This is a genomic window from Rhizobium sp. KDH_Rht_773_N (genome assembly GCF_052946295.1).
The window spans coordinates 1,110,989-1,219,242 of sequence record NZ_CM129525.1; the positions used below are offsets into that span (position 1 = coordinate 1,110,989).

The 108,254-nt window shown below is 60.1% G+C and carries 123 protein-coding genes and 2 tRNA genes (2 of these 125 running past the window's edge); 53 read left to right on the forward strand and 72 right to left on the reverse strand.

The window, feature by feature from the left end; all coding sequences use genetic code 11:
* From ACU8HS_RS05665 to ACU8HS_RS05725, 13 genes are all read right to left on the reverse strand, one after another.
* A protein-coding gene (locus ACU8HS_RS05665; protein WP_112570804.1) for a flagellar hook-associated family protein crosses the window boundary here: on the reverse strand, positions 1-884 show its 5' portion. The gene continues 163 nt to the left of window position 1, outside the view; the window shows 884 of its 1,047 coding nt (coding positions 1-884); its start codon is at positions 882-884; its stop codon lies beyond the left edge, outside the window.
* A 3-nt stretch (positions 885-887) separates the two neighbouring features.
* Positions 888-2,342, reverse strand: coding sequence for a flagellar hook-associated protein FlgK (gene flgK, locus ACU8HS_RS05670; RefSeq protein ID WP_447015542.1), 1,455 nt, complete (start codon positions 2,340-2,342; stop codon positions 888-890).
* Positions 2,343-2,361: 19 nt separating this feature from the next.
* Positions 2,362-3,657, reverse strand: a complete 1,296-nt coding sequence (locus ACU8HS_RS05675; protein WP_112705589.1) for a flagellar hook protein FlgE — start codon at positions 3,655-3,657, stop codon at positions 2,362-2,364.
* Between the two features lie 127 nt (positions 3,658-3,784).
* Positions 3,785-4,456, reverse strand: coding sequence for a transcriptional activator Rem (gene rem / locus ACU8HS_RS05680; protein ID WP_112570798.1), 672 nt, complete (start codon positions 4,454-4,456; stop codon positions 3,785-3,787).
* Positions 4,457-4,736: 280 nt separating this feature from the next.
* Entirely contained in the window at positions 4,737-5,300 is a 564-nt protein-coding gene (locus ACU8HS_RS05685) for a lytic transglycosylase domain-containing protein (protein ID WP_447015543.1), read from the reverse strand.
* Positions 5,242-6,696: a flagellar hook-length control protein FliK gene (gene fliK / locus ACU8HS_RS05690; protein WP_447015883.1), complete on the reverse strand. Its 1,455-nt coding sequence runs from the start codon at positions 6,694-6,696 to the stop codon at positions 5,242-5,244. The genes ACU8HS_RS05685 and fliK overlap by 59 nt, the downstream gene beginning before the upstream one ends.
* A 4-nt stretch (positions 6,697-6,700) precedes the next feature.
* Positions 6,701-7,999 carry a chemotaxis protein MotC gene (gene motC, locus ACU8HS_RS05695; RefSeq protein ID WP_447015544.1) on the reverse strand — a complete coding sequence of 433 codons (1,299 nt, stop codon included), beginning with the start codon at positions 7,997-7,999 and terminating at the stop codon, positions 6,701-6,703.
* Between the two features lie 4 nt (positions 8,000-8,003).
* Complete coding sequence (locus ACU8HS_RS05700) at positions 8,004-9,272, reverse strand: MotB family protein (protein WP_112755011.1); 1,269 nt, start codon at positions 9,270-9,272, stop codon at positions 8,004-8,006.
* Positions 9,269-9,907, reverse strand: coding sequence for a hypothetical protein (locus ACU8HS_RS05705; RefSeq protein ID WP_112705586.1), 639 nt, complete (start codon positions 9,905-9,907; stop codon positions 9,269-9,271). The genes ACU8HS_RS05700 and ACU8HS_RS05705 overlap by 4 nt, the downstream gene beginning before the upstream one ends.
* Before the next feature lie 197 nt (positions 9,908-10,104).
* Positions 10,105-11,058, reverse strand: coding sequence for a flagellin N-terminal helical domain-containing protein (locus ACU8HS_RS05710; RefSeq protein ID WP_112571045.1), 954 nt, complete (start codon positions 11,056-11,058; stop codon positions 10,105-10,107).
* 291 nt (positions 11,059-11,349) lie between these two features.
* Positions 11,350-12,258 carry a flagellin N-terminal helical domain-containing protein gene (locus tag ACU8HS_RS05715; protein WP_112570788.1) on the reverse strand — a complete coding sequence of 303 codons (909 nt, stop codon included), beginning with the start codon at positions 12,256-12,258 and terminating at the stop codon, positions 11,350-11,352.
* A gap of 255 nt (positions 12,259-12,513) precedes the next feature.
* Positions 12,514-13,428 (reverse strand): flagellin N-terminal helical domain-containing protein, encoded by a 915-nt coding sequence (locus ACU8HS_RS05720; RefSeq protein WP_112570786.1) that lies wholly within the window; start codon positions 13,426-13,428, stop codon positions 12,514-12,516.
* A gap of 280 nt (positions 13,429-13,708) precedes the next feature.
* Positions 13,709-14,620 (reverse strand): flagellin N-terminal helical domain-containing protein, encoded by a 912-nt coding sequence (locus tag ACU8HS_RS05725; protein WP_447015545.1) that lies wholly within the window; start codon positions 14,618-14,620, stop codon positions 13,709-13,711.
* A 403-nt stretch (positions 14,621-15,023) separates the two neighbouring features.
* Here ACU8HS_RS05725 and ACU8HS_RS05730 point away from each other — a divergent pair, with 403 nt between their 5' ends.
* Positions 15,024-16,943, forward strand: a complete 1,920-nt coding sequence (locus ACU8HS_RS05730) for an O-linked N-acetylglucosamine transferase family protein (RefSeq protein WP_112754769.1) — start codon at positions 15,024-15,026, stop codon at positions 16,941-16,943.
* Positions 16,944-17,032: 89 nt separating this feature from the next.
* Here ACU8HS_RS05730 and fliP read toward each other — a convergent pair whose 3' ends face one another.
* The 13 genes from fliP to flgF form a co-directional block, all read right to left on the reverse strand.
* Complete coding sequence (gene fliP, locus ACU8HS_RS05735; RefSeq protein ID WP_112754767.1) at positions 17,033-17,770, reverse strand: flagellar type III secretion system pore protein FliP; 738 nt, start codon at positions 17,768-17,770, stop codon at positions 17,033-17,035.
* Positions 17,767-18,273 carry a flagellar basal body-associated FliL family protein gene (locus ACU8HS_RS05740; RefSeq protein ID WP_112566741.1) on the reverse strand — a complete coding sequence of 169 codons (507 nt, stop codon included), beginning with the start codon at positions 18,271-18,273 and terminating at the stop codon, positions 17,767-17,769. The genes fliP and ACU8HS_RS05740 overlap by 4 nt, the downstream gene beginning before the upstream one ends.
* 12 nt (positions 18,274-18,285) lie before the next feature.
* On the reverse strand, positions 18,286-18,999 hold the full coding sequence (gene flgH, locus ACU8HS_RS05745) for a flagellar basal body L-ring protein FlgH (RefSeq protein ID WP_112566744.1): 714 nt from the start codon (positions 18,997-18,999) through the stop codon (positions 18,286-18,288).
* Positions 18,996-19,535 (reverse strand): MotE family protein, encoded by a 540-nt coding sequence (locus tag ACU8HS_RS05750; RefSeq protein ID WP_447015546.1) that lies wholly within the window; start codon positions 19,533-19,535, stop codon positions 18,996-18,998. Before ACU8HS_RS05750 ends, flgH begins: the two co-directional genes overlap by 4 nt.
* Positions 19,532-20,653, reverse strand: a complete 1,122-nt coding sequence (locus ACU8HS_RS05755) for a flagellar basal body P-ring protein FlgI (protein WP_112704972.1) — start codon at positions 20,651-20,653, stop codon at positions 19,532-19,534. The genes ACU8HS_RS05750 and ACU8HS_RS05755 overlap by 4 nt, the downstream gene beginning before the upstream one ends.
* The gene (flgA, locus tag ACU8HS_RS05760; RefSeq protein ID WP_447015547.1) at positions 20,650-21,132 is read right to left on the reverse strand and encodes a flagellar basal body P-ring formation chaperone FlgA; all 483 of its coding nucleotides are present in this window, start codon (positions 21,130-21,132) and stop codon (positions 20,650-20,652) included. Before flgA ends, ACU8HS_RS05755 begins: the two co-directional genes overlap by 4 nt.
* 16 nt (positions 21,133-21,148) lie before the next feature.
* Positions 21,149-21,937 (reverse strand): flagellar basal-body rod protein FlgG, encoded by a 789-nt coding sequence (gene flgG, locus ACU8HS_RS05765; protein ID WP_112566756.1) that lies wholly within the window; start codon positions 21,935-21,937, stop codon positions 21,149-21,151.
* Between the two features lie 19 nt (positions 21,938-21,956).
* Positions 21,957-22,298 carry a flagellar hook-basal body complex protein FliE gene (locus ACU8HS_RS05770; RefSeq protein WP_112566759.1) on the reverse strand — a complete coding sequence of 114 codons (342 nt, stop codon included), beginning with the start codon at positions 22,296-22,298 and terminating at the stop codon, positions 21,957-21,959.
* Entirely contained in the window at positions 22,298-22,717 is a 420-nt protein-coding gene (gene flgC / locus ACU8HS_RS05775) for a flagellar basal body rod protein FlgC (protein ID WP_112566762.1), read from the reverse strand. Before flgC ends, ACU8HS_RS05770 begins: the two co-directional genes overlap by 1 nt.
* 4 nt (positions 22,718-22,721) lie before the next feature.
* Complete coding sequence (flgB, locus tag ACU8HS_RS05780) at positions 22,722-23,114, reverse strand: flagellar basal body rod protein FlgB (protein ID WP_112566765.1); 393 nt, start codon at positions 23,112-23,114, stop codon at positions 22,722-22,724.
* A 170-nt stretch (positions 23,115-23,284) separates the two neighbouring features.
* Positions 23,285-23,827, reverse strand: coding sequence for a flagellar protein (locus ACU8HS_RS05785; protein ID WP_112566768.1), 543 nt, complete (start codon positions 23,825-23,827; stop codon positions 23,285-23,287).
* Positions 23,828-23,829: 2 nt separating this feature from the next.
* Positions 23,830-25,230 (reverse strand): flagellar protein export ATPase FliI, encoded by a 1,401-nt coding sequence (gene fliI, locus ACU8HS_RS05790; protein ID WP_112704975.1) that lies wholly within the window; start codon positions 25,228-25,230, stop codon positions 23,830-23,832.
* 15 nt (positions 25,231-25,245) lie between these two features.
* Positions 25,246-25,980: a flagellar basal-body rod protein FlgF gene (gene flgF / locus ACU8HS_RS05795; RefSeq protein WP_112566774.1), complete on the reverse strand. Its 735-nt coding sequence runs from the start codon at positions 25,978-25,980 to the stop codon at positions 25,246-25,248.
* Positions 25,981-26,229: 249 nt separating this feature from the next.
* On the opposite strand from flgF, the gene motA reads away from it, so the two are divergent.
* The 6 genes from motA to ACU8HS_RS05825 all read left to right on the forward strand — a co-directional run bounded on the left by motA (position 26,230) and on the right by ACU8HS_RS05825 (position 31,466).
* A complete protein-coding gene (motA, locus tag ACU8HS_RS05800; protein ID WP_112566777.1) occupies positions 26,230-27,102 on the forward strand; it encodes a flagellar motor stator protein MotA in 873 nt (290 codons plus the stop codon).
* The gene (locus tag ACU8HS_RS05805; RefSeq protein ID WP_112566780.1) at positions 27,103-28,050 is read left to right on the forward strand and encodes a FliM/FliN family flagellar motor switch protein; all 948 of its coding nucleotides are present in this window, start codon (positions 27,103-27,105) and stop codon (positions 28,048-28,050) included.
* Positions 28,051-28,116: 66 nt separating this feature from the next.
* Positions 28,117-28,743, forward strand: a complete 627-nt coding sequence (fliN, locus tag ACU8HS_RS05810) for a flagellar motor switch protein FliN (protein WP_112566782.1) — start codon at positions 28,117-28,119, stop codon at positions 28,741-28,743.
* 28 nt (positions 28,744-28,771) lie between these two features.
* Entirely contained in the window at positions 28,772-29,809 is a 1,038-nt protein-coding gene (fliG, locus tag ACU8HS_RS05815) for a flagellar motor switch protein FliG (RefSeq protein ID WP_112566785.1), read from the forward strand.
* 131 nt (positions 29,810-29,940) lie between these two features.
* On the forward strand, positions 29,941-31,020 hold the full coding sequence (flhB, locus tag ACU8HS_RS05820; protein ID WP_112566788.1) for a flagellar biosynthesis protein FlhB: 1,080 nt from the start codon (positions 29,941-29,943) through the stop codon (positions 31,018-31,020).
* Between the two features lie 5 nt (positions 31,021-31,025).
* Positions 31,026-31,466, forward strand: coding sequence for a hypothetical protein (locus ACU8HS_RS05825; RefSeq protein WP_112566791.1), 441 nt, complete (start codon positions 31,026-31,028; stop codon positions 31,464-31,466).
* A 150-nt stretch (positions 31,467-31,616) separates the two neighbouring features.
* Here the strand turns inward: ACU8HS_RS05825 and visR are convergent, their stop codons facing one another.
* The 13 genes from visR to ACU8HS_RS05890 all read right to left on the reverse strand — a co-directional run bounded on the left by visR (position 31,617) and on the right by ACU8HS_RS05890 (position 43,990).
* Entirely contained in the window at positions 31,617-32,363 is a 747-nt protein-coding gene (visR, locus tag ACU8HS_RS05830; protein ID WP_112566794.1) for a transcriptional regulator VisR, read from the reverse strand.
* Positions 32,364-32,371: 8 nt separating this feature from the next.
* A complete protein-coding gene (visN, locus tag ACU8HS_RS05835) occupies positions 32,372-33,118 on the reverse strand; it encodes a transcriptional regulator VisN (RefSeq protein WP_112566797.1) in 747 nt (248 codons plus the stop codon).
* A gap of 602 nt (positions 33,119-33,720) precedes the next feature.
* Positions 33,721-35,418, reverse strand: coding sequence for a flagellar basal-body MS-ring/collar protein FliF (fliF, locus tag ACU8HS_RS05840; protein WP_113413086.1), 1,698 nt, complete (start codon positions 35,416-35,418; stop codon positions 33,721-33,723).
* Between the two features lie 114 nt (positions 35,419-35,532).
* Positions 35,533-35,922, reverse strand: coding sequence for a chemotaxis protein CheT (gene cheT, locus ACU8HS_RS05845; RefSeq protein WP_112566803.1), 390 nt, complete (start codon positions 35,920-35,922; stop codon positions 35,533-35,535).
* A gap of 16 nt (positions 35,923-35,938) precedes the next feature.
* Positions 35,939-36,493: a chemoreceptor glutamine deamidase CheD gene (cheD, locus tag ACU8HS_RS05850; RefSeq protein ID WP_112566807.1), complete on the reverse strand. Its 555-nt coding sequence runs from the start codon at positions 36,491-36,493 to the stop codon at positions 35,939-35,941.
* Positions 36,490-36,879, reverse strand: a complete 390-nt coding sequence (locus tag ACU8HS_RS05855) for a response regulator (RefSeq protein WP_007816129.1) — start codon at positions 36,877-36,879, stop codon at positions 36,490-36,492. Before ACU8HS_RS05855 ends, cheD begins: the two co-directional genes overlap by 4 nt.
* Entirely contained in the window at positions 36,879-37,928 is a 1,050-nt protein-coding gene (cheB, locus tag ACU8HS_RS05860; RefSeq protein WP_112566810.1) for a protein-glutamate O-methylesterase CheB, read from the reverse strand. The genes ACU8HS_RS05855 and cheB overlap by 1 nt, the downstream gene beginning before the upstream one ends.
* Complete coding sequence (gene cheR / locus ACU8HS_RS05865; protein ID WP_112566813.1) at positions 37,925-38,836, reverse strand: protein-glutamate O-methyltransferase CheR; 912 nt, start codon at positions 38,834-38,836, stop codon at positions 37,925-37,927. Before cheR ends, cheB begins: the two co-directional genes overlap by 4 nt.
* Positions 38,833-39,300 (reverse strand): chemotaxis protein CheW, encoded by a 468-nt coding sequence (locus ACU8HS_RS05870; RefSeq protein ID WP_112566816.1) that lies wholly within the window; start codon positions 39,298-39,300, stop codon positions 38,833-38,835. The genes cheR and ACU8HS_RS05870 overlap by 4 nt, the downstream gene beginning before the upstream one ends.
* 6 nt (positions 39,301-39,306) lie before the next feature.
* A complete protein-coding gene (locus ACU8HS_RS05875; protein WP_112566819.1) occupies positions 39,307-41,607 on the reverse strand; it encodes a chemotaxis protein CheA in 2,301 nt (766 codons plus the stop codon).
* Between the two features lie 20 nt (positions 41,608-41,627).
* Positions 41,628-41,993, reverse strand: coding sequence for a chemotaxis response regulator CheY1 (cheY1, locus tag ACU8HS_RS05880; protein WP_003570362.1), 366 nt, complete (start codon positions 41,991-41,993; stop codon positions 41,628-41,630).
* Positions 41,990-42,286, reverse strand: coding sequence for an STAS domain-containing protein (locus tag ACU8HS_RS05885; RefSeq protein ID WP_112566822.1), 297 nt, complete (start codon positions 42,284-42,286; stop codon positions 41,990-41,992). The genes cheY1 and ACU8HS_RS05885 overlap by 4 nt, the downstream gene beginning before the upstream one ends.
* Before the next feature lie 63 nt (positions 42,287-42,349).
* Positions 42,350-43,990: a globin-coupled sensor protein gene (locus tag ACU8HS_RS05890; RefSeq protein WP_377313404.1), complete on the reverse strand. Its 1,641-nt coding sequence runs from the start codon at positions 43,988-43,990 to the stop codon at positions 42,350-42,352.
* A 639-nt stretch (positions 43,991-44,629) separates the two neighbouring features.
* Here ACU8HS_RS05890 and ACU8HS_RS05895 point away from each other — a divergent pair.
* A complete protein-coding gene (locus ACU8HS_RS05895) occupies positions 44,630-46,054 on the forward strand; it encodes an ArnT family glycosyltransferase (protein ID WP_377313406.1) in 1,425 nt (474 codons plus the stop codon).
* Positions 46,055-46,156: 102 nt separating this feature from the next.
* Here the strand turns inward: ACU8HS_RS05895 and ACU8HS_RS05900 are convergent, their stop codons facing one another.
* Positions 46,157-46,462 (reverse strand): helix-turn-helix domain-containing protein, encoded by a 306-nt coding sequence (locus ACU8HS_RS05900; protein ID WP_112753749.1) that lies wholly within the window; start codon positions 46,460-46,462, stop codon positions 46,157-46,159.
* Positions 46,463-46,496: 34 nt separating this feature from the next.
* On the opposite strand from ACU8HS_RS05900, the gene ybaL reads away from it, so the two are divergent.
* The 4 genes from ybaL (at position 46,497) to ACU8HS_RS05920 (ending at position 52,206) form a co-directional block, all read left to right on the forward strand.
* Positions 46,497-48,320: a YbaL family putative K(+) efflux transporter gene (ybaL, locus tag ACU8HS_RS05905; RefSeq protein ID WP_447015548.1), complete on the forward strand. Its 1,824-nt coding sequence runs from the start codon at positions 46,497-46,499 to the stop codon at positions 48,318-48,320.
* A 54-nt stretch (positions 48,321-48,374) separates the two neighbouring features.
* Entirely contained in the window at positions 48,375-48,755 is a 381-nt protein-coding gene (locus tag ACU8HS_RS05910; RefSeq protein ID WP_447015549.1) for a hypothetical protein, read from the forward strand.
* Between the two features lie 85 nt (positions 48,756-48,840).
* Entirely contained in the window at positions 48,841-51,393 is a 2,553-nt protein-coding gene (gene secD, locus ACU8HS_RS05915; protein WP_112754758.1) for a protein translocase subunit SecD, read from the forward strand.
* A gap of 96 nt (positions 51,394-51,489) precedes the next feature.
* Positions 51,490-52,206 (forward strand): sensor histidine kinase, encoded by a 717-nt coding sequence (locus ACU8HS_RS05920; protein WP_447015550.1) that lies wholly within the window; start codon positions 51,490-51,492, stop codon positions 52,204-52,206.
* A gap of 19 nt (positions 52,207-52,225) precedes the next feature.
* On the opposite strand, the gene ACU8HS_RS05925 is transcribed toward ACU8HS_RS05920, so the two are convergent.
* The 3 genes from ACU8HS_RS05925 to ACU8HS_RS05935 all read right to left on the reverse strand — a co-directional run bounded on the left by ACU8HS_RS05925 (position 52,226) and on the right by ACU8HS_RS05935 (position 54,233).
* A complete protein-coding gene (locus ACU8HS_RS05925; RefSeq protein ID WP_112566845.1) occupies positions 52,226-52,663 on the reverse strand; it encodes a response regulator in 438 nt (145 codons plus the stop codon).
* 30 nt (positions 52,664-52,693) lie between these two features.
* The gene (locus ACU8HS_RS05930) at positions 52,694-53,398 is read right to left on the reverse strand and encodes a helix-turn-helix domain-containing protein (protein ID WP_112754755.1); all 705 of its coding nucleotides are present in this window, start codon (positions 53,396-53,398) and stop codon (positions 52,694-52,696) included.
* Positions 53,399-53,861: 463 nt separating this feature from the next.
* Positions 53,862-54,233, reverse strand: a complete 372-nt coding sequence (locus ACU8HS_RS05935) for a response regulator (RefSeq protein ID WP_112704576.1) — start codon at positions 54,231-54,233, stop codon at positions 53,862-53,864.
* A gap of 198 nt (positions 54,234-54,431) precedes the next feature.
* Between ACU8HS_RS05935 and ACU8HS_RS05940 the strand changes: the two genes are divergently transcribed.
* The 4 genes from ACU8HS_RS05940 to ACU8HS_RS05955 are packed head-to-tail and all read left to right on the forward strand — an operon-like array spanning position 54,432 to position 60,253.
* On the forward strand, positions 54,432-56,579 hold the full coding sequence (locus ACU8HS_RS05940; RefSeq protein WP_447015551.1) for a sensor histidine kinase: 2,148 nt from the start codon (positions 54,432-54,434) through the stop codon (positions 56,577-56,579).
* Complete coding sequence (locus tag ACU8HS_RS05945) at positions 56,566-56,991, forward strand: response regulator (protein WP_112566857.1); 426 nt, start codon at positions 56,566-56,568, stop codon at positions 56,989-56,991. Before ACU8HS_RS05940 ends, ACU8HS_RS05945 begins: the two co-directional genes overlap by 14 nt.
* Before the next feature lie 3 nt (positions 56,992-56,994).
* A complete protein-coding gene (locus ACU8HS_RS05950) occupies positions 56,995-58,590 on the forward strand; it encodes a response regulator (protein ID WP_112753761.1) in 1,596 nt (531 codons plus the stop codon).
* A 22-nt stretch (positions 58,591-58,612) separates the two neighbouring features.
* On the forward strand, positions 58,613-60,253 hold the full coding sequence (locus tag ACU8HS_RS05955) for a VOC family protein (protein ID WP_447015552.1): 1,641 nt from the start codon (positions 58,613-58,615) through the stop codon (positions 60,251-60,253).
* A gap of 1 nt (position 60,254) precedes the next feature.
* Here the strand turns inward: ACU8HS_RS05955 and ACU8HS_RS05960 are convergent, their stop codons facing one another.
* The 4 genes from ACU8HS_RS05960 to ACU8HS_RS05975 form a co-directional block, all read right to left on the reverse strand.
* Positions 60,255-61,949 carry a hypothetical protein gene (locus tag ACU8HS_RS05960; protein ID WP_447015553.1) on the reverse strand — a complete coding sequence of 565 codons (1,695 nt, stop codon included), beginning with the start codon at positions 61,947-61,949 and terminating at the stop codon, positions 60,255-60,257.
* A 65-nt stretch (positions 61,950-62,014) separates the two neighbouring features.
* A complete protein-coding gene (locus tag ACU8HS_RS05965) occupies positions 62,015-62,908 on the reverse strand; it encodes a DMT family transporter (RefSeq protein WP_112754745.1) in 894 nt (297 codons plus the stop codon).
* A 117-nt stretch (positions 62,909-63,025) separates the two neighbouring features.
* On the reverse strand, positions 63,026-64,477 hold the full coding sequence (locus ACU8HS_RS05970; protein WP_447015554.1) for an FAD/NAD(P)-binding protein: 1,452 nt from the start codon (positions 64,475-64,477) through the stop codon (positions 63,026-63,028).
* 94 nt (positions 64,478-64,571) lie between these two features.
* Positions 64,572-65,000 carry an OsmC family protein gene (locus ACU8HS_RS05975; protein ID WP_112566874.1) on the reverse strand — a complete coding sequence of 143 codons (429 nt, stop codon included), beginning with the start codon at positions 64,998-65,000 and terminating at the stop codon, positions 64,572-64,574.
* Between the two features lie 155 nt (positions 65,001-65,155).
* Between ACU8HS_RS05975 and ACU8HS_RS05980 the strand changes: the two genes are divergently transcribed.
* Genes ACU8HS_RS05980 through ligD (ACU8HS_RS05995) form a run of 4 tightly spaced genes read left to right on the forward strand, consistent with a single transcriptional unit; the run spans position 65,156 to position 69,078 of the window.
* Complete coding sequence (locus ACU8HS_RS05980; protein WP_447015884.1) at positions 65,156-65,437, forward strand: hypothetical protein; 282 nt, start codon at positions 65,156-65,158, stop codon at positions 65,435-65,437.
* Positions 65,438-65,452: 15 nt separating this feature from the next.
* Entirely contained in the window at positions 65,453-65,686 is a 234-nt protein-coding gene (locus tag ACU8HS_RS05985) for a DUF2188 domain-containing protein (protein WP_112566880.1), read from the forward strand.
* A gap of 12 nt (positions 65,687-65,698) precedes the next feature.
* A complete protein-coding gene (gene ku, locus ACU8HS_RS05990; protein WP_447015555.1) occupies positions 65,699-66,553 on the forward strand; it encodes a non-homologous end joining protein Ku in 855 nt (284 codons plus the stop codon).
* Between the two features lie 2 nt (positions 66,554-66,555).
* Positions 66,556-69,078 (forward strand): DNA ligase D, encoded by a 2,523-nt coding sequence (ligD, locus tag ACU8HS_RS05995; protein WP_447015556.1) that lies wholly within the window; start codon positions 66,556-66,558, stop codon positions 69,076-69,078.
* A 22-nt stretch (positions 69,079-69,100) separates the two neighbouring features.
* Here the strand turns inward: ligD (ACU8HS_RS05995) and ku (ACU8HS_RS06000) are convergent, their stop codons facing one another.
* Entirely contained in the window at positions 69,101-69,907 is an 807-nt protein-coding gene (gene ku, locus ACU8HS_RS06000; RefSeq protein ID WP_447015557.1) for a non-homologous end joining protein Ku, read from the reverse strand.
* Positions 69,908-70,101: 194 nt separating this feature from the next.
* Between ku (ACU8HS_RS06000) and ACU8HS_RS06005 the strand changes: the two genes are divergently transcribed.
* A complete protein-coding gene (locus ACU8HS_RS06005) occupies positions 70,102-70,335 on the forward strand; it encodes a hypothetical protein (protein WP_447015558.1) in 234 nt (77 codons plus the stop codon).
* A gap of 144 nt (positions 70,336-70,479) precedes the next feature.
* Here ACU8HS_RS06005 and ACU8HS_RS06010 read toward each other — a convergent pair whose 3' ends face one another.
* Positions 70,480-70,818, reverse strand: a complete 339-nt coding sequence (locus tag ACU8HS_RS06010; RefSeq protein WP_447015559.1) for a hypothetical protein — start codon at positions 70,816-70,818, stop codon at positions 70,480-70,482.
* A gap of 379 nt (positions 70,819-71,197) precedes the next feature.
* Here ACU8HS_RS06010 and ACU8HS_RS06015 point away from each other — a divergent pair, with 379 nt between their 5' ends.
* From ACU8HS_RS06015 to ACU8HS_RS06065, 11 genes are all read left to right on the forward strand, one after another.
* Positions 71,198-72,397: a tyrosine-type recombinase/integrase gene (locus ACU8HS_RS06015; RefSeq protein WP_447015560.1), complete on the forward strand. Its 1,200-nt coding sequence runs from the start codon at positions 71,198-71,200 to the stop codon at positions 72,395-72,397.
* A gap of 96 nt (positions 72,398-72,493) precedes the next feature.
* On the forward strand, positions 72,494-73,330 hold the full coding sequence (locus ACU8HS_RS06020; RefSeq protein ID WP_447015561.1) for a hypothetical protein: 837 nt from the start codon (positions 72,494-72,496) through the stop codon (positions 73,328-73,330).
* Positions 73,331-73,507: 177 nt separating this feature from the next.
* Positions 73,508-73,702 carry a helix-turn-helix transcriptional regulator gene (locus tag ACU8HS_RS06025; protein ID WP_028756158.1) on the forward strand — a complete coding sequence of 65 codons (195 nt, stop codon included), beginning with the start codon at positions 73,508-73,510 and terminating at the stop codon, positions 73,700-73,702.
* 9 nt (positions 73,703-73,711) lie between these two features.
* Entirely contained in the window at positions 73,712-73,927 is a 216-nt protein-coding gene (locus ACU8HS_RS06030; protein ID WP_447015562.1) for a hypothetical protein, read from the forward strand.
* Positions 73,924-74,235, forward strand: coding sequence for a winged helix domain-containing protein (locus ACU8HS_RS06035; protein ID WP_447015563.1), 312 nt, complete (start codon positions 73,924-73,926; stop codon positions 74,233-74,235). Before ACU8HS_RS06030 ends, ACU8HS_RS06035 begins: the two co-directional genes overlap by 4 nt.
* A gap of 175 nt (positions 74,236-74,410) precedes the next feature.
* Entirely contained in the window at positions 74,411-74,659 is a 249-nt protein-coding gene (locus ACU8HS_RS06040; protein ID WP_447015564.1) for a hypothetical protein, read from the forward strand.
* On the forward strand, positions 74,656-75,495 hold the full coding sequence (locus ACU8HS_RS06045; protein ID WP_447015565.1) for a hypothetical protein: 840 nt from the start codon (positions 74,656-74,658) through the stop codon (positions 75,493-75,495). Before ACU8HS_RS06040 ends, ACU8HS_RS06045 begins: the two co-directional genes overlap by 4 nt.
* A complete protein-coding gene (locus ACU8HS_RS06050; RefSeq protein ID WP_447015566.1) occupies positions 75,492-76,013 on the forward strand; it encodes a ribonuclease H family protein in 522 nt (173 codons plus the stop codon). Before ACU8HS_RS06045 ends, ACU8HS_RS06050 begins: the two co-directional genes overlap by 4 nt.
* Positions 76,010-76,315 carry a hypothetical protein gene (locus ACU8HS_RS06055; RefSeq protein ID WP_447015567.1) on the forward strand — a complete coding sequence of 102 codons (306 nt, stop codon included), beginning with the start codon at positions 76,010-76,012 and terminating at the stop codon, positions 76,313-76,315. The genes ACU8HS_RS06050 and ACU8HS_RS06055 overlap by 4 nt, the downstream gene beginning before the upstream one ends.
* A gap of 93 nt (positions 76,316-76,408) precedes the next feature.
* Complete coding sequence (locus ACU8HS_RS06060) at positions 76,409-76,645, forward strand: hypothetical protein (protein ID WP_447015568.1); 237 nt, start codon at positions 76,409-76,411, stop codon at positions 76,643-76,645.
* 1 nt (position 76,646) lies between these two features.
* On the forward strand, positions 76,647-78,959 hold the full coding sequence (locus ACU8HS_RS06065) for a hypothetical protein (RefSeq protein WP_447015569.1): 2,313 nt from the start codon (positions 76,647-76,649) through the stop codon (positions 78,957-78,959).
* Between the two features lies 1 nt (position 78,960).
* On the opposite strand, the gene ACU8HS_RS06070 is transcribed toward ACU8HS_RS06065, so the two are convergent.
* Positions 78,961-79,107 carry a hypothetical protein gene (locus ACU8HS_RS06070; protein WP_447015570.1) on the reverse strand — a complete coding sequence of 49 codons (147 nt, stop codon included), beginning with the start codon at positions 79,105-79,107 and terminating at the stop codon, positions 78,961-78,963.
* A gap of 96 nt (positions 79,108-79,203) precedes the next feature.
* Between ACU8HS_RS06070 and ACU8HS_RS06075 the strand changes: the two genes are divergently transcribed.
* The 6 genes from ACU8HS_RS06075 to ACU8HS_RS06100 all read left to right on the forward strand — a co-directional run bounded on the left by ACU8HS_RS06075 (position 79,204) and on the right by ACU8HS_RS06100 (position 82,262).
* Entirely contained in the window at positions 79,204-80,169 is a 966-nt protein-coding gene (locus ACU8HS_RS06075) for a hypothetical protein (RefSeq protein ID WP_447015571.1), read from the forward strand.
* Positions 80,169-80,384, forward strand: a complete 216-nt coding sequence (locus ACU8HS_RS06080) for a hypothetical protein (RefSeq protein ID WP_447015572.1) — start codon at positions 80,169-80,171, stop codon at positions 80,382-80,384. Before ACU8HS_RS06075 ends, ACU8HS_RS06080 begins: the two co-directional genes overlap by 1 nt.
* Entirely contained in the window at positions 80,381-80,884 is a 504-nt protein-coding gene (locus tag ACU8HS_RS06085) for a DUF7338 family protein (protein WP_447015573.1), read from the forward strand. Before ACU8HS_RS06080 ends, ACU8HS_RS06085 begins: the two co-directional genes overlap by 4 nt.
* A gap of 11 nt (positions 80,885-80,895) precedes the next feature.
* Entirely contained in the window at positions 80,896-81,501 is a 606-nt protein-coding gene (locus ACU8HS_RS06090; RefSeq protein ID WP_447015574.1) for a hypothetical protein, read from the forward strand.
* Entirely contained in the window at positions 81,494-81,811 is a 318-nt protein-coding gene (locus tag ACU8HS_RS06095; RefSeq protein WP_447015575.1) for an HGGxSTG domain-containing protein, read from the forward strand. The genes ACU8HS_RS06090 and ACU8HS_RS06095 overlap by 8 nt, the downstream gene beginning before the upstream one ends.
* 178 nt (positions 81,812-81,989) lie before the next feature.
* Positions 81,990-82,262 carry a hypothetical protein gene (locus ACU8HS_RS06100; protein ID WP_447015576.1) on the forward strand — a complete coding sequence of 91 codons (273 nt, stop codon included), beginning with the start codon at positions 81,990-81,992 and terminating at the stop codon, positions 82,260-82,262.
* Here the strand turns inward: ACU8HS_RS06100 and ACU8HS_RS06105 are convergent.
* From ACU8HS_RS06105 to ACU8HS_RS06120, 4 genes are all read right to left on the reverse strand, one after another.
* On the reverse strand, positions 82,259-83,155 hold the full coding sequence (locus tag ACU8HS_RS06105; protein ID WP_447015577.1) for a hypothetical protein: 897 nt from the start codon (positions 83,153-83,155) through the stop codon (positions 82,259-82,261). The genes ACU8HS_RS06100 and ACU8HS_RS06105 overlap by 4 nt on opposite strands.
* A gap of 46 nt (positions 83,156-83,201) precedes the next feature.
* On the reverse strand, positions 83,202-84,617 hold the full coding sequence (locus tag ACU8HS_RS06110; protein ID WP_447015578.1) for an MBOAT family O-acyltransferase: 1,416 nt from the start codon (positions 84,615-84,617) through the stop codon (positions 83,202-83,204).
* A 378-nt stretch (positions 84,618-84,995) separates the two neighbouring features.
* Complete coding sequence (locus ACU8HS_RS06115) at positions 84,996-85,838, reverse strand: hypothetical protein (protein WP_447015579.1); 843 nt, start codon at positions 85,836-85,838, stop codon at positions 84,996-84,998.
* Between the two features lie 73 nt (positions 85,839-85,911).
* The gene (locus ACU8HS_RS06120; protein ID WP_447015580.1) at positions 85,912-86,364 is read right to left on the reverse strand and encodes a hypothetical protein; all 453 of its coding nucleotides are present in this window, start codon (positions 86,362-86,364) and stop codon (positions 85,912-85,914) included.
* Between the two features lie 38 nt (positions 86,365-86,402).
* Between ACU8HS_RS06120 and ACU8HS_RS06125 the strand changes: the two genes are divergently transcribed.
* Together ACU8HS_RS06125 and ACU8HS_RS06130 are read left to right on the forward strand one after the other, a co-directional pair.
* Positions 86,403-86,840, forward strand: a complete 438-nt coding sequence (locus ACU8HS_RS06125) for a hypothetical protein (protein WP_447015940.1) — start codon at positions 86,403-86,405, stop codon at positions 86,838-86,840.
* 165 nt (positions 86,841-87,005) lie between these two features.
* Positions 87,006-88,019 (forward strand): hypothetical protein, encoded by a 1,014-nt coding sequence (locus ACU8HS_RS06130; protein ID WP_447015581.1) that lies wholly within the window; start codon positions 87,006-87,008, stop codon positions 88,017-88,019.
* Between the two features lie 92 nt (positions 88,020-88,111).
* Here the strand turns inward: ACU8HS_RS06130 and ACU8HS_RS06135 are convergent, their stop codons facing one another.
* The 4 genes from ACU8HS_RS06135 to ACU8HS_RS06150 form a co-directional block, all read right to left on the reverse strand.
* Positions 88,112-88,453 (reverse strand): pyocin activator PrtN family protein, encoded by a 342-nt coding sequence (locus ACU8HS_RS06135; RefSeq protein ID WP_447015582.1) that lies wholly within the window; start codon positions 88,451-88,453, stop codon positions 88,112-88,114.
* Entirely contained in the window at positions 88,431-88,733 is a 303-nt protein-coding gene (locus ACU8HS_RS06140) for a DUF6074 family protein (protein ID WP_447015583.1), read from the reverse strand. The genes ACU8HS_RS06135 and ACU8HS_RS06140 overlap by 23 nt, the downstream gene beginning before the upstream one ends.
* An 89-nt stretch (positions 88,734-88,822) precedes the next feature.
* On the reverse strand, positions 88,823-89,404 hold the full coding sequence (locus ACU8HS_RS06145; RefSeq protein ID WP_447015584.1) for a hypothetical protein: 582 nt from the start codon (positions 89,402-89,404) through the stop codon (positions 88,823-88,825).
* Positions 89,404-89,649 (reverse strand): hypothetical protein, encoded by a 246-nt coding sequence (locus tag ACU8HS_RS06150; protein ID WP_447015585.1) that lies wholly within the window; start codon positions 89,647-89,649, stop codon positions 89,404-89,406. The genes ACU8HS_RS06145 and ACU8HS_RS06150 overlap by 1 nt, the downstream gene beginning before the upstream one ends.
* A gap of 110 nt (positions 89,650-89,759) precedes the next feature.
* Here ACU8HS_RS06150 and ACU8HS_RS06155 point away from each other — a divergent pair, with 110 nt between their 5' ends.
* The 4 genes from ACU8HS_RS06155 (at position 89,760) to ACU8HS_RS06170 (ending at position 91,842) form a co-directional block, all read left to right on the forward strand.
* Positions 89,760-90,113, forward strand: a complete 354-nt coding sequence (locus ACU8HS_RS06155) for a hypothetical protein (protein WP_447015586.1) — start codon at positions 89,760-89,762, stop codon at positions 90,111-90,113.
* Between the two features lie 61 nt (positions 90,114-90,174).
* On the forward strand, positions 90,175-90,459 hold the full coding sequence (locus tag ACU8HS_RS06160; protein WP_447015587.1) for a hypothetical protein: 285 nt from the start codon (positions 90,175-90,177) through the stop codon (positions 90,457-90,459).
* A 91-nt stretch (positions 90,460-90,550) separates the two neighbouring features.
* Positions 90,551-91,414 (forward strand): hypothetical protein, encoded by an 864-nt coding sequence (locus ACU8HS_RS06165; RefSeq protein WP_447015588.1) that lies wholly within the window; start codon positions 90,551-90,553, stop codon positions 91,412-91,414.
* Complete coding sequence (locus ACU8HS_RS06170) at positions 91,414-91,842, forward strand: hypothetical protein (RefSeq protein ID WP_447015589.1); 429 nt, start codon at positions 91,414-91,416, stop codon at positions 91,840-91,842. The genes ACU8HS_RS06165 and ACU8HS_RS06170 overlap by 1 nt, the downstream gene beginning before the upstream one ends.
* Positions 91,843-92,350: 508 nt before the next feature.
* Here the strand turns inward: ACU8HS_RS06170 and ACU8HS_RS06175 are convergent.
* The 10 genes from ACU8HS_RS06175 to ACU8HS_RS06220 form a co-directional block, all read right to left on the reverse strand.
* Positions 92,351-92,426 (reverse strand) — tRNA-Phe (locus ACU8HS_RS06175).
* 177 nt (positions 92,427-92,603) lie between these two features.
* On the reverse strand, positions 92,604-92,816 hold the full coding sequence (gene yacG, locus ACU8HS_RS06180; protein WP_112566945.1) for a DNA gyrase inhibitor YacG: 213 nt from the start codon (positions 92,814-92,816) through the stop codon (positions 92,604-92,606).
* Between the two features lie 122 nt (positions 92,817-92,938).
* A complete protein-coding gene (locus tag ACU8HS_RS06185; RefSeq protein ID WP_007821131.1) occupies positions 92,939-93,559 on the reverse strand; it encodes a Maf-like protein in 621 nt (206 codons plus the stop codon).
* Between the two features lie 58 nt (positions 93,560-93,617).
* Positions 93,618-93,836: a translation initiation factor IF-1 gene (gene infA / locus ACU8HS_RS06190; RefSeq protein ID WP_003545338.1), complete on the reverse strand. Its 219-nt coding sequence runs from the start codon at positions 93,834-93,836 to the stop codon at positions 93,618-93,620.
* Between the two features lie 120 nt (positions 93,837-93,956).
* A complete protein-coding gene (locus ACU8HS_RS06195) occupies positions 93,957-94,442 on the reverse strand; it encodes an arsenate-mycothiol transferase ArsC (protein ID WP_377313429.1) in 486 nt (161 codons plus the stop codon).
* Entirely contained in the window at positions 94,439-94,912 is a 474-nt protein-coding gene (locus tag ACU8HS_RS06200; protein ID WP_112566950.1) for a UPF0262 family protein, read from the reverse strand. The genes ACU8HS_RS06195 and ACU8HS_RS06200 overlap by 4 nt, the downstream gene beginning before the upstream one ends.
* 4 nt (positions 94,913-94,916) lie before the next feature.
* Complete coding sequence (gene hisD, locus ACU8HS_RS06205; protein WP_447015590.1) at positions 94,917-96,215, reverse strand: histidinol dehydrogenase; 1,299 nt, start codon at positions 96,213-96,215, stop codon at positions 94,917-94,919.
* A 34-nt stretch (positions 96,216-96,249) separates the two neighbouring features.
* A complete protein-coding gene (locus ACU8HS_RS06210; RefSeq protein ID WP_113413070.1) occupies positions 96,250-96,687 on the reverse strand; it encodes a DUF2948 family protein in 438 nt (145 codons plus the stop codon).
* A 113-nt stretch (positions 96,688-96,800) separates the two neighbouring features.
* A complete protein-coding gene (gene murA / locus ACU8HS_RS06215) occupies positions 96,801-98,093 on the reverse strand; it encodes a UDP-N-acetylglucosamine 1-carboxyvinyltransferase (RefSeq protein WP_112566959.1) in 1,293 nt (430 codons plus the stop codon).
* 114 nt (positions 98,094-98,207) lie between these two features.
* Positions 98,208-98,417: a hypothetical protein gene (locus tag ACU8HS_RS06220; RefSeq protein WP_112567205.1), complete on the reverse strand. Its 210-nt coding sequence runs from the start codon at positions 98,415-98,417 to the stop codon at positions 98,208-98,210.
* Positions 98,418-98,571: 154 nt separating this feature from the next.
* Between ACU8HS_RS06220 and ACU8HS_RS06225 the strand changes: the two genes are divergently transcribed.
* A tRNA-Thr gene (locus ACU8HS_RS06225) sits at positions 98,572-98,646 on the forward strand.
* On the opposite strand, the gene ACU8HS_RS06230 is transcribed toward ACU8HS_RS06225, so the two are convergent.
* Entirely contained in the window at positions 98,625-98,825 is a 201-nt protein-coding gene (locus ACU8HS_RS06230) for a hypothetical protein (RefSeq protein ID WP_447015591.1), read from the reverse strand. The two genes, ACU8HS_RS06225 and ACU8HS_RS06230, sit on opposite strands and share 22 nt — an antisense overlap.
* An 851-nt stretch (positions 98,826-99,676) precedes the next feature.
* On the opposite strand from ACU8HS_RS06230, the gene ACU8HS_RS06235 reads away from it, so the two are divergent.
* Complete coding sequence (locus ACU8HS_RS06235) at positions 99,677-100,132, forward strand: hypothetical protein (protein ID WP_447015592.1); 456 nt, start codon at positions 99,677-99,679, stop codon at positions 100,130-100,132.
* A gap of 136 nt (positions 100,133-100,268) precedes the next feature.
* On the opposite strand, the gene ligD (ACU8HS_RS06240) is transcribed toward ACU8HS_RS06235, so the two are convergent.
* Complete coding sequence (ligD, locus tag ACU8HS_RS06240) at positions 100,269-101,306, reverse strand: non-homologous end-joining DNA ligase (RefSeq protein ID WP_447015593.1); 1,038 nt, start codon at positions 101,304-101,306, stop codon at positions 100,269-100,271.
* On the opposite strand from ligD (ACU8HS_RS06240), the gene ACU8HS_RS06245 reads away from it, so the two are divergent.
* The 7 genes from ACU8HS_RS06245 (at position 101,305) to ACU8HS_RS06275 (ending at position 107,000) form a co-directional block, all read left to right on the forward strand.
* A complete protein-coding gene (locus ACU8HS_RS06245; protein ID WP_447015594.1) occupies positions 101,305-101,595 on the forward strand; it encodes a hypothetical protein in 291 nt (96 codons plus the stop codon). The two genes, ligD (ACU8HS_RS06240) and ACU8HS_RS06245, sit on opposite strands and share 2 nt — an antisense overlap.
* Before the next feature lie 58 nt (positions 101,596-101,653).
* Positions 101,654-102,061, forward strand: a complete 408-nt coding sequence (locus tag ACU8HS_RS06250) for a hypothetical protein (protein ID WP_447015595.1) — start codon at positions 101,654-101,656, stop codon at positions 102,059-102,061.
* Between the two features lie 378 nt (positions 102,062-102,439).
* Positions 102,440-103,486, forward strand: coding sequence for an SOS response-associated peptidase family protein (locus tag ACU8HS_RS06255; protein ID WP_447015596.1), 1,047 nt, complete (start codon positions 102,440-102,442; stop codon positions 103,484-103,486).
* 181 nt (positions 103,487-103,667) lie between these two features.
* On the forward strand, positions 103,668-104,042 hold the full coding sequence (locus ACU8HS_RS06260) for a thermonuclease family protein (protein ID WP_447015885.1): 375 nt from the start codon (positions 103,668-103,670) through the stop codon (positions 104,040-104,042).
* A 441-nt stretch (positions 104,043-104,483) separates the two neighbouring features.
* Positions 104,484-104,747, forward strand: a complete 264-nt coding sequence (locus ACU8HS_RS06265) for a hypothetical protein (protein WP_447015597.1) — start codon at positions 104,484-104,486, stop codon at positions 104,745-104,747.
* A 367-nt stretch (positions 104,748-105,114) separates the two neighbouring features.
* On the forward strand, positions 105,115-105,261 hold the full coding sequence (locus ACU8HS_RS06270) for a hypothetical protein (RefSeq protein WP_447015598.1): 147 nt from the start codon (positions 105,115-105,117) through the stop codon (positions 105,259-105,261).
* Positions 105,262-106,631: 1,370 nt separating this feature from the next.
* The gene (locus ACU8HS_RS06275; RefSeq protein ID WP_447015599.1) at positions 106,632-107,000 is read left to right on the forward strand and encodes a hypothetical protein; all 369 of its coding nucleotides are present in this window, start codon (positions 106,632-106,634) and stop codon (positions 106,998-107,000) included.
* A 140-nt stretch (positions 107,001-107,140) separates the two neighbouring features.
* On the opposite strand, the gene ACU8HS_RS06280 is transcribed toward ACU8HS_RS06275, so the two are convergent.
* Together ACU8HS_RS06280 and ACU8HS_RS06285 are read right to left on the reverse strand one after the other, a co-directional pair.
* Positions 107,141-107,578, reverse strand: a complete 438-nt coding sequence (locus tag ACU8HS_RS06280; RefSeq protein ID WP_447015600.1) for a head decoration protein — start codon at positions 107,576-107,578, stop codon at positions 107,141-107,143.
* Positions 107,579-107,616: 38 nt separating this feature from the next.
* Positions 107,617-108,254 carry the final stretch of a S49 family peptidase gene (locus ACU8HS_RS06285; protein WP_447015601.1) on the reverse strand. The gene runs 715 nt beyond the window's last position, so the window shows 638 of its 1,353 coding nt (coding positions 716-1,353); its start codon lies off the right edge, out of view; it ends in the stop codon at positions 107,617-107,619.

Consider the following 108,254-nt stretch of genomic DNA (forward strand, 5'->3'; position numbering starts at 1 on the left):
GCGTCATTCGCCTTCTCCACGCGCTCCTGCGACAGGCCGAGCTGGCTCGCCTGGGTCACGATCCCGGTGGTCGCGCGGGTCGTGTAGGTGATCGCCATCGACGAAACCTTGCTCATCGCATCCGTGCTAAGGTTCTGACCGAACAGCGCAGAGGTCATGACCGTTGCGAGAGCGAAGTAACGCATGCCTTCGGAATTGGCGCTGGTCGAGGATTCGACAACTTCCGAATTGCTGATACGGCTCGTCATGTTCTGGCTGGATGCCTTGGACCAGCCGGTCGTCGGATCGGTCCAGGCCGCTTCGCTGAACATCGGCTCGACCTCGGTTTCGATGAAGGTCTTCATCTCGTCGCCGGTGATCTCGTTCACCGGCTTGCCGAGCGTCAGCGCGTAGGCGTTCAGCCTGTTGGTAATTTCAGTCGTCGTCGCAGCCGTCTTATCCGTCAACGGCTGAATATCCGTGTTGATGCCGGCGAAGAGATATTCGCCGTTCACCATGGAATTCGACGTATCCATCATGGTCGAGAGCGCACTGGTCGCCGACTGGATGGCAACCGTGACGCTGCCCGGATCATGGCTGCTCTGCAGCGCGGTCAGCTTGGACAGGAAACTGTCGCCGGCCTTCTTCATCTTGTCGAGACCGGTCTGCGCCGATTCCATGCGGGCATCGACGAGAGCGTTGCTCAGCTTGATCGATTTGATCCGGTCGACTTCACGTGTAAAATCAATGCTTTTGGCCGCGTAACCGCCAAGCGACACACCAATGTCGGCATAGACGCCTGTCGTCGCTTCCATCGTCGCCTTCGTCATCTGGTTCTGCGCCTGGCGGATCGTCAGCCGCATGGCGTTCTGGATGGCCGAACTTGAAATAAATGAGCTTTTCATGGCTTAACTCGCAATATCCAGCAATGCTTTCAACATCTCGTCGACGGCGTTCAAAATCTTGGTCGCCGCCTTGTAGGACTGCTCTATATCGAGAAGAAGCGTCAGTTCCTCGTCGAGGTTGACGCCGGTTTCATTGGAATAAGCTTCATCGGTTCGCGCCGCGGCAGCCTGGGTGTTTTCCGCTGCCGTGGTCGCATCGCTGCGGTTCTGCTCGAGCCAGCCGATGGAATTGGTGGCAAAGGTCAGAATGCTGATATTCGAGTCGAGGCCAGTCGATGCGTCGAACGGGATGCCGGAATCCATCGCCGTGTAGAGGCGGTCGAGTTCTGCGGTATAACCGCTCGAACCGTCCGGGTTCGCCGCCGTACTCGAGGCGTTTATGTTACCGTCACGCAGCCGCATGGGATCGCCGCCCTTGGAGGTGACGACACGGTCATTGATCGCGATCGTTCCCGCAATGCCGTTGATCAGCGTTCCGGCCGGCGGGACCCCCCCTGCGACTCCGGTCGTCGGGTCTGTCCAGACGAAGAGGCCGGGATTGCCGTCCTCCTGGTAAAGATTGACAAGACCGCGGGCGACCTCGTCGAGCTGGCTCTGGAACTTCGGCGCAATATCGTCGCGGATCTGCAGGAGCGAGGCCAGGCTGCCCTGCGCGTTGGTCGAGGCGCCCGAACCCGTATTGACGGCAACGCCGTCGATATAGACCTTGTTGCCGACCGTGCCCGCCGCATAGGACTGCGTCGGCTCGAAACTCACCGCGCGCGGGATCGTCTCGAACAGGGTCGTGCCATCGGCCGTATAGAGCACCATGTCGTTGTTATCACGCGTCACCGTCGACACGCCAACGATCTGGTTGATCTGCTTGAGGACCTTTTCGCGCTCGTCGAGAGCGCTCGACGGGTCCTCGTTGCCGGCCGTCGCCTTCTTGACGGCATTGTTGGCCGTTTCGAACTGCTTGAGCAGGCTGTTCAGCGAATCGACCTGGTTCTTGATCTGCTTGTCGGCGTCGGCGCGCTGCTCCTGCACCGCCTTGGAGGCATTGTTCAGCGAGGTTACGACGTCCTGCGCCGCCGTGATCGCGCCCTGGGCAGCGATCAGATCGCCAGGGGTGGCGCGGAAGGTGCCGAGCTTGTCGCGGAAGGTGCGCAGAGCCACTTCCGGCGACGTTTCGTTGTCGTTGCCGCCCATGATCGACTTCAGGTCCTCAAGGCCGCCCAGCAGGGTCTGCTGGGCGCTGTCCTTCGAGGACGCCTTGAGATACTGTTTCAGCAGCGCATCTTCCTGCGCGCGGCTGATCTTGACCACCTGAGCGCCACCCAGCGAGGTGGTGAGCATCGCCTGCCGGCGCACATAGTCCTTGTTGCCGGCATTCGAGATATTGTTCGATACGATGCTGCTCTGCGCGCCCGTATTGTTGAATATGCTCTGCGCGGTATTAAGTGCCGAAGTGAGCGACATGGCTTACCCGTTACCCTGATTAACGCTTGAGGTTGACGAGGACGTCCATGAGATCGGAACCCGTCTGGAACACCTTGGAGTTGGCGGTGTAACTGCGCTGGGATTCGATCATTTCCGTCAGCTCGCCGGCGAGATCGACATTCGAGCCTTCGAGAGCACCGGCCTGGATCTTGCCGAAGCCGCTGGTCTGCGGGAAGCCGGTGACGGTGACGCCCGACCTGCCGTTGGCAGAGTAGACGTTGCCGGTCATCAGCGTCAGCAGGTCGGGGCTCGGCACGTTGGCGAGCGGAATCTGGAAGACCGGCTTGGTGCTGCCGTCGTCATACTTGGAGTAGACGATACCGTCTGCGTCGATGGTGATGTCGACCGGCGAATTTGCGCCCTGGCCGTCGACGTTACCCGTGCCGGAAAAATTGTCGCCGACCTGGGAGAGGTCCAGATTGAGGTCGATGGTAAGGCCCGTCGCCGGATCGGTGATCGTCGAATTGGCCGTCGAGGTCATCTTGCCCTTGTCGTCAAAGAAGATCGTCTTGGTCGCGACCGGGCCGGAGCTGTACGGGAAGGAGCTGGTGCCCGTCGTGGCCTTGTCCGCGTTGCGGAACACAGCCATTTCCCACTGATATTCCTGGCCCGGAACGGTCGGCGTCGGCGCCGGCACCTTGGTGAAGTAGATGTCGTACATCACCTTGCTGCCGAGCTTGTCGTAGGTGACCATCGAATACTTCTGGGTGTTCGTCGTCGTGGGGTCTACCGCAGCGTTTGCGCTCGGCCACGTATCGGGGTCGGTAACGACGGTCGCACCGGGCTTGAGGTTGCCGGTCCAGGTACCGTTCGACGTCGCAATCGCTTCCAGCTTCTGGTCGCCGAGAACGTTGATCGGAACAAGACCGTCGAAGCCGTTGACGACGACCGCCGGGGCGGAAGCCCCCCAGGGATAACCCATGAGCGTGAAACCTGCGGAGTTGACGAGGTTGCCGTTGTCGTCCTTGGTGAAGTCGCCGGCGCGCGTCAGAACCGGAACGCCGTCGGCGCCCTGAACGATGAAGAAGCCGTCACCGGAAATCGCGAGATCGTAGCCGGAGGTCGTGTAGGAAATGTCGCCCTGGTCGGAGACAGCCTGGCGAACCGTCGTGGTCACGCCGCCCGAGCTGTAGTTGCCGGACGTGGAAGGCAGAACCAGCGACGAGAACGCGGTCGAAACAGCCTTGTAACCGGTGGTGTTCACGTTCGCGATGTTGTCGGAGACGGTGCTGAGGCGGTTTGCCTGCGCGTTCATCCCCGATACTGCCGTCTTCATGCTGCCGAAAATGCTCATCTGAAAACCTCGTTTTGCCTGTTAAGTGCAACAGTATTTGGCGGGCCTTGCGTGAAGCTGTCTGTCATGCCGGGTCGCCGGCCGAAATATTCCGGCTTTCCCGCGCGGCACGACCCGCGCCGAAAAATCAATTCCAATCAATGCAATAGCCAAGGAAGCGCTTGGAATCGACCGGATCGACACCGAGCTTCTTGCGCAGCTTCTTGCGCAGCTTGGAAATGTGGCTTTCGACGACGTTTTCTTCGACTTCCTCATCGAAAATGCCGTAGATCGCATTGAAGATCTGGGTCTTGGTGACACGACGGCCGCGATTGGCGATCAGGTATTCGAGGATGCGGCGCTCGCGGCGCGGCAGGGCGAAGACTTCGCCGTTGATTTCCGGATCGCGCCCGTCCGAGAAGACGCGGATGGCGCCGATGTCGGTGTAGTTCGCGATCGCCTTCAGGCGACGACGGATGGCTGCGGCGCGTGCGAGAATCTCACGCGGATGCACCGGCTTGCGTACAACGTCGTCCACGCCGCAATCGAAAAGGGCAAGCGTGTTTTCGAGCGACGGCTGGTCGCTGACCGCGATCACGGGCGCCATCGAGCGATCCCTGATCGCACGCGGCAATTCCATGGCGCGCTGCCCCTGGCCGATCAGGAATGCCTCGACGGCCGCGATATCCGAATCAGCCGCCGTCTGCACCCATTCGCCGAATTCATTGGGATCAAAGCCGGTCGAGGGAATGCCCTCACGGCCAAAGAGAGAAGTATAACCATCCTTCACGAGCTCACGCTCATCAACCACTACGATCATTCGTCCGCCTCCGAATCAGTGTGGCACATCGATGATCTATGGGTACGAATCGCGCGAATCAGCGGCAACTCGGGAAAGTTAATGGCAGAAATTAATAATTGATTAAGAATTGGGTACCGATTTGATCTACATATAGTAGGTCGCCGGCGTTATGCACACAAAAGTTTCGTGGAAAAGTTAACAACCGCTTAATTACGCCTTGCAAGCAGGAATCATGCCGGATTCTTGCCACACTCTGACACAGTTCGGACATAATTGGTGAATTCAATTATTAATTGAATTAATTTCCGCAGAAATTGCTCGCATTGGGAGTCCACTTGCCGTAGCCGGTGGCGACCAGATTTGCGATGACGCGGCAGACATATTGCTTCTGCGCCGGATTGTTGTTCGGTCCTGCGTGGTATCTGGCTACCGCCATCGTCCATGTTTCATGACGGTCGTGCAGGTTGCGAAGGAACTTCGCGGCATATTCCACGTTGCGGTGAGGATCGAACATTTCCTCCACGGAGCTGAAGTTTTCGCCGTGGAAATAGTGGTTGATCTGCATACATCCGATGTCGATAAGCTTCGCGCCGTCTCTGCTGGCAGTGTCGAATTGCCGCAGCGCCGCCTGCTCGGAAGGCGGGAACAACGCCTTCCCCTCGACATTCATGGCATAGGGATAGAGCGATCCCTTGCGCCCGGTTTCCGTCAGGCCCACGGAATAGAGGATGCCTTCCGGGATCCCGTATTTGGCCGCAGCGGACTGGATCTCGCGCTCGCAGGCGCCGGTGGAGGCCGATGCGCTAGAGGTAAACGCTGCCAGAGCGGTTGCCGCCAGCGTCGACAGCAGAAGCGTTCTCAACACCGTTCCTGCCCGCACCATTGAAGCCTCCGTCCGTCTGCTGTGCTGTCTGGTTCTGGCGCTCGCGCGCCTCGCCGCCCTGCCCCTGGCCCTGCTGGGCAAGCGACTGCTGCTGGGAAGCCTGCCCCTGGCCGTTGGCCTGGCTGCCGGTATCGGCTCGCTCCACCGGAGCCATGCTGATGGTCACGTTGTCGACCGCGTAGCCCTGGCTGCGCAGCGCTTCGAGGATCTTGCCGTGGTCTTCCTTGAGCTGGCGGTAGGCAGTGCCCGTCTCGACCTTGAGATCGACGTTCAGCGTCTCGCCGGAAAGGCGCATCGTCGCCGTGACCAAACCGAGGTCGATCGGGCTCATCTGGATCTTGAGCGTATTGACCACCTTGCCGGTGCTCGTCCATTCGGCGGCATTCGACAGGGCCGAGCTCGGCTGCATGGCGCGCGCCCATTCGCTGTCGCCCGACAGGGCCGCGGTCACGGTCGCGGAATTCTGGTTCTGCACCAGGCCGAGATAACGGCGGGATTCCAGAACGGAGACATTTTCAACGCTCGTCTTGCCCGCTTTTTCCGAACCCGGCTGTTCGGTGCCGATCTGCATGTCGATCGACTGGCCGCGGCCATCGGCACGGCTGAGCCTGAAGGTCTTGCCTCCGACGCTTTCGACATTCTCCGTTCCGGGAATGCGCGTGTCGTCGTGATGCGGGGCGACGGCGGCGAGCGCGTCCGACACATGCGCATCGGCCTTGACGCCATTTGTCCCTTCGGCTTTCGCATCCTTCTTTCCGGCCGTCGTGTTATCGGCCTTCGCCGTGGCGTGGTGCACGGATGCCTGAAGGACCGCTGCGGCATCACCCGGCTCCTTCTTCAGAAGGCCGAGGACATCGGTAATGTCGCCGTCGCCCGCTTCCGCATCGGCAGCCGGATCGGTGTCGGTAGCGGCGGGAAGCACGTTGCCCTTGGCAGGCTTGGCGGTCTTGCCGGTCATCACCTGGGCCGCGGTCTCGGCCGCCTGATCGGACGTGTCCGGCTTGCCGAGCCCAAAGACCGCCGCATCCTTTTCCTGATCCCTGATGGATTTCGCGGGCGTCTTGCCGGCATTCGCGATTGTTCCGGCCTGCACGTTCGCCTGTCCCTTGAGCGAAGCATCGTTGAGATCGATCAGCGGTTTCGGATTGCGGCTGCGCAGGTCGCGCGCCACCGTGTCCGCGCTGTCGTGGCCGGCCTGCTGCCCGGACGTATCGACCGTATCCGCATCCTGCTCGTTGCTGCCGGCCTTGGAGAGGACATCCGAGAAGCCGCCGTTCTGATCCGAAGCCTCGCCTTTGCCGGCCCCCCGGCCGGATCTTACGGACGCAGACGCATCCGTGCCGGGCGTTCCGCCCGAGACGCTGATATCCATCATCATCTTACTTGCCTTCTTGGGCCAGGAGACCGTCGATTTCGTCGAGCTTGGATCGATTGGTCGTCACGAAAGAGGTGAATGAAGGGTCGGCATCCTGGCCTCCCGAGCCAGCGGAAGCCGCGCCTTCGACAACAGGTTCCGGAGCAGCGCCCGGCGCCCCTTCCGGTTGCGCAGCCGTGGCGGCTGCGGCCTGTTCAGAAGTAATTTCTTGATTAGGATTATTAGGGGTTGAGCCTTGCGTCAGGCTTGCCGGATCGGGAGCCCGCAATATCTGCTCGGCGACCGATCGTGCGGCTGCCTGCAGCGCCTGATCCTGCGGCGAGAGCGAGGCGCCCGAGATATTGGCGATATATTTGGCGGCCTGGTCAATATCGTCGGTCGGCACGTTCGCCATGCCGTTATAGAAATCGGCAAGCGGCCCAAACGGATTGTCCGTCCCCTCGCCCAGCGACTGGACGCGCTGGGCAGCCATGCGGGCGAGGTCGGGCTTTCCGGCGATGGCGGCAGCGCGCGCCACGCGCAGATAGACCTCGCGCTGGCGCGGGGCATCCATGAAGGAGAGGATATCGACGACCGCCTGCGGATTGACATCGTGATTGTGGCTGACGATCAGCTTCACGAAGAGATCGGCGAACTGGCTGGCATAGGGCGAATGCAGGAAGCGGCGGACGTAGCGCTGCGAATAGGCAAGCCCCTTGTCGACCTCTCCGGTTTCGACGCAGATGGCAACCGAGCGGCGCAGCGCCGCCTCCTCGACGATGGTGCCGGGCGCATTGAGCCGCGCCCGGTCGTAGAGGGCAAGCGCATCAAGCGGCCTGGTGGCAATCAGCACATTGCCGCCGATCAGCGCCAGATAGGGGCCGATCTTCTTGCCATCATATTCCCTGGCGGTTTCTTCCAGCGTCTTGGAGACCAGCAGGCCCTTGCCGCTCAGATATTTCCGCAGCACATCGGTGACGCGATTGTCGAAGTAGCCGTTGACGTCGTGGGAAACGAGATATTCCAGCGTCTGCGGATTGCCGCCGCTCATCACGTAAATCAGCGCGGCATCGACATTGCGGTCATCGTCATAAACGGACGGATCGACGGTGCGCAGGCGCTGGTCGATCTTGCCGAGCATGAAGCGCTGCATCTCGCCGGCGGAATGATCGCCCGTTACGACCGAATCCTGAACGAACTGCAGGGAGCGCAGCATCTTGTACGGCGCGAGATCGTCCGCGTCTGCGGCGTGACCGACGGCAGGCGACATCAACGCCAGGCCGAAGAGCGCATATCTGAAATAGCGATGCTGCCTCAGCGCCATGCGACTATCCTTGATCTGCCTGTACGAGAATCTCGATCCGGCGGTTTGACGCGTTATAGGGGTCGTCGGGCAGCTTCAGGCGGCGGTCGGCAAAGCCGGAAACCTGGGAAATACGCTTCTCGTCGAGACCGCCGCGCACGAGCATGTAATAAGCGCTCTGCGCACGGTCCATCGAAAGCCGCCAGTTCTCGTTGAGACCGCCCTTGAACTGCCGCCCGTCGGTATGGCCGCGAATGGCGACAGCTCCGCCCCGCTCCTTCAGGATTTCGCCGATCTTCTGCATCGCGAGGACCATTTCCGGACGCGGCACGGCAGAACCGATGTTGAACATGGAGTCGTCGTTCTGGTCGGAAATGCTCACCAGCAGGCCGCCTTCGGACGCCGTCACCGTCAGGCCTTCGGCCAGCTTGCCGGCAACACCGGAAATCTGCTGGGCGATTTCCTGCTGCAGTTCCTTGGCCTGCTGCTGTTCCTCGGCCTGCTTCGCCTCTTCGGTCTTGTCGGCGTCCTTGGTCTTGTCCGCCTGCTTGTCCTGCTTCTTCTCGGCCTGTTTCTCTGCCGAGGCTGCCACGGCTGCGCTATTGGCATCCTTGCTCAGCAGCGTGGCCGGCTTGGAATTTTCCGCCTTGGCAAGCTCGTTCGGTTCAGCCTTCGAATCGAGCGGCGAAGGCTGCTGCGGTTTGCCGGCGGTCGTCACTTCGACCTGCTTGGTCCAGAAATCCGGATCGAAAGGATCGCGATAGGCCTCGCCGCCATCCGCACCGGTCGCCGGGCCGGAATCGGCGGCGCCGCCGTCACCCTTGGCGCTGACATTTGCCTGCTGGCCGACTTCCTGGGCGATCTCGGCGAGAACCGAATAGGGATTCTCGAAGAAATCGGCTTCCGAATAATTGGTCTTGTCGCCGGAGGTCGAGGTCTGGTCGTCGCCGTCGGCGGCGGACTTGCCCTCGTTCGGATTCTCTTCCTTCTCCTTCGACTTTTCCTGGTTCTGCTCGCCCTCGGCCTGATCGACGGGCTTCTTCAAGCCCTTCTCGGTCGGCTTTTCATCCGAGAGCTTGATCGGGTTGAAATAGGTCGCGATCGAGGCCTTGGTTTCCTCGTTGGCGGCGTTGACCAGCCACATGACGAGGAAGAAGGCCATCATTGCCGTCATGAAGTCGGCATAGGCGATCTTCCAGGCGCCGCCATGGGCGCCATCGTGATCCCCGCCGCCATGTTTCTTGACGATGACGATCTCGTTCTTGCCGTGATGATGATTTTCGCCGTCGCTCATTCGGAAACTTTCTTCAAGCTAGCCGCCCAGGCGGAAATACGGGTCACGAGTACGGTTTCGCCAATCTCGGCAGCAAGGTCGACATCATCGGCCTCGTGATGGCGCACCAATGCGGCATGTTCTCCGAGTTCGCCCTTGAGGATATCGAAAAGCTTGGCCGGGCCGCGCACGACGATCGGCGCCGCGGCACCGTCGAGGATTGCCTCGCGCAGCAGGACGGCAAGATTTTCGGTCGCCTTCCTTGCCAGCGCTTCGGTCATGATCGGCGCGATTGCCGTGGCGGTCGCCTCGCTGACGAGCGTGGCGATCTCTTCGGCCATGTCGCGGATGCGCGAAGCGATCACGGCGGCGGCCTCGATCTCGTAACGGAGCTTCAGCTCTTCGATCTCGCGGGCATGCGCGGCGGCGGCGGCCTCGGCTTCGCGTTCGTATTTTTCGGTCAATTCCAGGGTTGCGGCCGCGAAACCTTCGGAATGGGCCTCGCGCCGTTCCGCCTCGATGTCGATTTCGGGCTCCTGCGGCAACTCCGCAAATACGGAGGCGGTTTCGGCGGCGAAATCATCTACATCGATGATCGGCGCCGAGGGACTCGGCTCACCGAAATCCTTCAAATACCGGGAAAGCATAATGCTCATAAAAAACCGTCCAGTATTCGGGAAGCACGCGGCATGCCCCCGCTTGAAAAATGACCATCGTCCTTGCCGGCGTGCCGTTCCGGTTCGGGAGAGGCTCGGGGCCTGTCGCCGGCATGGATTCGGACACTGCCTTCATGCCGGAAACTAGAAACCCAAACTTGCGCGAGGATGAATGGTGCCGCCCCCGCGCTCGCGCCTTATTCGAGCAGGATGAGAATCTTGCTGGCGGACGTATTGAGGATGGAAATCGCCTCGACGGCCATCTGCTTCTGCGTTTCGATCGCCTTCTGGCGGGTCGAAGCCTCGTCCATATCGGTATCGACGAGGGCGCCGACGCTCTTGTCGACGGCGTCGGACAGATCCGCGGTATAGTCGATCTGATCGTCGATACGAGCCTTCATGACACCGATCCCCGCTGCCGAATTCGTGAGCTGCTTGAGCATGGCGTCCGTGGCCGTCAGCATATCCATCAGCTGCGAGTCGGTGGTGGACTTGCTGATGGAGATTTCCGTGCCGGTCGCCGGCGTTCCGGAATTTACGTTCAGCAGATAGTAGTTGCGGACCGGCGTGCCGTCGGGATTGCCGTTGACATCCTTGGTGAACAGGCCGCCGCTGGCATTGTTCCTGTCGATCAGGATGGTCTGGGACGACGGAAAGTCGATCGTCTGCGCCTGATATTCGCCTGTCGGGGCGCGCACGAAGCTGCCGATGATCTGCCACTGCGGGGGGGCGGCTGGCTCGCCGTTCAGGAGCCAGTTTTCGCCGGCGAAGGCCGTGCCTTCGACCATCGTCTGGAGCTGGTTCTTGTATTCGGTGATTTCGGCGTTGATCTTGTCCTTGTCGGCGCCGGGCTCACGGGCGGCAACCAGCTTGGCTCTGAGATCGCCGAGAAGATCGATCGCGGAATTCATCGCCGTATAGGTCGCGTCGACCTTGGCGGCACCGAGGCCGAGCGCATCGCCAATGGTGCCGAGGTTGGTGCTGTCGGCGCGCATCACGCTCGCGATCGACCAGTAGGTCGCATCGTCGGCCGCAGTTGCCACGCGCTTGGCCGTGGAAATCTGCTGCTGTACGTCGGACGATTCTTTGTTGATGCTGCGCAGCACTGCAAGCGCACTCACCGCGGCCGCGTTGGTAATCTTGACGGTCATCGACATGGTCTCGGAAAGGTGAAGGGATCAGGCCGGTTTTGCCGGCAGCGACTGAACTGGCTTCATGCCTCCCGGGCGGGTTCCCGCGCCGGTGCGTCGCAAAACAAATCAACTTGCGGCAACGTTAACCCGATATCAACCAGTTTCGCAAGAGCGGAATCGGGGATCGAAACGAGTGTGGCGACTTCTCTGCAAACCATTGAAATAAAAGAAAAACCGCGCCATTTCGGCGCGGTTTCCAGGATGCCGCGAACTGGCGGCGCAAGGTTTGGTCCAGCTTCAGCCGCCGCCTTAGCTGCGGAAGAGCGTGAGGACGTTCTGAGCGCTGGAGTTTGCAATCGAGAGCGACTGGATCGCCAGCTGTTGCTGTGTCTGCAGCGCCGTGAGCCTGCTCGATTCCTCTTCCATGTCGGCATCGACGAGACGGCCGACACCCGAGTCGATCGAGTCGCCGAGGGCCGCGACGAAGTTTTCCTGCAGCTCGATGCGGTTGGAGATGGAGCCGAGCTGAGAGGCTGCCTTCGTCATTGCCTCCAGGCCCGCTTCGATTGCCGTCAGTGCCATAGCGATTTCCGTCTGACCGAAGGTGGTGATGTTCATGGTGTAGATCGAACCGATCGTGCCGTTGGAGGAGCCGATGATGCCGCTGCTCGAATCGATGGTGCCTGCCGTGGTCATGCCGAACAGGACGTTGCCGTTGGAGGCCGCGTTGAGGACATAGTCGGTCGTCTTGACCGAAACGTTGCCGTTGCCGTCGCGGACGAAGGTGGATACGACGCTCTTGGTCGAATTGCCGGCAACCCAGTTTTCGCCGGAGAAGGAAGCCGACTGGGAGATGCTCATGAGCTGAGCCTGAAGCTGGCTGATTTCTTCCTGGATCTTGGTCTTGTCGACGCCCTTTTCCGTCGCGGCAACGATCTTCGACTTGATTTCGCTGACCACGTCGATGGCGTTGTCCATGGCCGTGTAGGCCGTATCGACCTTTGCGGCGCCGAGGCCGAGAGCGTCGGAAACTGCGGAAAGGGCCTTGTTGTCCGAGCGCATGGTCGTTGCGATGGACCAATAGGCTGCGTTGTCTGCCGCCTTTTCAACGCGATAGCCGGAAGATACGCGGTTCTGGGTGTCCTGGAGACTGTTGCTGATACCGCGGAGGGTCTGGAGGGCGGCCATAGCCGCGACGTTCGTCAAAATGCTGGTCATGAAATGATTGCCCCTTGTTGGCAGACGTTAAAATAAAGGGACATTCGGGAATAGCGCCCGGGAACGACGATCAGCCTTCATGCCTGTTAACCCGTTCTTAAATTTGGTTAACTCGCCGTCTCGTTGAGACGCAGAAAACAGCAATATGGTTAATCAATCGTTAACAGAAATCAAAAAAAGCCGCGCTCCATCGAAGCGCGGCTCGATTTCCATGTGACCCGCCGGTTATCCGGCGGGTTATGTTTCGCGATCCTATCAGCCGCGGAAGAGCGACAGGATGTTCTGCGAAGAGGAGTTGGCGATCGACAGAGACTGGATGCCGAGCTGCTGCTGCGTCTGGAGAGCAGAGAGCTTGGAGGATTCTTCTTCCATGTTGGCATCGACGAGGCGGCCGATACCGGAGTCGATCGAGTCGGACAGGGCGCTGACGAAGTCGTCCTGCATCTGGATGCGGGTGGAGATCGAACCCAGCTTTGCACCGGCAGACGTCATTGCCTTCAGGGCATTTTCGACAGCGGTCAGAGCGAGGCCGAGGTCAGCCTGCGTGAAGGAGGTGATGTCGAGGCTGTAAACCGAGCCGATCGTACCAACGCTCGAGCCGAGGATACCCGTGGAGGTTTCGATGGCGCCGGTCGTCAGCATGCCGAACAGAACGTTGCCGCTCGAGGTGTTGTTCAGAACGTAGTCGGTCATCTTGACCGAAACGCCGTTCGAACCGTCGCGAACGAAGGAGGAAACAACGCTCTTGGTTACGGCGTTGGCGCCAGCAACCCAGTTTTCGCCGGAGAAGGAAGCCGACTGAGCGATGCTCATCAGCTGGTCCTGCAGCTGGTCGATTTCTTCCTGGACCTTCTTCTTGTCGACGCCGTTTTCAGTTGCGGCAACGATCTTTGCCTTGATTTCGCCGACGACGTCGATGGCGCTGTCCATGGCGGTGTAAGCGGTGTCAACCTTGGCGGCGCCGAGGCCGAGAGCGTCGGAAACAGCCGAGAGGGCCTTGTTGTCCGAACGCATGGTGGTTGCGATCGACCAGTAAGCAGCGTTGTCAGCAGCCTTGCCGACGCGGTAGCCGGACGAAACGTGGTCCTGGGTCTTCTGGAGGCCCTGGTTAACGTTGCGCAGCGTCTGGAGAGCTGCCATTGCAGCGTTATTGGTGTTGATGCTCGTCATAGTTTACTTGCCCCTTTTGGCAGATGATAGGAAGGGACATTCCGGATTTTGGCCGGCCCACAGCGATCAGCATCATGCCTGTTAACCATCTTCGTTAAGGTTAACTCGCCGTTTCGATGGGCTTAGAAAACAGCAAGATGGTTAAGGAAAGCTAAATTCAGAAACGAAATTTCGTAAAAATATCTGATACTTAGAAAGGTTTCCGTTAACTGAATATTAAAACATTCGAGGCCGGGAGTTACCCGGCCTCGAGACTTTCGGAAATGTGGCTGCGCCGCTATTAGCGGAAGAGCGACAGGATGTTCTGCGAAGAAGAGTTGGCGATCGAGAGAGACTGGATCGCGAGCTGCTGCTGCGTCTGGAGAGCAGAGAGCTTGGAGGATTCTTCTTCCATGTTGGCATCGACGAGGCGGCCGATACCGGAGTCGATCGAGTCGGAGAGGGCGCTGACGAAGTCGTCCTGCATCGTGATGCGGGTCGAGATCGAACCCAGCTTTGCACCGGCAGACGTCATCGCCTTCAGGGCGCCTTCAACGGCGCTCAGAGCGAGGCCGAGGTCAGCCTGCGTGAAGGAGGTGATGTCGAGGCTGTAAACCGAGCCGATCGTACCAACGCTCGAGCCGAGGATACCCGTGGAGGTTTCGATGGCGCCGGTCGTCAGCATGCCGAACAGAACGTTGCCGCTCGAGGTGTTGTTCAGAACGTAGTCGGTGGTCTTGACCGAAACGCCGTTCGAACCGTCGCGAACGAAGGAGGAAACAACGCTCTTCGTCGTGTTGTTGGCGCCAGCAACCCAGTTTTCACCGGAGAAGGAAGCCGACTGAGCGATGCTGACGAGCTGGTCCTGCAGCTGGTCGATTTCTTCCTGGACCTTCTTCTTGTCGACGCCGTTTTCAGTTGCGGCGACGATCTTTGCCTTGATTTCGCCGACGACGTCGATGGCGCTGTCCATCGCGGTGTAAGCGGTGTCAACCTTGGCGGCGCCCATGCCGAGAGCGTCGGAAACAGCCGAGAGGGCCTTGTTGTCCGAACGCATGGTGGTTGCGATCGACCAGTAAGCAGCGTTGTCGGAAGCCTTGGCAACGCGATAACCGGACGAAACGTGATTCTGCGTGCTCGTCAGGTTCTGGTTGACGTTGCGCAGCGTCTGGAGAGCTGCCTGGGCGGAAGTGTTCGTGTTAATGCTCGTCATAAGTGTGTCCCCTAGAAAACTAGATACAAAAAAGGAGGACATACCGGACTATAAATACCGGCGATGACGGACCAGCTTCATGCCACTCGGTGCCCTTGTCTTTTGGCCCAAACCCGTCATGTCCAGGGCAATCTCGCAGCCAATACTTGCCAACTTCTTAAAAACGCGGCTCCCCGCCGGGCCGCTTCGATTGCATGGTTAATGTTGGCTGAATTCGTTTTCGGCGCTTCGACTTCTCCCGGAAAACGGGCATTCGGCCGCACCGGTTTCAAGCAAGCTTCGAGTGCCAGTGTGGCAGAAGCCGGGATAGTATCGTCGGGCAACCCGTGTCCTGCGGGTGGGCTGAGTGCGTGTCCCGTCGATCACCATTTCATGCCGGAACATTTCCTTACGGAGTTAGGTTTTGAACAGCAAAGTTTCGTTCTCGGCGGCATCCCGGGACTATCAGGCCGGCCGCTACACACAGTCCCTGGCGACGCTCAACCAGCTCATCGATACTCAGAAGGACGCCAAGACCTACGCTCTCCTGGCCAAGAACCTGTTGCAACTCGGCTTCAAGACGGATGCCGCCAAGGCCTATTGCCTTGCTGCCGATTGCGCCGGACAGGGCGCGTACGAGTTCCTGAAGACCGCCGCCAAGATCCATCTTGAGTCCGGCAACGATGACGAGGCGCTCCTGATCGCAATGCGCAATCTCGGCAAGGCGCAGGAAGATCCGGAACTTGCCTTCATCATCTCCTCGATCTATCTGCGCCGCCAGCGGCGCGACCTGCTGCGCCCCTTCAAGAAGGTCCTGTCGGAGAGCCAGAACCCGGAGCACGCGCGCCTGGCCGCACTGCTGCTGAACGACGACCTGCTGGACGAGACGAACCAGACGCTCGCCCGCAACCTCTTCCGGCGGTATCCGGGCAACCTCGCCTTCCGTTTCCTCTATCTCGTCTGCCTGCGGGAATTCAACGAGTTCGCCGAGGCGAACAAGCACCAGGCGCCGATCGACGCCGCGCTCGCCAAGAACGACATCGACATCCTCAGGAAGGACAACCCCTTCTATCACCTGCATTGGTGCGGCAACGAAGATTATAACCGCTATGCGACGATCGGCACGAGGCCGCTCGATCCGGCCACCGTTGCCTACCGGCGCAGCCTGCCGCACACGTGGTCCGACAAGATCCGCATCGGCTACATGTCCTCGGACTTCTGGGACGGTCACGCGACGATGAAGCTCCTGCAGCGCGTGCTCGAACTCCACGACCGCAACCGTTTCGAGATCACGCTTTTCGACCACACGCTGCCCGAATACCTGGAAAACAACAGGACCGACCGCAGCCGCTGGGGCAAGATCGTCAATGTCTACGGCCTGTCGGACGAAGCGATCCTGAAGACGGTTCGCGCCGAAAATATCGACATCATGGTCGACCTCAAGGGGCATACGTCGGGGAGCCGTTCCACCGCCTTCAACCAGCCGCTGGCGCCGATCCATGTCGCGTGGCTCGGCTTTCCCGGCAGCACGCTCAATATCGATCTCGACTATGTCATCGGCGACCATTCGGTGTTGCCTGACGTGGCCAAGCCTTTCTACCACGAGAAATTCCTGCGCATGCCGGAAAGCTATCAGCCGAACGACCCGGCCAACCGCCCGCAGCCGCAGCCGGTCACGCGCGATCAGCTCGGCCTGCCGGAAAATGCCTTCATCTTCGCATCGTTCAACGGCAACCGTAAGATCACCTCGCAGGTGGTCGACAGCTGGTGCAGGATTCTCAAGCGCGCACCCGACAGCGTGCTCTGGCTGATGGCCAACACGCCCCGCAACAAGGAAAATCTGCTGGAACGCTTCCAGGCCGGCGGCATTTCGCCGAAGCGCATCATCTTCTGCCCGCGCGCGCCCTACGAACAGCACATCAGCCGCCAGCAGGCGGCCGACCTCGGCATCGATACTTTCCCCGTCAACGGCCACACCACCACCTCGGAACAGCTCTGGGGCGGCCTGCCGGTCCTGACGATGAAGGGGACCAACTTCGCCTCCCGCGTCAGCGAAAGCCTGCTGAGAGCAATCGACCTGCCCGAACTCGTCGCAGACGACCTGCAGGCCTACGAGGACCTGGCCGTCGAGCTGGCCCTCAACCCGGAACGCGTCGCCGGCTACAAGCAGCATCTGCGGGAAAAGCGCTATATCGCGCCGCTCTTCGATGCCGAGCGCTTCTGCCACCATCTGGAACATGCCTATGAACTGATGGCCGAACGCGCCAAGCAGGGTCTCGGCCCCGACCATATCGACGTCCCGGCCCTGCCGCCGCGCACCGAGCCTTTCGGCTCGAACGGCTAAGTCGGCCCCAGCCGCATCCGAAAGCACAAAACCCGCCGGAGCGATCCGGCGGGTTTTGTTCATGTGAAAATTAAAGCTGCGTCGGGCCGTCAGCTAAAGGAGCGCACGAGGCTGCCGACGAGAAGGTTCCAGCCATCGATCAGCACGAAGAAGAGGATCTTGAACGGCAGCGAGATCGAGGTCGGCGGCAGCATCATCATACCCATGGCCATGGTGATCGTCGCGACGATCAGGTCGATGACGAGGAAGGGCAGGACGATGAGGAAGCCGATTTCGAAACCGCGCCGGATCTCCGAGATCATGAAGGCGGGAAGCAGGATGCGGTAGTCGATCGGCTCGGTCGTCTGGATGTTCTGGCCGCGCTCGCGCGCCAGATCCGCAAAAAGAGCGAGATCCTTGTCGCGCGTATTGGCCGACATGAAGGTGCGGAACGGCTCGGCAATGCGCTGGACGGCCGTGGCCTCATCGATCTGGTTGGCGAGCAGCGGCTGGACGCCGTCCTGCCAGGCCCGGTCGAAGGTCGGCGACATGACGTAGAAGGTCATGAACAGCGAGAGCGAGAGAAGGATCATGTTCGAGGGCGTCGAAGACAGGCCCATGCCCGAACGCAGGATCGAGAAGGCGATGATGAAGCGAGGAAAACTCGTCACCATGATGAGGATGCCCGGCGCGACCGAAAGCACGGTCAGAAGGCCGAATGTCCTGATGATCCAGGCGGCGACCGAGCCGTCGACCGGGATATTCAACAGATCAGTCGGCAGCTGCTGGGCCACCGCCAGTTCCGGCACCGCCATCATGGCGGCAAGGCAAACTATGAATCGAATCATTCGATGACAAAGGTCCTGAACATGACCTTCGATACGCGCCCTTGAGAGCGAAGGTCAACACGTTCCTGGATGTCATCCTTGAGATATTGAAAGCCGCGCGGCCCTTCGATCTGCTGAAGGGAAATGGTCCTGACATAAGCGAGGATATCCTGGTGAATATCCTCGGCGACCTTGACATCCGGCGGCCCGTTGAACATCAGCGCCACCTCGAGTCGGATCCAGTTTTCCGAGGGGTAGGCGAGGTTCGACGTGACCGGGTCGAGCACCACGATATTGTTGGCTTCGGTGGCGATTTTCGGCAGGCCACCCTCGGCCTTCTTCTTGGCCTCGGCCTCTTTCGCCTGCTCGGCCTCGACGGCGCTGCGGATGTTGGGGGCGACCATGTTGCCGACCGCCCAGCCGCCGCCGGCGCCGAGGAGCGTCAGCACGGCAAGGCCGGCGATCGTCATCACCATGCCGCCCGACTTCTTTTTCTTGCCTTCGCCTGTTTCGGTTTCTGCCATTGTGATCGAGCCTCAGAGCGGCGAGAAGAGATCGACGGCCTGCTGGCCGCGCGGCGGCTGCTGCACTTCCATCAGACGGCCGCGGCCACCATAGGAGATGCGGGCTTCGGCGATCTTGTCGTAGGAGATCTGGTTGTCGGAATTGACGTCCTGCGGACGCACGATGCCGGCGACGTTGAGGATGCGCAGTTCCTGGTTCAGGCGGACTTCCTGCGAGCCGCTGATGACGAGGTTGCCGTTTTCGAGAATGCCGGTGACGACGGCGGCGACCAGAAGGTTCAGCTTGTCGGTGCGCTCGATCTTGCCCTTGCCGTCCGTGCTCGTGTCGGAACCGTAGGTCAGGTCCGTCTTCGACTGCGGCGTCCAGCCGAAGATCTGGGCGTTGATATCCCAGTTCATGCCGCTCGAATTGGTGCGGCTGCGGTTGGTCTCGTTGTCGAAAGATCCCTTGTCGTTGATCTGGATGTCGACCGTCAGGATGTCGCCGACATTCAAGGCGCGCGCATCCTTGAAGAGGGCGGCCTGCGAATCGCTCCACAGCGAATAGCCTTGTGCGACGGCGCGCGGCTGCTTCGGATAGAGCGCCATCTGCGGCGTTTGGCCGTAGGCGAGACCGCTGCCGATCGGGCTCATGGAAGGCGCGCGGCCGATCTCGTTGACTGCCGTGGACTGGCAGCCTGCAAGCAGGGCGACGGCGGCGATCACAGCCGGTAAACGCTTATTCATGAAGGATCCTTCGAGGTATTGGGATCAGATGCACTTGCGATGATGCCGGCGATTTTGGCCGCCTGGGTGGAATCCATCTCGTTCAGGATGAGGCTGGACTGGCGCGCGCCGAGCCGCATGATGACGGCGGCGGCCAGTTCAGGCTTGACGTCCTGCAGTTGCAGGGCGGCGGCGTCCGGCTTCATCTTCTTGTAGATGTCCGTCAGGCCGGCCTCGGCCTGCTTGAGGAAATCGTCGCGCCGCTTCAGCCAGTCCTGGTATTCGGTCTTGCGCTTGTCCATTTCGACGATGCGGCTGTCGATATCGGCGCGCAGCTTTTCAAGCTCCTGCTTCTGCAGGAGATAGCGCTGGTCGCGCGCCGGATCGGCGATGTTGGTGCAGAACTGCTTGACCTCGTCCGTCGGCGTGATGTCGCCGAGCGGCGCCACTTCCTGGGCGAAGGCGCCGGGAATGGAGAGCAGCACGAGGCCTGCCGCCGGCAAAGCCAGCCGGCGCAGCAGTTTGGCGATCGGGTTCCGGTTCGTGATCTTGATCATTGCAGCACAAGCTCCGCTTGCAGGGCGCCTGCCGACTTGATGCCCTGGAGAATGGCGATGATGCCATCCGGTTTGACGCCGATATTGTTGAGACCGGCAACGAGGGTGCGAAGGTCGGGACCGTCGATGATCGCGACCCGTCCGCCCGTCTTCTGCGCCTGGATATCCGTCTGCGGCTGAACGGCGGTCTCACCGCGCGAGAAGGGCTCGGGCTGAATGATCTGCGGCGTTTCCGTCACCTGCACGGTCAGTGTACCGTAGCTGACGGCGACGGGCGAGACGCGCACATCGGAACCGATGACGATCGTACCGGTGCGTTCGTTGATGACGACCTTGGCCGGCGTATCGGTCTCGACGACGAGATTTTCGAGATCGGCCATCAGGCGCGTCAGATCGGCCTCGCGCGGCTTTTCGATGACGACTTCCTGCGAATCCTTGGCCTCCGCGACCGGTCCGCCGAAGCGGGCCTTGGCGTAGCCGTTGACGATATCGGCAATGCGGATCGCGGTGGAGAAATCGGGGTTGCGCAGCTGCAGGACGAGATTGACCGAATCCTTGAAGCGGGACGGCAACTCGCGCTCGATGATGGCGCCGCCCGGCACGCGGCCGGCGGTCGTCACACCCTCGGTCACGGTTGCGGCCGCCCCCTGGGCCTGGAAGCCGGAGACGATGACCGCGCCCTGGGCGACGGCGTAGATCTGGCCGTCGGCCCCCGACAGGGAGGTCATGACCAGCGTGCCGCCGCGCAGCGAGGTCGCATCGCCGAGCGAGCTGACCGTCACGTCGATGCGGCTGCCGGGGCTTGCGAAGGGCGGCAGATTGGCGGTGACCATGACGGCCGCCGTATTCTTGGCATTCGACTGGCCGCCCTGCGTGGAAATACCGAGGTTCTGCAGCATGGCGCGCATGGACTGCTCGGTAAACGGAGACGCACGGAAACCGTCACCGGTGCCCTGCAGACCGACGATGAGGCCGTAACCGATGAGCTGGTTGTCTCGGCCGGCCTGCAGCGAGGCGATATCCTTGATGCGGGACGTCAGCGCCCAGGCGGGCGCGACATCGGCAAGGCTCATCGCCAGAACCGCAAGCAGGCTCAGAATGCGAAAGAAGAACTTCATTTTGCCCTCACATGGACCGTACCGTCGGCGAGCACGGTGCCGCTGACGATGACGCCGGAATCCATATTGCGTGCACGGATCAACTGGCCGGTCGCGCCGTCTTCGAGAGGCGTGCCGGCCGCGGAGATGGTCATCTGGCCGAGCTGGAAGACCAGGCGGATGTTGGAGCCGCGCGTGACCGTATAGGGTTCGCGCAGGGCCGAGACCGAAATCGTCCGGCCCGGCAGAAGCGTGCGCTTGGAGACCAGCCCCTCGACCTGGGAGACCGACTTTGCGTAATCTCCCGACAGGTTGGGGTTGGTGACTTCGACTTCCTGAAGCTGGGCGCTCGTAATCGTGTCGCCGGGGTAGATGATCGTCGTCGGGACGACGGCATAACCCATGCCGGCATCCGCTGTTGCCGGCACGACCATGCCGGCAATTGCGATCGTGGCCGCAGCCACCCATCCCTGGATGTATCCTGCCCGGCGAAACATCATGTTCGGCCCTTCCCTCTTACTTCAGGTTCTTGCTGACGATGGATGCCATTTCATCAGCGGTCGTGATCACCTTCGAGTTCATTTCATAGGCGCGCTGGGCCGATATCAGCTCGGTGATTTCCTTCACCGGATCGACGTTGGAGGATTCCAGGTAGCCCTGCTTGAGGTAGCCCATGTTATCCTCGTCGGGATTGCCGACGACGGCCTCGCCGGATGCCGGCGTTTCCTGGAAGAGGTTGTCGCCGATCGGCTTCAGGCCGGCTTCGTTGACGAAGTCCGCAAGCGTGATCTGGCCGAGCGTGGTCGGATCGGTCTGGCCGGGCAGCTTGGCGGTCACTTCGCCGGAGCGGCTGACCGTCAGTTCGGTGGCGCCCTGCGGGATGGTGATGCCGGGGATGACCTCGTAGCCGTCGATGGTGACGAGCTGGCCCTGGTCGTTCTTGTTGAGCGCGCCGGCGCGGCTGTAGAGCGTCGTGCCGTCGGTCGACTGGATCTGGAAAAAGCCCTTGCCGACGATGGCGATGTCGAGATCGTTGCCGGTCTGGGTCAGTTCGCCCTGCAGGTGCAGGTTTCGCACTGCCGAGGTCTGCACACCGAGACCGATATTGGCGCCTTCCGGCACGATGGCCTGGTTGGCGCGGTTGGCCACGCCCTTGGCGCGTTCGGTCTGGTAGAGAAGGTCGGTGAACTCGGCACGGGCGCGCTTGAAGCCCGTCGTGTTGATGTTGGCGATATTGTTCGCGATGACTTCCAGATTGGTCTGCTGGGCATCCATGCCCGTCGCTGCAATGGCGAGCGCTCTCATGTGTTCGTCCTCAAATCAGTTACATCTGCATCTTTGTGACTTCGAGGAAGGCCGAGACGACCTTGTCGCGAATGGCGATTGCAGTCTGAAGCGTCTGCTCGGCCTGCAGCATGGAATCGACGACTTCGCGCGTGGAAGCCGTGCCCTTGATGCCGGCGAAGGACATGTTTTCCGCGCCCTTCAGGCTGTTGACGGCCTCGGTCGCCATGTTGCCCATGACGGACGCGAAGCTCAGGCCGTTCGATACTCCCGATGCGGCCGAAGAGGTCGCGGTCGAGGAGGAGACGGAATTTTCGCTGTCGATGGCGCCGAGTGCGCGGGTCATCGAAAGATTGCTGACGTTCTGTACGCTGCTGATCATTATTGTGAGCTCTTGAGAAGATCGATCGTCGAGGAAATGAGGTCGCGGGTCTGCCTGATCGTCTGCAGATTGGCGTCATACGAGCGGTTGGCTTCGCGCATGTCGGCCATCTCGATCAGGATGTTGACGTTCGGCAGCTTGACGATGCCCTTGTCGTCCGCAGCAGGATTGCTCGGATCGTATTCCTTGATGAAATCGCCTTCATCGACACCGATCTTCTTGACGCTGACGGTCTCGACGCCGCTGGCGCGATCAAGCTGCTGGCCGAAAGTGATGGTCTTGCGGCGATAGGGATCGGCACCGGGCGTGTCGCCGGTCGAACGGGCGTTGGCAATGTTTTCCGAGACGATGCGCAGACGCGTCGACTGCGATTCGAGCCCGGAACCTGCGATTTTCATTGCTGCTGAAAGCGGATCCATGCGTCTACTTCCTTACGGTCATCAACATCATTCGATGAAAGGAACTGACCAGCGAGGTATTCAGGTCGTACTGACGCTTGATCTCGCCGGCCTTGGAGAGTTCTTCGGCCACACCGACGGTGTTGCCGGATTCCTGGACGCCGATTTCCTGATCGAGCGCGGCATCCTTCACGTCGATACTGCCGCTCGTGCTGAAATCGTTGCCGCTCAGATGCATCGGATTGGTGCGCGTCATCGTCACGTCCGACTGGTCGAGCACCGCCTGAAAAGGCGTCACGTCCTTGGCACGAAACTTCGGCGTGTTTGCATTCGCGATGTTGCCGGCAACAACCTCCTGACGGATCGTCAGCCATTCCGCCTGCTTTGAAGCCAAGTCGAACAGTTGAATCGGTTGCATGAGAACTCTCCGTTTTTACTAGGCCGAACCTAGGGCGGTAATCTTGCGTGGGACTTACGGTAAACGCTGGCTTTACAGCCAATTCTCAGGGGTTACTTACGCACACTGACCAACCGCCGCCCGGCCGGTTTTCCGGCTGGACCTCGCAGCGATTCGTCGTTTCGCCCGAACTAGTTGTTCTGGTAGACCTCACCCTTGGACGTGACGATCACCCACTTGCCGTCGCGCTGTTCCAAAGTGGCAAGACGGCTTTCGTCAGGCAGGATCGAGCCGACGCGCACGACGTACATGCCGGAAGGATCCTCGATGAGCGCCCGGCCGTTGGCCACGTGCAGCAGACGGAAAGAGCCCTTGCCGGGGAAGGGCTGATCCTCCATCGAGGCGTCGCCGTTGCGTTCCTTGCCGAGCTCGGACACGGTTGCCGTCGTCATGTTGTCGATCGGCGGGACTTTCTTGGCCTCGTCGTTCTTGTTGACCATGGCGAGCGGCGAAACGCTGAAGACGTTGCGCGCCGGCCAGTCCGGCAATTCGCGCGAGGTATTGCTGTCGGCGACGTTGATGCCGAACTTGTCCTCGTTGAAGAAGACATACCAGGGGAAGAAGGCAGAAGCGCCGGCAAGCGCCAGCCCCAAAAAGGTCAGTGCGCGGTCGAGCAGCACGCCCTTGTCGCGCTCTTTCAGCGCGGCAATCCGTTCGTCTTCGAAATCGGCCATGCTCAGGCCCTCCTTTGAATAGGCGCACTCGGAGTGGGTACGCCGGCGGCGGCCTTGAGAGCGCCGGCAAGATCGGCGAAGGCATCGAGCGATTCGCGGTCTCCCGGAGACTGTTTCAGGACGTCATAGATGATCGGCACCTGCTTGACCGCCATGTCGAGATCGGGATCGGCGCCCGGGCGATAGCCGCCGATCAAGCGCAGGTCGCGGGTCTCCTCGAAGCGGTGGATGAGCACCTTGAGGCGGGAAACCAGCTTCTCCTGGTCCGGGGTCCAGGCCTTGCGGGCAAGACGCGAGATGGATGCAAGCGGATCGATCGGCGGGTAGCGCCCCTCCTCCGCCAGGCTGCGCTGCAGGACGATGTGACCGTCCAGAATGCCGCGCGTGGAGTCGGCGATCGGGTCGTTGTGATTGTCGCCATCGACGAGGATGGAGATGATCGCGGTGATGGTGCCGGCGCCTTCCGGACCGGGACCGGCGCGTTCCAGAAGACGCGGCAGCTCGGTGAAGACGGAGGCCGGATAGCCACGGGCGATCGGCGGCTCGCCGGAAGCGGTCGCCACTTCGCGAATCGCATGCGCGAAACGCGTGACGCTGTCGACGATGAAGAGAACGTTTTCGCCCTTGTCGCGGAAATGCTCGGCGATCGTCACCGCCGTCAGCGGCGCCATCTTGCGCAGCATGGGGCTCTCGTCGCTGGTGGCAACGACGGCAATCGCCTTCCTCATATTGCTGCCGAGCGTATCTTCGATGAATTCGCGCACTTCGCGGCCGCGTTCGCCGACCAGCGCGATGACCACCTTGTCGAAGGCGTCGGCACGGGCCAGCATCGACAGCAGCGTCGATTTGCCGACGCCGGAGCCGGCGAAAATGCCGAGACGCTGGCCGAGGCAGAGCGGGGAGAAAATATCAATCGCGCGCACGCCGGTCTTGAACCCGTTTTCGACGCGCTGGCGTGTCATCGAAGGCGGCGCGGTGGTCGAAATCGACCGGCGGTCCAGGCCTTCGGCGATCGGGCCTAGCCCGTCGATCGGCTCGCAGAGGGAATTGATGGTGCGGCCGCACCAGCTGTCCGACGGCGAGATGCGGAAGGCTCCCTTGCGGATCACGATATCATGGATGCCGATCGGCTCGCCCGGTTCGATCGGGCAGACATAGACGAGATCCGGTTCCACCCTGACGACTTCGCCGAGATGGACACCGGTCGCGGATTTGTGCGCCACGAATTCGCCGAGGCGCACATGCCGGGAAAGGCCGCGCACGGTGTAATGACCGGCAGCGATCGTGTGCACGCGGCCACCGTGCGTGACCGAATATTCCGGGGAAGTGTATCGTTTCGCAAGGTCGCCGAGATGCGTCAGCTTCGGTGAAAGCGCATCCTCGGCCAGCAGGGTGGCGTTCATGGTTCACACCCTTGCCTAGCGGCTGCCGCCCAGCGTCTGAACCGCTTCCTTGAACGAATCCTCGCTGTCGCGCATCAGCGAGGAGACGCTGTCGAAGGCGCGGTTTACCTCGATCAGCTGCGTCATCTCGTGCATCGCGTTGACGTTGGAATTTTCGAGATAGCCCTGCTCGACGCCGATATCGAAGCGGTCGACGACGGCGCGCGGCTGGTCGGTCGGCATGATGCCGCTGTTTTCGTAGCGCAGATAACCCTTGCTGATATCGGCTTCGAAGAGGCCGAGCGAGCCGACCTGGCGGTCGTTCTGATAGATGATGCCGTCCGTGCCGACCGACGGTTCGCCGGCGGAGGTGTCGAGCACGATGGGCGCGCCGCCCGCATCGAGAACCGGATAGCCGCGGATGGAGACAAGCTCGCCGGTCTCGCGCATGGTGAAACGGCCGTCCTTGGTCAGGACGCGGCCGGCGGGCGTATCGAGGGAGAACCAGGCATCGCCCTTGATGGCGAAATCGAGCATGTTGCCGGTGTGCTGCAATTCACCGTGCGTGCCGTCCAGATAGTCATTGCCCTGGGAGACGAAGGCGACGCTGGTGTTCGTCTTGTTCTTGTTGTTGGCCACCATCTCGTCGAACTTTACCTCGGTGCCGCGAAAGCCGGTCGTGTTCACGTTGGCCATGTTGTCGGCGATTGTCGTCAGGCGTTTTTCGAGGGCCATCTGCGACGACAGGGAAACGTAAAGACCGGATTGCATGTCGGTAAGCTCCACATTGGCAATGAACGGAACGAAACACCGGGCTCCTTTTCGTTCGGCCACGGGTTCCGCTGAGCGGCATCTCAGACATGGGCGCGCATAGGCCCACTCGTCACGTTCAATGTGAGGGCAAATCCTTGCGCGAAGCTGGCAGCGCAAATGAATTCGCAAAAGCCACTTTCATCAGCCTCACGCAAGGCACAAACCCTATCCGTCGCAAAGAAAAGCAACGTTCAGATTGGGCTGACGATGAATATTATTATCGGATTTGTAGTTGTCTGCGGCTGTATCGTCGGAAGCTTCATGGCGATGGGCGGCGAAGTCGATGCTCTTTTTCAGCCCTTCGAATTCCTGATCATCGGCGGCGCCGGCATCGGCAGCTTCATCATGGCGAACCCCATGAAGGTGGTAAAGGACTCCGGCAAGGCGCTTGGCGAGGCCTTCAAGCACTCGGTTCCCAAGGAACGCAACTACCTCGATACGCTCGGCGTGCTTTATTCGCTGATGCGCGACCTGCGTACGAAATCGCGCAACGAAATCGAAGCGCATATCGACAACCCGGCCGAATCGACGATCTTCCAGCAGGCTCCGACGGTTCTGAAGAACAAGGAACTGACGGCCTTCATCTGCGACTACGTGCGCCTCATCATCATCGGCAACGCCCGCTCGCACGAGATCGAGGCGCTGATGGACGAAGAGATCAACACCATCCTGCACGACAAGATGAAGCCCTACCACGCGATCCAGATCATGGGTGATTCGTTCCCCGCCATCGGTATCGTCGCGGCGGTTCTCGGCGTCATCAAGGCCATGGCGCACATTAACGACTCGCCGGAAGTGCTCGGCCATCTCATCGGCTCGGCCCTCGTCGGCACATTCCTCGGCATTCTGCTTTCCTACTGCGTCTGCTCGCCGCTCGTCTCGCAGATCAAGGTCGTCCGCTCCAAGCAGCACCGCCTCTACGTCGTCGTCAAGCAGACCCTGCTTGCCTACATGAACGGCTCGGTGCCGCAGGTCGCCCTCGAATACGGCCGCAAGACGATCTCGGCCTATGAACGCCCGTCGATCGACGCAGTGGAACAGGAAATGATGAACCCAGGTGGCGAAAACAAGGCAGCTTAAATGACTATGAGCAATGCTTCGCATGACAACCAGACAATGGATCCCGTCCTTCTTGCCAAACTGACCGGCGGTCTGGGCGACAAGGGCAGGGTTGCCAAGCTCTGCAGCTCCTTCGGCGATATCTACAGCGAATTCCTTCCCGATGTCCTGAAGAGCGAAACCGGCCTCGACGTGACGGTCGGCTATCTCGGCTGCGAGATTGGCTACAAGAATCATCTGGTCGACGATCTCAGCACCAACATGACGCTGGTCGACGCGACGCTGCGCAACTGGTCCCAGAACATCACGATCGGCTGCGGCAACGGTTTCATCATCGCGCTGATGGAACATCTGCTTGGCGCGACCGCCGATACGATCGAGGAGCCGGCCGACCGGCTTCTCTCCGTTATCGAGCTCGATCTCGCCAGCATGGTGTTCGACAAGATTTCCAAGGTGCTTCGCTCGGCCGTCAACGCGCCGGGCGGTTTCGAGCCCAGCCTGTCGGCCCCCTTCGCACTCGAGGCACGCATCCGTCCGCCGGAAGACCGTCCGGACGAGTTCGCGGCCGCGATCAACATGTCGATCACGCTTGCCGGCATCGTTTCCGAATTCTGCCTGATCGTTCCCCAGGCGGCACTGCTCAAGACCAAGGTTTCTCCGCCGAAGCCGAAGAAGCAGCCGGCCAAATCGCCGGAATGGACGGAGCAGATCGGCGACCAGGTTCGCCGCTCGCAGGTAACGCTCGAAGCGAAGATCCGCCTGCAGGACCTGACGCTCAGGACGATTTCCAAACTGATGGCCGGCGACGTCATTCCCTTCCGCGACAGCGGCGACGTGCGCGTCGAAGTCAGCGCCAACAGCCGGGAATTGTATGTGTGCGAGTTCGGGCGTTCAGGCGACAACTACATGGTGCGCGTGAAAGACACCATGAATTCGGATGATGAGCTGATCCGGCACTTAATGAATTAATCGGTTCTCTCGCTTTCACGGCCGCAAAGGCAGTTTGAGGCAAGTTTCAACTGGAATAGTGATTTCATGGCTACGAAGAAGACACAGCAGAACAGTGACCTCTCCCTGGACATGCCGGGCAGCGAAGCCGATCTGGATCAGGCGATCGACGATCTGCGCGGCGTGCTGAAGAAGGATTCGGACAGCGACCTTTCGCAGTTCGGCGGCGACTTCCAGACCGATGCTTTCGCAGCAGGAACGGACCTTTCGCCGTTCGGCGGCGATGCCGGCGAAACGTCCTTCGGCGGCGCCGATTTCGCAGGCAGCGATTTCGGCGGCGGCGATTTCGGTGGCAATGCTGCGGGCATGGCGGCCGCGAGCGCTGCCAGCCCGAGTGCCGCGCCGAGCTTCGGCGGCAACGCCTTCCAGTCCGCCCCGGCACCGCTCGGCAGCGCGCTGAACTCGAACTTCGACCTGATCATGGATATTCCTATCGATGTCCAGATCATGCTCGGAACGAGCCGCATGCAGGTTTCCGGGCTGATGAACCTCACCGAGGGCGCCACCATCGCGCTCGACAAGAAGATCGGCGAGCCGGTCGAAATAATGGTGAACGGCCGCAAGATTGCACGCGGCGAGATTACGGTTCTTGATAATGACGACACGCGATTCGGTGTAAAACTGATAGAAGTTTTGAGCACGAAAAAAGCCTGATCCCTGTGTGGGACGGAGAGGTTAGACCATGATGGACTTTGACGATTTCGGCGGCGCACTTGCCGGGAAACCGTTGACCCAGGCTGAAAAGGCGGCGGCTGTTCTTCTCGCTATGGGAAAGGGCGTCGCCGGCCGATTGCTGAAATATTTCACGCAGGCCGAGTTGCAGACCATTATCGCATCCGCCCAGGCGCTTCGCGCCATCCCGCCGGACGAGCTGCTGCAGCTCGTCGGCGAATTCGAAGATCTCTTCACCGAAGGCGCGGGTCTGATGGACAACGCCAAGGCGATCGAGGCCATCCTTGAAGAAGGCCTGACGCCTGACGAAGTCGACAGCCTGCTTGGCCGCCGCACCGCCTTCCAGGCCTACGAGACATCCATCTGGGACCGTCTGGCCGAGGCCGAACCGGCTTTCGTCGCCCAGTTCCTGCTGCGCGAACATCCGCAGACCGTCGCCTATATCCTGTCCATGATGCCTTCCTCCTTCGGTGCGAAGGTGCTGCTGCAGCTTCCCGACAACCGCCGCGCCGATATCATGAACCGTACGGTCAATATGAAGGGCGTCAGCCCGAAGGCCGCACAGATCATCGAAAACCAGGTGATGACGCTGCTTGCCGAGATCGACGCGGAACGCAACGCATCGGGCTCGACCAAGGTCGCAGACCTAATGAACGAAATGGACAAGCCGCAGGTCGACACACTGCTGACCTCGCTCGAATCGATCAGCCGCGAAGCGGTCAACAAGGTGCGTCCGAAGATCTTCCTCTTCGAGGATATCATGTTCATGCCGCAGCGCAGCCGCGTCATGCTGCTCAACGACATTTCGGCCGACGTTCTTACCGTCGCGCTGCGCGGCGCATCGGCCGAAATCCGCGAAGCGGTCCTTTCCTCCATCAGCCCGCGCCAGCGCCGCATGATCGAATCGGATCTGCAGAGCGGCATGGCCGGCGTCAACCCGCGCGAGATCGCGATTGCGCGCCGCGCCGTCGCGCAGGAAGCGATTCGCCTGGCCAATGGCGGCCAGATCGAACTCAAGGAAAAGGAAGGCGGCCCGGCGGCCGCCTGAGCCATCGCAGCTGTTGACAATTCGGCTGACCGTCAAGGCAGCGGTTGATCGGCACTGCGCACACGTCTACCGTCCTTGGAAACAGGCCGCGCCGCAGCAGCGGCCTTTTTCTTTGACGGAGGGCCACGCATTTGGCCGATGAAGACAAGGACAGCAAAACAGAAGCCCCTACCGCGAAAAAGCGGTCTGATGCTGCCGAAAAAGGGAATACCCCCCACTCGCGCGAAATCTCCATCTTCGCGACGATTCTGGCGACCTTCGTCTACCTCGTCTTCTTCCTGCCCAGCGCAACGTCACACATGGCCGAGACCCTGCGCGACGTCTTCGAGCAGCCGGACCAGTGGAAAATCGAGACCGGGCCTGACGTCATCTCGCTCTTTGCCAAGCTCGGCTGGGCGGTGGCCGCGCTTCTTGCCCCCGCCTTCATCATGTTCATGGTCTTCGGCATCGCCTCGTCGGTCTTTCAGAACCTGCCGACGCCGGTGCTCGAACGCATCCGTCCGCAGGCGTCGCGTATTTCGCCGATCAAGGGATGGTCGCGGCTCTTCAGCCTTCAGGGCCTCGTCGAATTCGGCAAATCGCTGTTCAAGGTCGTCGTCGTCGGGGTGATTCTCTTCTTCGTGCTCAGAAGCGAATATTTCGGCTCGATCGACGCGATGTTCTCCGATCCGCAGACGATCATGGTGCGGATGATGACGGCGATGCGCAAGATCATCATCGTCATGCTGATTGCCACCGCCATCGTCGCCATCGCCGACGTCTTCTGGACGCGCTATCACTGGTTCACCGAACTGAAGATGACGAAGCACGAGGTGAAGGAAGAAAACAAGCAGTCGCAGGGCGACCCCTTCGTCAAGAGCAGACAGCGCTCCGTCATGCGCGACCGCGCCCGCCGGCGCATGATCGCCAGCGTCCAGCGCGCCACCCTCGTCATCGCCAATCCGACGCACTATGCCGTGGCGCTGCGCTACGTGCGCGAGGAAAACGACGCGCCGGTCGTGCTTGCCAAGGGGCAGGACCTGATTGCGTTGAAAATCAGAGAGATCGCCGAAGAGAACAACATCCCCGTGTTCGAGGATCCGCCTCTCGCACGCTCCATGTTTGCGCAAGTCTCGGTGGATAGTGTCATACCGTCAGTCTTCTATAAGGCCGTCGCGGAACTCATTCATCGGGTTTACGCCGCGGAGGCCAAGAACAAACGGGTAAGATAAGTCGAATGAAAAAATGCCCCTACTCTGCCCAGCGTGAAAAAATCCTTGCAGAAGCGATCAGCCCGGTCGCAACCGAGCTCAGGCTTCTGGACGCATCCGATCTCATTTCTCTGCTGCGTTTCGAGTATTACGGCAATCTCGCCGATCTCGTCGCTTCCGCGGCGGAACTGTTTTTCCACCCCGGTACTGTCAACTTCGGCCTGGGGGGAAGTTATACGCTGGAATGGGGTGGCAAGCCCGAAGTTGTGCTCGATCTTGAAATCAAGCCGCGCGGCGTGACCGTCTATGCGCAATTGACGCTGGCCGAAGACCATGCCGGCATCGAGATCAATCATATTTCCTTCCAGAACGCCTCCAGCGATCCGGACGTAAACACGGCTTTCCTGGAAAGAAGCCTGCGCGACGCGCGCTATATCGTGGCCAGGCCCCAGGCGCTCGCCAGCTGAAGCATTTTTCGCTGCGGATTGTCAGGCCCGGCCCGCAAGGCGCCGGGCCTTGCCGTTTGCAGAGCCCTTCCGCCTTCCTCGATACAGGAGACGCTCCGGCCTTCACACAATTCCGGGCGCAAGCCGCGGCCCGCTTTCGCCGGGATTGTTCTAGCTGATGTAGCCCAGGCGAATCGCCTTGGCGATCGCCTGGATTCGGTTGACCGAATCGAGCTTGATGGTCGCCGAGCCGAGATAGGCGTTCACCGTATGAACGGACAGGCCGAGCTTGTCGGCGATTTCTTCGCTGATACGGCCGTCGCCGGCAAGCTGAAGGCAGGCGATCTCCCGCTCGCTCAGGGCTTCGGTGGCCGCCGCACGCCGTTCGTCCAGCGACAGAAGGTCCATCATGACATTGCAGCAGCGGCCGTGCAGCTCGATGATCGTATCGCTCTGCGGATCGAGATCGTCGCCGGTGAAGAGCACGAAGCCGTTGCCGATGGCGCCGAGGCGCACCGGGAAGGCAAGACCCGAGAAAGGCACCACGCCGTCCCTCAGCCTGACCATGAAAGGCGAGAAATCGGCAGGACCCGGAGCCGCGCGATCATGGCTGCCGGCCCAGAACAAAGGCAGCAGGGAGCGGTCGATGTGGTCGAGCAGGGCCTCGCCATAGGCATCGACGAAGGCTTTGCCGAAACCGGCATTCGAGGGACCCCAGTTCTCCAGCTCGCAAATCAGGCGCTGTTTTGCCGGCACGCCGGAGCCGCTGACCCGGAAGACGGCGAAGCCCTGCGCATCGGCAAGCTTCTGCATGGCAATCAGGCGCGGGAAAAGGTCAGACCGGCTGGAAATCCTGTTCACACGGACCATCCGCATCTGGTCCGTATTGCCTATGGCCCTGCCTGGTTGGTGCCCCATGATTCCTCTCAGACGAGATTGTTGCGAACGGCGAAGGCTATCGCTTCGGAACGCGTCTTCGTTGCTGTCTTGCGCATCACGCTGGTGATGTAGTTGTTGATCGTATTGCGGGAGATGCCGAGGATCATGGCGATCTCGTCGCTCGTCTTGCCTTCGGCGATCCAGAAGAGGCATTCCAGCTCGCGGTCCGTCAGTTCGAAATCGCGATCGACCTTCGTGCCGCCGCAGCGAAGGAAACTTGCGAAATAGCCGGCAAGCAGCCCGACGTCGCGAAGGCGTTCCGGCGAAAGCACGAAGCCTTCCCTGAACAGGAACATCAGCGCCAGACGAGAGCGACCGACATTGAAGGTCAGCGAGCAATATTGCCGGCTCGCACCGTAGGGCAGTTCGGCGCCTTCGGGCAGGAGCGCGAAGCCCGGCTGCAGCACCTGCATGCACTTCTCGAATTCGGTCGAACGCGCGTAACCGGCAACCAGGTCGTTGGCGACGTCCTTCACCAGATCGAAAGGCCAGTCGGACGAGACGATGAAGTCCAGGCCGCTTTCCTGGATGAGGTCGCAGCGCGCCATCAGATAGTGCATGGCGCCGACATATTCGGTCAGCGCCCGCAGGCCGGCCTGCAATTTGCCGGTTTCGGCAATGACGCGAAGGCGATCGATCAGTTCATCGCGCGGCAGAAGATCCGGTACATTGGCGCCGACGAAGTTCGCCATCTGCTTCTCGCCTTTATTCGCCTGAAATATGTCCATATCCATTGGCAGTGACCTGCGGCTGAGAAACTGTCGATTCCCGCAAAAAAGTTCTGTTTTTGTGAAAGGGATTCAAACACATGCCCCACGCGAATCCCACTCCGAATCACTTAAGGGTAAGCCAACCATCGCAAATCACCATCTCCGACTTCTGGGGATTTACTTTTGCGGCCTTCCATGCGGTGATTCGATCACCACTCCACTCTCGCGAAGATATATGAAGCTAGGATGATTCTGGCCCTGGCCGCAATGTTCCTCGCCTTATGCGCGAGTGACGGCGAGCGGAATTATCGATGCGAATGACGTAATTATCACAGTTCCCGGAAGGGAATCGCCGCAACCGAATGCCCGGCGAAAGCAAGTTTCAGACGCCTGAAAGCAACGCTCTGCTGTTTTACTGGAGACATACTTGGGCCTTTCGCCTTATGCAGGGCTTGAGCCTCGTTTGAGCGGCGCCATTCCGCCACCCTGCGACTTCTACATCGGCATTCTGTGCAATGGCGCAATCGGCCTGCCTGCGAACCGGCAATGCGTGCGGGTAACGTTGCCGTTACCGGCGGACCTTTCCACAGCTGAAATGAAAAAAGGCCGGTTTCCCGGCCTTTTCATCATGCTGCTTCGTCGATGGCCCATTTCCTGAGGATCTTCGCGGCGCGCTCCTCGTTGATCTCCACCATGCGGGCGAGCTTGCGTTCCGGGCCTTCCTTGACGCGGCGGTTGAAGTTGCCGTCGTCGTCGCCGAGGCTGAGCAGATCCTCGGTGCTGTCGAAGCCGAAGTCGGAGCCGAAGCCGTCCATGAGCGCGCCGCCGGCGGCAGCACCCGCCGGTGCGAAGTCCGGCAGTTCCAGGCCGGCCGATTCCGGAGTTGCGTCGCCGAAGACCGCAGCGGAGGAGGATGCCGAGCCGTTGATGGTGCGCAGGAGAGGACGCACGCCCAGCCAGACCACCACGAAGGCGACCGCGACGAAGGCCAGCGAGTTGATGATGCCTGCGAGATTGCGGCTCAGCATATCCATGACATGGATGCCGTTGTTGGCGTCGTCGAGGAGCTGGTTCTCGAGGAAGTCCATCGCCGTGACCGTGACCACGTCGCCGCGGTTCGTATCGAGGCCGGCGGCCGAGGCGACGATGCTCTTCATCTCCGCCAGATAAGCGTCGATCTTGGCCTGGTCGGCCGGCTCGCCCACCATCTTGGCGATGCGGCCCTTGTTGACGACGACGGCGACGGAGAGCTTCTCGACGCGGTAGCTGTTGCGCGTCGTGGCCGTCGTCTTGCTGTTGATTTCGTAATTGGTCTGCTCTTCGCGCTTGTCGGACTTGTCCTCCGACTGCGGACCATTCGCGCCGCCGGAATCGGGGGCTGCCTGCGGAATGTTCTGCTCGACCGTCGTGGCGTTGTCGGACTGACGCTGCTGCGACTGGGCGTTTTCCTTGGTGGAGCGAACCGAGCGTTCGACCTTGGATTCCGGATCGTAGACGGTTTCCTGGATCTGCTGGGCGTCGGTGTTCAGATTGGCCGTGACGCTGGAGCGGAAGTTGTCCATGCCGAGGAAGGGTGCCAGCGCCTTGTCGATATTCGATTCGATTTCCTGCTGCACGTTCTGGACGATGCTGAGAGAACGGTTCAGCGTGCTGTTGCTGGCTTCGTCGCCGGAAGCGAGAAGCTGGCCGGCCGAATCGAGAATCGTCACGTCATCGACGTCGAGCCCCGGCACGGCCGAGGCGACAAGGTGGCGGATCGAGGTGGCAGCGTTCCGCCCGGTCGCGGCGCTGGCGCGAATCATGACGGATGCCGTCGGCTTCTGTTCGGCCTTCCGGAAGTTGCCGACCTCGGGCATGACGATGTGGACGCGCGCGGCGGTGATGCCCGAGATCGACTGGATCGTGCGGGCGATTTCGCCTTCGAGGGCGCGCACCCGGGTCACTTCCTGCATGAAGGAGGTGAGGCCGAGCGAACCGACATTGTCGAAGAGTTCGTAGCCGGCATTGGCGCTGTTCGGCAGACCGCGTTCGGCAAGCAGCAGGCGGGCCTTGCCCGTCATGCCGGCCGGTACGGTGATGCTGGAGCCGTCCGATCCCACCTGAAAATCGATATTGCTTTCGGCGAGCGCCATGCTGATCTGGTTGAGATCTGGCGTCTCCAGGCCAACGTAGAGCGTTTCCTGGGCCGGTTTGTTGACGAAAATTGCCGCCGCCAGGATGATTGCGATGGAAGCGGCGCCGACCCCACCAAGGATCATCAAACGCGTCCGCCCAAGGGAACCAAAGTTCTTAAAGATCTGAACTAATTGATTTAACAGATTCATTCTGTTCTCGCACGATCCGTCAAAGACAAAGCAGGCTTATTGCCTCATTTGACGAATAGACGCCGAAACTTGTGCGAGCGTTTCGTTCGGCGCATGCAGGAATGAATTGCCGGATCAGAAGAAATCGAAGTCGCCGGCAGCCTTGCTGAGCGGCTGGGAATGGCCGTGACGGGTACCGCCGCCGAGCGCCTTCTGCATTTCGGCAAGCTTGACGAGGCTAAGTGCGGTGGCGACGTCGATCGACCAGCTCTGCGGGATTTCACCGGTGATGGTGTCGATGAATTCGGCCAGACCGCGCGATTTCTGCACGGCAAGATCGATGCCCTGCATCACCTTCATGCTGTCGGGAGAGTTCAGGATTTCCGTGCCGCCCAGTTCGAGCAGCTGGGGTTCGATCCGTTCGATGAGGTAGGCGACGTCGTGAAGCTCGGAAACAATGCGCATCAATATGTCGCTCAGCGCCTCAACCGGCGACGGCGGCTCGATAATCGGTGTAAAAGTCATATAAAAATCCTCGCCATTAAAAGAATTCGATACTGGTTTCGGCGGGCTTCTGCGGAGCGGCGGGACGCTGTTCGAGAGCGACGGTTCGCTGCGTTTCGGCACCGGTCAGCGGGTATTGCCGGGCACGGCCGGAAACCGGCCAATATTCGATCTTGCGTCCATGCTCTCCGCCGGTGCTGGAGCCGACCACCGGAATGCCTTCATCCCGAAGGAACTGCACGGCGAAGGCCGCGTTCTGCTCGCCGACGTTCGAGAACGTCGAGATCGTCTTCGCGCCTCCGAATATCTTGGCCTCCAGCCGGTCACGCCGGGCGCCCTGTTTCAGTAGGCCGTTGATCAGCAGTTCCATGAGATGCACGCCGTATCGCGTGGCATCGCCGCCGGTCATCGGGGTGTTGCCTGTCCCCGGCAGCAGGAAGTGGTTCATGCCGCCGACACCAGCGACGGGATCTCTGAGGCAGGCTGCCACGCACGAGCCAAGGATGGTCGTGAGCACCGCATCCGGATCGCTCAGGACCTTGTATTCACCCTGGATGATGTGTACGCGACGGGCCGTACCCTCAGTGATCATTTCAGGGCTCCAAACACGGCTTCGATAGCCGCTTTCATCTTTTCGATGGTGAAGGGCTTTGCCAGGACGTTGTTTGCCCCGAGCTGGGCAGCTTTCGTCACCAGCGCGCGGTCGCCCTGTGCCGTGAGGATGATGAATGCAGCCTTCTTGGTGTTGGGGTTGCTGCGAACGGCCTGCAGGAAGCCGATGCCATCCATCTTCGGCATGTTGAAGTCCGAGATCACGAGGTGGTGCGGCTGCTCCGCCATGATCTTCATACCCTGCTCGCCGTCACCGGCAGAGGTGATCTGCTTGAAGCCGAGCTGCGTCAGCGCGTCGCTGAGCAGCAGGCGGCTCGTAACCTGATCGTCAACGATCAGAACTTTGATTTTCTCCGCGATCGACATTATTCGGTCCCTTCCTTTCGGGCGGCTGTCATTTTCAGTATCTCTTCGCCGATAGCAGCAAGCGGGAGCTGCTGCTCAACTGCGCCAAGTTCGTAGGCAACTCTTGGCATTCCGTAAACAACGCAGGTTTTTTCGTTCTGGCCGAGCGTTCTGGCCCCTGCGTGTCGCATTTTTAACAGTCCGGCAGCCCCATCGCGACCCATGCCGGTGAGGATCACCCCGACAGCATTGCGTCCGGCGAGCTCGGCAACCGAATCGAAGAGCACGTCGACCGACGGGCGATGGCCGTTGACCGGCCCCCGGTCGACCAGCCGGCAGCAGGGCGCCGATACGTTGGCGACCTGCAGATGACGTTCGCCGCCGGGCGCCAGATAGACCTTGCCGATCTCCAGACGCGCGCCGTCGGTCGCTTCTTCCACCACCGGCGCACACAGGCGGTTCAGCCGTTCGGCAAAGCTCTTGGTGAAGGTCGGCGGCATATGCTGGGTGATGACGGTCGGCGGGCAGTTCGCCGGGAATTTCTGCAGCACGGCGATCAGGGCCTCCACGCCGCCGGTCGACGAACCGATCGCCACGATCTTGCGGCCGACGCGGAAGTCGGCGACGGCGGGCGGCGGCGTGACGGCGGCAGGCTTGGCCGGCTGCCCGAAATTGCGCTGCGTGCGGGCGGCCGCCTTCACCTTCTCGACGAGGTCGCCGAAGGGGCGCGGTTCGCCCGGCTGCGGTTTGCCGACGCAATCGAAAGCGCCGATTTCGAGGGCTGCAAGCGTCGCCTCCGCGCCGCGATGCGTCATGGTCGAGACCATGATGACGGGCATGGGCCGCAGCCGCATGATCTTTTCGAGGAAATCGAGGCCGTTCATGTTCGGCATCTCGATATCGAGCGTGACGACGTCCGGGTTCAGCCGCTTGATCGCCTCGCGCGCCTCCAGGGCGTCGCCGGCCTGGCCGATGACGCTGACTTCGGGATCCGAACTCAGGACGGCCGAAATCAGGCCGCGCATGGTCGGCGAGTCGTCAACGACGAGAACTCTTGCCGGAGCGCTCATGCCTTCCTCCCGATACCCTTGGTCGTATAGCGATAGGTGGTGATACCGACATTGTCGAAGACGTGCTTGGCCTCGCCCGAGACGCGCTCGGAGTGGCCGATATAGAGATAACCGCCTTCCGGCAGCAGGCCGGCGAAGCGCTGCCAGATCTTCATCTGCGTCGGCTCGTCGAAATAGATGACGACGTTGCGACAGAAGATGACGTCGAACTTGCCCTTGAACGGCCATTGCGCCATCAGGTTCAGTTCGTTGTAGGTGATCAGGCGCTTCACGCGGTCGTCGACCTGGAACTTGCGGCGTCCCTGCATCTCGACCTCGGTAAACCATTGCTTACGCATGGCGGGCGAGACGGTCTCCAGCGCGTTTTCGTCATAGGCGCCGGTGCGGGCGATCGCCAGGATCTTCGGATCGATGTCGGTTGCGAGAATCTTGAAGTCGTAGTCGGCGATGTTCGGCATCATCGACAGAACGGTCAGCGCGATCGAATAGGGCTCCTGCCCGTCCGAGGACGCAGCCGACCAGATCCGCACGCGGCCGCCGGCGCGCGCCCGGTTCAGGAGATCGGGCAGAACATGGTCGCGCAGGTGCTCGAAATGGTGGTTTTCGCGGAAGAAGCGCGTGAAGTTTGTCGTCAGGTGCGACAGCATCTCGCGCCGGGCGGCAGCGCCTGCCGGCGAGGCAACGAGATCGCAATATTCGCGAAATCCCGAAAGGCCGAGATTGCGGATGTGTTTCGACAGACGCGAGTAGACCAGCGAGGCCTTCGTCTCGTTCAGATAGATCCCTGCATCCGAATAGATCATTGCAGCGATTTCCGAGAGGTCGCGGCGCGTCAGCGGATACTCGCCGCTCGCCAGAACCTCGTCGGCACCGGGCTGCCTCTGATCTTTTAGGCCAAGTGCATTCATGCGGCTTCGCTTTCGGTCTCGGGGAACAGGGCTTCAAGTTCGATCAGGCAGATCATTCGCTTCTCGATCGAGAGAATGCCGCGGGCGAACTGACGCTGAAGGTCGGAGGACACTTCGGGCGTCGGCTGGATGTCCGCGTCGGTGACGGTCAGAATGTCGGAAACCGCATCGACCAGCAGGCCCACCGTCTTGCGGCGGACCTGGGCGACGATGATGACGTGACGCGCGGTCGGATCGACCGGCTTCATGCCGAGCCGGGCCGACAGGTCGATGATCGGCAGCACCGCACCACGCAGGTTGATGACGCCGATCATATAGGACGGCGAGTGCGGCATCGCGGTCGCCGGGGTCCAGCCCCGGATTTCGCGGACCGCCATGATGTTCACGCAGAATTCCTGATCGCCGATGCGAAATGCGATAAGCTCGTTTCCGCCCAGGGTCAGATTTTTTGCCGTGTACGACATCGCCTCTTATCCTACTGCCGCCAGAGACATTTCCGCCTTGAGCGACTGACCGCGCGAGGCGCCGACGACTGCGTCCACGTCCAGGATGAGGGCCACGCGGCCATCGCCCAGAATGGTTGCAGCGGCGATGCCCGGGACGTGGGTGTAGTTCGCCTCGAGGCTCTTGATGACGACCTGGCGCTGGCCCTGGATCGCATCGACCATGAGCGCGCGCTGACCGCCGCCTTCGGATTCGACGAGAAGGGCGACACCTTCGACCGGATTGGCCTGGGTGGCGCGGAAGTTCAGGATACGACCGACATCGACCAGCGGGCAGAAGGAGTTGCGGATCGAGATCAGGCGATGGTTGGCGCCGAAGGAATGGATCGACGCGGCTTCCGGCTGCAGGGTTTCGACGATGGCCGTCAGCGGCACGACAAGGGTCTGGCCGGCGACCGTGACCACCATGCCGTCGAGAACGGCGAGCGTCAGCGGCAGGCTCATGGTGAAGACCGAGCCCTGGCCCGGCTTCGAGGTGATGTTGATGCGGCCGCCGAGCGCCTGGATCGAGCGCTTGACGACGTCCATGCCGACGCCGCGGCCGGAAATGTCGGAGATCTTGTCGGCCGTGGAGAAGCCCGGCAGGAAGATCAGGTTGTCGATTTCCTCATCCGACAGGTTGGCGTCGGGCGAGATCAGCTCGTTGGCGATCGCCTTCTGGCGGACCTTTTCGCGGTTGATGCCGGCGCCGTCGTCGGCGAGTTCGATCAGGATGCGGCCCGAACGGTGCTTTGCCGTCAGGCGGACCGTGCCTTCGGTGTTCTTGCCGGCAGCGGCGCGCTTTTCGGGCGTTTCGATACCGTGGTCGACGGCGTTGCGGATCATGTGCGTCAGCGGCTCGGCCAGCTTGTCGATGACCGTCTTGTCCACTTCGGTGTTTTCACCTTCGGTAATCAGGCGGATCGACTTGCCGGTCATGTCGGCGATTTCGCGAACGATACGCGACATGCGCTGGAAGACCGGCTTCACCGGCTGGGCGCGGATCGCCATGACCGAGTCCTGGATCTCGCGCGTGAGCTGCTGCAGCTCTTCGAGGCCCATGTTGATGGAGGACGTGCCGGTCGTATCGTTTTCGATGACGCTCTGGGAAAGCATCGCCTGGTTGATGACAAGCTCGCCCACGAGGTTGATCAGGCGGTCGACGCGGTCGAGATCGACGCGGATGGTCTGGCCGGCGCTGGCAGCGGCATTGTTCTGGGCCGCAGCACTGGCCGCTGCGGCGGCAGCGGCGGCAGCCGATTCCTTCTTTTCGACACGGGCGGCGGCAGCCGCCATCTGCGTGACGTTGGTCGCCGTTTCAGCGGCGGCAACGGCAGCAGCGGTGTCGTCGGCCTTGGCCTGGGCAGCGGCCGGCGCTTCGGAGGCGCCGCCTTCGTCCAGGATCGAAAGATCGAACGGAACCGGGACCATCGGCAGTTCGTCATTGGTCTCGCCCGGCTTGCTGTCCTCTGCCGGCTTCACGGTCAGATCGCAATCCCATTCGGCAAATTCGAAGACCGAGCGGATGGCGTCTTCGCCCTTGTCGGTCTTGATCGTGATGTTCCAGAAGAAATAGGCGCCTTCCGGATCGAGCTCCTCGAGGCCCGGCAGGGCATCGGCGTTGCAATAGATGCTCATCTCGCCGAGGCGGGAGAGGTCGCGCAGAAGAAGCGTGGCGTCGTTGCCCTTCGAATAGAGTTCGAAGCGCGGCTTGAAGGTGATTTCGTAGGCCGGCAGATCGACCGGCTTCTCTTCGCCGCCGAAATCGTCGAAGGAGAAGGGGATCGGCTGGAAGCCGCTATCGTCGGTCGGCGCGGGAGCCGGGGCCGCAGCAGCCGGAGCGGGAGCGGCCTTCGGGGCCGGCTTCGGCGCGGGCGCCTCGGAAACTGCCGAGGGAGACGGCAGCTCGCCATGGGCAAGCGCTTCCAGTTCCTTGACGAGGCCGCGGCTTCTGCTTTCGTCGACGCTGCCGCCATCGCGGGCAGCGTTGGTCAGGTCGGCGAGCACGTCGGCCGACTTCAGCATCACCTTCAGGACGTCCTGGGTCGGCTCAAGCTTGTTGGAACGAACGCAATCAAGTGTGGTCTCAAAGACGTGGGCGAAGGCGACGAGATCATCCAGGCCAAAGGCGCCGGCACCGCCCTTGATCGAATGGACCGCACGGAAGACCGCATTGACGGTTTCCGGGTCGCGATCGCCATCATTCATTTTCAGGAGACCGGATTCCAGTTCGGCGAGCTGTTCCTCGCACTCCTGGAAAAAGATCTCTTTGATTTCGTTCATATCCATAGGAGCAGATCCTGGGCGTTTTAAGCGGTTACACGCTCGATGGCATCAATGAGCTTGGCGGGGTCGAAGGGCTTGACGATCCAGCCGGTGGCGCCGGCCTGGCGGGCGCGGTTCTTCTTTTCCGCGTCGCTTTCGGTCGTCAGGACCAGGATCGGGATCGCACGGTATTTCTCGTTGCGGCGGACACCTTCGATGAAGCCGAAGCCGTCGAGGCGCGGCATGTTGATGTCGGTGACGATGACGTCGGGATTGGACTCTTCGAGAACTTCGAGGCCCTCAACGCCGTCTTCAGCCTGGATCGTCTCGAAGCCCGCATTGTTCAGCGTCACGAGAAGCATGTTTCGGATGGTGCGGGAATCGTCCACCGTCAGTACTTTTTTCTTCATTGCCGGATCTCCTTGGCAAGCAGATGGTCGATATCGACGCCAACCAGCTGCATGGTTTTGTGAAATGCGTCGGACACCTTCGAGAAGGTGAACGACTGCTTGTCCTGGTCCCAGGTCTTCTCGGCGGCCATCAGAACCTGGGCGCAAAGAGCGCCGATGCGTTCGACTGCCGAAGCATCGATCGCCAGTGGGTTACCTCGCATGGAGAGAAGCTTGTCGCGCAATGCGGAAGCCTCATTGAGATCAAGAACCGCTGCCAAATTCAGCGTCTTGGCACTCTTCTTTGCTGCCATCAGCTTTTCCTTGTTCCCTTGTCCCCGACCCGCGAAAGCGAGCCGACGTCATAATCCGATAGGTTAGTAAACATTCCGCCCACCTCCGGCGCTTGCGAGAGGCAACGGCATGCTGAAATCGTCATTCTCGTATTCGTCCTCGACCGTTTCCGGACGCGCCGCGATCGCAACCGGCCGAGGCTCGGAAACGCGCGGCGGATGCGGCCGTGTCGCGTAAGCGTTTTCGCGGGCAATGCGGAATTCGCGGATCGTCTGGCCGAGTTCCAGAATGACCGTGTGGAGGTGATCGGCGCCTTCGGCCGAACGCTCCGCAAGGCCGGCATTGTCCGCCACCTCGCCGCCGAGGCCCTTCACGTCGGCCGTCACGGCCTCAAGACCGGCCGCGTGCTCGCCCGTCTCGTGGGCGATATTGGCGATTGCGGCGTTGATGTCCGTCACCTGACGGACGATGCTGGCGATCGAATCCTGGGTGCGTCCGACCATCTGCACGCCGGCATCGACCTGCGTCTTTGTGGTCGTCACCAGCGTCTTGATCTCGCGGGCAGCTTCGGCGGAGCGCTGGGCGAGCGCGCGGACTTCCTGTGCCACGACCGCAAAACCGCGGCCGGATTCGCCGGCGCGCGCGGCCTCGATGCCGGCGTTGAGCGCCAGCAGGTTCGTCTGGAAGGCGATGTCGTCGATGGCGCCGATGATCTGACCGATCTTTTCGGCCGACTGCTCGATATCGGCCATGGCCGATATGGCGCGGCCGACGACCTCGCCGCTTTCCTCGACGGCGGCGCGCGTTGCGGCGGCGGCCTGTTCGGCGGCGCGGCTGCCGGCGGCGCCTTGACGCACGCGCTCGGCGATGCCGCCCAGGGCTGCGGCGGAAAGCTGCAGGCGATTTGCCTGGCCGGTGGCGTTGCCGGCGAAATTGCGCGAGGCGCCGGCAAGCGATTGCGTCGCGGCTTCCGCCTTGGCGTTGCGCTCGGCAATCGCGGCAAATTCGGCCTGAAGGCCGTCAAGCGCCGCGTTCAGCGCCTCGGCAATATCGGCATGCGCGCCATCGAGCGGCGCACGCCGCGTCAGGTCACGCGCCGACAGCCCTTCGATGACATCGCCGAAGATGCGGGCCACTTCCGCTTCGCCCCGAGCGCGCTGGTCGGCGAGCGCGCGCTGCTGGAGGGAGCGCAGCGAATTGAAGCGCAGGGAGACGGCGATTTCGACGTCGACCATCACGATGCGGATGATCGATGTCATCAGGTCGGTGATTTCACGGGCGCGACGCCTCGCCGAGGGCAGCACCGGCCGGCCGGCCAGTTCGTCGGCCAGACCGGAAATCACATGTTCCAGCATGACGCCGTGACCGGCCACATGCCAGCGCGGGTCGAGGCCGATCTTGCTTTCGGTATCGGAGAGAACCTTGACGCGCTCGGCATAGAGACTGTCGAAACGCGCGTCCGTCAGCACATCCCAATGCGAGGATTGCAGGTCGTGCAGGCGCTCGATCTGGCGCTCGCTTTCGAAATTGCGGGCGGCATCGGGGAAAGACTGGAAACGGTGGAAGAGATCGCGCAGGCCCGCCTTCAGGTGGGCTTCCAGCGTCGGCCGGTTGCGGCGGACCATCTCGCACTGTTCGGTGTCGAGGCCGGCAAAGCGCAGGCGGTCGCGCAGGCTGCCTGCCTGTGCTCCACGCGCCTGATCTGATGGCAAATCCTGCCTCAACGCCTGTCCCCAACCACTTTCCGGGCGAACCCGGCCAAAAACTTTTGACGCTTCCGAAGAACGCCACGCACGGAGACTGTCTTCGCCATCGGTCACGACCGATGGGCTGAAGCCTCCTGCTCAGCAATTCTGTTTCGGAGCTGCCTGAAGAGATGGATACCGGATCGACCCGGTACGGCGGTACGGCGTCATGCCTGGTGGGAACGAGTGCATCTTCCCATTCCGACGTGTAATCCAATGTTTATGGTTAATTCCTTGCTTGAAGGTTAATAAGCCATTCCCGCCTGAAGCTTTTGAAACAATTAGGCAGACTTCGCATAGTAAATACTGGCGCGGAGTTGCATGGCTGCTACAAGGCACACGCAAGCTCTATGTTATAGAACCGATTTCAAGCGCCTGACATGACGTCGACAAGGAAAGAGAAATGATTGTTCTCGGAATGGGTTCCTGCCTGATCGCGCTGGCGATCGCCGCGGCCATCACCCTCCTCGATACGATCGCGGCACACCGCGACAACCGCACGCTTCGCGTCTTTTAAGGGCCGGCGCGCCTTACGTCTCCCGCTACCTTTCCCGTTGGCAGCCCGGCACCGTTGGTGTATCGACACGCGCTCCTCGTGTCAGCGGAAGTAACGGATTTATGTCAGCTCGGACCGGCCTCATCATCATCCTGGCGTTTACGATCTTCCGCATCGTGACTTTGCATTTCGATACGACGGACCTGTTCGTCGACGAGGCGCAATACTGGTTCTGGTCGCAAAATCCCGATTTCGGCTATTATTCCAAGCCGCCGATGATCGCCTGGGTGCTGAGGATCTTCACCGCGCTTGCCGGCTCCAGCGACATCTACTGGCTGCGGCTGCCCGGCCCGCTCTTCCATTTGGCGACCGCGCTGGTGCTGATGAAAATGGCAAAACGCTTCGTCGGGCCTGAGATCGAGGGCTGGGTCGGCGCGACCTATATCACGCTGCCGGCGGTTGCGCTTTCTTCGGTCTTCTTCTCGACCGACGTCATCCTGCTCTTCTTCATCGCCATTGCACTCGTTGCCTATTTCGAACTGACGCAACGGCGCTCGATCGGGCTGGCGCTTCTCATGGGTGCCGGCGTCGGGCTGGCGTTTCTGACCAAATATGCCGTGCTCTTCCTCGTGCCGGGCGGCGCCATCGCCATGCTGCTCATTCCGGCGGCGCGCATCTGCGTGCGCGACTTCGTCGTTGCCGTGGTCACGTCCGCGGTCGTTGCCTTCCCGAACCTCTGGTGGAACCTTCAAAACAACAATACGACCGTGCGCCACACGCAGGATATCGCGCACTGGAGCGATCTCGGCGTCAACGTGGGCGCAGGGCTGGAATTCTTCTCCGCGCAGTTCGGCGTCGTCGGCCCGATCGTCTTCTTCGCCATGCTCTGGGCGGCCTGGAACATGGTTCGCGGCCGCAGCGAGCCGCGCGAGAAGATGCTCGTCTGGCTGTCGATCCCGGTCGTGCTGCTCATCACCCTGCAGGCGACCGTCGCCAAGGCCTATGCCAATTGGGGCGTCACGGCCTATGTGGCGGGCGTCGTGCTTGCGGTCTGGCTGCTTCAGCGCCTGTGGCCGAACGGTCTCAAGATCTCGCTCTGGATCAATGGCGTCGCCTGCCTTCTCTTTCCCTTCGCGACGATCTTCTCGCACCAGCTGGTGCTGCCCGGCGGCAAGGAAGTCATGCAGCGCTATCTCGGCCGGGCCGAAGTCAGCCGGCAGGCTGCCGACCTTGCCGCGCAGGCCGGGGCCGGCATCATCGTTACCGACAACCGCGACATGGTCGCCGATCTCTTCCATACGCTGAGAGCCGCCCCCTACAAGATCTACGCCCGTGCGCCGGCCGACCTGCCGGAGAGCTATTACGAACAGGAATTCGCCCTGCCGGCCGATACGAAGGCGCCGGTCCTCTTCGTGACGGTCAATATGCTGAGCTGCGCCGGCGAGGCGCCGGAATTGCTGAAGAGCTGGCAGCCGGCAAACGGCAATTACCGGGGCAAGACGATCTATGCCTACAAGGTCGACGCCACCTGCCTGAAGCGGCCCTAGAATATTTCCGGCGAGGATTGAATCGCCTGAAATGCTTCATCGCCCAGGCAATTGCGGACGCAAAGCCGCTGCGCAGATTTGCGCGACATGCGTCAAAACCGGTCAGTTCGCGGGCTCGGGCATGCAAAGGCCGGTCCCGCCGCCCTCCACTTCGATGAATTTCACGCCGCCTTCCTCGAAGGCCAGGCGCAGCTGCGCCTCCGTCGCGCGGTGGATTTCGTGGTGGCGGCCCTCATAGTCGCGTATCGTGCTGCGCGAGACGGCGGCCTTCTCCGCTAGGTCCGCCTGCGTCCAATCGAGCAGGCCACGGGCCGCCCGACACAAAGCGGGCGTCAGAATTGTCTGTTTTGCGCCTTGACCCATGTTTCCAAACCACCCATATTGGTCAATATAGATCATATATGTCATGTTTTGAACGGGATTTCCAGATCGGGAGAGAGCGATGCCCCACGATACGCCTTTGATTTCGACCATTGTCGGAGGCCTCGTGCTGGCATTTATCCTGGGGGCGATCGCCAATCGCCTGCGTCTTCCGCCTCTCGTGGGATATCTTGTCGCAGGCGTGCTCGCCGGCCCGCATACGCCGGGTTTCGTCGCCGATCAGAGCCTCGCGCCCGAGCTTGCCGAGATCGGCGTCATCCTGCTGATGTTCGGCGTCGGCCTGCATTTCTCGCTGAAGGACCTGCTTTCGGTGCGCGGCATCGCCGTACCGGGCGCGGTCGCGCAGATCGGCTTTGCGACCCTGCTCGGCTGGGGGCTCGGCGCGCTCATGGGATGGCCGACGGGCGGCAGCCTCGTCTTCGGGCTCGCGCTTTCCGTCGCCTCGACGGTCGTGCTCCTGAAAGCGCTGCAGGAGCGGCGTCTGGTCGAGACCGAGCGCGGACGCATCGCCGTCGGCTGGCTGATCGTCGAAGACCTCGCGATGGTTCTGGCGCTGGTGCTGATCCCGGCCGCCGCCAGCATCAGCGGCGGCGGCCATGGCCCGGTCGAGCCGCTTTCGGCGGGGCTCAACCGGCTTCTCGGCCTCGATCTCGGCGTCGGCGGCATTATCGCCATGACGCTGGTCAAGGTGGTGCTTTTCGTCGCGCTCATGCTGGTCTTCGGCCGCAAGCTCATTCCCTGGACCATGCACCGCATCGCCCATACCGGCTCGCGTGAACTCTTCCGCCTCGGCGTGCTGGCGATCGCGCTCGGGGTTGCCTTCGGCGCGGCCAAGCTCTTCGGCGTCTCGCTGGCGCTTGGCGCCTTCTTTGCCGGCATGGTTCTCGCCGAAAGCGAACTCAGCCATCGCGCCGCGCAGGAAAGCCTGCCGCTGCGCGACGCCTTTGCCGTGCTGTTCTTCGTCTCGGTCGGCATGCTGTTCGATCCCTATATCCTGATCGAGCGGCCGTTGCCGGTGCTTGCAACCATTTTCATCATCGTCATCGGCAAATCGGTGGCCGCCTTCCTGATCGTCCTGCTGTTCAAAAAGCCGGTCAGCACGGCGCTGACGATTTCGGCCAGCCTCGGGCAGATCGGCGAATTCTCCTTCATTCTGGCCGCGCTCGGCGTCGAACTCGGCCTGCTGCCGGAGGAGGGGCGCGACCTCATCCTTGCCGGCGCGATCATCTCGATCATTCTCAACCCGCTGCTGTTCTTCCTCTGCGACCGTATGCGGCCGCTGCTCGAAAGCCCGAAGCGCGAAGAACCGGCGGCGGAACCGGCAGCCCCGGCGGCCGATGCCGCGCCCGGCCATACGGAGGAGCTGCCCGACGGAGACGAGCCTCATCCGACGGCGCTCGCCGGCCATGCCATCCTTGTCGGTTACGGCCGTGTCGGCAGCATCGTCGGCCAGAACCTCAAGTCATCGGGCACGCCGTTCCTCGTCATCGAGGATTCCGACAAGAGGGTCGCCGAGCTGCACGCGCAGGGAATCGAGGTTCTTGCCGGCAATGCCGTGACCCGCGAAACGCTCGATCTTGCCAATCTTGCCGGTGCGCGCAGCCTCGTCATCGCCATCCCCAACGCCTTCGAGGCCTGCCGCATCGCCGAGCAGGGGCGCGCCGTCAATCCCTCGATCCTGATCGTCGCGCGCGCCCATTCCGATGCCGAAGTGGAGGAACTGCGGCAATACGGCGCCGATACCGTCATCATGGGCGAGCGGGAAATTGCGCTTGGCATGGTTGACCGGCTGGCCCAAGTGCATCATGACAGTGCACCCTATGAAGACGGAGCTTCGGCTGGTACAATCCAGCCGCCGGTGGAGCCTCCGCCGGAAAAAGAATGAGAGATTGCCGCGCCTTTGAGCCGATTTGGGAGTGAAATCGACAGGACTGGGGAGATGGAGCTGGAACAGCGCCGTCTGGTTAGCCGTATTGCCGCCTCCGTCGTCGTTGCAATCCTTGCCTATCTCGGCCTGCTCTTCGGCGGCAATATCGTCATCGGCCCGTCCGCGGCGCCGAACAGCCTCTCCTCTTCGAGCCGGGATACGCAGCAGACGCAGGTAACGGCGCGCGACGCCATTCGCGGGTTGCTGATCAGCGACCGCAAGGCTGCGCCGAAACAAACGCTTCAGGATGCCGGTCCGGCGGCGCTTGCCGTTGTTCCTGCGCTGCACTTTGCCGGCTGGGGCGCCTCCACGCCGGCGCCTGAATTCGAAGCGCCGCCGCACCCTGCCGCAGCCCGGACGCAGCAGCCGCGCGCGCCGCCGCAGGCTGCCTGAATCCCATAGCCTTCGGGCGTTTCTGATCCATAGACATGCCGCAGCGCGGTTGCGCCGGCCCAAGCATTATCCAAGGATTTAAAATATGCGCAATTCACCATGGCTGGTGTTCACCTATACGGTGATCATCGTGCTCGGCCTGTTGATCGCCCTGCCGAACGCATTGCCGCAAAGCGTGCTGCAGCGCCTGCCCGCCTGGCTGCCGCACAGCCAGGTTTCCCTCGGCCTCGACCTTCGCGGCGGCTCGCATCTCGTGCTCGAGGTGGACGAAGCAGACCTCACCAAGGAGCGCCTGAACTCGCTCCTGCAGGATGCGCGCCGCGTGCTGCGCGAAAAGAACATCCAGCCGAAGTCGGTTGTGCGTAACAACAACAATATCGTCGTTTCGCTTGCCGATCCGTCGCAGAGCGACGCGGCCGTCACCCAGCTTCGCACGCTCGGCAATGTGATCGCCAGCGGCATCAGCGCCGGCCAGTCCGACCTTGCGGTCACGGCCGATGGCGGCAACATCACCATCGGCTTCTCGCCGGCCGGCATCTCCACCAACGTCGACAATGCCGTGGCGCAGAGCCTTGAAGTCATCCGCCAGCGCGTCGACCAGGTCGGCGTTGCCGAGCCGACGATCCAGCGCATCGGCGCCAACCGCATTCTCGTCCAGCTTCCAGGCGCGCAGGATCCGTCCCGCCTTCGCGAACTCCTCGGCTCCACCGCCAAGATGTCCTTCCACATGCTCGCCCCGAACGGCCAGGCCGGTCCGGGTGTGACGATCATGAAGGATGACGAGGGCAACAGCTACCCGGTTCTCGACCGTGTCGAGATTTCCGGCGACCGCCTCTCGGATGCCCGCGTCAGCTTCGACCAGAGCCAGCAGCCGGTCGTTACCTTCCGCTTCGACAGCGCCGGCGCGACCCGCTTTGCCGATATTACCCGCCAGAACGTCGGCAACCCCTTCGCGATCGTGCTTGACGACAAGGTGCTGAGCGCGCCTGTCATCCGCGAGCCGATCACCGGCGGTTCGGGCCAGATCTCCGGCAACTTCACCACCGACAGCGCCAATACGCTGGCCGCCATGCTGCGCGCCGGCGCCCTGCCCGCCAAGCTGACCGTCATCGAAGAACGCACCGTCGGCGCCGACCTCGGCGCGGATGCGATCAGGATGGGCCTCTATGCCGGTGTCGTCGGCTTCGTGCTCGTCGCCGCCTTCATCCTCGTGCTCTACGGCACCTGGGGCATTCTCGCCAATATCGCGCTTCTCATCCACACGATCCTGACCTTCTCGGCGCTGACGCTGGTCGGCGCTACGCTGACACTGCCCGGTATTGCCGGCGTCGTGCTCGGCATCGGCCTTGCGGTCGATGCGAACGTCCTGATCAACGAGCGCATCCGCGAAGAAACCCGCAAGGGCAAGAGCGCCTTTGCGGCGATCGATACCGGCTTCCGCCGCGCCTACTCGACCATCATCGACGGCAACATGACGGCGCTGATTGCCGCCGCCATCCTGTTCTGGTTCGGCTCCGGCCCGGTTCGCGGCTTTGCCGTGACCATGGCGCTCGGCCTGATCATCTCGATGTTCACCTCGGTCGCCTTCGTGCGCGTCACGATGATCGAGATCACCCGCCGCCGCAAGCTGAAGGTGCTGAACATCAAGCCGCTGTTCCCCCTCTTCAGCCCCTACGACAAGCATATCCAGTTCATGAAGGCGCGCTTCTTCGGCGTGACCGTCTCCGCCCTGCTGTCGATCGCCTCGATCGCCCTCTTCATCTATCCGGGCCTCAACTACGGCGTCGACTTCCGCGGCGGCATCCAGATGTCGGTGAAGACGCAGGACGCTGCCGACCTCGGCCGCTTCCGCGAGGGCCTGAACGGCCTCGGCCTCGGCGAAGTGGCATTGCAGTCCTTCGGCGACAACAACACGATGCTGGTGCGCGCGCAGCGGCAGGAAGGCGGCGAAGAAGCGCAGACCGCGGCCGTCACCAAACTCAAGGCCGAGATTGTCAAGATCGACCCGTCGGCGACCGTCACCGGCACCGACGTCATCGGTCCGAAGGTCAGCGGCGAGCTTGCCTGGGCCGGTATCCTGTCGGTCGTCATCGCCAGCCTCGCGATGCTGTTCTATATCTGGTACCGCTTCGAATGGCCGTTTGCGGTCGGCGCCATCGTCACGCTCATTCTCGACGTGACCAAGGCGATCGGCTTCTTCGCGCTGACGGGGCTGGACTTCAACCTGACGGCGATCGCGGCGATCCTGACGCTGGTCGGCTACTCGGTGAACGACAAGGTGGTCGTCTACGACCGCATGCGCGAAAACATGCGCCTCTACAAGTCGATGCCGCTGCGCGAGATCATCGACAAGTCGATCAACGAGACGCTGGCCCGAAGCCTCTATACCAATGCGACGGCCTTCCTCTCGCTGCTGCCGATGGCAATCTGGGGCGGCAGCGCGGTGGAAAGCTTCGCGGTGCCGATGGCCTTCGGCATTCTGGTGGCCGCCGCATCCTCGGTGTTCATCGCAGCGCCGATCCTGCTCTTCCTCGGCGACTGGCGCCGCCGCCACGCCAAGGCGGTCGCCGCCTCCAACGATGCGGCCGTGGAAATCATTCCGCCGGACGCGGACCAGCCGCGCAAGTCGGCCAGCTGAACAAGCAATGCCTGACATCGACTTGAAGAGGGCGCCGGTTGCAGAACCGGCGCCCTCTTTCTATGTTCGGTTCAAAGAGATCGGGAGCACCGCCACATGTCTTCCACCCCGACGTCGAAAAAGCCGGAAACCGGTTCCACCAGCGATCAGGAGGAGCGCATCAAACGCTTCCTCGCGACCGCCTCTCACGACCTGCAATCGCCGCTGCGCCACATCGCCATGTATGCGGAAATGCTGCTCGACGACCTGGAACCGACGCTGGACAGCGAACAGCTGCAGAGCCTCAGGATGATCATGGATAAGGCGCAGACGGCGCAGCGGTTGACCAGGGCATTGATGAGCCTCGCCGGCACGACGCCGCAGATCGCCATCGGCGACGTGCGGCTCGCCGAGGTTGCGCAGGAGGCCTGGAAACAGGCGATCGAGGAATTTCCCGTCAGCGGCGCGGCACTCGATGCGGACGCCCTGCCCCTGATCCGCAGCGATGCGGCGCTTCTGACCATCATTCTGCGGCACCTTTTTTCCAACGCGCTGGCATATCGTGGCGCCGCAGCGCCGCATGTCGTCGCAACGGCGGTCCGGGAAGGTGCTGACTGGCGCATCGTCGTTGCCGATAACGGCTGCGGCATCGAGCCGGCCCATCAGGAGAGGATTTTCGACGCCTTCTGGAAACTGCCCAAGGCAGGCAGCGTGCCCGGCCCGGGGCTTGGCCTGACGAGCACGCGCGAACTTCTCGCCGCGCTCGGCGGCGATATCCGGCTTGAGCATTCCGACGACAACGGCAGCCGCTTTGCGATGCGCCTGCCGGCATGAGGCTCGGAGCCTTTCCGGGTCAGATGCTGTAATCGTCCTTCCAGAAATCCGGGACATCATAGGTCACGTATTCCCGGATGATATGCTGCAGCGTCTGGACGTCGATCTCGTCCTTGCCGATGCGGAAATCGACGCCGTAATCGGGGAATTCCTGGAAATAGTTGCCCGATATGTCGGTCGAGACGACGCCGATCGGGCCGGTATAACCGATGCCCCTGAGTTCGGGCACGGTTTCGCGAAAATCCGCATTCGGCAGCAAGCGGTTGTCGAGGAGGACGAGATCGAAGCGGGCCGCCCTTATCTTGTCCAGCGCATCGCCGATCGATTGCGAATATTCGACATCGACGCGCGGTTCGGAAAGTTCGGCGATCTTCTTTTTGAGCGAACGGAATTCGATGAACTCGTCATCGACGAACAATACTTTCACCGCATTCCTGCGCATTGCTTCCGCACTCATCGTTTCATCTTTCCCCAATATGAAACCAGCTCACGAAACCAGGCCGTTTCGCAGCGCAATCGCCACCATATGAACGCGATTGACGGCATCGAGTTTTCGCACTGCGGCCGTGATATGGGAATTGACCGTGTGTTCCGAAAGGCCGAGGATAATGGCGATCTCCGCGGAAGTCTTGCCTTCGCTCGTCCACTTGACGATTTCGGTTTCGCGCTGCGTGAGGCGACCGGACATTTCCTGCGTCAGGATTTCCTCATACAGCTTGTCGAAGATGCGCATGGCATCGAGCAGAATATCGGCCACCTCACCCTGGTCCGGCTCCTGGCGCTGGCCGCCGAGCACCAGGCAGTAGCGGCGCCCTTCCGGCGTGAACAGCGGGATGAAAAGGAATGTGTTGCCGCTGAACTCGTTGAAGACGAGGTCCGACGGATAACCTTCAATCGCCGCGCTTTTCCCATGCACCGGCGTCGTCAGGAACTGCGCCGTCCGCGCCTTGGCCGTCCCGAGCGCTTCCTTCAGCGTCTTGACGAAGAGGCCCATGCGCCGCTCTGCAACATTGGTAATGACGACGTCGCGTTCGCCAAAGGGGGCTGCCGCCTCCGAGATGCGCGCCAAGGTGAAATTGTCGAAATGGTAATGTTGGGCTGCCGCCTTCAGCAGGCGAAAGAAATCGGTGCGATTGATGGCCCGGCTCAGTTCCGGACCGGCATGAAAGGGAACCGCGGCAGCACTGGTCATTCCCACTCTTCCTCCTCCCCGATTTTCACCCGCCGATCCCGAAATCTTAGGATATACGCCTTAGGCGCGAACGATTACAAAAATTGCGAGACGGTTGATGACCGATAACGAAACGGGGGTTTCGATATCGCAAGCGGAGACATCTCAACTACAGGTAATGCATAGGACAGTTTACTCGAACAGTAGCTCTTACCTAGGTATGCCAATCTCTCCGTATTCAACATCCATGAATGCGGAAGACAGTGCCGGAAGTAAGCGCGGGAGGGCCGGCCGAACCATTCAGCTAAGGGGTTGGCTGGCGTTCGTGGCGGCGAACAGGATCGGACGGCTCTCTCAGCGCTTTTTGGTTTTCTTCTCTTCGGCCGGCATTCTGAAATGCGCTGCCGGGCTTGTCAATTGCGCTGACCTGCATGTATCCGGCGCGCTGCGGCCGTCCTGCAATGGTCACGGGTCACGCTGGCAGTCATCGATTGTCGAGGATTGCGGTAAAATTCAGCGGTTTCTCAAGGTAGAAATCGGCGCCGGCGGCAAAGGCCCGTTCCCGGTCCTCCGCCGCATCCGAACCGCTGCAGACGCCGAGCCGCACGGCCGAAAAGCGATCGTCCCGTCGCAGTTGCGCGATCAAGGCGCTGCCGCTGTCCAGGGGCATGTAGAGGTCCGCAATCACTATGTCCGGCGCGCCTTCACCTTTTTCCAGGCGCGCCTCAAGCGCCTCGAATGCGGCAGGTGCTGAGGAGAAGCAGAATAGATCGACATCCACCTGCTGTTTCCTGCGAATATAATCGAGATAGAAGAGATCATCCCTGCTATCGTCGACGTAAAACAAGATCGGCATCGCACACCAAAATCCGGATATTGTTGCGGTCGTTCTGCACTGTCCTTCACGGAGACACTAACGCCACTTCGCTAAAATTCGATATCGACCTTTGGGGAGTTGGCTATCATAAAGCATGTTTTGCGCAACAATCTGCCTATTGAGTATTCGGCAATTTCGGAAAAGATGGCTTGCCGAAACGGACATGGCGGAGAGGTGATGGAGGTGCGGGATGCTGCGACATCAGGACGAGACGGCACGGAAAGCGACCGCTACCGCATGGTCGCGCTGGTCGTCGGCTGCCTGCTGGTCCTGCTCGGCCTGACGGCACTGACCGGCTGGCTGCTGGAGATCGGGATCATCATCTCCGTCGTGCCCGGCTTTCCGTCCATGGCGTTCAATACCGCCCTCTGTTTCGTGCTGTCGGGTATCGGGCTTGCCGCGTCGACGCAGACAGGCAAGCCTTACCGCAGCATATCCGCAATCGCCTGCGGCCTTGCCGCCCTGCTTACGGCCGGGCGCCTGACAGAAATCGTCACGCTCGGCCGCTCGATGCACAATGTCGATGTGTTCCTGACGCAGATTTTCGTCTCTCCGACCTTTGCCGGAGAGATCGGCGGCGGCATGGGGCCGAACACGGCGCTGATTTTCCTGATCGCCAATCTTTCCATTCTCTTCGCCCTCCATGCAAGAGAAACCCGCGGCCAACTCGTGCAGGAGCTCACCAGCTATATCGCAATCACGCTCGGCATGATCGCGCTTGCCGGCTATATCACCGATGCCGAACAGGGATATCGCTGGGGGCCCTATGCGGCGATGGCCCTGCCGACGGCCGTCGGCCTGGTTGCTTTCGGTTGCGGGCTTCTCGCCAGGTCCTGGTGGATGTTGCCGGGCAACAGGGCTGAGATCCCGCTCTGGATCCCGGCAACGATCTGCTTTACCGGCCTCATCGTCGATCTCTATACGCCGCTCGGCGTGGCAAACGGCATTCTCTATGTCCCGCTGGTGCTGACGGCGCTCTGGTTCGGCAATCGCAACGCGCCGATCCTCTTCGCCTTCGTCTGCACCGTGCTGCTGCTGCTCGGCTTCTTCGCCGTCAACCACGGCGAAAACGAATATTGGCGGGAAGCCGCCAACCGCTCGATCACGGCAGCGACGCTCTGGCTGGTTGCCATTTTCGTCTTCTATTTCATGCGCAACAGCCAGCATCTGGAAACCGAGCGCATCCGCTTCAGCGCGCTGGTGCGCAATACGCCCGATGCCGTCATCGCCATCGACGAGATCGGCAGGATCACCAGCTTCAATCCGGCCGCCGAATCCATGTTCGGCTATACGCCGCAGGAGGCGATCGGCAACAATATCAAGATGCTGATGCCGGAACCCTATCATTCCGAGCACGATACCTATCTCGGCAACTACCGGCGCACGGGCGAAGAACGCATCATCGGCACGACGCGCATGGTTTCCGGCCGCCGCAAGAACGGCGTGGTTTTCCCGATCGACCTTTCCGTCAGTGCCGTCGTTACCGGCTCCAGCAAGACTTTCGTCGGCATCGTGCGCGATATCAGCGAGCGCGTGCGGCAGGAGGAGCGGATGAAGACGACGCTCGCCCAGCTCGAGGCCTATACGGCCGATCTCGAACGGTCCAACCACGATCTCGACGAGTTCGCCTATATCGCCTCGCACGATCTCAAGGAGCCGCTGCGCGGCCTGCACAATCACTCACGTTTCCTGCTGGAAGATTACGAAGACAAGCTCGACGAAGACGGCGTGCGCCGGCTCAACCGGCTGGTCCGGCTCAGCCAGCGCATGGAAAAGCTCGTCAACGATCTTCTCTATTTCTCGCGCATCGGCCGCCAGCAGCTTGCCGTCAAACGCACCGATATCGGCGCGATCGTTCGCGATGTCGTTGCCACGATGGAGCTTTTCCTGGAGGAGCGGCATGCAAAGGTCGTCGTCGACGGGGTGCTGCCCGAGGTCGTGTGCGACGCTCCGCGCCTGACCGAGGTGTTTCGCAACCTCGTGACCAACGCCATCAAATATAACGACAAGCCCGCCCCTCTCGTCAGCGTCGGCTATCTGGAACGCTATGCCGGCACGGACGGGACGACGGCGCGCAACGTCTTTTACGTGAAGGACAACGGCAAGGGCATTGCCCAGGAATTCCACGAGGATATTTTCCGCATTTTCAAACGGCTGGAAAAATCGCAGGATTCCGAGGACGGCACCGGCGCGGGCCTTACCTTCGTGCGCAAGATCATCGGGCGTCACAATGGCGAGATATGGCTGGAGTCAACCGTCGGCACCGGCACGACGTTCTACTTTACCTTGGGAAGGAAGCGCGAGGGCCAGAATGCTGCAGCGTGACATGCAACCGATCCTCATCGTCGAGGACAGCGAGGACGATTTCGAAGCGACGATGCGCGCCTTCAAGCGCACCAATCTGCGCAACCCCATCCGCTGGGCCGCTTCCGGCCAGGAGGCGCTCGACGTGCTCGCCACCATGGCGCCGAAACCGGGCCTGATCCTGCTCGACCTCAACATGCCGGGTCTCGACGGGCGCAAGACCCTGGAGGCGATCAAATCCAACGCGCATTGGCGCAAGATCCCGGTCGTGATCCTCACGACATCGGACGACGAGCGCGACATCGAGGGCTGCTATGCGCTCGGCGCCAATACCTATGTGCAGAAGCCGGTCGATCTCGACGGGCTGTTCGCCGCCATCCAGCGGCTCAAGGAATACTGGTTCGAAATCGCGATCCTGCCTTTAGAGGACTGACGTTTGGCGGAAGACTGCTGCGTTCTCATCATCGATGACAACATGGACGACCGCGAAGTCTATCGCCGCATGCTGGCACGCGTTTCCGGCACGAGCTATACCGTCATCGAAGCCGAGAGCGGTGACGAGGGCCTCGCCCTCAACAGCCAGAGGCACCCCCACTGCATCCTGCTCGACTATTCGCTTCCCGGCCGCGACGGCCTGGGCGTGCTTTCGGAAATTCTCGCCCAGGACGCGGCCGCCAATGTGGTGATGCTGACCGGTCAAGGCAACGAAACCGTCGCCGTCGAAGTGATGAAGAGCGGTGCGCGCGACTATCTCACCAAGGATGCGCTGTCGCCCGAGACGCTGCATCGCTGCATCCAGAGCGCCATGATGCACGGTGCGCTGGAAGCGAAGCTCGAACAGAAGCGGCAGTCGCTCGAAATCTTCACCCGCGCCATGGCGCATGATCTCAAGGAACCGCTCAGAACGATCAAATCCTTCAGCCGCATCCTGCACGGCTCGGCCGAACTGCCGGCCGAAGACCGCGAACTGCTCGACTATATCCTGAGTGCCGCCGACCACATGGAAGACCTGATCGTCAAGGTCTCGGGATTTACGAGGCTGGAGGTTTCGAGCGAGCTCGAACTCAAGCCCGTTGCGCTGTCGGCCGTGCTCGACCAGGTGGAGCACAACCTGCATCGGCAGATCGAAAGCCGGCAGGCAATCATCGTTCGCGGCCGGCTGCCGGAGGTGATGGGCGACGCGACGCTGCTGATCCAGCTCCTGCAGAACCTCGTTTCCAATGCGATCCGCTATTGCGACGACGCCGTTCCGGAAGTGCGCATTTCGGCCACGGCGGAGAAAGGAACGTGCCGCCTGACGGTCGGCGACAACGGGCCGGGCATCGATCCCGATCATCGGGAACTGATCTTCCAGCCCTTCAAACGCCTTGTCGGCCGCGGCATCGAGGGTACGGGGCTCGGGCTTGCCATATGCCGCCGCATCGCGCAGCTGCATGGCGGTTCGATCTGGTGCGAGGCCAGAAACGGCAGGGGAGCGACCTTCCTGCTGGAATTGCCGCTGGCGGCGATATCGGGCGCACAACCGGCCGCCAGCAAACAGCCGCAGGCGGCAAAAGCATCCGACAATGCGAACGAAAGTCGCGGCAGGCTCGCAGAAGTGCTGCTGGTGGAAGACAGTCCGGCCGATATCCAGCTGCTGAAGATCAAGCTGATGCGGCGCGAGAAGGTGAACTTCAACCTGCACGTGGCCAGCAACGGCCGCGAGGCGCTGCGGCTTCTGGAGCAGCGCGCCGGTATTGCGGACGAGCCGCAGATCGACCTGATGCTGCTCGATATCAACATGCCGATCATGGATGGTTTCGAAGTGCTGAACGCGCTTTCAGCCGATCAGCGGCTGAGCCGGATTCCGGTCTGCGTGCTCAGCACGTCGAGCGACGAAAGCGACATGCAACGGGCAAAAGAACTCGGCGCGCGCGCCTATATGGTCAAGCCGCCGACGCTGCAGCAACTCGAAGACGCATTGGAAGGGGTCGACACGCTGGAGCTTCTGCCGCGCGGCGACGCCCTTGTACTTTTTGCGGAACAAAATTAGAGAAAAGGCCATTGGCAACGGCATGACGCTAGCAACGACACTCCTATTCGCTCTCCTGGCCTCGCCTTTTCAATTCGGGCTTTCATCCATGGCATCAGGCATACACCACATCACCCTGATCACCCGCAAGGTGCAGGCGAATGTGGATTTCTACGCCGGGTTCCTGGGCATGCGGCTCGTCAAACAGACGGCCGGTTTCGAGGACGCCACACAGCTTCATCTCTTCTACGGCGACGCCGAGGGCACGCCGGGCTCGCTCGTCACTTTCCTCGTCTGGGAAGACGGGGCACCCGGCCGCGCAGGCTACGGCCAGGTCAGCGAAATGTCGCTGGCGATCGATCCTTCCAGTATCGGCTACTGGCTGACGCGCGCCATGCGCCTCGGCTTCCGCTCCGAAGGCCCGGCGGATGAATTCGGCGAGCCGGTGCTGCGGCTGAAGGATCCCGACAATGTCATCGTCAAGCTTGCCGGTGCCAGGGATCTGAAATCGCCTGCCGTCTGGGACGGTGGCGACGTGCCGGCAGAGCATGCCGTGCAGCGCGTGCGCGGCGCAACCATGCTGACCGAACAGCCGGCGGAGAGCCGCCATTTCATCGAAAGCCATTTCGGCTACAGGTTTCAGGCCAATCGCGGCGCGATCGACCGCCTTGTCTCGCAGTCGGGAGACGTTATCGACGTGCGCGATGCGCGTGGCTTCTGGTCCGGCGCGCCGGGGACCGGCACGGTCGACCATGTGGCCTTCCGCGCCGCCGACGACGCCACCGTGCTTGCCGTCCGCGAGGCGCTCGAAAAGGAAAACGCCTCGGCGACCAACCTGCACGACCGCAAGTATTTCCGCTCGCTCTACGCCCGCGAGCCCGGCGGCACCCTTGTAGAGCTTGCCACCAATCAGCCCGGCATGATGGTGGACGAGCCGAAAGCCACGCTCGGGACCAAGCTCTTCGTTCCGCCGAAGGATTCGATCACCAGCCTCAGCGACCTGAAGGTGGTGCTGCCGCAGTTTTCCATGCCCGGCCAGCCGCGCATCAACTATCGCGACCTGCCCTTCGTCCATCGCTTCTACACGCCGCCGGACCCGGACGGCAGCGTCTTCGTGCTGCTGCACGGCTCGGGCGGCAACGAGACGACGCTGATGCCGCTGCTGAACAAGGTCGCGCCCCGCGCCACCCTTCTCGGCGTGCGCGGGCGGGCGACCGAGGAAGGCTTTCCACGCTGGTACAAGCGCATTACGCCTTTCTCCTTCGATCAGGACGACATCAAGAACGAAGCCGAAGCCTTCGCCGCCTTCATCGAAGGTGCGGTCAAATCCTACAGCCTCGACCCGAAGAAGGTCGTCTATGTCGGCTATTCCAATGGCGCGAACCTTCTGAACTCGCTGCTCTACCTGCACCCGAACCTCGTGCACAAGGCTGTGCTTCTGCGCTCCATGCCGGTGCTCGATACCTATCCGCATGCCGACCTCAAAGGCACCGACCTGCTCGTCATCAGCGGCAAGATGGACGCCTACGGCAGATATGCGAGCGAGCTGGAAGAGCGGCTGAAGACGTCGGGAGCCACCGTCGATTCCGACGTCATCCCCGGCGGTCACGATCTCGGCGATGCCGACGTGCCGATCATCCAGAAATGGCTGCTGCAGGAGAGCAAGCTGCAGGAAACCCAGTAGCCTACCCGTGGAAGCTGTCCGGGCACGATGCCGGCGTCGCATCCGGCGCTGCCGGGGTATTGCGGTCGATCCCGTAAAGCCTTGCAAAACCGGCGTCTTTCACAAGACGGGTACCCGCCGGCATGAGGTCGCCGACATTCTGATCCGCCACATCGGCGTTGACGACCAGGATGAAATCGAACTTGCTGCGCCAATCGACAAGATAGGGCGTGAAGCTGGCGACCTCCGCCATCAGACCGGGGCAGGACAGCACGCCGGTTGAAAAAAGATTGCCTTCCGGCACCGATCGATCCGACCAGGATGGCAAGACGGCAAGCGGCTGCTTGCCCTGCGCGCTGAAGAGCGTCGGAACAAAGGCATGCGCCAGCGGAACGGCCAGTGTCGGCAGATGGCGGAACGTATCCTGGGCGAAGGCGTAGTGTCGCTGATCGGGTCTTATCTCGGCAGGGGCCGGATCGTGCTGCAACGGCAGGATCGCAGCCCCCGCAGGAACGGCTTCAAGCACGGTCTCGACGCTCGCAACGTCGGCTGCGCCCCGCCACCAGTTGAAAGCGATCCATGCGGTGCGGCCAAAGACGGCAATGTTCAGGGCAAGGAACAGGATGATAGCGTGACGCCGGCCGACCTTTTGAAAGGGGCAGATCATCACCGTGCCGACGAGGGCGGCCATGATGGGAAAGCGCCAGCTTATCCAACCGGTGCCAAAAGCATGCCGTGGCGAAAGGACGGACAGAAGGAGAAGGCCTGCCGCAGTGACGGCGAGCCCTGCATGAAGCCGCAGGTTTCGCGCAGCAATCGCCCTGCTGCAAACGAACAGAAGCGGCACAAGGAAAATGACATCGGCGAGCGCAACATAGGTCCAGACGGCCGACAGCAGGTTCAGGGCCTGCAGTACCGGACTATCGTTCCAGGCCGGGATGCTGCCCGCATGACTGCCGGGCAGGTCGGCAGCGGTCAGCGCCAGCGCAAGCGGCGGCAACAGGCAGGCAACCGTCGCGGCCGCAAGCCTGCCGGCGAGACGCAACACCGCCGCACCGGACGCAAGCACACCAAAGCGCCAGGAAAATTCCAGCCCGCAGACGATTGCGAGAAAGAAGCCCACGGAAAATATATGAACGACGGTCAGCAGCAGCGATACCGCCACACGCCACAGGAAGAGCCGGAGCGCAGAGCCTGGCTGCAAGCGGTGATCCGCGGCTGCAAACAGCAATGCCAGGCCGAGGCCGATCTGGAAATTGATGAAGCCGCCGATCAGAGTGGCACACCAGGCGAAATACAGCATGCCGATCTGCCAATAGTAGCTGCCGCCGAACAGGCGCCGATGCAGCATGATGGCGCCTGATGGAGGCAGGACAATCGCCAGGAACAACAGGGCACGGGCGAGCAGCGAGACGCCGATGACGGGACCGATGAAGCGGGCGAGCAAGTCGATGCCAACATTGGTGAAGGTGCGATTCCACTCGATCGTGTAGATTTCGGGGATTGGTGCTTCCTTTATGCCGCCGGCAAGCAGCCACATGCGGGCGTAATGGTTCGCATAATCGAGGAGCGGCGGAAATTTGAACAGGCCGACAAGGATGGCGACAAGACCCATGAAGACGAGCAGAGGCGCAGTCGACGCCTGCCGGACAATGACGTCCTGCGGCTTTTCCGCCCTACGGACTTCGGCTGAAAATATCTGATCAAGGTTCGCCATAGCCAATCCTGTCCGAACTCCGGGACAGGTCTAGCAGCCAATGGTCAAGCTTCCTTTAAGCCGAGTTATCCCCGCCTTGCGATCGTAATGCCGGCAAGAACGATCAGGCCGCCCACGGCCTGCATTGCCGTGATCGGTTCGTTAAGCAGCGCCCAGGCGAGAATGGCCGCCACGACCGGCTGGAGAAGCAGCGTCAGCGAGGAGAAGGCCGCCGGCAGATAGGCCAGCGCATAGGCGATCGCCACCTGTCCGCCGGCGTGGCTGACGAAGGCGAGGCCGAAGACCACCGACCAGCCGTAGAGGCTTGCCGGCAGCATGTGGCCCTCGAAGAAGAAGGCGAGCGGGAAGATGCCGACCGCGGCGGAGGCGGTGCTCCAGAGCATGATGCGGATCGTGTCGAACCGGCTGCGCAACGCGCCGATCGACAGAATATAACAGGCGTAGAAGACGGCGGCGATCATGGCGACGCCATCGCCGCGCAGGTCGCCATTTCCAAGGGCGGCAGGCCCGCCCTTCAACACGACCACGCCGGCCAATGCCAGGATAAGGCCGAGCACGAAGACACGGGTCACCTTGGCGCCGAGGAACAGGAAGCCGATGGCGGTGACGAAAACCGGCGCGAGGTTTGCCAGCAGCGTCGCGTTGGCAACCGAGGTCATGGTGATGGACAGATGCCAGGCCGAGAGGTCGAGCGCCAGCACGGCGCCCGGCAGGATCAGCATGCCATAATCGGCAAGGCGCTTCGGCTTGGGGCCGCTATCCCTGCGCAGAAGCGAGAAGATGAAAATCGGGATCAGCGCCAGCGCCACCCGCCAGAAGGCCGTTGCCATCGGCCCGACCTCCGAGAGCCGCACGAAGATCGGCGATCCGCCGATCGCCGCACCGCCGACAATAAGGGCGACGAGCGGGAGGCGGCTGGAAGACGGAGTTTCGGAAACGGAGGAAGCGGCCTGCGACATGATCTCGATACTTTCTGCGCGGCCGATCTCGCAAGCCGCGGCTGACGCAGCGACTATCAGAAGTCGTGCCGCAATGACAGTCAGGGAACGACAGATCGGTCGGAAACAGGTCGCGAATTATCCTGCGGCCGCGGCTTGCAGCTTGTCTGCGATCTGGCGGGCGACGAAGAGCGCATGTTCCGATATCTGCGGCAACCCCATCAACTCCCCGAACGTGCCGCGTGCAAGCGGACCGGAGACGAGCAGGGAGGGGATTGGCCGGCCATCCGCCCCGACCGCTTCGGACCGTTCGGAGCAGGCAAGGCCGAGACCGGTCGGATCGAGGACGAGACGGCCTTCGCGCTCAAGTTCGCCGAGCCAGGGCTGCGTCTGCAGGATGCCGCCATGTGCCGGGCCGGTCGTGACGACGACCGCATCGAAGGTCCGTTCCGATCTTTCGCGAGCATGCCGCGGCTGGAGGGTGATGCGGATCGTCTCGCCCTCGACGCCGGCATCGGCGACGGATGCGGCAAGCACTTCCAGCCGGCCGGCCTCGATCGCCGAATCGAGCACGGCTTCGACCTGCGGGGCAATGCGGAAACGGTGAACATCCCAATAGGGCCTCAGATGCCGGACGATCCGCCGGCGCTCGGCGACAGGCAGAGCGCGCCAGAGATCGTGCCCCTGGGAGCGCACCTGATCGATGACGGCATGCCAGCTCAAGCCCTGCGCTGCGGCCTGGCGAATGCTCGTCCTGACCTTGCGCAACAGCGCGACTGCCGAGGATGCGGGATCGGTGACGAAATCGCCGAAGGGCTCCTGCGGGCTCGCGGCATGGCCGCGCGAGCGCAGGCCGCGGCGGGAAATCGCGACGACGGGACCTTCGTGGCCGTTTCGCGCGAGCGAGGCGATCACGTCTGCCGCCGTCAGTCCGTTGCCGATGACGAGAACCCTGTCCTGCGGCCGCACGACCTCGAGGGAGCCCGGTTTGGTGGTATCGGCAACGAAACGAGGATGGTTTGCAAGAATGGCGGCAAGCCTGCCGGGTGCGACCGGCGGCGGATGGCTGGTGGCGACGACGACGATATCGGCTTGCGTGAGCCCGCCCTTGTCGTCGCGGATCACCCAGCCGTCGCGCGCGCGGCGGATGGCCGCCACCTTTGCGCGCCGATGCGTGATGGCCCCCGATTTGAGGAGGGGCTGGAGAAGGGAACCGACATAATCGCCAAACACGCGCCGGCGCGGGAAAAGCTGACCGTTCTCGCGCTGAGCTTCGGGATCGTCGCGGAGCGCATCGTTCGCCTCGATCCAGCGTTGGAACTCTTCCGGATCGTCCGGCTGCAGGCTCATCTTGGCAGCCGGTACGTTGATGCGGTGCGCCGGATCGGCAGTGTCATAGGCAAGGCCGCGGCCCAGCATGGGGCGCGGCTCGAAGACCAGGATATCGGGTGCCTCATTGCCGGCGAGCTTCAGCAGATGATAGGCGACACCCGCCCCCGAAACGCCGCCGCCGACGATGGCGACGAGCGGCCGCTGGGATTTCTGTTCGGTCGAAGGCTCTGTCTGGAACTGCATCTCAGCCGGCATCATTTCAATCGATGCCGGAGCATAGGTGGAGCGCGAGGACCACGCAATGCTCCGCCCCTAATTGTCTATAAATTTTATGCAGAAATCTGCGGCCCGATCATCCGGAGATCGTGGTCGCGAATTCCGGAGTGCCCCTGATCGTATTGCTGACCGTGCAGATCTCGTCTTCGGCCATATGGGCGATCTTGCGGCGCGTTTCTTCGTCTATATCGCCCTTGATGGAGAAGGCGATGTTGAACCGGGCGACGCGCGACAGACCTTCCGCGGCCTTTTCGCCGGTCACATCGGCAGTGATTTCGGTGATCCTGTCGAGAATGCCGAGCTGGCTTGCCGCCATGCGGGCGCTGAGCACGAGGCAGGCCGAAAGCGAGGAATAGAGCAGGTCGAGCGGATTGAAGCCCGGCTGCGACGGGCTGGTGACGATATCGATCTCACCGCCGGTGACCGACGTGACATGCGGAAATCCGGTACGGCCGAGAACGGCTTTTGCACCGGTGGGGCGGGGACGAGCCTTGAGATCGGCCATGTTGAAATCCTCTATCGAATAGAGCTTTCAGATAGTGTTTCGGGCTCGAAGCCGCAATGCCGCAATTTGATTTTCGCTCAGCGCCGCCGAAAGGAACCTTTCTGCCCGTCAGCAGTTTTTGTCGCAGCAACCTCATGAAGAGGCACGATTTTCCCATGCCCGACATCCGCCACATCGACAGCAGGCACAAAGGCATGGATGCCCGCGACCGGCTGATCGTGGCGCTCTATGCCCAGCTCAAGGCCGAACGGGAAACGCGCGAAACGCTGGAATGGGCAATCCGCAACGGCGCGGCATCCAGGGACGTGCTGGAGGCAATCGCCGCCGATCCCGTTCCTGCCGTCACCAGCGAGGATATCGCAGCGCTTGAAAAGATCGTCGCGGCGGACGAGCGGCGCCGCCCGCCCGAAAGGGAAATGAACAACCCGAACGGCTGACGAGGAGGAAAGCACATGGCCGCCATCACCTATCAGATCGTTCCGCATGACAACGGCTGGGCCTACAAGCTCGGCGACACGCTGTCCGAACCCTATGCCACGGCAGAACAGGCGATGGCTCGCGCAAGAAATGTTGCCGCGCGCCAGAAGATCGGCAAGGGCGACGCGGTGCTCGCCTATCCGGCACCAGACGGAAGCGGCTGGAAATTCCAGGCGCTCGAAACGGACAAAGGCAACGGCAGACGCTGAACGGAGGGAGCGATGACGGCACGCGCAAGCTGGAAGGGCCATCTGAAGGTCGGCGACCTTGCTTGCGCCGTTGGCCTCTATACGGCCGTTTCCGCGTCCGACCGCCTCTCCTTCAACATCATCAACCGCAGGACCGGGCACCGCGTCGAACGCCAGTTCGTCGACAGCGAAACCGGCAAGCCGGTGGAACGCGACGATCAGGTCAAGGGCTACCGGATGGAGAGCGGCGACTACATTCTCATCGAGGGCGACGAGATCGCCGAGATCATGCCCGAAAGCGACAAGGTGCTGAACGTACAGGGCTTCATTCCCTTCGACGGGATCGACAAGCTCTATTTCGACCGCCCCTATTATCTGGCGCCGGTCGACGAGCACGATGCGGAAGCCCTTGCGCTGATCGCCCGCGGCATGCAGGACGGACGGGTGGCGGCCCTTGCCGAAGCCGTGCTCTTTCGCCGCAACCGCACGCTGCTCATCCGCGCGCATGACGACCATATCATCGCGACCATGCTGAACTTCGATTACGAGGTTCGCTCCGCAAGCACCGTCTTCAAGGACATTCCCGACATCAAGTTCGACAAGGAAATGCTGGAACTCGCGGGCCATATCATCGCGACCAAACAAGGCAGTTTCGACCCAAGCGAATATCACGACCGTTACGAGGCGGCGTTGGTCGAGTTGGTGAAAGCCAAGATCGAGGGCCGGGCGCCGCCGAAACGCAAGCGCGAGCCGGAGCGCAAGGTGGTCGATCTCATGGAGGCTTTGCGCCAAAGCGCCAAAATGGGCGCCAGGACGAGCGGCAAGGCATCGGACAGGAAGCCCGCCGCACACAAAGCCGCCGATAGAAGCAGCAAGAAGGCGAGCTGAGCATGGCGCTCGAGACCTATCAGGCCAAACGCGATTTCAAGGTCACGCCGGAGCCGCGCGGCAGGCGGGGACGCACGAAGGGCAACAGCTTCGTCATCCAGAAACACGACGCCACGCGCCTGCACTACGATTTTCGCCTCGAGATGGACGGTGTGCTGAAAAGCTGGGCCGTCACCAGAGGCCCGAGCCTCAATCCCGAAGACAAACGCCTGGCCGTTCATGTCGAGGACCATCCCCTCTCCTATGGCGATTTCGAGGGCATCATTCCGAAGGGCCAGTATGGCGGCGGCACCGTGATCGTCTGGGATCGGGGCACGTGGACGCCGCTTGGCGACGCGCACAAGGCCTATCGCAAGGGCCATATGGAATTCGAACTCGACGGCGAGAAACTGAGGGGACGCTGGCATCTGGTGCGCATGCAGGGCAAGCCCGGCGAGAAACGCGAGAACTGGCTGCTGATCAAAGGCGATGACGAAGAGGCGCGGCAGGCGGGCGCGCCCGACATTCTCGATGAACGTCCGGAATCTGCCAAGACCGGGCGGCAGATCGAGGAAGTGGCCAAGAAGCCCGACGCCACCTGGCAATCCAGGCCTCGAGGCGGCAAGGCCGTTGCCGCGAAGACCAGGGCCCCGGCCCGGAAGGCAAGGCCCCCGGCCCCGAAGGAGCGGGACTGGCCGAAGGGAGCGAAAAAGGCAGCCATGCCCGACTTCACCGAACCGGAACTAGCCAAGCTCAAGCCAAAACCGCCGGCCGGCGATCGCTGGGTCCACGAGATCAAGTTCGACGGCTACCGGCTGCAGGCGAAGATCAAGGACGGGCGCGTGACGCTGCTGACGCGTGGCGGGCTCGACTGGACAGAAAAGTTCGGCAAGGAGATTGTCGATGCCTTCGCATCCCTGCCGCTTGAGACCGCCGTCATCGACGGCGAACTTGTCGTCGAGCGCGATAGCGGCGCATCGGACTTTTCCGCCCTGCAGCATGACCTCAGCGAAGGCCGCCATGACCGCTTCGTCGTCTACGCCTTCGACCTGCTGTATCTTGACGGCTACAGCCTGCTGAACGCAAGCCTTCTCGAACGCAAGCATCTGCTGGAGGGGCTGTTGCCGAACGATCAGGGCAAGCTGCGCTACAGCGCGCATTTCAACGAGAATGGCAGCCTTGTGCTGGACCATGCCTGCCGGCTCAGCCTCGAAGGCGTCATCTCCAAGCTGCGCGACAGCAAATATATGTCCGGCCGCAACGGCGAATGGATCAAATCCAAATGCTCGCATCGCCAGGAATTCGTCATTGGCGGCTACGTGCCTTCGACCTCCATGAAGAACGCCATCGGCTCGCTTGCCATGGGCTATTACGAGGACGGCGCGCTGAAACATGTCGGCCGCGTCGGCACCGGTTTCACGGTCGCGACGGCCGAGATGCTTTATCAGTGCCTCTCGGCGATGGAGACGAAACACAGTCCCTTCGGCGACGAGCTGACGGCCGAGGAGCGGCGAGGCCTGCATTACGTGAAGCCTGAACTCGTCGCGGAAGTGGAGTTCCGCGCCTGGTCGGCGGATGGTAATCTGCGCCACGCAGCCTTCCGCGGATTGCGCGAGGACAAGCCGGCGAAGGACGTTGTGCGCGAGATGGAAAAGACGACCGCGAAAAACCTGCCGAAATCCACAGTGCAGCTTACCCACCCGGACCGCATATACTGGCCGGACGAAGGCGTCACGAAACAGGGCCTTGCCAATTATTACGCGCAGGTCTGGCACGTCATGGCGCCCTATGTGGTCAACCGGCCGCTCGCCCTGCTGCGCCTGCCCGACGGCATTTCCGGGCGTCAGCGTTTTTTCCAGAAACATGCCTGGAAAGGCATGAACGACCATATCGAGGAAATTACCGACCCCAAGGACAAGGCTGGCGAGAAGCTTCTGCGCATTACCAATTTCGACGGCCTGACGGCGCTGGTGCAATCGGCCGTGCTGGAAATCCACCCCTGGGGCGCGACGACGGACAATTGGGAAAAGCCCGACATGATCACCATGGACCTCGACCCAGCCGAGGATGTGCCGTGGGAGAATGTGATCGCCGCCGCTTACGAACTGAAGGAGCGCATCGAGGGCGAGGGTCTTGCGGCTTTCGTCAAGACGTCCGGCGGAAAGGGCCTGCATGTGGTGGCGCCGCTTGAGCCGAAGGCCGGTTGGGCGGAGGTCAAGGGATTCGCCAAATGGCTGGCCGACAGCATGTCGAAAGATGATCCCGACCGCTATCTCGCAACCGCGACCAAGGCGAAACGCAGCGGCAGGATATTCATCGACTATCTGAGAAACGGCCGCGGCAATACCGCCGTTGCCGCCTATTCCGCGCGCGCCCGCCCCGGCGCGGCCGTCTCCATGCCGCTGGACTGGAACGAACTGACGACCGACGTCGGCCCTGCCTATTTCACCGTCGACAATGCGCCGACGCGGCTCGATGCGCTTGGCAGGGATCCTTGGGCGGGGTTCTTCGCGGCAGCCAGGCCCTTGCAGAGGAGGAAGCGGTAGCGGCGCGGCATTGGCAAGAAGATCACCGCGACTTCCCTCGCCCGCTTTCGGTGGCCAAGCTCTTCTTCAGCGCATCCATGATGTTGATGACATTGCCCGTCGATTTGACCGGCGCGGGTTTACGCGCGGGGGCGGCCTTTCTGAGGCTCTTTTCCTTGCCGCGGATCAGCGCCTTCAGCCGTTTCTGCACCGGATCCTGCACCATCGAAGGGTCCCATTCCCGGGTTTCCTCCCTGAGCAGCTTCTTCATCAGGGCCAGCAACTCGCTGTCGACCTTGGCCTTCATGTCGAGTTGGCCGGCCGGTTCGCGCACCTCGTCGCCATAATGCAGGGTCCACAGGACAATGCCCTTGCCCTGCGGCTCGAGCAGTACGGCGCGCTCGCGCCGGTAGAGCACCAGCCGGGCGATGCCGACGACGTCATTGGCCCGCATCGCCTCGCGGATGACGCAAAAGGCTTCGGTGCCGACCTTGTCTTCCGGCGCCAGGAAATGCGGCTTGTCGTACCAGATCCAGTCGATCGAGCCACGCGGCACGAAGCTGTCGATATCGATGGTGCGGGTGCTTTCCAGCCCCACTTCCTCGATCTCCTCGTCTTCGAGCAGGACATAGTCGTCCTCGCCACGCGGATAGCCCTTCACCTGATCCTTCTCGGAAACGGGCCTATGCGTGACGCTGTCGACATAACGGCTTTCGACGCGGTTTTTCGTTGCGCGGTTCAGGACGTGGAACCGCACCTTGCTCTGCTCCGTCGTCGCCGGCGTCAGCGATACGGACGCGGTGACAAGGGAGAGCTTGAGATAACCTTTCCAGAACGTTTGCCGGGCCATCTGCCCTAAACGGAAATGGTCGCGAGAGGTTCCGCCCGCCGGAGCGATCGAGGCGGAAAATTGCGGCTCCGGCGACAGAAGCTCGACGGCATGCGGCGCCGCGAGGCCCGGCGGCCATCACATGTTCGTTTCGAACAATTTCCTGACACGATTTCGTATCAACTGGTTAGATATCGTTACCAGCAGGCAAACAGATGCAAAAAGATGATGTCGCCCGAGCCAGGAAAGTCGCTCTCGTCCTCACGCTGTTTTTCGGCGCGCTGATCTCCTGCGCGAAGTTTGCCGGACTGTTTCCGCCGCCGGGTGTGAAGGACGAGGCCAGATACGGACCGCCGGGCTGGTTCTCGAGCTTCGACCTCGGCCCCCCGCCCTTTTCTCCCCCGCCGGAGTTCCGGCCGGTCGAAGGACCGCGCGACATTTCCGTTTGAACAATTGCGCCGCGTGGCTTGGCCGCTCGCCGAGCGGAGGGGCTTTTGGCCGATACCGTGTGGCCTCTCCATACCTCACGCCCTCGCAAATTTTGTGGCAGATTTTCGGTTTCGCAGCCATGACGAAGAATTGCGATAAGCAAATCAGTGGTAGTCCAACCGGATGCATGTCTGCACAGCATCCATGTCTTCGGCCCGGACGACACAGCTCTTGAAATCATCATAATCTGAAGCCATCGCCTTGGCTTTCTTCACGTACTCTTCATGATCAGATACGCACATGAAACCATTGAAGTCGCAAGTGTTTTGCTGAAAGCAGGCCGCGCTTTGATCTACGCATTTCCCCATGCTGCTGCAGACCTTATCACCGTAATCCAGACAGGCCGCGTCTTTGCCCCAAGGGCAAGAAAAGTTTTGTTGTGCCGCTCCGTCATGGGCAACGGCCAAAGAAAATAAGAATGCAAGCGCGAGCAGACGAGTCATATTCAAATCCCCAGATTGGGATTAGGCTGTCTCGCCGAAGAGCGAAATGCAAGCGGCCTGTTTCATGTTGCAGCGCGTGTAGCAGTGCCGAAACCAGCCCCGTGAAAAAGCCCGGAAATGCGGGGTTGCTGCATGCAACATGCGGCGACACAAGCGACGCAAAAAGCGGAAAGGAATATTCCTGTAATACTCGGAAATCATTAGGAAATAAGTGGTGCCCAGGACCGGCATTGAACATCAATATTGTGCTCTCTCACCATTTCTCATTCTCTTCGAATCGCCAGTAAGGCAGCGGCTTCCGTTGTATTAGCTAATATTATCGGCTATCAATCTGTCTCACTGAAGTGCAATTGCGAAGGTGGATTGAAAGGGGGATAGGATGGCGCGGGCTTTGAACAAGCTTTCCGCGATGGCCGTCAAAAACATCGCCCCCGGTAAACACTCCGATGGCGGCGGCCTATGGCTACACAAGCGTGATGACGGTGCTGGACAATGGGTGTTCAGGTACACCATCCACGGCCGACGCAGAGAAATGGGGCTCGGCTCGATTCAGGATGTTTCGTTGAAAGACGCGCGCGCCGCTGCTGAGAAGTGGCGTGGCATTGCGGCCAAGGGCCTCGACCCGATAAACGAGCGAGAGCGCGAACGACGAGAAGCCGAAAAGCGCCTTCATCTTCTGGAGGACGTTGCCAAGGACGCGTTTGAAAGTCGCAAGGCCGAATTGAAAGGCGATGGCAAGGCTGGCCGCTGGTTTAGCCCACTCGAAACGCACATTCTGCCCAGGCTGGGGAAAAAGCCGGTTGGAGAGGTCGATCAGATCGATATCCGCGACACTCTCAAACCTATATGGCATACGAAGGCCGAAACTGCCCGCAAGGCGTTAAACCGTCTCTCTATCTGTTTGCGGCATGCCGCGGCGCTCGGTCATGAAGTGGATCTGCAGGCAACCGAAAAGGCGCGCGCCCTACTCGGGCAGCAGCGGCATCAGGCAGAGAATATTCCGGCATTGCCATGGTCCGAAGTTCCGGCTTTCTATGCCTCCCTCTCCGATGGCACGATTACGCACCTCGCGCTGCGCCTTCTTATCCTGACGGGTGTTCGATCGTCGCCGCTCCGCTTCCTTCGCCCTGATGAGCAGATCGAGGGCGATATATGGACAATCCCCGGCGAGAAGCAGAAGGGGCGAAAAGACAAAACGCCCGATTTCCGCGTGCCACTTGTTCCGGAAGCGCTCGCAATCATCGAACAGGCCAAGCCGTTCGCCCGCGATGGCTACCTTTTCCCGAGCGTGAAGAAAGGCGTCATTTCGGACGCCACCATGTCACGCTTGATGGAGCGGCGGGAAATGGCCGCGAGACCGCATGGTTTCCGGTCCAGTCTTAGAGACTGGATTGCCGAGACAACAGACGCCTCGTTCGACGTAGCCGAAATGACGCTTGGCCATAAGGTCGGCGGGAAGGTGGAGCGAGCTTACAAGAGAACCGATTTTCTCGAGCAGCGCCGCAAGCTTCTTGAGCGATGGGCCAATCATGTGACTGGCAAGAGCGGGAAGCTCGTGAGGCTAGTCGAAACGAGCTAGGACAGAACCCGTAGGGATAGGCCGGCCAGCCGATAAGCCAGGACGCACCGCCTGGTTTCCCTACGGTGCAACGGTGCTTTCGCAAGGTGCTGCGATATGGATGCGATCAGAGAATTTTGGACGATGCCCGGCCGCTTTCCACCTGACTTTGGTGGGTATCGGTTTCTAGGGAAAGCTGTGAATGAAGTAGGAAAAGCGAAATTCGGTTCCGATTGGACGGGACATGAGGGCAGCCCACCGCGCCTGTTGATGCCGCAGCCGGACCCCATTCTTGGGGGCATTCCATTCGATGAATTGGCAAAGCCCCATGAACGGCTCGCGATCGACATTCTTCTACAGAAGCACAGGCCCGATTTCGGGCGCCCTCTTCCAGAGCGAAGGCCGTTTGGTCCGGTAGTCGCGCCTTTTACCTATGAACAATGGAACGAGGGGATTCGCCTTGCCCGAGAAAATGACGAAAAGTCTTGGGCAATAAGACGGCGATTTGCTGCAGTGGTTGAATCTTTAATCGGATGCCTTCGAGAAGGACGAATGAAGTCAGCCGTCAGGCCCATAAGAGGCGGTGAATATTCGTCATTCTTGCCTTCCGCGCTTTGGAACTCCGAACAGCTCGGCGCTCGTTTTTCGCTTTGCCAGATGAACCCGCTAAAGCCGTTTGAGATCGGAATTGCAGGCGACAACTATCAATTAATTTTCGTAGACGTCGAGGGGCTTGAAAAGTTGGTGGCAAGCGTCGCGCCGGCCCCTTCTCCGATCGAGCCTTCACGCCGAATAGTCGAAATGAAGAGAAGTAACCCGACGCTTACCAGAGAGGAGATTTTCAAAAGTTTCGGTAATATGAGCACCAGAGCTTTTGATAGACATTGGAAGCTCGCAGCGGAAGCGATGCCCGATCTGACTAAAGGCGGCCCGAAAAAGCCGCGGCGGCAGTGAAACGGAATCTCGAACCCCTTCAAAACCCCCGCGAAACCCCTGCAAAACCCTAACGGGAAGCCTCGCGCTTTTTAAACCCTGTCAGCTATTTGGTGCTGCTTAAGTGCGTAAATTCTCATTCCGTTAAAGACAATCGCGCCGGTTATCAAACGCCGCGCCAGTCTCTGAGGAACGAGAATGACTTCCATCATTGATAAGCTTCTGACTGCCAGGGAAAGCGCCGCCGCTCTGGATATGAGCGTTCCGACTTTCTACCGTCTTCTGAAAGACGGGCGCCTACCGGCACCCATTCGCATTGGCTCCCATCCGCGTTGGCCTGAATCCGAAATCCAAGGCGTCATCGAAACCGCCAAGCAACAGCGGGCGGCATGAGGTGACCCCATGAAAATGGAAAACCCGGCGCGGGCTAACGCGAACCGGGTTCCGAATATCAAATCTCTTGGCCGAGCTGATATTCCGAACCCTACAGAAATTCACCCCGAAATTCAATCCGATTTGCTGGCGGTTCGCTCCGTCATGCGTCGCTTCCGTGTCACCTATTGGCACGCAAAAACGATCTGCCGGCTTCATGGTTTAGGAGGTCAGCACGCATCATGACAAAACGCATCATCACAACCGCTCGTGTTCTTCCCGATGGCCAGCCGTTCAAGGTTGTCGGCCGGTTCGGATGGGCGCTGAAATGCCTGGTCAACGCTGGCGAACAGGGTTGCACGCCGATCAATCATCCCGGCCCGCGCTGGTCAGCCTACGTTCACCGTCTCCGGAAGGATTTCGGCCTCGTCATTGAGACCATCCACGAAAACCACGGCGGCCCGTTTCCCGGAAATCATGCTCGGTATCGCCTGGTGACTAAGGTCGAAATCATCCCCGATGACGCGGCGGATATCGGCAAGGTGGCAGCATGAGAGAGGCGCACGAAAACCCTAAGGTCACTACCGCCGCTCAATGGCTGGCCGAACAGAAGGAGCCACCCTCGCCGGTGGTTCCAATCATCAGACGGGAATTCGGGCTCTCGGCACTGGAGGCATGTGACGCCTGCAAGCTGGCACAAACATTCCGCACCAACCGAAAGGCGTTCGGATGACCGGTGACCTCCTCAAACCCACCGCTGAGCCCAAGAATATCGACTTCTTCGACTGGACCGGCGCAGACCTGGATTCGGTTGTTATCGAAGAGCAACGGTCGATCGCGGTCTATCGCAATAAATTCGGCAGCATTGTCATTCGTGCCGAAGATCCAGACGAAGACAGATGCATTGTCCTGTCATCTGACGAGGCCGTTCGCACCCTTATCCAAGCTCTGAAAGACGAGATGGGAGGGCGCCAATGAAAGCAACGGCCCGAAAGAAGAAGCCCAGAAAAGACACCAGCTTTGCAACGTGGAAATTCCAGCTTGAGAATACCGTGAATGGAGATCCATTGACGGACGGTCCCTGCCTGCAGGTGCTGCGCGCCTATCTGGATTTCATGACCGCGCCGGACAGCCGGCCTTATCTTTCGATCCTTCACCTGAAGGTTTCGACCAGCCTTCATGAGGGGGCGATTATCCGCGCCAGGAGGACACTTGTTAAGCTCGGTTATATGGTGGCCGAGGGGAACACCAGTAACGGCGCCGTTCGCTATCAGATCATCAATGCGCGATTTAATATCGTCCTCGACCACCAGACGATTACACGGGAAACCTTGCTTCGTCTGGAAGCCGAGAAGAAAGAACGGGAGCGCGCCAGGCGGCTTCGGTCTGCGAAAACAGCAGGCCATTTGTCCCCTGCGAAAATCGCAGGCCTAAACGCCTTTCAGGTCTGCGGAAATCGCAGGGACAGGTCTGCGGATATCGCAGGCAATTACGTATATGATACCGTAGAGTCTTCTAGTATGGAGAGGGAAGATATCTCTTCTGTAGAGAGAACATCTCCCTTCATCACACTGAAAGCCGCATCCGGACTTTCATCAAATCCATACTTCGCACACCGCGGCGACGATGGATCCAGCACACCGCTTCCTGTTCCGGAATGCGATGAAGAAGCGGAAAGCACCATCAGGTCAATCTGTGATGGCCGCCACGTCTCGGAGGCTTCGCGGGCGCGCCTGCTTGCCCTGCTCAACAGTGGCGTTTTGTCTCCCCGCATTGCATCCAACATCGTTAACCCGAAGGAACGCGCAGCATGAAACGCGGTCGTATCCATCATTCACGCAACCCAGTCAGAGAAACCCCCGTCAATTTCGGAAGCGGGGTTCATATCTTCACAGATGGTGCATGCGAGCCCAACCCCGGTCCTGGCGGATGGGGATTCGTTGTCTATTCCGATGGCGTCAAGATCCACTCCGATAGCGGCTTTGCTTCGAAGAGCACAAACAACCGAATGGAGATGCAGGCTGTCATCGAGGCAATGCGATGGGCACGGGAGAACAGCGCTTCGAATGCCTGCGTCAACACCGATAGCCAGTATTGCAGCCGCGGCATCAACGAATGGCGAAAGGCATGGAAGCGGCGCGGTTGGCTGAAAGCCGGCGCCCCGATCCCGAACGCTGATTTGTGGCAGGACATCGACGCGGGGCTTACAGCCTTTCCAATTTCCGTGAATTGGGTGCGGGGGCATTCTGGGGTGCTCGGAAATGGGATTGCCGATCGCCTCGCCGTCGCAGCTCTTAAGCGCGGTCTCGGCATGGAAAGGCGGCGCGCATGATGAGTGCTGCTGAAACAAACGAGATGCTGCGGCCGTCGCCGATCCTGATGCGGCGTTCCGACATCATCGCTCTAAAGCAAGCTGTCGATCGCAGCGGCAAATCAGAACGAACGATCCGGAATTGGTGTCGCGTCTATGGAATTGGCCGCCAGTCGTCACCGGGGGCGCCGCTGGAAATCTCAGCACCAGCTTTGGAAATGGTACTGCATGGCGATTTCGAAGCTCTTGAGATGTTGCGGAACGGCGACCGCAACGGCCAGCCAGTTAAGCGCTATTTCGACCATCTTGGATTGCCAGCGTAGCACGCAGACTGCCAAACGTTTCCGGACGTTACCAATCGTTTAGCGCGCAAGAAAATGCGATTCTCCATAAGTGATTTCAGGTGGAGAGCCGACATGCGTGGCGACGTGGCTACCAAAACAGACATGCGGGAAACCAAGGGCTTTCTGATGCTTCAGGGTGCAAAGGTTACATCGAGCTTCCGCGATACCCTCTTTGATGCAGCGAACCGCGCGGGCATGACGCCGAATGAATTTGTGCTGCAGGCGGCCGCGGAAAAACTGGCAGCATCGGGACGGCATTTCTCAGGTCTTTTCAACCCAGGCGACCTCAACACGGCGCGGGGTGCCTGAGATGCCGACACTCAACATCCAGGGCAGGCGCGTGAAGGTAGACGATTCCTTCCTGCAGCTATCGCCGGAAGAGCAGAACCGCACGGTTGAGGAAATCGCCGGCCAGATCGGCGTTTCTCCGCAATCGAGCATGTCTCCCAGCGCGCCCGCTGGTTTCCAAAACCCCGTACAGGTTGAATTGCCGGACGGGTCTATTGCCGAGTTCCCGGAAGGCACGCCGAACGATGTCATGGAAGGGGCGATCCGCCGTCATCTGAGCATCGGGAAACAGGGCAGGACGCCTTCTCCTCAAGTCGTCCGGATGCCGGACAATACGCTGGTAAGCTTTCCCGCCGATATGCCGCGAGAGCAGATCCGAGACCTCATCGCCTTGAAATTCCCCGAGGTGGTTCCTGAAGGCAAGGCGTCGCAGGACCTTCGCTCGGAATTGTCCGCACTCACGCAGAACCCGGCAAAAGCTGATTACGACAAGCTCCCCGGCTGGAAGAAGGCAATTGTTGCTGCGGGAGACACAGCAGATCTGGCCGTAAACGGCATCACCATGGGTTTCGGCAACAAGGGCGCCGCGCTTCTCCGGTCCGCGGTCACGGGACAGGACTATGACGAAACGCTTGGGGAGATGCGGGCGAAGACTGCGGCCGCTGGCGCGCGTGCTGGAAACGCGGGAACCGCGGCAGAGTTGGGTGGTGCGCTACTGACACCTCTGGCTCTGGCTGGACGTGGGGTAACGCTCGCCGGCCGCTTCGGCACTGGCGCGATGACCGGCGCCAAGGGCATTGCTGCGCGCGCAGGTCTGGGTGCGGCAGAGGGTGCAGGCTACGGTGCAGTATCTGCCGCTGGCAATGACGGCGATATCGGCACTGGTGCTCTCATCGGAGGCGCGTTCGGGGGAGCCATTCCGGTTGTCGCTGGCGTGGGAAGGGCAGCCATCAAGCCAGTTGCTGACGTCATCGGCGCGAGGATAAATCCAGAAGCCTACGCTTCCAGGAAGATTGCCGAGCGACTGTCAGCAACCATGACGCCCGAACAGGCCGCGACGAAGCTCCGAAACAATCCAGGCACCAATCTTGCCGACGTAGGCGGCGAGTCTGTCCAAGGGCTGTTGCGCACCGCGACGAATATCCCCGGCCCCGCTCGCAACGCTGTCAGCTCCCGCCTAACGATGCGCCAGTTCGGCCAGGGCGACCGCCTTAAGAGCGCCATTGCCCAGACCTTCGCAGACCCGGATGGCTATCTCGCGGCCAAGGAAAGCATTGCTGATGCCGCGAAGCAGATTGCGGCGCCTCTCTATCGCAAAGCCTATGCCAATCCCGTCCACTTCTCGGAAACGTTGGAAGGCATCCTGAACACCCCGGCAGGGAAGCAGGCTCTTCAGCATGCCGAGCAGCTTGCCGCGAACGAGCAGGTGCCGTTCCAGCAGCTATTCGTCAACGTCGCCGACAATGGTAGCGCGACCGTCCGCCGTGTTCCTGATACGCGCGGCTGGGATTACATCAAACGTGCCATGGACGACATGATCGACGGTCAGACGGACTCGATCACCAAAAAGGTCACGAACGAGGGCCGAATCCTGTCAGTCCTGAAGAGTAAGATGCTCGGGGAGGTCGATCGGCTCAATCCTGACTACAAGGCAGCACGTCAGGCGTTCGCTGGTCAGGCGCAGCTTGACGATGCCCTGGAAGCTGGCCGGGATGTCTTTAAAGCCTCCCCGGATGCATTCAGGCGCACAGTTTCAGGCATGACAGACGCCCAGAAGGCTTCAGCTCGCATCGGCGCTGCTGAGACTCTCCGGGCGCAGATCGACGCCGCCGGCGCCACCCAGAATGCTGTCCTGCGGATCTTCTCGAAACCTCAACAGGTCCGGAACCTTCAGGCGCTCTTCGAGACACCGGAGAAGTTCGCCGAGTTCAGAAAGACTATCTTCGCGGAGGCCCGGAAGCGCTCAACCTATCAGGCCGTCAAAGGCAACTCGACGACGGTTAGGCAGGCAGCGGACATGGCTGACGCTGGAGGTCTTCAGGATGGCCTGGAGCTTGCCAAAGGCGTCGCTACAGGACGGCCGATTAATGCAACGCTGCAGTGGGTCGGCTCTCGCCTGAAAATGCTGGGCGGCTTCACCCCAGAGGTGGCAAACAGCGTCGCAAAGCAGCTCATGGCCAGCGAGCCAGGCGCCGCCCGGAACGTGCTTTCAAATATTCAGCGCATCGAGCAAATGCAGGCGAACGCAGAGCAGAAGCGGCAGGCAGTTCAAGCCTTCTTATCCCGCGCGTTGGCTATCGGCGGCGGCATGGCAACTGCGGAGAGTGCGCGATGATTTACTCGTTCTCGCCCTTCGACGATGGCCAGATCAGCCACGCCAGCAGCACGACGAAACAGCAAAACATCGCGAAGTCGATGGTTGCTTCCGGGACAATGCGTCCCCTCGCCCACAGGCCGCCGAGAGCTACGGCAAGAGCTGACATCGTGACTTCAGCGGTGAGGCGGCGAGATTTCATGCCTGCACAATACACAACACCCGAGATTATGGAAACCGGCGCCGCCGTTGCAGGAGCACCTTGATGGCTAGAAATACATTCCTTTCCTGGTCGACGACCGCCAGTGAAAACACCGATGTCGGCGGCGTCTTCATCGGTGAGAACTGCCCACCGAGTAATTTGAATGACGCCGACCGGATGACTATGGCCATCCTTCGTCGCGACCTCGATAACGGTATGGTCTACTCGGCGAAGTCTGGGGCATATACCGCCACAGCGAGTGATAATAACGCCGTCCTTCGCTTCACGGCCACGGCTACGCTCTCCCTGACCGCCGCCGCCACGCTTGGCGCCAACTGGCACGTCAAGGTTATCGCTGACGGTGGAGACGTGACGATCGATCCAGACGCTTCCGAGAAAATCAACGACTCAAACACGCTTGTCCTCCGGGATGGTTTTGCGTCGGATATTATCTGCACCGGATCGGCGTTCTTTACCGACAAGGCACTTTCCAGCCTCTCGACTTTGATGAAGTGGCGCAGTCGAGGAATTGGAGAATTGTACTTCGCCGATACCAGTATCGTCGGGGTTGATATCCCGCCGTCCACAACGATAGACACCGTTTGGATCGAGCTGACTTCCGGCCTCACCGGGTCGGGAGGTTTTAACGAGAACAAGCTGTCGAGTGAAAGTGTTTCGGGTTCAGGGCCGACGTTGCTGGCCTCGGCCGTCATCGACTTCGCCGGGTCCCCGATCAACGGGAAGACGGTGAGGTTGCTCAACTCGGAAGCTCGAATGCTTCGGCCGTCCACATCGCCCGGCACGCTGCAGAGCGACCAGTTTCAGGGGCACTTTTTCGGCACGGCGAGCGGGACCCTTGGGGATTTTAACCTTAACGTCTCCAGCGGCAGCACAGTTGTCGGTGCGATGCGCGCCGACAGTTTGCCGAGGGCAGTGCCGCGCGACGACGGAACCAATGGCACGCCCCGAACCGGCAACGAAACTCGCGTCAAAAACCTTGGCGTCAAAACCTATATGAGGATCGCCTAATGCCTTACGCTGTCGGACTGGATACCGTTGGAACGGATAACCCTATCGTCGTCGAAGGCGTTCCCGTCGAAGGCGATTACGTGGAAATCTCGTGGGAGCAATACCAAGCGGCCATCAATTGCCTTGTGAGCGGCCTGCATGTCTGCGTGGTCGATGGCGTCTTCATCCTCGACTATCAGATACCGCCCCCGCCCGAAGAGGAGGGGGGCGAATGATTTTCCGCTATCTCGCCTATTGGCCTGCCAACATCATCCTCGTGCTTCTGTCGTTCGCACTGTCGCCGTTGCTCGCCGCCCTGTCGTTGATAACCGGCCCGAAGCTTCCTGGCTTCCTGCAATGGTTCTCTACGACCGACGCCGATCTTGACGGCGGCGTTGCCCAGAACGTCGCCGGGTACGAACCCGGCCTTAAGGGCTGGCGGCTGTGGTGGCAGCGAACATGCTGGATCTGCCGCAACCCGGCCCACGGCTGGCAGGCGGAAGTCTTGGGCATGTCCACCGCTGGATTGGTGACGATCGAACAGAAGAGCGAAGGCAAGAACCACTGGTTCCTGTTCCGCAATTCCAAGGGCCAACGGTTCTTCTGCGTCAAGCGTGACGTGCCGCTCTTCTCCGGCTTCTACATCAAGCTTTATCTCGGCTGGTACAACGTGGCGCGCGACGGCAGAAACCACCAGTACGAATTTCAGATCGGTATGAAGGGGGCCAATTCCTAGAGGTGAACACCGTGGCCAAACCGCATAAGACGGCGAATAGCGACAGCAACAACGTGATGCCTCTCAGGGCTGGCGATCAACTTCCCGCGTCTGATCGGGCTCCAATCGGCGAATGCGATGAAGCCACCCTACGCCAGATCGGAAAGAAGGGCGCCGTCAGCTATAAGGAAGGAACGACGACGATCGAACATCCGACATGGATGAATGCGATCGGCACTGAATACGTCAACCTTTCTGAGTTCATCGCCGAGCAGATGATTTTGCTCTCAGCCCCAGGGAACAGCGTCAGTTCAAAAGAGCTGTCGTTTTTGACTGAGGCGGTCCAGGGCATAGCCCCGAAGGACCATGTTGAAATGATGCTGGCGACGCAGATGGCCGCCGTTCACATGCTCTCGATGACGATGGCCAGGGGCGTCCGGCAAGGCGGGTCACTAGAAAAAGTCGGGTTCTACGCCAAGCAGGCCAATCAGTTCATGCGCACGTTCGCCGCACAGGCCGAGGCGCTGAAGCGATATCGGACAGGCGGCAAACAGGTAGTGAAGGTCAAGCACGTCCACGTTCACGAGGGCGGTCAGGCCATCGTGGGCAATGTCACGAAAGGGGGCGGGGGTGAGTGAAAAGGCCGATGCAATAGCATGCACCCATTCGCGCGCCGATCGTCTGAACGCAGCGCCCCGCTGTCACGCCAAATCGAAGCGCTCCGGCTTTCAGTGCCAGGCGCCAGCCGTCCGCGGTAAGAAGGTTTGCCGGATGCATGGCGCACGTGCTGGCGCTCCCAAGGGCGAGAGGAACGGCAATTACCGCCATGGCGCCTACACCAACGAGGCGCGTGAAGTGCGTGCGCAGAACCAATTACTAATGGGCATTTCACGCGAGTTTCTGCTGTCCCTTTCGAAGGCAATGACTCCGATTGATAACGGCGAATAACGGCTTTCCGCGCCTGATATTACAGGCAGGAAACAGGATGCCGGTCACGTGTATTTACGGGGCAATTACGCGGCGCTCGATACCGGTTCTTAGCGGGGAATAGCGGCGGCGCTGCGGTGATAATACACTGTGGAAACAGAGCACCCCGAATCGATCCTGGCCCTTCAGAAAGGTTCACATGAGCGACGAACACACGAAGCGAATGCTCGGCTACCTCGAAGCCGCCATACATTCGCAGACCGCGATGCAGGTGCACATTCTTCGGCGCCTTGTGGCGAATGGCATATTCTCGCAGCAGGACGCCACGGAACTGCTCGACGATGCCCTTGCAGATCTGGAGAAGCTGCAGACTAAGGCCCATGCACACGAACACTGGATCTATGAATTGGCCAGGGGCCACATTGAGGCGGCCTTACCTTCCTTCAATGACCGAAGGCCGCCAGGGCTCTAATTTTCCCTTTCTGCCTTAATAGCTTGCTCCAGCCGCCGCGCTGCCAATACCGCGGATCTTGAATCAAGGTGCGCGCCGTCCGGGTCCCATCGTAGTTCGTTACCCCAATCGACGGTTAGCAATCGCTCCGAGAACTTCGGATCCGCTGCGGCCATCGCGCTTTGGCTTCGCTTTTCGTAGTTGGTTGAGGCCAACAAGGGATGCATTGGCATCAGCAGATAGTAAGCCTTGCCGCCACGGGATTCGAAGGAATCCGCTATTTCGCGCAGCTCACGGGCTGATAGGGCTATGGTGTCGGAGACAGGGCGCTTATCCAGTGAAACGGCCGCGGATGAAACAGTCTCTCCCGAGTCGAGTGGCGCAGGTCCCTGATCGAGAAGACGCAGCGCTGCCGTAGCCGCCCCCGCCTCTCGCTTGGTAAGCTTCGCGTCCAGTCCGAACGCCAAGGAAACGAATGAACGAACCGGACTATATGCGAAGCTGAGCGCTCTAAGGCCAAGCGGCGGGGAAAGAAGGCGCTCAGAGAAGCGTTCTAGCCCTGTATCGCGACCCCGGTCCAAAATGTTTATCTCGATAACCATTGTCTCTGCGGGCTTTGCCACAGCAATCTCGGCACTAGACACGGGGGATTGCCCAGGAAGCGCTATATTGACCGGCGTTTCACTGAAATAGAGCGGGGAAAGACGGTAAAGCAAAGACGTGCCGGCAAGCACCACTGGGGCAGGGTCGCTTCGTTCGAAATTCATAACGAGTTGCCGGTTGTCGTCCGATTGGTTGAGGGTCGGAACGTATTTCGGAAGATGCGGTATTACCAAGCTCCACACCACAAACAGCGCAAGGGCTGTTAGGCCAATCGACAATAGAAACGACTTTTCATTCGGCGTGCGCGCCATCGAGATCAAACGCTCGTCGTACTGGCGCCGGCGTAGCGCGAGGGCTTCAGAACTGGAAGTAGATGAAGGCATCTGTCGGACCTTTGTCGAAGATCGATAGCGTCAGCATCACGCCGTAGCAAACAGCCATGAGCAGATTGTCTTTCTCACTAATCCTTTTCGGAACAAGGTGAGCTAACAGAACCGGGATGGCATAGATTGCAACGGCAGCATATTGGTAAGCTTGGAAGGCCGATTGTGTTTGGCCATAAAGAATCGTCTTGATGTAGAGCAGAGCGTGGTCGAAGGTCTGCAGTTTGAAAAATAGCCACAGACAGGAAACCACCACGAAGATCCAGGCGCTGTAGCCAAGCTGCAGAGCTTTCAATGCCGCGCCATTCGAAGGCAGGAAGCGAATGACAGGGCTTGCCGCTCTCTCGATGCACAATGCGACTCCGTGGGCTGCTCCCCATATGAGGAATGATAAGTCGGCGCCATGCCATAGGCCGCCAAGTGCCATCGTGGCGAACAGATTGAAGTATGTCCGCATTGACCCGCGACGGTTTCCGCCTAGCGGAATGTAGAGGTATTCGCGCAGGAAGCTGGAAAGGCTGATATGCCATCTCCTCCAGAAGTCGGAGAAAGACCGCGCGACGTACGGCCGGTTAAAGTTAATGGGTAGTCGATACCCCAACAAGGCGGCTGATCCGATGGCGATAGCGGAGTATCCTGCGAAATCGGCGAATATCTGGTAGCTGTAGCAGAAGAGCAGCGCGACAAGATCGAATCTTCCAAGCCCTTGGAACGTCGCGGGTTGATTCATCCATACCGTGAACTGCGCCAGGTTGTCCGCGACAAAGCACTTAAAGAACAAGCCCCAAATGATCCATTTCGCGGCTTCTGAGAAAGGGACATCGCTAATCGACTTCTTGCCGATCTGCGGCATGAACTGATGAGCCTTGACGATTGGCCCTGCAACGATTTGCGGAAAGAAGACGAGATAGAGCAGCCCATTGCGCATGAAATGCCAATATCTCAGGCCGCCGCGCAGGTCGGCTTCGGTAAATTGGTGCCGGTAGGCATCACCGATCAGACTGATGCAATGGAACGTATAGAAAGAGATGCCGATCGGGAGCGGGGCATACAGGATGCTCTCAACCAAACCATTCGGGCCGGAGGCTGCGGCAACCTCTGGATCAATGACAAGGAATTTGTATTTGAAGAACGCGAGGACCGCGAGATTGGCGCTGATCCCGTAGAACATGAGTTTTCTTGGGTTTCCGCGGCGCCTGAGTATCAAATACGTTGCCGAGCTGGATCCGAACGAAACCGCCAGCAGTAGCGGAATCTCCAAAGGCTGCGCCCATCCGTAAAATACAAGGCTGGCGACTAAGAGAATAGCGAGCTGGTGGCGCGGCAAGAGGTAATAAAGCGCAAAAACCACACAGAAAAGCAGCGCGTACTCAGGCGATACGAAATTCATTACTGCCCCAGGGTTGAAAACGCTTCGATGGGTACATGATGACAACGCTCATCACAATCCAGCAAAGGAAGCCCAACCCCGGTGTTAACGGCTTATTCTAAGACAGATACGCGCGCGAGGGCCGACGTCATCATTCTCGGACAAATACGCGCGTGCGCGCGAGGGCTGCGAAGGAATTTGCCGATGGGCAAAGCTTTTGCTCAGCCGTGAGTGCGATTCCAGCAAGAGTTCTGGGTGAGTGCCGTTTCCGGTCTGCCGATTGTCTCTTTTGGGAATGGCGACTGGAATTCCCTAATCAGCCGCTGTTCAGTCTCTTTGCTCATTTTGAAAGCGGAATCTTCCTGCCGCCCTACAATGTCCTTCGGCTTGCGCAGTTGATCAGACATGGTCCACCTGTTGGTTGAGCGAGCTTGGATAATAGTGCTTCCTCTTTATCCAGCGGAAGTTCTCATATTTCGTTACCGTCGCTATGTCGATATCCCCGGAAACATACTCCGGCACAGCCCTAAACCGAAATACCTTCTTCGTCATATCGGCAAGAAAGTCGGCAAGGTCAATGGCATCTTGGATCGGCATCGCGGGAGACACCAACGGCAAAAAAAGCTGCGGCGCTACGTCCTGATAAAGCGCAGGATGCGTGTCTGCTGTTATACCATGATTTGCCAGCACTTGCTCAAGTTTCCATCCGTATCCGCGCACCAGCCTAAAAATCGGATCAGGTTGACCACCGCAGTAGATATCAACATCCGATGTCGTTCCCATGCACACGGGGTCTTGAACTTTTCCTTGAAAAACAGCTAGCTTCCATAGTTCAGGGTACATCTCGCCGGATGAGTAGCCGCCGAGCCAAAGTTCAAAACCGCCGGTAAAGCCGTCAGGAACTTTCGAAAACTCTTCCTCAAGGAAGAATTTCTGCGCGAGGTTCACAACGCCTTCTATAGTGTAATCGTTTCCAAGAGGCGCGGTTCCATCACGGCCGATCATATGCCGAAATTGCTTCGCGAGCATCGCAATGGACGCTTGCCCGAAACTGCCCAGGCCGTTTGTCATCGCCATAATGGGATATTGTCGATGCAGCTGGAAAAGCTTGTTGCCGTGACGGTATACTTGCTGGACTGGATCGCCGTTTGCGTCGAGTTGTCCCGGAAGACCTAGTGAAGTCGCGCTGTCGGCCGCGAAAACCATAACTTCGTTGACTTTAACGCAAACGCATATCGTCACCGTAGCCCCCTCTCAGCCGTGCCTACAACCATGGGGCGTGATTCTCGTTTCAATGTCAACGACTAGTCTTCGGTCATCGCTTGGCTGTCTGATCAACGTCAGATCCACACAGAATACGAACTTCGATCCCGTCGATAATGACATCATTGCCGCGGGCGTAAAGGTCGGCGAAGCGGAAACCTGGCAGTGTCGTCAGAACGTCAACGCCCTCTTCAGGAGTAATCTCCTGCGGGTCGCCATTCCTATCCAGATACGCGCAAACGTCGTCCGGAAACTTCATCTGCACCATTGGGCGCAGTGCAAGGGGTGGCGTAAGGTCAAGCATGGTATGAATTGGATATCGCCGCTTCCATTCCTCCAGCGCCGCTTCTATGGCGTCTCGTTGCCCCTCGATGTCAATCAGGATGTCGAGATCCACAGTATCCCCACTCGCATAATGGTGCCGCGCTACCCCGCCAATGACGAGGAAACGCACCTGATGCAGAATGAGGTTTTCCAGAAACTCTTTCTGGTAGTCGTTTAGCAATTGCGCCTCTGATATGTTCAAGCAAATAGGGGGTAAGGATGCACCGCGCGGATTGGCTGTTCCGGATTACATTTGTGCTCGCGTTGATCCATGCCAGCAATGCCATGGGTGGCTACATCAACAATTTTGCAGACTGGCAGAAGATAGATGTTTATGGGCGTATCCGATATACACAGGGCCAGTTTGACGAAATGACGGGTTTCTTTTCGTCTGATGACCAGCCCTGGATGAACGCTCAACGCGTCGGAATAAGCTCTTGCGCCCATAAGCTTTCCATAACGGCGGACATGCTGTCCGATGCAGTCACGAAACATTATCAGAATAATCTCGGGGATTGGTCTCTACCGCCGATCGTTGTTTTGCACACCTTAACGCAGCGAATATGCCTGTCGTATATAAACGAGGAGCGGGCCAAATTAGGTCTAGGCCCGTGGCCTGTGCACTCCGGCGCCATCGTCGGCGCAGATCCGAAGTGAGGGTCTTCCTGCAATTGCGGCCCGAAGTTATTCACAACATGCGCGGTAATGACACGCCCCGTTGTGGAAGTTAGCGTTCCCGAAAGCGTTCCCTCAGATCGGGCTGGAACAGTGCCGCCTCCCTCCGTAGCAAGCAGCACTGCCAAATAACCGCAGGGAGATAATATGGCCAAGGTGGAACGCACTTCGATCGAGCACGACACTTCGATGTCCGATCACCTCCAGGTTGCCAGTGGTTTTGCAACCATGATGGACGCAAGTCTTGAAGCCGCGAGCTATGCGAGCGGCTTGGTGAGTGGGACCCAGAACGTCAATCGTACCGCCGGCGAACTTCGGCAATTGGTATCCAGTTATTTCGCCGGTCATGAATATCTCAACCGGTTGCCTGCTGGGTCAATTACCCACGAGAACGAAAACGCTCTTGTGGAGCAGCATATAGAAGTGCACGTCCGAAAGCTGATGTCATGGGCCGCTCCCGCAGACGATGCAGCGTCGGCTCTTGCGGCTCTCCGCCTAGTAGATCACGACATGGACGCCTTCGCCGGAAACCCATTGGCTAGAGCAATGTTCACTGCTGCCAAGGCATTTTACGAGCAACAGGAGAACGCGTCTAATATACCCCAAAGCTCGCCTGATATCCCGCTAAGTGCTCTTATTGCGACTCATCAGAAGGCACATTCCGAGTTCTTGGCGGCCATCGATGATAGGGAGATAGCAGAGCAACAGTTTCAGAAAGCCTTCGAGGGCAAACTCTACAAAGGCCCGTTTTCAACCTCCTATGAGATGACGTACGGAATGGATTGGGTGCAGGAGCAAGTTTCGACAGAGGTCTCGTGGCACCGACAACAATGCAAGGTTCTTGAGCAGATAGATCCCCGAGCGCATTACGTAGCTCTGGACGCCTTGAATTGCGCGGAGAAGAACCATTTGGCTGCAATTGCAGACGCCTTCGCCGAAGAGAAGGCGAAGATGGACCTTGCTGAGGCCCGCTACGATCAGCTCGGTGACGCGGAGATTGAAGCTCTCTTGGCAATCATCGAAAGACCATGCTTGACGATGGAAGACGTGCGCATGAAAGGCGAATATCTCTCATCTAGTCACCTTCGCGGCGCGTTCGCTGACAGCTACTATGTCCAAGCCCTTATCGAGTCTATGAAGGCGACCGCGCTCGCGGCGTAGCAACTTTGCCTTCTGACCCCGCCGAGGCCAATGTCTTCGGCGAGGCGCGGCCCTGTAAGCATGACTAATTCGTCCATGCCAACACGCGGTCTTCACGGCTTGGTGTTGATGGGAATTTGTCCTTGCCGTTCGTCGCGAGTGAGTTGGCGCAATTCCTTCAAGGCCGCCTCTCTTCGTCGGTCTAAATATTCGGCCAGATCCTGGAGGTGAATCCCTTTGTGGGACTTCTGCGATGTCTCGGCCCGCAAGACCGGAATCGCTATTTCCCCGGCCGCAACTTTCCTGATGAGGAATTTTTCAGGCGTCAGATGACTGAAGTAGTCTCGGCAAACATCCTCGATCGGGATTACCGCTTTGCCACCGTACTGGGCAAATAGCAGGAAGCTAGTCGAGAATTGCGAAACGGTCACTCTATCCCTGCCATTGCTGAGCATCCATGATGCGCCGCGCCTCCCGATCGACAGCCGACCAGAACGCCCCGACCTGCTCGTCGATCTGGATATCCGGAAGGCCCAATTTCTTAAAACCGGATTCCATGGCTTCGGTTACCTGCCGCTGATAGTGGTCGGCGCTGCGTTCGGTTGGCTTTTCCAGCCATTTCATAGCCGTTTCCCTGATTTTGCGCACGCGCTTCACCATCGGAAAAGGGATTACCTCACACTCGGGCGGTTGCCAGGAGAACAAGGGTAGACTTGTGTAACGCTCGTCGCTCATCCTGTGCACTCCTCACCCATAGTATATATAGCACTTCGGGAATCCGAAATTGGCTGCACGCTTGAAATAATTGGGATTTCACCCATCGCTCATTCCTTCGAACCGCGACGAATTTCGGAAACCCGAAGCGGGCGAATTTCGGATTCCCGAAGCGAGCTTTTTTTCTTCCTGCCGATTTTGGCACGCTGTTCGGAACGTTGCTTACGCACGACTTCACCCCATAGCCGCGCTTCGGCCATCGTGAATCTCTTCCAGTCGTTTGTTGCGGCCAGCCCGTCATAAGTGCCGTCGATCGTCAGGGTGTAAACGGTCGGGTGCGCCGTCCCGTTGCCGGCTCGGCCCTTCTTCGATTTCAATAGCCCCTTATACTGCAGTTCCTCAACAGCATCAGCGACGTATTCGCCCGTGACACCGTAGGCCTGAAATTGTTCGTGGGTAACGAGAAGCTGGCCGTTTTTCAGCCTTCCATGTCCGACGTGCTCAATCAGCAGACGATCAAGCGCCTTACGAGCGTTCACTGACAGGGTTCGATATGCCGGCGACTCCAGCAGTGCACGAGAGATTGCAATCCATCCGCCCTGGTCTTTCGGCGGTTGGGTATTCTTACGCACCATATCGTACGCCTTGCCGCCAGAGGTGCGGCTTTTGTCTCTTGGATTGAATATCGCCATCAATCACCTTTCTGACGCGAAAGGCGGACGCCTGGATTGCCGTGGTTCAGAAACTCGATGTTTCGAGCCTCCAGCGCCCTTTGAACGGCCTGCACGTTGGTTGCCCTCCCCGCTATTGGCTCCGGACCGGAAGCTTCCATGCTGCGAATGGTGTTCACATGCACATTGGCTGCGGTTGCGAGTTCAGTCTGCTCGATGCCAGCGAGCGCCCGGGCTGCCTTCAACTGATTTCCTGTAGTCAGCATTTTCTATGTCTCCAATATGGGAAAGTGTTTACCACACACAGAAATGCGTTGACAACGCCTGTTGTTATATTAGTGTGTGATACACAGATTAACGTTAACGAGACACAGACATGATGCCGAACACTGCGATTCCGGCCACCGCCGAAGGTATGCCTAAATTCAACCGCGCCGCCATTATGTCGCTGGCCTGGAAGCTCTACCGCCGGGATTGGGCCAACTGTCGCCCCGCCAACGCCGAGGCACGCCGCAAGGCATTCTCCCGCTGCCTTAAGTCCGCATGGATGACAGCCAAATATGAGGCCGCCGAGACGTTGAAGACCGTTCAGCAGCGCGCCGCCGATCGTGTTCAGGAACTGACGCTTGAACTGATGCGGGTGGATGCTCGCGGCTGGCGTCAATCCACCCTCGCGGACCGTCGCAACCTTCAGGCCGAAATCACCGCCGCCAGTATCGCAGCGGCATAAACCGGCCACCCACCACCAACGAGGAGAAGTGAAATTGATGACGGCAATGAAAACGAACCAGATGCAGGCGCCGGAAGACCGGCTTCTTGCGCTCATCGAAGACCACCGCGCCGGCATGCGCGCGTTCGCCACAATGCCTGATTCCGTTGCCGGCAAGGAAGAGGACGCCGCTTACGACCGACTGGTTGGCCGGCATAGCGAGGCTTTGAAGAATTGGACCGGCGCGGCCACCACGACACAGGGCGCCATCGAGGCGCTGAAATTCATGATTGAGGAAGACATGTTCAACGACATGGCGGGCAAGCCGTTGGCGCGTGCTGTCATTGCTTTTCTGGAGGGTCGCTAGTCCGCAACGAACGAAGCATGCGGATCGGGAAGAGCTGGAACTCCCCCGATCCAAACCACCCCGCAATTCCCCTCGTAAAGGAAAAACAAAGATGGAACCCAAGTCTATTACTCCAACCGCCGTTATTGGCAACAGCGACGTATCGCGCCGAGCACTCTTGCTCGGTCTCGCCGCCGCTTCGACCGTCGCAGCGGTCGCAGTAGCGCCGGAAGCGCGCGGTGGCGAAACCACAGTCACTACGACAGCCCTCATAGAAAATCCGGAATTGGTCACAGCGTACGACAAGTTTCAAGCTGCCTGCGTCGAGCTCAAAGCCGCCGTGAACGATATGGAATGGCTTGCCGATGAATACCGCCATCGCTGGCCGCTCGCGCCCGAGGAGCTTCTATTGAACGCCAACGCACAGGATAACCGTTTCAGCACCGTCGCAGCTGAGCGCGATATTGTCGGCCGGTTCCTGCTCAGGGATACGAGCGTCCTCACGAAAAGGCTTCCCCGCAAGTTCAGGGAGATTGAGCCGAAAACATGCTTCACCCTGCTCACCACTGAAAAGGCACACGAACTGCTTGAGCGCTGGAGACAGCATGTCCCGACTGGACGCACCGAAAAATCACTTGATCGCAACCGGGCTTTCCGAGAGGCGGCAATAAGGGATTGCGAACGCGACCTTGCACTTGCTGTTCAATATGAGGCGGAAACATCCCGCCTGCGGAAAGAGGCAGGCGCCGACGCAGCTATAAAGCGCGTCAAGGATGCTGACAAAAGGGTCTCTGCAGCGGCTGCGGAAATTTCGTTCTTGCCCGCTCTCACCTTGGAGGGTCTGTGGATGAGGGCGAGCGCTGCCAACGTTGGCGCATATGAACTCATAAGGCTTGTTTCAGAAGACAGCACACCGCTCGGCCAGCTTGCCCGCCTCGTGACATCCGTTCTTCAATTCACCAAGGAGCAGGCATAATGCAGGCCCTTATCCATACCGCTGCCGCGCCCCTCGTGGGGCCGGCTTCGCTTGTCCGTCTGGTCGAGCTGCGCCGTTCAGCGGTTGAAGCCCTGATAGAGGAGCTTATAGCGCTGCTCGATGCGATCGACGGCGACCCTGACCTTGAAGACAACGCCGATTATGAGCCCTCGCTTGGCAGCACAGCCAAATGCATCGGGAGCGAATGCGTTGAAGATCTGGAATTCGACGATTGCGACGATGAGGACGGCGGTGACGAGGAGCCGACGATGGGTTGGTCAAACCCAGAAGGCTTGCGCAGCCATGTTCCTGACGAGGCGGCTATGATTCATGATTTCGATTTCGATTTCGAGGAGGGCGCACTTGGCTTCGACGGATCCGGAAGCCGGATGGCACGGGCTCTCCTCCGCACATTGGTCGCTGCTTAAAGGCTGGCGATCTGTTCAGCCAGTCTAGGCAGGCGAAGATTGAAGGCGGCCGATTGGTCGCCTTTATTCGTTTGTGTGCCGGCGCCTTCGCCGAGTTGGCGAACCTTGGGGCCGAACCTTTGCCGCAACGAGCTGTCGCCTTCCGAGCGCGCGGTTCAGACGGCGCGGCGAAAGGCAATATACGAAGAGCTGCATGGCCCCAGCAAGGCGGCAGGAGCGCGAGCAGCCAACACCGTTATGGGCAGGGGAGACGCAAACGAAAACTTTTCGCCTGCGCGACCAAGTGCGCGCGCGAGGGGAACATGAGCAAACCTGAGATCCAAGGGTGTTTTTCGAATACTCCGCTGAAAACAGCGAAGGAACAGCGCGCACCCTGGGTACGGCGGCGCGCCCATCACGAACTCGTGAACTCACTCCTACCGAAAGCAGAAAGGTGGCCTGAAAGGTGGATTAGATCCATAGCCAAAACGCTATTTTATAGTGATTACAAATGGTTACTGGAAAACAATGGTGCCCAGGACCGGAATCGAACCAGTGACACGCGGATTTTCAATCCGCTGCTCTACCAACTGAGCTACCTGGGCTAACCATGCTTCCTGACGATCATCCCGTTCCGGAATCTCGGGGCCTTGGTGCGCCCCGGAAGCGAGCGGGGTTATAGCATCTTGTTCGCCCATGGCAAGCATCAAATGATAGTTTTTTGACGGTCCTCCGGATTTTGGCGATTTGCGAGGAAAAATAAGGGCTTCGCGGTGGAAAACCTAGTTTTCCTCATCCGGATAGTCCGCCTTCGTCTCGTCGTCGGCCACGGGAATGGCGTAGGAACCCGACAGCCAGCGCGACAGGTCCACCTCGCGGCAGCGGTTGGAGCAGAAGGGATAGTGTTCGCGGTTCGACGGTTTGCCGCATTCCGGGCAGGGACGCGTCTTGCGCAGCGGCTCGACCTTGCCGCCGGTCTTCGTTTCGTCAGACATGGTTTCCTCCGAAGGCATCGGTCCGAAAATCGGAACGGTTTTCGGAAAACCTGATGCGTAGATTCAAAACGGCAGAGCATGCCTCCTGCGCCCGAACGGACATTCGGCGCTCCGGCGGGAGATCAGCCCTCGGGCCAACGGCTGTGGACATCGAAGCCCTCGCCGGTCAGAAGCAGGATGGTTTCATAAAGCGGCAGACCTACGACATTGGTGTAGGACCCCACCATTTTCTGCACGAAGGTGCCGGCAAGCCCCTGGATGCCGTAGGCACCCGCCTTGCCGCGCCACTGGCCGGACGCGATGTAATTTTCGATCTCGAAGCTCGACAGCCGCTTGAAGCGCACCTTGGTCTCGACGATCTTCTGGCGCACCTTGCGGTCGGGCGTGATCAGGCAGATGCCGGTATAGACCACATGGTTGCGGCCGGAGAGCAGGTGCAGGGAATTGGATGCCTCGTCGGCAAATTCGGCCTTGCCGAGAATGCGGCGGCCGACGGCGACCACCGTATCGGCGGACAGGATATAGCTGCCCTTCCAGGTGATGTCGCCCTTGATGGCGGCAAGTGCGGCTTCGGCCTTTTCGCCCGACAGACGGCGGGCGAGCGAGCGCGGGTGTTCCGACTTCTTCGGCGCCTCGTCGATATCCATCGGCATCAGCCGCGACGGCTCGATGCCGGCCTGATTGAGCAAGTCGACGCGGCGGGGCGAGCCCGAGGCCAGAATGAGCTTGTATTTCAGCGCCATGGAACCTCGACCATCGGCAGGCGGGAGCGGAAGCTCATGCGAGCTTCGCACACCAGGCTTACTTGAAGCGGTAGGTGATGCGGCCCTTCGTCAGGTCGTAGGGCGTCATTTCGACCAGAACCTTGTCGCCGGCGAGAACGCGGATGCGATTCTTGCGCATGCGGCCGGCGGTGTGGGCAATGATCTCATGTTCGTTTTCGAGCTTCACGCGGAATGTCGCATTCGGCAGAAGTTCGGTCACGATACCCGGGAATTCGAGGACTTCTTCTTTCGGCATATAAGGGTTTTCTTCCTGTGTGTTGGGTAAAAAGGCGCAGGGCGCCTGAAAATTTGCGCGGAAACTACACAATCAACGGGGATTTGTGAACCTCGTAGATCGGGCTTTCCGATTTTTGTTTCACGCCGATTGCGCGGCAATGCCATTTCGCTTGAGTAGCCGGCTTTCTATGAGGCCGGCCAGGTGATCGCGAACTTCGCGATAGCTGTCCAATATCTGCTCGCGCGTTCCGGTCGCCACCGTCGGGTCCATGGTCGGCCAGTAGACGACCTCGACAGCGCTGGAGCGGGTCAGTTCGAGCGCCGCATGATGGGCCTGCGGCGAGAGCGTGATGATGAGGTCGAAATAGTCGTCCTCCAGCTCTTCCAGCGTCTGCGGCTGGCGGCGGCCGAGCGAAAGGCCGATTTCCTCCAGCACGACATCGACGAAGGGATCGCGTTCGCCGGCGCGAACGCCGGCCGACTTTATATAGGTATTGGCGGGCAGAATGCTACGGGCGATCGCCTCGGCCATCGGCGAACGGATGACGTTCAGCCCGCACATGAAGAGGATGGCGCCCGGCCGCTTTCCATCTTCCGTTTCGACGTGCGGCTCCATCGCCGTCATCCGCGCCAGTAGAGAACGCAGACCAGCGTGAAGAGACGCCGGGCCGTGTCGAAATCGACGTCGATCTTGCCGGAAAGCCGGTCCTTCAGGGTCTGCGATCCCTCGTTGTGAATGCCGCGCCGTCCCATGTCGATCGCCTCGATGCGGCTCGGCGAGGCGGAACGGATCGCCTCGTAATAGCTTTCGCAGATCATGAAATAGTCTTTCACGATCCGCCGGAAGGGCGTCAGCGACAGGATATGGGTTGCGACATCCTCGCCTTTTTCCGTGCTGATCGCGAAGACCAGCTTGGAATCGACGAGCGAGATGTTCAGCCGGTAAGGTCCGCCGGCATGGCCTGACGGCGCAAACGAATTCTCCTCGATCAGATCGAAGATCGCGACCGCGCGCTCGTGTTCGACATCGGGTGTCGAACGGCCGATCGTATCGTCAAGGACAACGTCGCAGAGCCGAAAGTCGTCCTTCGCCATTCCCTCACCTTTCGAGGTTCAGGCGGATCGCGACCGATCGCGCATGGGCGTCGAGACCTTCGGAAACGGCAAGCGCGATTGCCGCCGGGCCGAGATCGCGCAGCTGCTGGGGACCGAGCCGCAGGATCGAGGTGCGCTTGACGAAATCGAGGACCGAAAGGCCGGAAGAGAAGCGGGCAGACCGCGCCGTCGGCAGCACATGGTTGGAGCCGCCGACATAATCGCCGATCACTTCCGGCGTATGGGCGCCGATGAAGATCGCGCCGGCATTGCGGATCTTCTCCACGAAGGCGTCGGGATTGGCGACGGCAAGTTCCAGGTGCTCGGCCGCGATGCGGTTTGCGAGCGGAACGGCATCCTTCAGGTCCGAGACGAGGATGATAGCGCCGAAATCGCGCCAGCTGGCGGCTGCGGTCTGCACGCGGTTCAGCGTCTTCAACTGCCGCTCGACGGCGGCTTCGACCGCCTTGCCGAATTCCTCGTTATCGGTAATCAGGATCGCCTGGGCGCTTTCGTCATGCTCGGCCTGTGCGAGCAGATCGGCGGCAACCCAATCGGGATTGTTGTCCTTGTCGGCAATGACGAGCACCTCGGAGGGGCCGGCGATCATGTCGATGCCGACCGTGCCGAAGACCTGGCGCTTGGCGGCGGCGACATAGGCATTGCCCGGACCGGTGATCTTGGCGACCGGCGCGATCGTTTCCGTGCCATAGGCAAGGGCGGCAATCGCCTGCGCGCCGCCGACGCGGTAGATTTCATCGACGCCGGCAAGTTTTGCGGCCGCCAGAACGGCCGGATTGACCGAGCCGCCGGTTGCCGGCACGGCGATGACGATGCGCTCGACGCCGGCGACCTTCGCCGGCACGGCGTTCATCAGGACCGAGCTCGGATAGCTTGCCGTACCGCCGGGCACATAGAGGCCGACGGCTTCGATCGCCGTCCAGCGTGAGCCGAGGCCGACGCCCATGGCGTCTTCGTAGATATCGTCCTTCGGCATCTGGCGGCTGTGATGGGCTTCGATACGAACCGCCGCGACCTTCAGGGCGCCGAGCACTTCCGACGGCACGACCTCGACGGCGTTTTCGATCTCCTCCTCGCTCACGCGCATCGGCACGGTGGCGTAGTCGATACCGTCGAACTTCTTCGAATATTCGGCGAGAGCGACGTCGCCACGGGCGCGCACGTCATCGATGATGGCGCGCACCACGGCGTTGACGTCTTCGGAGACCTCGCGCTTGGTGGTCAGGAAGGCGGCGAAACGCTGCTCGAAACCATCGGATGCCTGATTGAGCCAGATTGCCAAGGCCGGAATTCCTTCTCTACTCGAACTGTTGCGCTCAGGTGCCGGGATGGCGCGGCTTCGAGCCGGTTTCCCAGGCGCCGCCGATATCGGCAAGCTGGACTTCGATGCATTCGACATCGAGGACGATCGAGGCCGTGCCCGACAGCGAGAGTTCGAGCGTGCCTTCCGGACCCTCGCCCTTCTGCTCGAAACGCAGCGCCAGCAGCGACAGCACGTCGTCGCGCCGCGCGCGGTCGATGCCGATCGAGCGGACGGAGAGGACACGCTTGAAGACGAGGGCGGCGCGGTGCCGCTCGAAACCCTTGCGCTTGCGGGCCGCCTCCTCCCAGACGAAACGGTTGGCGGCGAGCGCAAACTGCTTGTCGCGCGGCGACCAGTCGATATCGGCCACCTTGAAGACGCTGTCCTGCGTATGCGCGGAAATGACCGCAAGGTCCTCACTATCGAGCGCAACAAGCTTCAGGTCTGCCATCCGGCCTCTATCCCATGTCCTTCGGCCGCGACTGCGGCGATCTGTCAGACAAGGGAAATAAGATGCTCAGGGCAAATACGCAACCGGGATAAAGGGCGTATGGACGCCCTTTATCACTCGCTGACGCGCTCGACGATGGCGCCGCAGCGGGTCAGCTTTTCTTCCAGCCGCTCGAAGCCGCGATCGAGGTGATAGACGCGGGAAACCGTGGTTTCGCCCTCGGCGGCAAGGCCGGCGATGACGAGGGAAACGGAGGCGCGCAGATCGGTCGCCATGACAGGGGCGCCCTTCAGCCGCTGGACACCCTCGATCCTGGCCGTCTGGCCCGACAGCGAGATCTTCGCGCCGAGGCGGGCAAGCTCCTGCACATGCATGAAGCGGTTCTCGAAGATGGTTTCGGTGACATGCGAGATGCCGGACGAGCGCGTCATCAACGCCATGAACTGCGCCTGCAGGTCGGTCGGGAAGCCGGGGAAGGGATCGGTGACGATATCGACCGGGCTGATGCCGGCCCCGTTGCGCTTGATGCGCATGCCGTTGTTGGTCGGCGAAATCTCCGCGCCGGCGCGACGCAGCGTTTCCAGCGCCGTTTCCAGGAGGGCCACGTCGGTATTTTCGAGCACGACGTCGCCGCCGGCCATGGCGACGGCCATGGCGTAGGTGCCGGTTTCGATGCGGTCCGGCAGGACGCGGTGACGCGCGCCGGAGAGCGAGGTGACGCCTTCGACCGTGATGGTCGAGGTGCCGGCGCCGGAAACCTTGGCGCCCATGGCGTTGAGGCAGTTGGCGAGATCGACGACTTCAGGCTCGCGGGCGGCATTGCCGATGACGGTCGTGCCGCGGGCAAGCGTGGCCGCCATCATCATGACATGCGTCGCGCCGACCGATACCTTCGGGAACGTATAGTGCGTGCCGATAAGGCCGCCATCGGGCGCCTTGGCGTTGATATAGCCGCCATCGATTTCCATGGTCGCACCGAGCGCGGTCAGGCCTTCGATGAAGAGATCGACAGGACGCGTGCCGATGGCGCAGCCGCCCGGCAGCGATACGCGGCAATGGCCTTCGCGCGCCAGAAGCGGGCCGATGACCCAGAAGGAGGCGCGCATCTTCGAGACCAGTTCGTAAGGCGCGGTCGTATCGACGATGGTGCGGCAGGTGAAATGGATCGTGCGGGCGTAGGAATCTTCCTGGCGCTCGCGGCGGCCGTTGACGGCGACGTCGACCCCGTGATTGCCGAGGATGCGCATCAGCAATTCGACATCGGCAAGATGGGGCACGTTTTCCAGCGTCAGCGTATCGCTCGTCAGAAGCGAGGCGATCATCAGCGGCAGCGCGGCATTCTTGGCGCCGGAAATCGGAATGATGCCGTTGAGCTCATTACCGCCGACAATTCTGATACGATCCATGTGCACTTACGGGCGAGGCCCGCCTTTCCTGAAAAGTTTTGCCTGTGGGCAAGGCAAGAAGTGGGGCTCTTTAGAGCAAATCCCCCGACGCTTCAATTCGCCGCGGAGCGAACATTACGATTCGTCCATTTTTGCGGCGGGCTTTTTTGCCGCCGGCAGGCCATCCGTCTCGTCGGCCTGGCCGGACCGGCGGGCGCGCACCTGCTGTTTGCGTCGTGAAAGATTTTCTCTCAGCTTTTCGGCCGCCCGCTCGCGGCGCAGCGCCGCCTGGGCCTCCATGGCCGCTTTCCGGCTCTGCCGGGCCTTTTCAGTCTCTTCGTTCATGCCCCAGAAGTAACCGAATTTGCGCCGTTCCAAAAGTGGTCCGGACGTTATTCCCAGAGAAGTTGGAATTTGCGGCTTGCGCTCCTGCCGAAGCTGTGGCAATAGGCGCCCCGTTCACGCGAATTGAGCGCTTGCGCCTCACGCGTCTGGTCCTGCTGCCGTAGCTCAGTGGTAGAGCACACCCTTGGTAAGGGTGAGGTCGGTGGTTCAATCCCACTCGGCAGCACCAGCTTTCTCTAAAAAAATCAAGAACATAACGAGGGCCTCCCGCCCTCGCCGCTCGCGCAACTCTGCTTGAAAAAGCAGAACAAAGCGCGAATTGCACGGAAAATGCGTGCAAAATCCGTGCAGCGTGTTCCCTTGTCGTTCCAATCGGCTCAAAATGGGAAACGCGATGAATCGCGACATGATCTACCTGCTAGACACCAATTCACGACTGGAAGCCTTCGCGGCTCCCTTTTCTCGAGGAAGAGGCATCAGGAAATGGATACGATCATTCAAAACGCTGCAGGCGCCACCCCAACCCGTCCCCGTCTGCGCCGCTGTGAAGTACCTGAATATCTATCCGAGAAATTCGGAATCGATATCAAGGCCTCAACGCTGGCAACATATGCGACGGTCGGCGGCGGTCCAATCATGCAATACAATGGACGCATCCCATTGTATAACAGGTCCGATCTGGATGATTGGGCGAATTCCCGTCTCTCGAAGAGAGTTCTGTCAACGTCAGAGCCCCGCTAACATGATGATAACTCAAGATTTCCCGGCTGCCACCTCGTCTCGCCCGCGCCTTCGTCGTAAGGACGTTCCCTCCTACCTAGCCTCGGCTCACGGGATTGATGTCGCGGTGTCGACGCTTGCAAAATGGGCTACGGTCGGTGGTGGGCCGTCCATGCAATACAGTGGTCGCATCCCACTCTACAACATTGCAGACTTGGACGATTGGGCGAACTCCAGGCTTTCGAAGCGGGTTTCGTCTACGTCTGAGGCTCGCAAACTCTACGGTATTATTCCCCCGTTATCATGAAGCCGGCACTCAAACGAAAACCGAAACCTGTAACCATCGAACGCTTGGAACGCGCTTTAGACCGCTTGGCTGAATTCATCGTCTTGAAGGGTGCCGAAGGGTGGAAATGGGTACCTATTTACAAAATGCTCGACGCAGAACTTATTCGGCTCAAGACGCTGAAAGATGACATGAGTGCAATACGCAAGCGCGCTCGACAGTCAAAGGACAGGGGAAAACTTACCGGTGCTACATGACCTTCAAGACCCGGTTGGACAAGCCGATCACTGCAAAGCGCATCGAACGCGCAATGAATCGATTGGCTGAAATTATGGTCAAACTTGGCCCCGAGGGCGAAAATTGCTTGCCAATATACGAGCGACTCGAGCGAGAACTGACAGGCTATCGAGCGCGTGAGCAGAAGATGATGGAGGTCAGCGAGCGCGCTAAACAATCGAAGGCATCGCGAGCGGCCAAAGGGGGACCGCTTATGGGCGATTCATATCCGGAGTCCGCTAGAAGACAAATTGAGGAGTGGATCCAATTCCACGGCGCGGAGATCGAGGCAATCGAAGCCGGCCGCCTTAAACACCAGACTAAAACCGGCGATGAGCCGTGGCGTGATACAACCGAACAAATTTTGAATCACCTTAAACGCTCGAAAGAGATGCACGAACGGCATCGGCAGCTATTGGACAAATCCGAGTGAGCAAGCGGGTGGCTATGCCAAAAGTTCTAGTGTCGATATGTGTGGGCCTCTCTGTCGCCCACAGCGCATCGGCTGACAGCAGATCTCTTTCGATGATCTGTGATAATTTTCGCCAGGAGTATCACGTCGCGGCGTGCTACAGCCGATAGACCTCGGCGTTGTCCTGCTTTTCCCTCAGTCCCTTGTAGCTGGCATGGCGCAGCTTTCCATCATGCGTCCAGGCGCGATATTCGATTTCGGCAATCAATGTCGGCTCGAGCCAAACGACGTCTTTCCGGCTACCGTCATATGCCACGGTCGGACGCTTCGTTTTCAACTTGTCCATCATTTCACGCAGCTGCCAGGCCTCGCGCTCTTTGAAGCCGGTGCCGACCGAACCGACATAGGTTAGCGTGCTGCCCCGATACGCGGCAAGCAGCAAGGCGCCGATATGACCTCGGGCGACCATTGACGGCTCGTAGCCGACAATCATGAAGCTGTCGCTCTGGACGCATTTGATTTTCAGCCAATCGCCGAGCCGGCCAGACCGATAGGTGCTGTCCTTGTCCTTCGCAATGATGCCCTCGAGCCCATGCTCACATGCGAGCGCCAGCAGTTGCTCGCCATCCGCGTCGATCTCCTCGGATAACCGGATTGAGCCGTCTTTCGTTGTGATCAGATCCTCGAGCAGATGCCGGCGCGACGACAGCTCAAGCCGTGTCAGGTCATGGCCGTCGAAATAGAGCAGATCGAAGGCCATAAAAATTGCTTCGTTCGAGGTGCGCTCCCCTCCCCGGCCGCCGAGCGATTGCTGCAGCATGCCGAAATCAGAGCGGCCTTGCTCATCCAAAACGATCGCCTCACCGTCCAGGATGGCTGTGGCAACGGCGAGCTCGCGAGCGCCGGCGACGATTGTCGGAAAGCGATCTGTCCAGTCATGACCGCCGCGGGTGATGATGCGCACGCCCTTCGGCTCGATATGCACGGCCAGGCGATAACCATCCCATTTTATTTCGTAGGCCCACTGCTCGCCTTTGGGCGGCTTGGATTTCAGCAGCGCCAGGCACGGCTCTATGCGCGCGGGCATGGGATCGAACGGCAGATTTGGCTGTGTGGGGTCCCGCGGCCTGCGTGGCCGAGAGCGAAGGGGCTTCTCTGTTTGAAGAAGCGGTTTTGACTTCGGCAGCTTTGTCATGCAACCACTGCATCAGCAATTGCTTAAGATCCTCTTCACCGATGGCGTTAGCCCAATGAGCGATGTCTTCCCGCCCGACATTCCGAGAAACGATCCGGACAGGTTCATGCGATGCCAGGAGGCAATGCACATTGGCTTTGCCGCTTTCGTCGATCGCGCCATTTTAGCCGGCTGGCAAGCCGATGAAGTGTTGGCTGCCATAATCGATCTTGCCGACAATCATGCTCTGATGCTGGCAGCAAACGGCGAAGTCGACGATGTTTTGGCGATGTTGAACCGGCGTCCTTGACTCATTCGAAAATGAGAACATAATAAGAACATCACCAATTGAGAGAAGGATCACGGCGATGAGCAATCTGCCGAGCGATAAGTCGTGCGAAGGCGATCCCGTCGACGAGCCCGAGGGCACTTACTGGACGCCACCGGAACTACTGAACATCAACCAGGTCCATCGCGACATCCGGGCGGCGCTGGTCGGGTCGTTAGGCCGCCGCGGTCTCGCTGTGCTGGTGACGACCGAAGGCAGCGAGCGATTTGAATTCTATACTGCTGGCACAGTCGATATGGCGGCATGCGTTCCCGTGGGATGTTTCACTATCGCAATCGATAGAAGGAATAATCGCGCTTGCGGCGTCTGTCATTGTGACGGCGAAATCGGTGTGACCGAACCGATGAAATTCGCGTTCAGAGGCGATATCGATATCGCTTTTGCTGACTTTTATTGCCTGGCAAGGGATGAGGGTTACGTGTCCTGATGGCGCGCAGCTCATCCTCAAGCGCTGCGTGAACATGCTCGTCGGGCCATTTTCCCATGCCAGAAATGAACCAGTTGAAGAAGCTCGCGCGGTGGTCTCTAGAGGATGCGCGGGCGGTCGGACACATACTCGTTGTCCGGTGTGGGCTCTGCAATACAACGCGGCGGTTCCTGCCCGATGACCTGCTAAAGCTCCGCAAGAACACGGCTATCAGCCGCCTGAGGTTCATCTGTCAGGAATGCCACAAGCGGGACTACATGGATGTGACTGTTTATCTGCCTTCGGCGTGGGAGATCGGAAAGCTTCATGTCCGCCGCTTGGCTTCCATCAAGCATGTAAAGACGCCGGTTTGGCGTGACGATACGCTTTAGGCTGGATATGGCGGACAGAAGAAAAAAGCCGTTTGCGCGCTCGGTACTGGATTCAGAGCTGCCGCATCACGTCCTCCTCTGGTGGCACAACTATCAGACAGGAGAGAACGCCCATAGCTTCCAACAACGAGGCGAGATTTTGACCTCGGCAATCCGTCTTGATCAAGGATCAAAAAACTACCGTGCCTCGATCGAATGGGACAACTACCTTGTGTTTTGTTTCAGCAGTCGCGAAGCTGCCCGGCAATTCCGAGATCGATGGAATGGTCAGTTCATTGAAACCGACGAGGTTAATCGCAAGGGCGGATGGACGCCGAGGAAGGGTGATGTGTGCAATCTCTACCGGATGCTGAGTAACCAGGAGGCCATTCGCGCGCTCACAAAAGCAATGATCGACAGCACCGGCAACATGGAGCCCGTCACCGAAATTTGGCCGGACTACAAGGCGCCGGTCGTCCGCAACACGCCAGCCGGCCGCGAGCTTGTGAACGTGCGCTGGGGGCTGCCGAGTTCGTCGCAAGCAATTTTCCAGGCCGCTACGAAACGAGCCGACGCCCTGCGCAAGAAAAACAAGGAAGTCAATTTCCAGGAATTACTGAAGATGGAACCGGACGGCGGGACAACGAACGTCCGCAACGTCGACAGCAAGCATTGGAAACGCTGGCACGGGGTCGATTTCCGTTGCGTCGTGCCTTTCACGTCTTTTGCTGAGCCGGATCCGGCGAAGAAGCCCGAGGGCGGACGGACACCCAACGCATGGTTTGCTGCAGATCCGTCCTGCCCCCTGATGTTCTTTGCCGGCATTTGGGTGCCGCAATGGGAGAGCGTTCGAAAGATCAAAGAAGGGCTGACCGTCAACGACCTGTATGGGTTCTTGACTACCGAGCCCAATAGCGTTGTCGCGCCAATCCATCAGAAGGCAATGCCGGTCATTCTGACCAGGCAGGATGAAATTGAGACGTGGCTTACGGCACCCTGGGAGGAGGCAAGCAGGTTGCAGCGGCCATTGCCCGACGATCAACTCGTGTTGCTACCACCACAGAATCCAGCATGAGCGACGAGAGCCATTCAACAGCGTCCGGCGCCAATGTTATCGTAGAGCACTATTGCTGCGTAACTGGGTGCTCGAAATGGGGCGGCTTCGGTTTTTCTGCCGGCAAGACGCAGGAAACGCGCTGGTGGTGTTGGGAGCACTACCCTTACAAACCGCCCTCCCGCGGGCCGGTTCTTCCACAATGATCAATGCAATGTTGATGTGTGTCAGCCTGACCGCGGTCGACGGCGACACGGTGCGCTGCGACGGCCAGCTTATGCGATTGCTTAGTGGCGGCATCCCATTCGTGTCAGGCATCGATACGCCTGAGATCGGCAGCCATGCGAAATGCATCAAGGAGCGGAAACTTGCGCTGATCGCGAAAGGTCGGTTGAAAGAGCTCCTCGCAAAAAGCGGACTGCAGATCGAGATTAAAGGCTTTGACAACACGCCGAAGCATCGGCCGCTCATTAACATCTATCGATCAGACGGGCAGGAGATCGGCGCGATGTTGCTCAACCAAGGATTCGCCAGAAAATGGCAACCTTATCTCAAGAACGATTGGTGCGGAGACTGAAGCAAGCCGGCCAGCGAAGCGCCTGGTCGAGGAGCACTATGACAAGCTGAAAGAGCTTCATGGTGTAATTTAAAAAGTTAAATGCATTGCGGACGCAAGGGCTATTCTGATTATAGTCCCTTGGAGCGGGGCAACGCATGTGCGTGAATGTTTGGCCCGTCCTCAATGGCGGGCCTCTTTTTTCTTCCCGGCTAGGATGATCGTGAAAGCTCGAAGACCGGACAGATCCTGTTCCATCCGCTCGCCCAAACTGATGAGCAACCGGTGATCGACGATTGTTACCGAAGAGGTTCAATCGAATTCATTCGCTAATGTTCGTAGAGTGTGAGCCTAATAGCGCGCTTGGTCTGGTTGGTTCCTGTTTCCAGATCTGAGCTTTTTAGAGCCCTGTGTTCACCGCTTATCTGGGCTCCTTTTCTTCCAAAAAGGAGGAAGTTTCACATGACAAACCGTCGTCAGATGGCTTGCGCGTCATTCGATCATGTAAAGAAAAACGGCTACCGAAAGAAAGATCTGGGGTTCGCCGAACGCCGCGTTGAAAAACTTAGTCGGTTGATCGTAGGTCAGATCGCGATTATCAAATGGCAACGGTTGAACCGTTCGTCAGTAAATGCGACTAACGCACTCCTATCCAGGACTTATGAAAGCAGACGTCGCGCGATGAATCACTTGAATCTTGTTCGGGCGTTCCGTGAAGTGCGCTAAGGCGCAAATGCCGTAGACGCTGCCATCCGGTAACTGTGTTCGACTCAGCGCCACGGTCAGCCCTGAGAGGTTGGCGCCAGGGGAGGCCCGACCCCACGTGCTGGTCGGGCCTCCCCTACCCGTTGTAGCTTCGGAAGAGATAAATCTCGCCAGCCGCATTAACCATTCGGTAACCATGGGTTTCTAGATTAGTCCCTGCAAACCTCGATAATTTGCAGCAACAGTTAAAGGCTCTCCCCACGTGACGGGAGGGCTTTTTTCTGTTGCGAAACTCCCTAATTCTGTTGGGCGAAATTTAGCTAGGCGGATTCACCAGAAAGACGAGCCGGCGATGGCGTGTTTTGCTTCCGACAAACAGGAGGCATTCATGAAATGGTTTCATATCGTCTCGCAGATCGGCTACACGCACTGGCTTGTTATTTTTGTCCATCGGAACGGGGCGATCCACTCGACCGTGATGGACACGCATGATGTAATCGACGTCGTGACGAGCGAAGCAGAGATCGACGCCTGATACATTTTTCTTTAACGCTCGATTTAGGGTGTTGCGAGAATTTCGAGCGGTGAAACACCGTCGTGTTTCCAGCGAAAGGAAGGCTTGCCGCACGTGACCGGCAGGCCTTTTTTCGTTCTCCGCCGTACAAACGCAGACACCTGCCGCGAATCGTGATTCATTTGAGCGGGGCATACCCCCACCACATCAGAGAAAACTTGGCCTGCTACCACCCCAGCAGGCCTCTTTTCCACTGGTTCACAAACCCAATAACGCTGCACCAAAAGAAATCTTCCAAACCGCTGGTAGAAATTCTCAATTACAGCGCTAGTTCTATTAATGCTGATGCTGAATTTCAGCTTTAAAGACCCCTCCGCGCGCAAGCCAGAGGGGTCTTTTAGTTCCAGAATTCGAGAATCGGCGGCGTGACAGTTTACGCCGCTTACGCGCGGGGGGCCGAGCAGGCAAAGGGATTCGTCTTGTTTGAGTGGCGAGTCCCTTTGCCGGTTTTAAGTCCGGACGGCCTACGGGCAATGGTGAGAGGGCAGTCGACGCGGGCCTAAAGAACTTTAGCATCTTCAAAAATAAAAAAATATTTTTCAGCAAACGATGATAACACTGCCATGCAGAATATTTTTTTAACGAGGAAAAATCATGCAATATTTTTTTCCGGGTCTCACGGGGAGACAAATCGTCATGTTTCTCATCGAAACATCGGTGCTGACTGCGGGGCTCATCGGCGTCCTTGTTGTTACCATACCGATGATCTGAACCGATAAGGAGCGTTGCGGCCACATTGGGGCGGATTTAAATTGACAGGGGTGTCCGACACGCCGTCCACTCCTCATGCACTTTCTGTGTTCCGTGCCGCTAGAGTTCGGGGTGCGAGTGGTTATGAGCAAATCCTGAAAATAGCACCTATGAGCGCCGGAACATTCAGCGTCCCCACCGGTTTCTGCGCGGGCCTCTTGTTCCTGTATTGGCCTAGAGGCTCATCGCCCCTCAGCGATGGCTCTCTCCGTTGCAACACTGTCGGCACAACCCTTCAAGGAGATATTTTGTGGCGTCCAATGACGATCGATGTGCGCTTTTTGATCGCGCCTGGGCAATAGGCGCGCAGATAGTGATCAGGGATCGGGTATCCGCACTAACCTATCTGGCTGACACCAAGCCGACATTGCGAGAATTTCAAAACAGCCGCGGCAAGTTAATGTCCGACAGGATCAATCTCGTTCGGCTCGGCGTTTTGAGGCTCCATGAAGTTGGTCACCTGCGAGAACCTTGAAGGATCTTTGCTTGTACAAGCCGCTTTGATGATGGGGAGGTGGCGGTCGAATTGACTGGCTATTCGGCAGGGCATGTGCGCAGGATGTTTTTTAAGGAAAAACACGATGCGCAAGCTAACTTTTCTTGCCTCCCTAGCACTCCTCACCCCGATGAACGCATTCTCCGAACCGCTGCAGAGTTTCGATCTGACAGGCCGTATCAAAGAGAGCGGTCAAACGACTACCGGTGTTCGTTTTTACAAGGTCACGACGACTTCAGCGAAGACGCTTTTGTTTAACGTGAGTGGCGATGCAGCCTGTATGTACAGCCTCCAAAAGGGAGGCGCACGGGACTACCGGTCCGCCACCGGAATATTCCCTATCGAGTTCTCAGACACCGCGAGGCGAGGAGAAGTGTACATCTTCAACTTTTCGCAGACGCGGCCCGCATGGCTTGCGGGTACACCCTGCATATTCTCGTTCACGGTCGAATGACCCTCGTGGCGGCAGCAAAGAACGAATTCTTGAGCCAGGTACCTGATGATAATGGTGCGTGGGGCTGGCTCGCCCGTCTAGCTCGATCGGCTGGCCGTATACAACTCGGCAAACTCACGTCCTGGCCAACGCGACCACCATCACGGCAGTACGACATTTCCCGTCTTCGGCCGGCGCATGATGATCTGCGTCGGTGATGCCGCGCCGCGGAACGCCTCGAGCTTCTTCTCCTCGGTGTCGTAAGATGCGTGCCAGTTGAGAAGATTGGGATTGTAGACGCCCAAGCGGCGGATCGGATAGCCCGTCAACGTTGACGACACGCCCGTGACGATGTCGATAAGACAGAAACCGATCGCCTGTGTGGTGCCGAAAACGGCCGGCACGATATTGCCCGAGCCATCCAGGCCTAGCGGCGTGCGCGCCGGAATGTTCTGATTTGCCGCGACGGTCATATCTTCCCCGCCCTGTGGAGGTGTGTCGCCGGTCAGAAGGCCCTCAAGCGCTACAGCGATCGTGTCGGAAGACTGGTAGGGGATGCCGACTTGATCGGCATAGTTCGGGGGCGTGATGGTAGCCATGGGGATTGTCCTTCAAGATTTCAGGTTGAAAGCCGCGTTTACGCGACCTGCTTTCTTGGCTCAAAACCGGCTGCGCGAAGAGCTCTTTCGGCCTTCGACATTTGCGCACTTTGCTCCTCGCCAGGATTGCTGGCCTCTGGCTTCGGCTTGTAGCCCGCGGCTAGAAGCGCGCGGTCGGCCTTCGACATCGTTTGTGACTGCGTCGAAACTGGGGGAGCCGCTGGAATGGACGGACTTGCCGCCGCCATCGGCGATCGAGGCGGGTAGCCCGCATCTCGCATAGCTTGCTCGGCCCTGGAAAGCGTAGGTTCTTGCACGGCCATCGGCGATCGAGGCGCGTATCCCGAATCCCGCATGGCTTGTTCGGCCCTGGAAATCGGAGGTGCTTGAACCACGAGTGGTGATCGACGCGGAGTTCCTACAGCTCGCAGTGCCGGATCTGCATTCGAAAGCGAGGGCGTCTGCACCGAGGCTGCGATCGGCGCCACTGAGAGTTTCGTGGTCATGCTTTCTTCCTCTGGTGTGGAGAGGTATGCCGCAAAGTTCGCGGTCGCGTCGTCCAGACTTCCGATCTTGTCGGCGAGGCCCGACGTAAGCGCTTCATCGGCGTCAAACGTAAGCGCCTCGGTGTCCCGAACTGCCTGCGCATCAAGCTTCCGGTTCCGCGCGACGGTCG

What these genes read in the sequence shown, in the direction of transcription:
- fliI (WP_112704975.1), bottom strand. Translation starts at nt 25,230, where the DNA reads ATGAACGCCACCCTGCTGGCCGAGGATGCGCTTTCACCGAAGCTGACG.
- ACU8HS_RS05930 (WP_112754755.1), bottom strand. Translation starts at nt 53,398, where the DNA reads ATGACCAGTGCTGCCGCGGTTCCCTTTCATGCCGGTCCGGAACTGAGC.
- ACU8HS_RS06130 (WP_447015581.1), top strand. Translation starts at nt 87,006, where the DNA reads ATGGCCAAGGTGGAACGCACTTCGATCGAGCACGACACTTCGATGTCC.
- ligD (WP_447015556.1), top strand. Translation starts at nt 66,556, where the DNA reads ATGGCGCTCGAGACCTATCAGGCCAAACGCGATTTCAAGGTCACGCCG.
- ACU8HS_RS06135 (WP_447015582.1), bottom strand. Translation starts at nt 88,453, where the DNA reads ATGCTCAGCAATGGCAGGGATAGAGTGACCGTTTCGCAATTCTCGACT.
- ACU8HS_RS06105 (WP_447015577.1), bottom strand. Translation starts at nt 83,155, where the DNA reads ATGGCGCGCACGCCGAATGAAAAGTCGTTTCTATTGTCGATTGGCCTA.
- ACU8HS_RS06255 (WP_447015596.1), top strand. Translation starts at nt 102,440, where the DNA reads ATGGCGGACAGAAGAAAAAAGCCGTTTGCGCGCTCGGTACTGGATTCA.
- infA (WP_003545338.1), bottom strand. Translation starts at nt 93,836, where the DNA reads ATGCCGAAAGAAGAAGTCCTCGAATTCCCGGGTATCGTGACCGAACTT.
- ACU8HS_RS05705 (WP_112705586.1), bottom strand. Translation starts at nt 9,907, where the DNA reads ATGAGCATTATGCTTTCCCGGTATTTGAAGGATTTCGGTGAGCCGAGT.
- ACU8HS_RS06015 (WP_447015560.1), top strand. Translation starts at nt 71,198, where the DNA reads ATGGCGCGGGCTTTGAACAAGCTTTCCGCGATGGCCGTCAAAAACATC.
- ACU8HS_RS05900 (WP_112753749.1), bottom strand. Translation starts at nt 46,462, where the DNA reads ATGACATATATGATCTATATTGACCAATATGGGTGGTTTGGAAACATG.
- ACU8HS_RS05960 (WP_447015553.1), bottom strand. Translation starts at nt 61,949, where the DNA reads ATGGCGAACCTTGATCAGATATTTTCAGCCGAAGTCCGTAGGGCGGAA.
- ACU8HS_RS06085 (WP_447015573.1), top strand. Translation starts at nt 80,381, where the DNA reads ATGATTTTCCGCTATCTCGCCTATTGGCCTGCCAACATCATCCTCGTG.
- ACU8HS_RS05955 (WP_447015552.1), top strand. Translation starts at nt 58,613, where the DNA reads ATGACGCTAGCAACGACACTCCTATTCGCTCTCCTGGCCTCGCCTTTT.
- ACU8HS_RS06250 (WP_447015595.1), top strand. Translation starts at nt 101,654, where the DNA reads ATGAGCAATCTGCCGAGCGATAAGTCGTGCGAAGGCGATCCCGTCGAC.
- ACU8HS_RS06020 (WP_447015561.1), top strand. Translation starts at nt 72,494, where the DNA reads ATGGATGCGATCAGAGAATTTTGGACGATGCCCGGCCGCTTTCCACCT.
- ACU8HS_RS05725 (WP_447015545.1), bottom strand. Translation starts at nt 14,620, where the DNA reads ATGACGAGCATTAACACGAACACTTCCGCCCAGGCAGCTCTCCAGACG.
- ACU8HS_RS05985 (WP_112566880.1), top strand. Translation starts at nt 65,453, where the DNA reads ATGGCCGCCATCACCTATCAGATCGTTCCGCATGACAACGGCTGGGCC.
- ACU8HS_RS06210 (WP_113413070.1), bottom strand. Translation starts at nt 96,687, where the DNA reads ATGGCAGACCTGAAGCTTGTTGCGCTCGATAGTGAGGACCTTGCGGTC.
- ACU8HS_RS05750 (WP_447015546.1), bottom strand. Translation starts at nt 19,535, where the DNA reads ATGATCAAGATCACGAACCGGAACCCGATCGCCAAACTGCTGCGCCGG.
- ACU8HS_RS05700 (WP_112755011.1), bottom strand. Translation starts at nt 9,272, where the DNA reads ATGAGCGACGGCGAAAATCATCATCACGGCAAGAACGAGATCGTCATC.
- flgA (WP_447015547.1), bottom strand. Translation starts at nt 21,132, where the DNA reads ATGATGTTTCGCCGGGCAGGATACATCCAGGGATGGGTGGCTGCGGCC.
- ACU8HS_RS06200 (WP_112566950.1), bottom strand. Translation starts at nt 94,912, where the DNA reads ATGGCGAAGGACGACTTTCGGCTCTGCGACGTTGTCCTTGACGATACG.
- ACU8HS_RS06155 (WP_447015586.1), top strand. Translation starts at nt 89,760, where the DNA reads ATGATGCCGAACACTGCGATTCCGGCCACCGCCGAAGGTATGCCTAAA.
- ACU8HS_RS06040 (WP_447015564.1), top strand. Translation starts at nt 74,411, where the DNA reads ATGACCGGTGACCTCCTCAAACCCACCGCTGAGCCCAAGAATATCGAC.
- ACU8HS_RS05910 (WP_447015549.1), top strand. Translation starts at nt 48,375, where the DNA reads ATGGAGCTGGAACAGCGCCGTCTGGTTAGCCGTATTGCCGCCTCCGTC.
- flgH (WP_112566744.1), bottom strand. Translation starts at nt 18,999, where the DNA reads ATGAATAAGCGTTTACCGGCTGTGATCGCCGCCGTCGCCCTGCTTGCA.
- ACU8HS_RS05825 (WP_112566791.1), top strand. Translation starts at nt 31,026, where the DNA reads ATGAAAAAATGCCCCTACTCTGCCCAGCGTGAAAAAATCCTTGCAGAA.
- ACU8HS_RS05710 (WP_112571045.1), bottom strand. Translation starts at nt 11,058, where the DNA reads ATGACCGTCAAGATTACCAACGCGGCCGCGGTGAGTGCGCTTGCAGTG.
- ACU8HS_RS06035 (WP_447015563.1), top strand. Translation starts at nt 73,924, where the DNA reads ATGACAAAACGCATCATCACAACCGCTCGTGTTCTTCCCGATGGCCAG.
- ACU8HS_RS06010 (WP_447015559.1), bottom strand. Translation starts at nt 70,818, where the DNA reads ATGACTCGTCTGCTCGCGCTTGCATTCTTATTTTCTTTGGCCGTTGCC.
- ACU8HS_RS05980 (WP_447015884.1), top strand. Translation starts at nt 65,156, where the DNA reads ATGCCCGACATCCGCCACATCGACAGCAGGCACAAAGGCATGGATGCC.
- ACU8HS_RS06055 (WP_447015567.1), top strand. Translation starts at nt 76,010, where the DNA reads ATGATGAGTGCTGCTGAAACAAACGAGATGCTGCGGCCGTCGCCGATC.
- flgC (WP_112566762.1), bottom strand. Translation starts at nt 22,717, where the DNA reads ATGGATCCGCTTTCAGCAGCAATGAAAATCGCAGGTTCCGGGCTCGAA.
- ACU8HS_RS05920 (WP_447015550.1), top strand. Translation starts at nt 51,490, where the DNA reads ATGTCTTCCACCCCGACGTCGAAAAAGCCGGAAACCGGTTCCACCAGC.
- ACU8HS_RS06235 (WP_447015592.1), top strand. Translation starts at nt 99,677, where the DNA reads ATGACCTTCAAGACCCGGTTGGACAAGCCGATCACTGCAAAGCGCATC.
- ACU8HS_RS06025 (WP_028756158.1), top strand. Translation starts at nt 73,508, where the DNA reads ATGACTTCCATCATTGATAAGCTTCTGACTGCCAGGGAAAGCGCCGCC.
- ACU8HS_RS05965 (WP_112754745.1), bottom strand. Translation starts at nt 62,908, where the DNA reads ATGTCGCAGGCCGCTTCCTCCGTTTCCGAAACTCCGTCTTCCAGCCGC.
- ACU8HS_RS06125 (WP_447015940.1), top strand. Translation starts at nt 86,403, where the DNA reads ATGCACCGCGCGGATTGGCTGTTCCGGATTACATTTGTGCTCGCGTTG.
- cheT (WP_112566803.1), bottom strand. Translation starts at nt 35,922, where the DNA reads ATGACTTTTACACCGATTATCGAGCCGCCGTCGCCGGTTGAGGCGCTG.
- cheB (WP_112566810.1), bottom strand. Translation starts at nt 37,928, where the DNA reads ATGAGCGCTCCGGCAAGAGTTCTCGTCGTTGACGACTCGCCGACCATG.
- ACU8HS_RS06275 (WP_447015599.1), top strand. Translation starts at nt 106,632, where the DNA reads ATGCGCAAGCTAACTTTTCTTGCCTCCCTAGCACTCCTCACCCCGATG.
- ACU8HS_RS06265 (WP_447015597.1), top strand. Translation starts at nt 104,484, where the DNA reads ATGACAAACCGTCGTCAGATGGCTTGCGCGTCATTCGATCATGTAAAG.
- ACU8HS_RS06145 (WP_447015584.1), bottom strand. Translation starts at nt 89,404, where the DNA reads ATGGCGATATTCAATCCAAGAGACAAAAGCCGCACCTCTGGCGGCAAG.
- ACU8HS_RS06140 (WP_447015583.1), bottom strand. Translation starts at nt 88,733, where the DNA reads ATGAGCGACGAGCGTTACACAAGTCTACCCTTGTTCTCCTGGCAACCG.
- ACU8HS_RS05675 (WP_112705589.1), bottom strand. Translation starts at nt 3,657, where the DNA reads ATGAGCATTTTCGGCAGCATGAAGACGGCAGTATCGGGGATGAACGCG.
- ACU8HS_RS05875 (WP_112566819.1), bottom strand. Translation starts at nt 41,607, where the DNA reads ATGGATATGAACGAAATCAAAGAGATCTTTTTCCAGGAGTGCGAGGAA.
- ACU8HS_RS05935 (WP_112704576.1), bottom strand. Translation starts at nt 54,233, where the DNA reads ATGCCGATCTTGTTTTACGTCGACGATAGCAGGGATGATCTCTTCTAT.
- ACU8HS_RS06060 (WP_447015568.1), top strand. Translation starts at nt 76,409, where the DNA reads ATGCGTGGCGACGTGGCTACCAAAACAGACATGCGGGAAACCAAGGGC.
- ACU8HS_RS06100 (WP_447015576.1), top strand. Translation starts at nt 81,990, where the DNA reads ATGAGCGACGAACACACGAAGCGAATGCTCGGCTACCTCGAAGCCGCC.
- ACU8HS_RS05805 (WP_112566780.1), top strand. Translation starts at nt 27,103, where the DNA reads ATGACTATGAGCAATGCTTCGCATGACAACCAGACAATGGATCCCGTC.
- ACU8HS_RS06195 (WP_377313429.1), bottom strand. Translation starts at nt 94,442, where the DNA reads ATGACGGCGATGGAGCCGCACGTCGAAACGGAAGATGGAAAGCGGCCG.
- ACU8HS_RS05970 (WP_447015554.1), bottom strand. Translation starts at nt 64,477, where the DNA reads ATGATGCCGGCTGAGATGCAGTTCCAGACAGAGCCTTCGACCGAACAG.
- ligD (WP_447015593.1), bottom strand. Translation starts at nt 101,306, where the DNA reads ATGACAAAGCTGCCGAAGTCAAAACCGCTTCTTCAAACAGAGAAGCCC.
- ACU8HS_RS06030 (WP_447015562.1), top strand. Translation starts at nt 73,712, where the DNA reads ATGAAAATGGAAAACCCGGCGCGGGCTAACGCGAACCGGGTTCCGAAT.
- flgK (WP_447015542.1), bottom strand. Translation starts at nt 2,342, where the DNA reads ATGTCGCTCACTTCGGCACTTAATACCGCGCAGAGCATATTCAACAAT.
- ACU8HS_RS06270 (WP_447015598.1), top strand. Translation starts at nt 105,115, where the DNA reads ATGAAATGGTTTCATATCGTCTCGCAGATCGGCTACACGCACTGGCTT.
- ACU8HS_RS06170 (WP_447015589.1), top strand. Translation starts at nt 91,414, where the DNA reads ATGCAGGCCCTTATCCATACCGCTGCCGCGCCCCTCGTGGGGCCGGCT.
- yacG (WP_112566945.1), bottom strand. Translation starts at nt 92,816, where the DNA reads ATGTCTGACGAAACGAAGACCGGCGGCAAGGTCGAGCCGCTGCGCAAG.
- flgB (WP_112566765.1), bottom strand. Translation starts at nt 23,114, where the DNA reads ATGCAACCGATTCAACTGTTCGACTTGGCTTCAAAGCAGGCGGAATGG.
- ACU8HS_RS05740 (WP_112566741.1), bottom strand. Translation starts at nt 18,273, where the DNA reads ATGGCAGAAACCGAAACAGGCGAAGGCAAGAAAAAGAAGTCGGGCGGC.
- ACU8HS_RS05975 (WP_112566874.1), bottom strand. Translation starts at nt 65,000, where the DNA reads ATGGCCGATCTCAAGGCTCGTCCCCGCCCCACCGGTGCAAAAGCCGTT.
- ACU8HS_RS06260 (WP_447015885.1), top strand. Translation starts at nt 103,668, where the DNA reads ATGATCAATGCAATGTTGATGTGTGTCAGCCTGACCGCGGTCGACGGC.
- ACU8HS_RS05715 (WP_112570788.1), bottom strand. Translation starts at nt 12,258, where the DNA reads ATGACCAGCATTTTGACGAACGTCGCGGCTATGGCCGCCCTCCAGACC.
- ACU8HS_RS05720 (WP_112570786.1), bottom strand. Translation starts at nt 13,428, where the DNA reads ATGACGAGCATCAACACCAATAACGCTGCAATGGCAGCTCTCCAGACG.
- visN (WP_112566797.1), bottom strand. Translation starts at nt 33,118, where the DNA reads ATGGATATGGACATATTTCAGGCGAATAAAGGCGAGAAGCAGATGGCG.
- ACU8HS_RS05885 (WP_112566822.1), bottom strand. Translation starts at nt 42,286, where the DNA reads ATGGCAGCAAAGAAGAGTGCCAAGACGCTGAATTTGGCAGCGGTTCTT.
- fliF (WP_113413086.1), bottom strand. Translation starts at nt 35,418, where the DNA reads ATGAATCTGTTAAATCAATTAGTTCAGATCTTTAAGAACTTTGGTTCC.
- secD (WP_112754758.1), top strand. Translation starts at nt 48,841, where the DNA reads ATGCGCAATTCACCATGGCTGGTGTTCACCTATACGGTGATCATCGTG.
- fliG (WP_112566785.1), top strand. Translation starts at nt 28,772, where the DNA reads ATGATGGACTTTGACGATTTCGGCGGCGCACTTGCCGGGAAACCGTTG.
- ACU8HS_RS06045 (WP_447015565.1), top strand. Translation starts at nt 74,656, where the DNA reads ATGAAAGCAACGGCCCGAAAGAAGAAGCCCAGAAAAGACACCAGCTTT.
- ACU8HS_RS06220 (WP_112567205.1), bottom strand. Translation starts at nt 98,417, where the DNA reads ATGAACGAAGAGACTGAAAAGGCCCGGCAGAGCCGGAAAGCGGCCATG.
- ACU8HS_RS06065 (WP_447015569.1), top strand. Translation starts at nt 76,647, where the DNA reads ATGCCGACACTCAACATCCAGGGCAGGCGCGTGAAGGTAGACGATTCC.
- flgF (WP_112566774.1), bottom strand. Translation starts at nt 25,980, where the DNA reads ATGCAATCCGGTCTTTACGTTTCCCTGTCGTCGCAGATGGCCCTCGAA.
- ACU8HS_RS06005 (WP_447015558.1), top strand. Translation starts at nt 70,102, where the DNA reads ATGCAAAAAGATGATGTCGCCCGAGCCAGGAAAGTCGCTCTCGTCCTC.
- ACU8HS_RS06075 (WP_447015571.1), top strand. Translation starts at nt 79,204, where the DNA reads ATGGCTAGAAATACATTCCTTTCCTGGTCGACGACCGCCAGTGAAAAC.
- ACU8HS_RS06150 (WP_447015585.1), bottom strand. Translation starts at nt 89,649, where the DNA reads ATGCTGACTACAGGAAATCAGTTGAAGGCAGCCCGGGCGCTCGCTGGC.
- ACU8HS_RS06185 (WP_007821131.1), bottom strand. Translation starts at nt 93,559, where the DNA reads ATGGCGCTGAAATACAAGCTCATTCTGGCCTCGGGCTCGCCCCGCCGC.
- ACU8HS_RS06230 (WP_447015591.1), bottom strand. Translation starts at nt 98,825, where the DNA reads ATGTCGCGATTCATCGCGTTTCCCATTTTGAGCCGATTGGAACGACAA.
- ACU8HS_RS05785 (WP_112566768.1), bottom strand. Translation starts at nt 23,827, where the DNA reads ATGGCCGATTTCGAAGACGAACGGATTGCCGCGCTGAAAGAGCGCGAC.
- ACU8HS_RS06280 (WP_447015600.1), bottom strand. Translation starts at nt 107,578, where the DNA reads ATGGCTACCATCACGCCCCCGAACTATGCCGATCAAGTCGGCATCCCC.
- rem (WP_112570798.1), bottom strand. Translation starts at nt 4,456, where the DNA reads ATGATCGTAGTGGTTGATGAGCGTGAGCTCGTGAAGGATGGTTATACT.
- ACU8HS_RS06050 (WP_447015566.1), top strand. Translation starts at nt 75,492, where the DNA reads ATGAAACGCGGTCGTATCCATCATTCACGCAACCCAGTCAGAGAAACC.
- cheY1 (WP_003570362.1), bottom strand. Translation starts at nt 41,993, where the DNA reads ATGAAGAAAAAAGTACTGACGGTGGACGATTCCCGCACCATCCGAAAC.
- cheR (WP_112566813.1), bottom strand. Translation starts at nt 38,836, where the DNA reads ATGAATGCACTTGGCCTAAAAGATCAGAGGCAGCCCGGTGCCGACGAG.
- ACU8HS_RS06160 (WP_447015587.1), top strand. Translation starts at nt 90,175, where the DNA reads ATGCAGGCGCCGGAAGACCGGCTTCTTGCGCTCATCGAAGACCACCGC.
- ACU8HS_RS06110 (WP_447015578.1), bottom strand. Translation starts at nt 84,617, where the DNA reads ATGAATTTCGTATCGCCTGAGTACGCGCTGCTTTTCTGTGTGGTTTTT.
- ACU8HS_RS05755 (WP_112704972.1), bottom strand. Translation starts at nt 20,653, where the DNA reads ATGAAGTTCTTCTTTCGCATTCTGAGCCTGCTTGCGGTTCTGGCGATG.
- ACU8HS_RS05770 (WP_112566759.1), bottom strand. Translation starts at nt 22,298, where the DNA reads ATGATCAGCAGCGTACAGAACGTCAGCAATCTTTCGATGACCCGCGCA.
- visR (WP_112566794.1), bottom strand. Translation starts at nt 32,363, where the DNA reads ATGGGGCACCAACCAGGCAGGGCCATAGGCAATACGGACCAGATGCGG.
- ACU8HS_RS05895 (WP_377313406.1), top strand. Translation starts at nt 44,630, where the DNA reads ATGTCAGCTCGGACCGGCCTCATCATCATCCTGGCGTTTACGATCTTC.
- cheD (WP_112566807.1), bottom strand. Translation starts at nt 36,493, where the DNA reads ATGATCACTGAGGGTACGGCCCGTCGCGTACACATCATCCAGGGTGAA.
- ACU8HS_RS05945 (WP_112566857.1), top strand. Translation starts at nt 56,566, where the DNA reads ATGCTGCAGCGTGACATGCAACCGATCCTCATCGTCGAGGACAGCGAG.
- fliP (WP_112754767.1), bottom strand. Translation starts at nt 17,770, where the DNA reads ATGATTCGATTCATAGTTTGCCTTGCCGCCATGATGGCGGTGCCGGAA.
- ACU8HS_RS05870 (WP_112566816.1), bottom strand. Translation starts at nt 39,300, where the DNA reads ATGTCGTACACGGCAAAAAATCTGACCCTGGGCGGAAACGAGCTTATC.
- motA (WP_112566777.1), top strand. Translation starts at nt 26,230, where the DNA reads ATGAATATTATTATCGGATTTGTAGTTGTCTGCGGCTGTATCGTCGGA.
- flgG (WP_112566756.1), bottom strand. Translation starts at nt 21,937, where the DNA reads ATGAGAGCGCTCGCCATTGCAGCGACGGGCATGGATGCCCAGCAGACC.
- fliN (WP_112566782.1), top strand. Translation starts at nt 28,117, where the DNA reads ATGGCTACGAAGAAGACACAGCAGAACAGTGACCTCTCCCTGGACATG.
- motC (WP_447015544.1), bottom strand. Translation starts at nt 7,999, where the DNA reads ATGGCGCTGAGGCAGCATCGCTATTTCAGATATGCGCTCTTCGGCCTG.
- ACU8HS_RS06070 (WP_447015570.1), bottom strand. Translation starts at nt 79,107, where the DNA reads ATGTCAGCTCTTGCCGTAGCTCTCGGCGGCCTGTGGGCGAGGGGACGC.
- ACU8HS_RS05855 (WP_007816129.1), bottom strand. Translation starts at nt 36,879, where the DNA reads ATGTCGATCGCGGAGAAAATCAAAGTTCTGATCGTTGACGATCAGGTT.
- fliK (WP_447015883.1), bottom strand. Translation starts at nt 6,696, where the DNA reads ATGATGGATATCAGCGTCTCGGGCGGAACGCCCGGCACGGATGCGTCT.
- ACU8HS_RS06080 (WP_447015572.1), top strand. Translation starts at nt 80,169, where the DNA reads ATGCCTTACGCTGTCGGACTGGATACCGTTGGAACGGATAACCCTATC.
- ACU8HS_RS05925 (WP_112566845.1), bottom strand. Translation starts at nt 52,663, where the DNA reads ATGAGTGCGGAAGCAATGCGCAGGAATGCGGTGAAAGTATTGTTCGTC.
- ACU8HS_RS06165 (WP_447015588.1), top strand. Translation starts at nt 90,551, where the DNA reads ATGGAACCCAAGTCTATTACTCCAACCGCCGTTATTGGCAACAGCGAC.
- ku (WP_447015557.1), bottom strand. Translation starts at nt 69,907, where the DNA reads ATGGCCCGGCAAACGTTCTGGAAAGGTTATCTCAAGCTCTCCCTTGTC.
- ybaL (WP_447015548.1), top strand. Translation starts at nt 46,497, where the DNA reads ATGCCCCACGATACGCCTTTGATTTCGACCATTGTCGGAGGCCTCGTG.
- ku (WP_447015555.1), top strand. Translation starts at nt 65,699, where the DNA reads ATGACGGCACGCGCAAGCTGGAAGGGCCATCTGAAGGTCGGCGACCTT.
- ACU8HS_RS06245 (WP_447015594.1), top strand. Translation starts at nt 101,305, where the DNA reads ATGCAACCACTGCATCAGCAATTGCTTAAGATCCTCTTCACCGATGGC.
- murA (WP_112566959.1), bottom strand. Translation starts at nt 98,093, where the DNA reads ATGGATCGTATCAGAATTGTCGGCGGTAATGAGCTCAACGGCATCATT.
- ACU8HS_RS05940 (WP_447015551.1), top strand. Translation starts at nt 54,432, where the DNA reads ATGGAGGTGCGGGATGCTGCGACATCAGGACGAGACGGCACGGAAAGC.